The organism is uncultured Sneathiella sp. (assembly GCF_963976355.1).
Classification (GTDB): domain Bacteria; phylum Pseudomonadota; class Alphaproteobacteria; order Sneathiellales; family Sneathiellaceae; genus Sneathiella.
Map to the genome: position 1 here is coordinate 339,709 of NZ_CAXBKA010000003.1, position 110,436 is coordinate 450,144.

Consider the following 110,436-nt stretch of genomic DNA (forward strand, 5'->3'; position numbering starts at 1 on the left):
GAGCCTGAAGGCGGCGGGTCCGGCGGCGGAGATTTTAAGCCGCCTTGACCTGATCCCCTATGCGGGTGGCTATGACGCGGGCACGATGGTGGAAGCGACGGTCACTGCCTATGAGCCCGGCCATCACCTGCTCACCCTGGAGACGGTGGGTGGCGGGCGGCTGTTCCTGACCGGGGACGCGCGGGAACCCGGCACGGTGCTGCGGCTGCGCATCCGCGCCCGCGATGTCGCGTTGGCCAAATCGGAGCCGAAATCCCTCTCCATCCTCAACCGGCTGAAGGGACAGGTCGTCGATCATTGTGCTGGCAGCCGGGGCATGGAGGAAATCCTGCTGGATGTCGGCTTCCCGCTGACCGCGCGGATCACCCGCCGCTCGTTCGAGGAGATGAAGATCAAGAAGGAAACGCCGGTCTGGGCGCTGGTCAAGTCCGTCACCATCAGCGAGAGCTGAGGCGCGGCCCGGCGAACCGTCAGCGCCCGCTCTGGCCCGAGGTCATGGCCAGCGTCTTGATATAATCCTCGATCGCGCCCTTGTCTTTCAGGTACAGCGTCTTGCCCTTTTTCAGCACCATTCCTTCGTGGGCAAGCTGGCCGAGCACGCGGGCCACCGTCTCCCGCGTCGTCGAGACACGGCTGGCGATCACGCTCTGGGTCGGCATCGGATAGATCAGCCAGCTGTTCGCCGTTACCGGGTCCGGCTCCGCCATGCGGAGAAGTTCCTGACACACCCGCTGCACCGCACCGAGGGTGGAGAGATCGAGGATACGGTCGTCATTGATGCGGATGATCCGTACCAGCCGCTGCAGCACCGACATCATGATCGCCGGGTTCCGCATCAAGAGGTCCTGGAAACTCTCCGGACTGAGACTGGCGAGCAGGCAGCGCGCATTGGCGACCACATTGGCCGAGCGCGCCCGGCCGTCAATCGCCGACAGCTCGCCGAAATACTGCCCCTCTCCGACCGTGGCGTAGGTTACCTCGCGGCCCGAGACGCCGTAGTTCACGATGTTAACGCTGCCCTCGACAACGAAATACATGTCGCGGCTGTCGGTCGAGCGCTCCAGTATCTGCTCATTGGCGGCAAAGGTCCGCCAGACGCATTTCGACGCAATCTCCGCCCGTTCCTCCGTCGTCAGTCGGCTGAGCAGCTCAATTTTATCAAGATTCTGCATTACTTTTGGTAAGTTGCCCCCTAAAATCATTAGCGACTATATAGGATATGACGAAAAATCAAAACAAGAAGCTAAGGGATTAAGGTGGCGCAACCAAACGGGAACCGGAACAGGGTCTTCTGTCCTTCACAGCGGGGCGCCGCATGAACAGGCCGCTGAAGACGGACCCGCTGATCCCCGCCCTCTTCCAAAAACTCGATCTGAAGGCGAAATCCCTGCTGGTCACGGTCTGGGGTGATGGCGTCGCCCCGCATGGCGGCACCGTCTGGCTTGGCAGCCTGATCAATCTCGTCGCGGCGCTGGGGCTGAACGAGCGGGTGGTGCGCACCGCCGTCTTCCGGCTGCAAAAAGACGGCATTCTCTCCTCCGAGCAGATGGGCCGGCGCAGCTACTACAGCCTGACGCAATCGGGGCGCCACCGCTTCGCCGAGGCAACGCACCGGATTTACGCAAGTGGCGACATTCCGTGGAATGGGAACTGGCTGCTGCTGTTCGTTGCCCGGCGGCTTTTGACCGATGCGGACCGCCGCCGCCTTGAAACCGCGCTCGGCTGGCTCGGCTTCGGCGATCTCGGCGCGGGTGTCCATGCCCATCCGACAGCGACGAAGGACAGCGTCGAGACATTGCTGCAGGACCTCGACCTCACCGGCAAGGTCACGATCCTGAGCGGCGCCAGCCCCGCCGACACCCCCTTCGATGCTCCGGATATCCTCGTCACCAAGGGCTGGAACCTCAAAAGCCTGGAGGCGGACTACAACCGCTTTATCGATCATTTCAGCATATTCGCGACGCCGGAGACGGACGCCGCAACTTTCGATGAAAAAAAATGTTTTATCATTCGCAGCCTCTTGGTGCATGATTACAGGCGGGTCCTGCTCAGGGACCCGATGCTCCCGGCGGAACTGTTACCCGCCGGCTGGAACGGCAACCGGGCACGGGCGTTGTTTCAGGACATCTACCGCCGCGTCTGGGAGGGCGCGGAGCAACATTTGATGACTGTGCTTGAAGATGAGACAGGGAGACTCCCGCCCGCCCCGGACGAGTTCTACCGGCGCTTCGGCGGATTGAAGAAAAGCTAGATCGTGTAATGGCAGTTCAATAACAATAATGAGCCGGGGAAAATGTCAGTAAGGGTCAGGAACCATTAATTTACTGCAGTTCTGGTTGGAGGGGAGGAGAAAGATGCAAGGAAATCGGACGCAGGACATGCCTGCGCATATTCAAGGACGGTTTACGCCGCAGATTTCGCCTCCCCTCCAACCCCGAAGGGCGCTTCACCCAAGCCCTCTGGCGGCGTCATGCGGTTTTGAAAACCCACCAGGTTTACTGCAAACGCATTCCTGGCCAGAAAACTTGGGTGAAACGCAGAACGGAGTAAACTAATGGCTCCTGACCCTAGCTTAAAGATTTGTATCGTCGGTTCGGGGCCGGCAGGGATGTATGCCGCAGGCGCCATCGTCAAGAAAAACCCCGACAGTGTCATAGATATTCTCGATAAACTGGCGACGCCCTACGGGCTGGTCCGCGCCGGGGTCGCCCCGGACCACCAGACCACCAAGGCCGTCACCCGCGCCTATGACAAGGTGATGGAGAATGACAATGTCCGCTTCGTCGGCAATGTCGGCCTGGCCACGGATATCCCGCTCGACAAGCTGCGCGAATTGTATGACGTGGTGGTGATCGCCACAGGCACGCCGAAGGACCGCAGTCTCGGCATCCCCGGAGAGGACAAGGCCGGTGTCTTCGGCGCGCAGGTTTTTGTCTACTGGTATAACGGCCATCCGGAATTCCGCGAGGCGGTGCCCGATCTCGATATCGAGACGGCGGTCGTCATCGGCAATGGCAATGTCGCCCTCGATGTCGCGCGCATCCTGATGCGGACGGAAGGGGAGATGGTCACCTCCGATCTTGCCGAACATGCGGCCAGCGAGATTTTCAAGAGCCCGCTCAAATGCGTGCATGTGGTCGGCCGCCGGGCGCCGGAGAATGCGCAGTTCTCCTCCAAGGAACTAAGCGAGTTCGCCGAGCTGACCTCCGCCAGGCCCTATACGGACAAATCCAAGCTGCCGGAGGACTTCACGTCGGAGGACAAGAAGGAGGAGCGGGTGATCAACACCAACCTCGATCTCCTGCGCAGTTTCGAGCATATCACCCCCGGCCATGGCGTCGAGGGCCGCTCCATCCATCTCGATTTCCTGGCGAGCCCGGTCGAGATTCTGGGCAATGACGCGATCAGCGGCGTCCGGTTCGAGCGGAACAGGATCGTCGATGGCAAGGCCGTCGGCACCGGGGAGACCTATGAGATCGACTGCCAGCTGCTGGTCACCTGTATCGGCTATGAGATGGGCATCCTGGAAGGCCTGCCCGTCGAGAAAGGCATCATCAAGAATGACGAGGGGCGCGTCGCCGAGGGGCTCTATGTGGTCGGCTGGGCCAAGCGCGGCCCGTCCGGCACCATCGGCACCAACCGCATCGACAGCCAGAATGTCGTCGATAAAATGCTCGCCGATTTCGAAGGCGGCGGCGATCCGGCAAAGCTGGGCCCGGCGGGGCTGGATGCCTGGTGCAAGGAAAAAGGCATCCATGCGGTCTCCTTCGATGACTGGAAAAAGATCGATGCGGCGGAAGTGGCCCGCGCGGGCGAGAAATCACCGCGGCGCAAGTTTGTCCGCACCCGGGACATGCTCTCGCTTGTGAAGGAAAAAGGATAGGTCAATGCTGATCGCGCAGCTCAGTGACACCCATATCGCCGTCCCGGAAGATGAGTTCTCAGAGCTCTATCATCCGGCGGAAAAGCTGCGCAACGCGGTCCGCCATGTGAACGGGAGCGTCAACCGCCCCGATATCGTCTTCCTCACCGGCGACCTTGTGAACAGCGCCAAGGCGGAGGAATATGTGATCCTGAAGGAGATCGTCGCGGAGTTCGAGATGCCGGTCTATCTGCTGCCCGGCAATCATGACGACTGCACGCTCCTGCGCAAGGCCTTTCCCGATCATGACTATCTGCCGAGTTCCGGCACGCTCAACTATGTGGTGGACGGCTGGCCGCTCAAGCTGATCGCGCTCGACACCAACATCCATGGCAAGCCGCAGGGTCATCTCGGCGAGGTGCAGCTTGCCTGGCTGGAGGAGGAAATCAGCAAGGAGGCCGCGCGCCCTGTCGTCATCCTCCTGCATCATCCGCCGTTCAAGACGGGCCTGACCAGCATGGACGCGATGGGCCTGCTCGACATGGACGACTTCGTTGATGTGATCAGCCGCTATGACACGGTCGAGCGGGTGCTCTGCGGGCATCTGCACCGGGCCATCCAGAAGCTGGCGGGCGGCACGCTGGTTCAGACCTGCCCCTCCACCTCGCATCAGGTGCGGCTGCTGCTCGGGGACAACAACGAGCTCGGCACGGCGTTCGAGCCGCCGGAATATCTGCTGCATTACTGGACAGAGGAAGGCGGCCTCGTCACCCATAGCGATTACGTCAAGGAGTACGACGTCGCCTGGACCCTGAAAGACGGCGTGAAAAAAAGTGATTAAGAACTGTCAGCTTTTTTAATCGTTAGTTCTTCGAGGATTTTTAGCCCTAACTCGATAATTGTATTGAAATCAGCGATGACTTGGGCATGAAAAACAATTGGTCTAGATTTTTCTCCAAAAGAATGCTGCATAATCGGCGCAAAATGGCATAATTCCATTTGCTCCGCATCTAGACGCTCCCATTCCGCACTGCTGCACTGAAACTTTTGTTTTTCAAGGTGTTCGTAAGCATCCCTATTGTCTTCCGGAATACAATAAGGCGGAATATATAAAGGAATTCTGTGAGCTAAAGCGTGACGAAAATCTTCGAGATTACCAATCCACTTATCTATTGATTTCAAATATTCTCGGAATTCCGGCCTAAAAGAAGCTCTCACCAATTTGTTCTTTTCACGGAGCCCCACATAAACATTAGGTAAATCCGAACCGTTCACCATTGTAAGATCGGCTTCCTTTACCCAAATCCATGCAAGGTTATCCAAACAACCAAAAGCATTGAATACGAACGCCTGTATGTTGATTGTAACATCTGATATTTCTTCAGCGGCCGGAATATCAGTGCGCTCAGGTGGTATTAATCTAAATATGTTATGCAAACAGTGTGTTAGGGTCCCTAGACGGCGACTAAATCCATGTTTCGCATATTCTTGGGATCTTTCATTACGGTATTCATAGAGAACGTACTTTTCTGTGAGATCATGAAATTTCTCATCTATCCAGATATACTCTTCTTCAATCTTCTCTAGATCTTCATCAGAAAAAAACATCAGCCCGAGCTCACTAAGTGATTGTTTTTATAATTATCGAATTATATATCAAAACTATCTCAAAGGTTGAATAAGATGGCAGGAAAATATCGAAGTGAAGCTCTCAAGGCAACCCATGAGACCGCCTCAGATCTTCATAAAGCGGGCGTAATGGATAAGCATACGCTTCGCAGGTTCGATGATATGTGCCTGACGCCGGTTACACCTCCGTCTCCGCCTAAACCGCGTTAAGACCCATCTGCCAGAAGTCGGCTTCGAGTTTGGTGGCGGTGCCGAAGGTTTTGGAGAGGCTGGCAAATCTAGGCTCGGTGAAGCGCGTGACGGCAATCTCGTCTATCTGCGCGGTCATTCCGGCGACCAGTTCCTGATATTCCGCGCCCGCATACATCTCGATCCAGGAAATATAGGGATTGCCTTCGATCTTGGTATCGCGGGATTCGGCAAGGGCGAGACCGATTTCCCCATAGCCGATGGCGCAGGGCGCCAGCGCCACCATCAGGTCGAGCAGATCCCCCGCCATGCCGCGTTCCAGCACGAAGCGGGTATAGGCGACATTCTCCGGCGCCTCTTCCAGTGTTTCGAGATCTTTCTCAGGAATCCCCCAGTCGGCGCAATAGTCCACATGCAGCCCGGTCTCGACATCGAGGATGGCTTTCACCCCTTCAAGGGCGAAGCGCATCTCCGCCATATTGTCCGCCTTGAAAATCGCCAGCGCATAGGCCCGCGCGAACTGGATCAGGAACAGATAATCCTGCTTGAGGTAAAACTCAAAAGCTTCGCGCGGCAGCTTGCCCGACTGGATGCCCTTGACGAACTCATGCCGGGTATAGGTTTCCCAGGCGGCGGCGTTATCGGCCTTCAGTCTGTCGAAAAGTCCCGCAGCCATCACAGCATCATGTTGTTCGAGCCTGCGGGCAGGGTCACGACCAGATCGTCCAGTTCCTCGGTGATCTCGATCTGGCAGCCAAGGCGGGAGGTCCGCGTCAGGCCATAGGCGAGATCGAGCATGTCCTCCTCATCCTCGGTCGCTTCCGGCAGGCGCTCGAAATCCTCATCGCTCACGATGATATGGCAGGTGGAACAGGCGAGACTCCCCTCGCAGGCGCCCTCCAGATCGATATTATTCTGGTGTGCGATCTCCAGGATCGTGTGGCCGAGCGGCGCATCGACTTCCTGGCGGCTGCCATCAGGTTTGATAAAGGTCATTTTCGGCATGCGGGGTCAAACTCCTGAACTTCTGTGACTGTCTACTTAACCTGCCCCCTGGTCTCTTGTCTAGGCCGCAAATTTCGGGGATTTCCGCTTATAGAGCCGGCCCCAGCTGTCAATGAAGGCGTCGATGTCGGCATCGCTTGTCCGCCAGCCAAGGCTGACGCGGATCGCGGTGCCCGCCGCCTCCTCGCTCGCGCCCATGGCGCTGAGGACATGGCTCGCCTTCACCTTTCCCGACGAACAGGCGGAACCGGCGCTGACCGCGAAACCGTCAAGGTCGAAGGACATGACCTGCAACTCTGAGGCAACCCCCGGCATTTCAATGGCGCTGGTGTTGGGCAGGCGGGCGGCCTTGCGCCCGTAAATCCGGCTTGCAGGCGATATCTCGCTGATCCGTGCCTCCATCCGGTCGCGGAGCGCGGCGATCGCCTCCCCTTGCGCGATGATGGCCCCGGCGGCAGCGGCGGCAACACCGAGCCCGGCAATGGCGGCGACATTCTCGGTTCCGGCGCGGCGGCCCAGCTCCTGACCGCCGCCACGGATAAAGGCGGGCACAGCAAGTCCCTCGCGCAGGATCAGCGCGCCGATCCCTTGCGGGCCGCCGAATTTATGGGCGGAGACAGACATCAGATCGACGCCGAGCGCCTTGAAATCGACCGGTATCTTGCCGACGGCCTGAATGGCATCACAATGGAGCAATCCGCCCTGCTCATGGACGATATCGGCGATCTCGCGGATCGGCTGGATCACGCCGGTCTCGTTATTCGCGAGCATGACGGAGACAAAGGCCGGGGTTTCCGCCGCCGCCAGCGCCGCCCGCAGCACATCCATATCGAGAATGCCGTCAGGCGTGACCGGCAGGCGCACCGCACTCTCACCGGCGGCGGCCAGCACCGAATCATGTTCCGCCGCAGAGACGAACAACGGCCTCTCCCCCGCCGTCGAGAGGGCGAAATTATTCGCCTCCGTCCCGCCGGAGGTGAAAATGATTTCCGGGGATTTGCAGTTGATGAGATCGGCAAGGGCGGCGCGCGCCTCTTCCACCCTATTGCGTGCCGTCCGCCCCGACTGATGCACGGAGGACGGATTGCCGCCCGCCGTCATCACCGCCGCCATCGCCTCCACCACCTCGGAGTGGATCGGCGCGGTCGCGTTATAGTCGAGATAGACGGCTTTGCTCATGGCGGTTATCTGTCCCGCCGCAGGCGGTTTACATCAGGGTGTCAGGACTTGGTTTTCGTGCCCGTCGTCGTGGCGGGCTTTTTCTTGGGCTTGATCGCAATCGGCGCGTCGGCGGCATCGCGGCGTTCCTGCTCCAGCTCCTCAACCCGCATGGACAGCGACTGCACCTTGTCGAGCAGGCCATCCATCACCTTGAAGACCGGGTCGGGCAGATCGTGATTGCCGACACCATAGGCCGCGAATCTCTCGTCCAGCCGGTCCTTTTTCGAGGCGCTGACGGCGCGCGCGGGCACACCGACGACCGTCGTATGATCCGGCACATCCTTCAGCACGACCGAATTGGCGCCGACGCGGGCGCATTTGCCGACCGTGATCGGGCCGATGATCTGCGCGCCGGAGGCGATGATCACACCGTCCTGCAATGTCGGATGGCGCTTCACGCCGCGCTGTGCATCGGAATCGATGGAGGGCGCGACACCGCCCAGCGTCACGTCGTGATACAGCGTTACATTATCGCCGATATCCGCCGTTTCCCCGACCACGACGCCCATGCCATGGTCGATAAAGAACTTGCGGCCGATCTTCGCGCCGGGGTGAATTTCGATGCCGGTAAGGAAGCGGCTGAACTGCGACAACAGCCGCGCGAGCAGCCGCCAGTTCCGCTCCCACAGCCAATGGGCGAGGCGATGCAGGACGACCGCGTGGAAGCCCTGATAGAGCAGCGCAACCTCGATCCGGCTCCGTGCCGCCGGGTCGCGTTCCATCACGCAGCTAATTTCTTCGCTAATATGCTTGAACATTTGCCCTTACCTTCTGTATTGTGCCGCTCTTGTAGCGGAATTCACCTGAGGTTCAAAGCGCCCATATTTAACAGATATATGCATATCGGGGGTACCGTCAAGGATCGCATCCGCATTCCTGTGACGGAAATCACCGGGCATGAATCGGAATTTGAGCCCGAGCGAGATCATTCCTGCGCCATAACGAAGCTGTATTAGGAACAATAAGATAAATGCCAGACGTTATTTTTAATGGACCTGAAGGACGCCTTGAAGGGCGTTACCATCATTCCGACGATCCCAATGCGCCGCTCGCACTGGTTCTGCACCCGCATCCGCAATATGGCGGGGCGATGAACAACAAGGTGGTCTACCACCTGTTCACCACCTTCAAAAAGCGCGGCTTTTCCGTGCTCCGCTTCAATTTCCGCGGCGTCGGCCGCAGCCAGGGCGATTATGACCATGGCGTCGGCGAACTCTCCGATGCCGCCGCCGCCCTCGACTGGATGCAGACCCACAATCCGAACGCCCCCGCCGTCTGGATCGGCGGCTTTTCCTTCGGCGCCTGGATTTCCATGCAGCTCCTGATGCGGCGGCCGGAGATTGCCGGGTTTATCTCGGTCGCGCCGCCCGCGAATATGTATGACTTCTCCTTCCTCGCGCCCTGCCCGTCGTCGGGCATCATCATCCATGGCGACAAGGACGTGCTGGTGCCGCGCCGGGACATCAAGAAGCTGGTCGAGAAGCTGCAGGCGCAGAAAGGCATCACCATCGATTATGACGAGATTCCCGATGCCGACCATTTCTTCGAAGGCCATCAGGATGCGTTGATGAGATCTGTCGATGCCTATCTCGACATGCGGCTCAACGGCGAGGACGAGGAAGACTAACCTCGGGCGCTCTCGCGTTTCAGCACCGGAGCAGGATACAGCACGCCGCCCGGCATCGGTTCCGGCACGCCCGTCGTCGTCGGCAGGCTGAGCGGCAGACCGCGCAAGGAGCGGACCGCGAGGAAGGCAAAGGCCTCCGCCTCCAGATCATCGCCGCGCCAGCCGACAGCCTCCACCGGTTCCGCCGGAGCCTCCACGACCTCGGCAATGCATCTGACCAGTTCCGGATTCTTGCGCCCGCCGCCGGTCAGCAGCCAGCGCTTAGGCTTGCCCGGCAAATGATCGAGAGCGCGGCGGATGCTTTCCACCGTGAAGCGGAGCAGGGTTGCCGTCCCTTCTTCAAGGCCGAGGCCCTCAATCGCCTCTTTCACCGGGAACTGGTCCCGATCAAGGCTCTTGGGCGGTGTAAGGTCGAAATACGGGTGATCGAGCAGCTTCGCGAGCGCCGCCGCATTGACGACACCGTTCGCTGCAATCCGCCCGCCGTCATCGAAAGGCGCGCCGGTATGGCGCAGCACCCAGTCATCCATGAGCGCATTCGCCGGTCCCGTATCGAAGGCCAGCGCCTCGTCCCCGTCGATATAGGTGACATTGCCGACCCCGCCGAGATTGAGCACGGCCAGCGGCCCATCCAGCGATTTCGCCAGCGCTCGGTGATAGAGGGAGGCAAAGGGCGCTCCCTCCCCGCCGGCGGCGACATCGGCATGGCGGAATTCGGCCACCGTATCGATGCCGGTCAGCTCCGCCATCATTGCGCCGTCACCGATCTGCACGGTCAGGCAGTTGGCGGGATCGTGAAAGATGGTCTGGCCGTGAAAGCCGATCACATCGATATCGGCGGGCGTGAGATCATTCTCGGCCAGCAGCGTCAGCGCGGCCTCGGCCTGTGCGGCGGTAAAATCGGCGATAATATCCGCCCCGGCACTTTCTTTCCCGAGCAAATCCCGCAACCGCGCCCGAAAGCCCGCCTCATAGGGCACCGAGCGCACCGGACCGAAGGATTTGACCGTGACCCCGTCGGTTTCGATAATCGCCGCATCGACCCCGTCGAGCGACGTCCCGCTCATCAGCCCGAGGGCGCGGAGCGGCGCCGTTTCACCCTGTTTTTGCTTATTCTGCATCATTTCTCATCCCGCACTTTTAAAAGACGTCCCATATGTGCTAAACGATGGCGCTCTTGAACCTCATTTAGAACAGAATACGTCCATGACCGAATTACGCTCCGACTTCCTGAAAGTCTTCACCGAACGCGGCTACCTGCACCAATGTACAGATTTAGACGCGCTGGATAAAGCCTTTGCTGAGGGGATCGTGACCGCCTATATCGGCTTCGACTGCACGGCGAAGAGCCTGCATGCGGGCAGCCTGATGCAGATCATGATCCTGCGTCGCCTGCAACAGGCCGGGCACAAGCCGATCGTGCTGATGGGCGGCGGGACGACGAAAGTCGGCGATCCAACCGGTCGCGACGAAAGCCGTCCGCTGATCACCGATGCGGTCATCCAGGAGAATATGGACGGCATCAAGAAGGTGTTCGAAAAATTCCTCACCTTCGGCGATGGCCCGACGGACGCCATCATGGTCAATAATGCCGACTGGCTGGACGACATCAAATACATCCAGTTCCTGCGCGACTACGGCCCGCATTTCTCGATCAACCGGATGCTCTCCTTCGACAGCGTGAAGCTGCGGCTGGAACGCGAGGAGTCGATGACCTTCCTCGAGTTTAACTACATGATCCTGCAGGCCTATGACTTCGTCGAGCTGAAGAAGAAATATAACTGCACGCTGCAATGCGGCGGTTCCGACCAGTGGGGCAATATCGTCAACGGGGTCGAGCTTGGCCGCCGGACGAACGGGTTCTCGCTGTTCGGCCTCACCTCGCCGCTGCTCACCACCGCGTCGGGCGCGAAGATGGGCAAGACAGCGGGCGGCGCGGTCTGGCTCAATGAAGACATGCTGAGCCCATATGATTACTGGCAGTTCTGGCGCAATACCGAGGATGCGGATGTCGGCAAGTTCCTCCGGCTCTTCACCGAGGTGCCGGTCGCGGAGATTGAACGGCTCGAAAAACTCGACGGGGCGGAGCTGAACGAAGCGAAGAAAATCCTCGCCGATGCCTGCACCGAGATGGCCCATGGCAAGGCCGCCGCCGAGGCCGCCGCCGAAACCGCGCGCCAGACCTTCGAGATGGGACAGACGGCGGAAGGGTTGCCGACGCTGGAAATCCCGCGCGCCGAACTTGCGGACGGCATTCCCGCCTTCGCCCTGTTCCAGAAGGCCGGTCTCTGTGCTTCGAGTTCCGAGGCACGGAAACTGATCAAGGGCGGCGGGGCGCGCATGAATGACGAGAAAATCGCCGACGAGAAGGCCATGCTCACCCTCGATGATCTGGATAGCGACGGACGGATCAAGCTCTCTGCGGGCAAGAAGCGCCATTACCTGATCCAGCCGGTCTGAGGGCCACGCCCGCCGACGTCGCCGGGAATTACGGGTTCTGGCGGGCGCCCGGTGCGTTCGTGCTCGGCGGTTCTATGTCGTCCTGGTCCCAGGGTTCGAAGAACATCCGGCGGAGGATGCCGGGGGCCAGCGCCGAGACGGCGTTGACATCGATATCCGGGTTTTCCATCCCGCCGGACACCTCATAGGAGAAGCCGAATATCCCCTCCCCCTGCCGACCGACCAGCAGCGTACCGAGGATCGGTATATTCCCAAGCATGGAGTTCAGCGTATAGGACGGGATCACCGTCCCGAAGGCATCAATCTTGTTGGCGGGCTGGTCCACGGTTCCGTTAAAAGTGATGCCGATGGAGCCGACGGCGCGGAAGTCCTTGGTCTGGAAAACGCCGTTCTCATAGGTAAAGGGTCCCTCCACCGTCGCAAAGACAATACCGTCCCCGCGCAACAGATCGACGATCCCGCCGAGGGAGCCGACGGTGAGGATCTTGCCGAGCACCGGCGCATTGACGACCCGCACATCCTTGATCTCGATCGTGCCCTTGGCCGGGCGGCTCTCTTGCGTATCGTCAATCTCCGCGGTCAGTTTCAACGCGCCGTCGCGGAAATCGTCATAGAGGTCGAGCCCGCGAAAGAGCGAGCCCGCATCGTCGGAGACAAAGCTGACGGTCCGCGTGTCGCCATTGCGCGCAATTTCAAAATTGAAGGATTTCTCGCCCGCGAACTTGCCCGTCGCCATGCCGTCGATGATCAGATTCCCCTCGATCTGCATATCCGCCCGCACCATATCGAGGGTCAGGCCGTCATCCATCAGCGCCCGATCGACCTCCACTTCGACTTCGATTACCCGATCATCCTCCGGGCCGTCGATATCCGCCTCGTTGAGGTCATAGGTGGCAACGACGAAGGGTTTGAGGTCGAACTGCGCGCCGTGCAGGCGGACGTTCATCTGATTGGCGGCGGCCTGCGTGAAGTCGAGGGCGAAGTCATTCTCGCCATAGGTCACCTTCGGCACCGTCAGGCTGCTGAGCAGCCCGTCTTTCAGCACCGCCGTGGCGGTCGCCTTCATGTCGCCGACCTCCGCCACGATATTGGAAAGCATCGCGACATCCTCTGCCGTCACGTCGAGATCGGCAGTGACGCGGCCGGGAACGCCCGCCTCCTTCGTCCAGTGCAACGGCTCAAGCGAAATTTCGGTCTTCGCGAAATCGATATCAACCTTGCCCGAAGCAGCCCCTTCCGGTGTCGTCTCAAGGTGGATATCGGCGGCCATGGGCCCGGTCAGATAGGGCGAGGCGATATCGAGGGAGGCGCGCCCCGCCTCGTCAATCTCTCCCGTCACATGATAGAGCCGGTTCCCCTCCCGCGGGCCGCTGAACCAGCTTTCCGCCGAAATCGTTACCGGCACCACATTAAGCTTCGCCGTGCCACCCACGGTGACGCCTTTCGGATCGACCGCGACCTTCAGATCGCCGCCGGTCAGGTTGATATCCCCAGCCACTTTCGGGATGGTCGCATCAGTGAACGCGCCCTTCGCCCAGTAGTCGACCTTTTCCAGCGTGAGATCAAAGCGGAGCGGAAACTTGAAGGACGCATCGACCGCCCCCTCCCCGGTCATGGCCGAGGGCACGATCCCGTATGGCGAGATCAAGCCCAGCGGTTCCAGATCGAGAAAGGTAAACATCTCGCGGCTGTTGCCGGTGACATGGATCTGGATATCGGCAAGCTGGTCATATTTGTCGAACTCGTCAATCGTCACATTGTCCGACGTCACTTCCAATGTCCCGAGGCGGCCGGTCATGTCCTTGATGGTAACGCCGGTTTCCGTCAGCACCGCGCTGCCGGTGATATCGGTCACCTTCGGCAGCGGCGCATAGTAATTCGCGGTCACCCCCTTGAGGTCGAAGCGCAGATCGACCGCCCCTTCCGGTATGTCGCCGCTTTCCAGCGCCCCGGCGGGCAGGTTGATCTTGTAGGTACCGGAAGGCACAACCCCCTCGCGGATATTCGCCGTCACCCAGTCATAGCCGTTCGACGCCATGGAATAGGGCCAGAAACGGCCGATGTCATTGACCTGCAGATTGGCCAGACTGCCATCCAGCGTAAGGCCGGTGCCAACCTCGGCAATCTCGACAGTCCCCGTCATCTCCATGGTCGCACCGAGGGTTTTCGCCTCGATCGTATCAAGGCGGACCTCGCTGAAATCGCCGGTCACCTCTCCGGCGACGAAGAGGCTCTCGACGGGGAGCGGCTCATGGTAAAGATCCGGCAGGTCGACCCGCCCGTCATTCGCGCGGAGGTCAAATCCCATGGTTTCGAAGCGGAAGGTTTCATCCAGCTCCAGATTGACATGGCCCGTCAGGTTGAGATCGACCCCTTTCAGCATCTCCAGCTCCGGCACCTGCGCGCCGACCAGCGGCAGCGGCAGATCGGAGAACTGGCCGTCGATCTCCGTGCGCTTGAGTTCCCGGTCATAATCGCCAAGCGCGACGAGGGAGACCGTCTCGTTGCCGATCCTGATGGCGCCGCTCGCCTGCCCGCGGAGACCATGTTCCTCCCGCCAGACAAAGACATCGGCGCCGGTCACCCGCCAGAATCTCTCAAGGATTTCATCCTCGATAAAGACGGACGAATCATAGACTTCCAGCCGTTCGAGATAGCCGGTGAGCCGCTCCGGGTCCGGCTCGCGGCTGAGTTCCTGCAGGACTTCGAGAAAGCCGTTCCGCGCCGCAGCCTCCGCCGTGTCCGCCGCCTCGGGTGTGGGGGTGGTTTGCGGGGTATCGCGCATTATTGCATTGTCGTAGCCAAGCTTGACCACACCATTGCCATCCCGGTTCAGCCGGATGCGCAGGCCGGTAAATTCCAGCTCCGCCGGGGCGATCCGCGCCCTTAGCAGCGCCTCGCCGCTGAACACCACCGTGACATCGGGGATCGAGGCAACGCGCCGGTTCTCCTCAGACACCTCCAGGTTATCCACCGCCACCACCAGGTTCTTGTCGCGACCGTTCCATTCAAGCCCGATATTGCTGAAGGACAGCTCATAGTCGGGATATTGCGCCGCCAGTACCTGCTCGATATAGGGAGTGAAGAAGGTCAGCGAGACCGGCCCCCGGGCCAAGGCCGCCACCAGCGCCAGCGCGGCAATAAAAACCAATACGACGACCCCCATCAGGGTCCGGTACAATAATCTGGAAGTGGATCTGACCAACTGAAATGTTCGCTTTCAACTCGATTTTTAATAAGGCTTGTATAAAAAAAGTCTGATCTGATAATTAGGGCGTCATCGTAAACCAAACAACCCGGATTAGGAATGCAGGATATCGCGCAAGCCCAAAAAAAGCCGTTCGCCGAGATCGTGCGGAACCTCCCCGCCGCAGGGGATGCGGAGCTTCTGGCCGTCGGCCTTGAAAGCTGGCGCGAGGTCACGGCGGAAGACCCGGCCCTCGCCGATTTCGCCGCCAAGCTGGACGGGATGGCCAAGGGTCCCGATATCCTGAACGCCATCTTCGGCAACAGCCCGTTTCTGAGCAGCTGCCTGCTCGCCGAGCCACAGCTGCTCCGGCATATGGTGGAGGACGGGGCAGAACCGGCCTTGCGCTGGATCTATGAGGAGATGGAAAGCGCCACCCCGCTCACCGCAGAGCGCGATGCGGTGATGGCGGCGCTGCGCATCGCCAAGCGGCGCATTGCGTTGCTGACGGCACTCGCGGACCTTGGCAAGGTCTGGCCGCTGATGGAGATAACCGGCGTGCTCTCCGATTTCGCGGGTGCCGCGGTCGAGATTTGCTGCCGGCATCTGCTGGCGGCGGCGGCGGAGAAAGGCGACCTTACCCTGCCCCATCCCGACGATCCAACAAAGGACAGCGGCCTGATCATCATCGGCATGGGCAAGCTCGGTGCGCGGGAGCTGAACTATTCCTCCGATATCGATGTGATCGTCCTGTTCGATGGCGACAAGATCACCTACACCGGCCGCCGATCCATGCAGGACTGCTTCGTGCGCATTGCCCGCGATCTTGTCACCATGATGCAGGAGAGGACCCGCGACGGCTATGTCTTCCGCACCGATCTCCGGCTCCGGCCCGATCCCGGCGCAACGCCCATCGCACTTGGCATCGGCGCCGCCCATGTCTATTACGAAAGCCAGGGCCAGAACTGGGAACGGGCGGCCATGATCAAGGCGCGGCCCATCGCCGGGGACTTGGCGGCAGGGCAGGAGTTCGTCGACTTCCTCACCCCCTTCATCTGGCGCAAATCCATGGATTTTGCCGCCATCGAGGATATCCAGGCGATCAAGTCGCAAATCCACACCCACAAGGGGTTCTCCAAAATCTCGCTGGAGGGGCATAACATCAAGATCGGCCGCGGCGGCATCCGCGAGATCGAGTTCTTCTGCCAGACCCAGCAGCTGATCGAGGGCGGACGCAATCCCAATTTACGCGATCCGACAACCCTCGGCACGCTACAGGGCCTGCAGGAGGAGGGCAAGACCGACCCGTCGGTGCAGCAGGAACTGAAGGAAGCCTATATCTTCCTGCGCGAGCTGGAACATCGCCTGCAAATGACCCATGACGAGCAGACCCAGCTCCTCCCCGACGATCCGGAAACCTTTCGCAAGCTCGGCGTCTTTTTCGGCTATGACGAGGCGGATGCATTCCGCCGCGATCTGCGCGCGACGCTGGAGACCGTGCAGCGCCATTACGATGCCCTCTTCGCGTTCGAGGAGACGCCGGACCGCAAGGCCGGGCGGCTCGTCTTCACCGGGGCGGAGGATGACCCGGAAACCCTCAATTCCCTCGCCGAGCTGGGGTTCGAGGATACGGCCGCGATCTCGCAGAAAATCCGCGAATGGCATCATGGCCGCTATCGGGCGACGCGCACGGTGCGGGCGCAACAGACCCTGACCGGGCTGATGCCGCGGCTGCTGGAATGCCTTGGCGAGACCAGCAACCCGGACGCCGCCTTCACACGCTTCGATATCTTCCTGCAGAAACTCCCGGCCGGGGTGCAGCTCTTCTCCCTGTTCAAGGCGCATCCGAGCCTGCTGAAGCTGGTCGCGCGGATCATGGGCATGGCGCCGGACCTCGCGGAGAAGCTGGCGCAGAACCCGATGCTGCTGGACGGGGTGCTGGATACGGAATTCATGTCGGCGCTGCCGGGCCGCGATATACTGGCCGAGGATCTGGAGCTCATCCTCTCCACCGCGCGCGATTTTCAGGACGTGCTGGATTTCACCCGCCGCTGGGCCAATGACCAGAAGTTCCGCTTGGGCGCGCAAATCCTTGACAATGTCGATCACGGCACCGGCCTTGGCGCAACCGTGGCCGCGGGCCGCGCCTTCTCCGATGTGGCAGAGGTGGTGCTGGACGCCCTGCTCCCCCACGTGCGGGCGGAACTCGCGATCAATCACGGTGTCGTGCCGGGCGGCGAGTTCGCGGTCATCGGCATGGGCAAGCTCGGCAGTCACCAGATGACCCCGGCCTCGGATGCGGACCTGATCTTCCTGTTCCAGACGCCGGAGAAAGACATGACCACGGACGGCAAAAAGCCGGTCTCGGCGGGCGTCTTCTTCAACCGGCTGAGCCAGCGTTATATCAACGCCATCAGCGTCTTCACCGGCGAGGGCCAGCTCTACGAGGTCGATATGCGCCTGCGCCCGCATGGCAAATCCGGACCCATCGCCCTCCCGCTCGACGCCCTCGTCAAATATTATCAGGAGGATGCCTGGACATGGGAGCATCTGGCCCTGACCCGCGCCCGCGTCGTCGCCGGTGACAAAAAGCTAGCCGTCCGGACCGAGGCGGCGCTTCGCGGCCTTCGGGAAATTCCCCGCGACAAAGAGGAAATCCGCAAGAACACCCTCTCCATGCGCGAGCGGGTGCAGAAGGAACTCGGCTCCTCCTCGCTCTGGTCGATCAAGCATGCGGCGGGTGGGCTGATGGACCTTGAATTCCTCTGCCAGTATCTGCGCCTCATCCACGGCGCGGAGCATCCCGAAATTCTCAAAACCAATTCCAGCGATGCGCTTCATGAGATGCGGAAGGCAGGACTGATCCCGGCGGCGGAGGCGGAGCGGCTGATCGCCATCTCCGGGCTTTACATCAATATCAGCGGGCTGCAGCAGCTCTGCCTCGGCAGCCGCAGCCTCGATGACGATATCCCGCTCGCCCTTAAAACCGCGCTCGCCGAGGTCGGCCAGGTCTCGGATTTCGACGCCCTTGGCGAAAAGCTCAAAGAGAGCCAGCAGTTTGTCGATGGCCTGCTCGGGAAATATCTGAGAAGCGCTCAATAAATCTATCGTCTGACCATCAAATATTCAAAGTATCCGCCAATATTAGAATACATTCTAAGGCTTTTCTTCTATTTTTGAAGCTTTTGTAATAATAATACTTTTTGTTCTTCCATCTGGAGATGTAATTCGAAAAAATTTCACTTCAATATCTGACGGGAACCCTCTAGCATAACTATACAAACTATAAGAAATTGCATCTCTAGTAGCAAAGTTTGCATCATTGTCTAATTTAAAGGGTACTGTTTTGTTTAAATCATGAAAATATGCTCTACCATAATTACTGTTAGCATTAAAAGAGCCGATGCTGACATCTCGAATTTCAGGATTCTTAGATATATCTGATCGTTCAATATAATTTTTCGTGTTACTATTAAAATTTACGACGTTCTTATCGCCTTGAATGATCAAGATATTTGTTGCACCACCATTGACGGCTTTGTGAGCTTGTTTTAATGCCGGTTCAACTGCATCTACCAAGGCATCTAAGTCACCGCCCCGTTGGGAATCTAAATCTTTCACTTCATCGGTGCTAGGTTCAACAGAGGCTCCAACTGAGCGAGAAAAAATTGTCTTAGTTAAATCATAAATAGCAGCACCTGCGACACTGATAGCAATACCTCCCAGTATTTGGGCACCCGGATCACTTACGATTTGATATATTGCTTCTAGGCTTCCTCGTCTTGGAGGCTCAATATAAACTTGCACTCCTGAATCAAACGGTGCGCGATGCCTTATCGTGCCAGTTGCTGCGAAATGTGTCACTAGTACTAAGCTGCGAGCAATGCCGGTTATTGATTGTGAGCCATCTAGTGCAGGAAGCCTATGACTATCAGGTTCTTCTAGTTCGAATTTTGCTACTATTTCAATCCCCATGTTCGCCCCCAAAGCAGTAAAGAGTTTTTCCCACAAGCTATCTATGGTCTCGTACATACCATAAATTCACAACTATTGAGAGCAAATAACTGCAAATTTTACTTTACTTGCCCCCTTAATCCTCACCTGTTAGTTAAGCTCTTTAGTTACACATGCTTTAAAGGAGTGATCATGCCCGAAATCGGAGAAAAGGCCCCGGATTTTCATATGCCCGCGGATGGTGGAGAGGAAGTCAGCCTCGCCGCGCTCAAGGGGCATCCTTTTGTGCTTTATTTCTATCCCAAGGACGATACCCCCGGCTGCACCAAGGAGGCGATCGGCTTTTCCGAGAAGATCAAGGAGTTCGACCAGCTCGGGGTGAAGGTCATCGGCGTCTCCAGGGACACCCTCGCCAAGCATGCGAAATTCCGCGAGAAGCACAGCCTCTCCGTCGTGCTCGCCGCCGATGAGGACGGCGAGACCTGCGAAGCCTTCGGCGTCTGGGTCGAGAAGAACATGTATGGCCGCAAATATATGGGGATCGAGCGCGCGACCTTCCTGGTCGATGGCAAGGGCGTCATCCGCAACATCTGGCGCAAGGTCAAGGTCAAGGGCCATGTCGAGGCCGTGCTGGACGCCGCAAAAGCCCTTTGACGTGACGAGTTTGAGCGCGCTCGCCGTCCGTGTCCTTGAGGAGCCGGACGCCGCCCGCAAGGCCCGGCTCAGCCATGAGGCGGCCGCTCTCTGGCGCGCATCCAGCGGCGACATGCCCCTCGGCGACACCCCGCCGCCGGACCGCCCGGCAAGACCGGCGCGCCCAGAGCTGCTGCCGCCCGCCGAGATGCCGCGCCGCCGCGGCCAGTCCGACGAGGCGCGGGCCACCCTGCTCCATGCGGTGCAGCATATCGAGCTCAACGCCATCGATCTTGCCTGGGACATGGTTGCCCGCTTCCCCCATGAAAACCTGCCCCGCGCCTTCTTTGATGACTGGGTAAGGGTCGGCGACGAGGAGGCGAGCCATTTCGAACTGCTGGCCGAACGGGTTGGCGAGCTCGGCTTCGCCTATGGCGACTTCCCGGCCCATGACGGCCTGTGGGAGGCGGCGATGGCAACCCGGAATGACTTGGGTGCCCGCCTCGCCGTCGTGCCCATGGTGCTGGAGGCGCGCGGACTGGATGTCACCCCGGCGATGATCACCCGATTCGGCAAAATCGGCGACGAAAAGAGCGCTGCTATCCTTAACGTAATCCTAACGGATGAAATTGGTCACGTCGCCATCGGCAGCCGCTGGTTTCACTATTTTTGTGAAAAACGCGATCTTGATCCCGCGGCGAGCTGGCGCGAGCTTGTGCAAAAAAACTTCAAAGGCCTTTTAAAACCCCCGTTTAACGACGATGCGCGTTCGGTTGCAGGACTGCCTGAAGAATACTATCGCCCCCTCGCCGCGCCCCTGCCGGAAAAACAGACAAAAAATCGCAAATTTTAGGGGCCGCGCGCGACGGTTGATGTTTGCCGGAAAATCGGTTTTATTATTCCGGACCCCAGTACAGTTCAACGCAACCCGGATCAGGATGACTAGATGAGGCTGAAGGCCGTATTCGATAAATTTTTTACGGACCGTCAGGTGATCATCCGCACCCGTGGGGAGCTGAAATATCTTCCCCTTTCCGTCAGAACGCAGCTCATGGGCTTTGTCGTCCTGCTCGGCTTCGGCGGGCTGTTCGCCTATCTGTTGACGGCGGGCGCCCTGCAGTATCGGGAAATGACCATTCAGCAGGCGAAGCTGCTGTCGCTGCAGCTCGACTATGACGCGGTCGCCTCCGACTTTGAGCTGGCGCAATCGCAAATCGCCGCCACCCGGGCCGAGCTGGACCAGCAGTATGCCCGGCTTGAGGATATCCTCGCCGACCGGGAAGTCGTTGAAAAGGCGCTTCAATTCGCGGTGAAATCGACGGATGGCGACGATGGCGGTCAATCGCTGGAGGACCGCATCCGCTCCCTCGGCGAGAGCCTGCACGCCACCAACGCCCGGCGCGAACGGCTGGAGATGGAGGTCATGCAGGCCAACAAGTCCCTGTTCCAGATTTCGCGCGAGCGGGACGAAGCCCTCAGCGAGCGCGAGAAGACCGTGCAGCGGCTGGCCTCGCTCCGCGATCTCGTCAATCTCTACGCCTCCACCAAGGACGAAATCTATGAGGAGCTGGAGGAAACCCGCCAGCAGTACGCCAGCTTGCAGCAGGAATTCGACAGCCGCGTTGCTGCCGAAGGCCGCCTGAACTCGGAAGTGAGCGAGCTGCGCGACCGCATGCACCATATGTCGACCCAGAACAAGGAACTGATCACCCGCATCCATGACCGCACCAATGCCAGCGTCGCGGCGCTTCGGGACATCATCGTCCTGACCGGCCTTGATCCGGACAAGCTGCTCGGCTCCGACGAGGTGACCGGACAGGGCGGACCGTTCGTCGCCGCCCTCCCGCCTGCGCGCAAACTGCTGGAGACGGAACAGGATTTCTACACCCAGGCGCAGAAGATGGAAACCAGCCTCGCCCATTGGGAGTTCCTGCAGACATTGCTGAAACAGCTCCCCCTCGCGCGGCCGGTGGATGTCGGCTATGTCACCTCCAGCTTCGGCAAGCGGCGTGACCCGATCACCAAGCGCAGCGCCTTTCATTCGGGTGTCGATATCGCGGGGCCGCGCAATTCAAAGGTTCTCGCCACCGCGCCCGGCACGGTGACCTTTGTCGGCACCAACGGCGCCTATGGCACCATGGTCACCATCGATCATGGCAGCGGCTTCCAGACCCGCTATGGCCATCTCAAGAAGGCGCTGGTGAAGAAAGGCGCAAAAATCGAATATCGGACCGAAATCGGCGTGATGGGCTCTACCGGTCGAAGCACCGGCCGTCATGTCCATTACGAGATCATCTATGAAGGTGAGCATCAGAATCCGATGAATTTCATCAAGGCGGGAAGATATGCGTTCAAAGCGACGCCGAAACTTGAAAAAGCGTCCGCCGACTAACCCTGTTTAGGGAGGTATCTCCATGTTCTCAAATAACAATAAGACCGACGCCAAGCCTGCGCGATCCAACGCCATGCCCTCCATCATCGCCGAAAACCTCAATATCGAGGGGAACCTGTTTTCCGAAGGCGAAATCCAGGTCGATGGCCAGGTCACCGGCGATATTCAGGCGAAGACCCTGACCGTCGGCCAGAATGCCCTGATCACCGGCGATATCAATGCGGGCACCCTCGTCATCCGTGGCGGCGTCAACGGCAACCTCAAGGGCGAGGAAATCACCGTCACCTCCTCCGCCACCGTCAAGGGCGACATCGTCCATGCCTCCCTCAGTATCGAGCCCGGCGCCAAGATCGACGGGCACTTAAAGCATAGCGAGAACCCGCGCGGCCTCGCCGAGACGGTCACCTTCCTCGATAAATCCGAGGCGGCCGGCGCCGAGAAATAACCGGCGCATTCAGACATAAAAAAGGCCCGCTAAAATGCGGGCCTTTTCTTTGAGATTTGTCCGGATCAGCTGTGGATTTCGGAGCCGGAGAAGAAGTAGGCAATCTCGATCGCGGCGTTGGCCTGGCTGTCGGAGCCATGCACGGAGTTGGCTTCGATGCTTTCGGCGAATTCCTTGCGGATCGTGCCCTCGGCGGCGTCGGCCGGGTTGGTTGCGCCCATCACTTCGCGGTTCTTCGCGATGGCGTTCTCGCCTTCCAGGACCTGGACGACAACCGGGCCGGAAACCATGAAGTCGCAGAGCTCGCCGAAGAACGGACGCTCTTTGTGCACGGCGTAGAATGTCTCGGCATTTTCGCGGGACATGCGGATGCGCTTCTGGGCGACGATCTTGAGCCCGGCCTCTTCCAGCTTGGCGTTGATCTTGCCGGTCAGGTTGCGGCGGGTGGCATCGGGCTTGATGATGGAGAAAGTACGTTCTAGGGCCATTTATTAACTCGCTCATTCTAAGGAGACAAAAGGAATAATTCCCGCGCCTTATACCGCCCCGGCCCGGCCACGGCAACCCAATTGATGGATTTTGCGCGATTTCACCTCTCCGGCGGGGACCAGTCGCTTTTGACGGACTTGCGGCGGCTGAGGCGGAGGGCGATGCCGATGGACACGCCGACACCGATGGCGACCGTCAGATCGACGATCACCGTGAGGACGAGCGTCAGCAGCAACAGGAAAATATCGCTCTTCCGTCCGCGGATATAACTGCCCCATTTATGCGGCTCCGTCATGTTCCACGCGGTCACGATCAGAAGCGCGGCAAGGGCGGGCATGGCGAGATAGCCCGCGAGGGGGGCCGCCAGCAGCATCACCAGCAGGATGACAACGGCATGAACAATTCCGGCGACCGGGGTCTTCCCGCCCGCCTTGATATTCGTGGCCGTGCGCGCGATTGCGCCAGTCGCCGGAAGCCCCGTGAACAGCGCCGAGGCAACATTGGCGGCGCCTTGCGCGGACAGCTCGGCATTCGGCCGGTGGTGCCCCTCGATCATCTTGTCGGCCACCATCGCCGAGAGCAGCGATTCAACCGCCGCCAGAAAGGCGATGACGAAGGCCGAGGGCAATAGCTCGATAATCCGGGCAACCGAAAAATCCGGCAGTTGCGGCCAGGGAAGCTGGCTCGGCAACTCCCCGAAGCGGGAGCCGAGCGTATCCACCGGCAAATTCAGATAGACCACCAGCGCCGAGCCTACGCCGACCGCAACGATCAGGCCCGGAAAGCGCGGCGCAAGCCGCCTTAAAGTGACGATCAGGACAAGAGTGACAAGCGCAATGGCGACGGTCGGCAGGCTGAGACTGTCCCGCACCTCCCAAAGCGCGGGGATTTTCTCAAGGAAATCCGCCGGGACATTCGCCGCCGTCAGCCCCAGAAAATCCTTGAGCTGGCTGGTCGCGATAATGACGCCGATGCCGATGGTAAAGCCGTTCACCACCGCCTCGGGCACGAAGGCGATCAGGTTCCCGGCGCGAAAATATCCGGCAACCAGCAGCATCAGACCCGCCATGAAGGTGGCGAGCACCAGACCGTCATAGCCATGCTCGGCAATGACGCCGAAGACCACGACGATAAAGGCGCCGGTCGGCCCGCCGATCTGTACCCGGCTGCCGCCCAGCAGGGAAATCAGGAACCCTGCGACAATGGCGGTGACGATGCCCTTGGCCGGGTCCGCGCCCGACGCGATGGCAATGGCCAGGCTGAGCGGCAGGGCGACCATAGCGACAGTCGCCCCCGCCAGCAGGTCGGAGAGGAAAAGCGACCAGCTATAGGATTGCAGTGTGGTAATTATCTTCGGTTGGCGCATGGCGAGAACTTGAAGGTCGAACGGACAGCTTCCCTCACCCTAGCAGACGCAATAGCCCCCTGTCCTGCGGCAAATATGCACGGCAGGGTCGACCGCCCGCTTCCGCAAGCGGCGGGACCGTCAGTAATAGGCCGCGTTGTCGGCGATGGTCAGGCGATGGAGCAAGCGTTCATGACCTTCATAACCGCCGGTCGCCTTATGCAGGACGGAGCGATTGTCCCAGAGGACCAGCATGTCCGGCTCCCATTTATGGCGATAGACAAACTCCTCCCGCGCCTGCCAGCGGGCCAGCTCCTTCAAGAGGTCCAGCGCACGGCTCTCTTCCATCCCGTCGAGATCGACCAGATAGCCGCCGCCGAAAATGCCGAGTCGGCCGGTTTCCGGATGATTGCGGATGACCGGATGCGTCTCCTTCTTGTTCGCCTCATCAGAGATATTGAACCGCATCGCGCCCTTGAAATTCTTCTCCGCATAGGCGCCCTCGCGCGAATAGGCACCGCCCGCCGAATGAACGGCCGTCAGATTTTCAAATCGTTCCTTCATCTCCGGCGGCATTTCCTCCCACGCCAGATGCTGGTTGGAAAAGAGGGTGTCGCCCCCCTCCGCCGGAATGATCAGTCCATAGAGCAGCGTGCCCGACGGCGGCACCGGCATGAAGCTCCAGTCCGAGTGCCAGTTGTCGGCAAAAATCCGCCCGGTCTCGTCGGCGCGCCGGTGCACCGCCGCGATCCGTTCATGCCCATCAATGGGGTGGAAGAACGGATCATCGCCGATCGGCCCGAGATATTCGGCGACCCGGACCAGGCCGTCATTGTCCAGCTTCTGGTTGGGGAAAGCGAGCACATGATGCGCCATCCAGGCGGCACGAATGGCGGCCACCTCTTGCCTGTCAAGGGGGGCCGACAAATCGACCCCTTCCACCCGCGCGCCGCAGGGCGCATCGATTTTCGAAACCGTGATCATGGGACCTCCCCGTTGTTGTTTTCTGAAGACATATCATTTTATTTGTTGTTGACCAACAACTATTTTGCTATGGTAATATCCTGTTGATATTACATGGGAATATGAGATGAACCCCGCCACAGCCGCCGACCGCCCCAGGAAAAACCCGGAACGCCGCCAGGAATCCAGCCAGCGCATTATCGAGGCGGCGACGGAGCTGTTTGCAGAAAAGGGGTATCAGCGGACGACCCTGATCGAGATCGGTCGGCGGGCAGGATGCACGGGGACGCTGGTGAGCAATCGTTTCGGCAGCAAGGAACGGGTCTTGCGCGCCGTTCTCGCTCAAATCCTCAATCGTTTCGAAACGGACGAAACCTGGCACCCAAGGGCGAGGGAGATAGACAGCCTGCCCGCCCCGGCGCAGCTATCGCGCTTTGTTGCGACCTATCTCAAGGACGTAGCCCGGCGGGGAACGCGTATCCGCGCCCTTTACGTTCTGATGGGAGAAGGACTTGGCTCGCTGCCTGGAATGGCCGAAGAAATCGCCCATGTGAACCGGGTGTTCCGCAGCGATATCAAGTCCTATCTCATCCTCGGGAAGGAAAGAGGAGAACTCCCCTCCTCCCTCGATCCCTCGATCCTGGCGACCCTGATCGTCGGCCTGTTGCGCGGCGTCGCCATGCAAATCCTCGCAGAACCCGAAGATATGCCACTCAATGCCCTCATCACTGCCAGTCAGAAATCCGTCACGTCAATGATCCTCGCAAAATAATAGGTCGTTATGCCGCCGCGTCGGTGGCGCATGGCTCGGCGAAGACATCGATCGCCTCGTCTGTCTCCAGATAGGACTTGAGGCTCGAGAGCACGAGCGGCCAGCCTCTTGAGATGCCGTTCGCCATGCCGCTGCCCGCCTCCAGCTCGTCATGGGTGACGGTCAGGCGCACCATATCCTCATACGGCACCAGATCGAAGGTGACGCGGCTGTGCGCCTCGCGGTTGTCATACTCCGACGGGTCCGACCAGCTGATGACCAGCCGCTTCGGCGGATCGATCTCGATCACGTCACCGGCGATATTGACCTTCTTTTCCTCATTATCGCGGACATGCTCCCATTTGGAGCCGACCTTCCAGTCGGAGACATTTCCATGCCCCCAGTAGCGGGCGGCGATCTCGGGCCGGGTGATGGCGTCGAATATCTTCTGCTGCGTCGCGCGAATATAGGTCACATACACGAATGTCGTCTTTTCATTGGTCATCTTGATCTCCTTCCAGTTCGGTTTTCAGCTCATGCAGCAGGCTCAATCGCTGCTGCTCGAATTTTCGTATCCAGCGTTCGTAGATCGTCTGGAGCGGCACCGGGTTGAGGAAATGCAATTTCTCCCGCCCCCGCTTTACCGTCGAGACAAGATTGGCGTCCTCCAAGAGGCCGATATGCTGCGTCACGGACTGGCGTTTCATGTCCATATGCGCACATAGCTGGCCCAGGGTCTGGCCGTTCTTCTCGCAGAGCAGATCCAGTATCTTTCGCCTCGTCGGATCGCCCAGCGCCTTGAATGTCTTGTCGTCGTCCATACGCTACTCCTTGGGCTGGATAATATGCAGGTATTTACCTGCCTGTCAAGAAATTTGGATTGGGGATATAAACGGCTCGGCAGAAGACTGTTCTCCCGCTCCCTAACCTTACGCCTCGAACCGGTTTCTGATCTCAGCGGCCTTGGTGAAAAATTCGTCCCGCACGCCAATCGAAAAAGGATTGGCCCGCTCGATGGCATCGAGCACATTCGGGGCATCATCCTTGACCATATTGATGGCCTCTATCAGAAGATCGTAGCTGACCGTCGTCAGTTTGGTCGGGAGAGGCTCCATCTCCACCATGACCTTGGCGATCAGATGGGTGAGCCCCTGTACGGTGGCGGCTTCCCGGTCATGCGCTTCGGCGGTTGTGATAATCGTCCGGAGCCTGAAGACGGACTTCAGGAAGGCGGCGATATGGCGATGGCCCGTCCCTCTCACCGGGCAAATTGCGATCTTGAGGCCCCTGAGGCCGGTCCGTGCGCTTTGCGGCCCGAACAGAGGATGCGTTCCGACAATCCCGACATGGGCGGGCAGTTCCGCCCGCATCGCCTCCGTCGGCGCAACCTTCACAGACCCGACATCGACAACCGTTGTCCCCGCCCTCAGCAGAGGCGCCAGATCGCGCGACACGCGCCCAATTTCGCTGACCGGCACCGCCAGAACGATGTACTCGCAACCGGCCATCTCCTCAAGCGACGCGCAAGGGTATTCCGCCCCGCTCTCCAGCCGCGCGACGGCACGCGCGGTGTCGCGAATACAGAGGCTCACATGCGGGGAAAGGTGATTGGCCAGCAGACAGCCAAAGGCACCAAAGCCGATAATTCCAACGGTGATTTTTGAACTTGATGACGACATTGCCGACTCCTTGGTGTCCGCGATGCCAAGTTACTTTCACATGTTCAACAATTGGCTTCGCAGCGGTTGAACAGGTGAAAGTCCACGCGCCTATGAGGGCGTGCGATAATAGAGGTTGCTAAATTCGAGATGCGTTTTAGTCATGGCCGATCTTATGCCCTGTTTAACGGGCCGGATCAATTCGATTTTTCAGGACTCCGTCCCGCGATCGTCATAAAAGCGCACAGTTTCCCCGATCGCGCCATTTTCCGGCTTTCGGGCGCCGGGTGTTTCTGATAGAGAGTGCCCCATGCTGCAAATCAAGGACCTGACATACCGCATCGCGGGCCGCACTTTGCTGGAAAATGCCTCCCTGCATATTCCGGTCGGGCATAAGTTCGGCCTGATCGGACGCAATGGCACCGGGAAATCGACGCTTCTGAAGCTGATCACCGGGGAGCTGCATGCCGATGGCGGCACGATCGAGCTTCAGAACGGCGCCCGGCTTGGCGTCCTCCCGCAGGAGGCCCCGGGCGGACCCGAGAGCCTGATCGAGGCTGTGCTCGCCGCCGATGAGGAACGCGCGCGCCTGATGCAGGAAGCGGAGACCGCGACCGACGGCATGCGCATTGCCGAAATCCATACCCGCCTTGCCGATATCGACGCCCATACGGCGGAGGCGCGGGCCGCGAAGATCCTTTCCGGCCTCGGCTTCGACCATGAGGCGCAGCAGCGCCCCTGCTCCTCCTTCTCGGGCGGCTGGCGGACGCGTGTCGCGCTCGCAGGCACGCTCTTTGCGGAGCCGGACCTGCTGCTGCTCGACGAGCCGAGCAACTATCTCGACCTCGAGGCGACCCTGTGGCTGGAAAGCTTCCTCCGGAATTATCAGCGCACCCTCGTCATCATCAGCCATGACAAGGACCTCTTGAATAACGTGGTGACGGAGATTGCCCATCTCGACCAGATGAAGCTCGTCAAATATACCGGCAACTACGACTTCTTCGAGAAGACCCGCCGCGAGCAGATGGAGCTTCTCGCCGGCATGGCCCGCAAACAGGAAGCGCAGAGGAAGCATCTGCAATCCTTTGTCGATCGCTTCCGCGCCAAGGCGTCAAAGGCGCGCCAGGCCCAGAGCCGCGTGAAGATGCTGGAGAAGATGCAGCCCGTCGTCGGCATTGTCGAGGAACATACGGCGAGCCTCACCTTCCATGCGCCCGAGCCGCTTTCCTCTCCCATCATCACGATGGAGGGATGCACGGTCGGCTATGAGCCGGGCAAACCCGTCCTGCGCGGCCTTGACCTCCGTATCGATATGGACGACCGGATCGCGCTTCTGGGCTCCAACGGCAACGGCAAGTCGACCTTTGCGAAACTGCTCGCCGACCGCCTCGCGCCCGAAACCGGCAAGCTGCAGAAGTCCGGCAAGCTCAAGATCGGCTTCTTCGCGCAACATCAGCTCGATGAAATGCGGGAAAATGAAACCGCCTATCAGCATCTGGCGGCGAAAGTCGAGAACGGGCAGGAATCGAAAATCCGCGCCCGCCTCGGCCAGTTCGGCTTTTCGCGCCAGAAAACCGACACACCCGTCAAGCAGCTCTCGGGCGGCGAGAAGGCGCGGCTCAACTTCTGCCTGATCGCGGAGGACAAGCCGCATCTCCTGATCCTCGACGAGCCGACCAACCATCTCGATGTCGACAGCCGCGAGGCGCTGATCCACGGCCTCAACAACTATGAGGGCGCGGTGCTGCTCATCAGCCATGATCCGCATCTCGTCTCTCTCGTCGCCGACCGGCTGTGGCTGGTGAAGGACGGCGGGGTCCATGCCTTCGATGGCGATATCGAGGATTACAAGCGCGAGGTGCTGGACGCCGCGCGTGGGGGCGACAAGCGCAAAACCGACGCCGCACCGGGACAGCCGAAACTCTCCGGGAAAGAGGCGCGCAAGGCCCGCGCCGCCGCCCGTGCCGCCCTCGCCCCGAAGCGAAAAGAGATCGGCCGCCTTGAAAAGCGGATGCAGGACCTCGCCGCCGAGCAGGCAAAACTCGAAGCCGAGCTCGCCGATCCCGCGACCTATGACAAGGGACCGGACCATCAGGCCAAACTCAGCGACCAGATCGGCCGCCTCAAATCCGACCTCGCCCAAACGGAAGAAAAATGGCTCGCCCTCACCGAGGAACTCGAAGCCGAAGGCGCGGCGTGAGGCCGTCGTTATCTTTGACTATTCCTCCAATTAAGGCCTAGTCCAAACCTTCATATGTTGTACACACAACATTTACGATAACATCTTGACTAACCCACGCGACCAGCCCTAATTCAGAATAATCGTACGGCGTCTGTATATCTCCATCTTCATATTCAACCGAATTTCCGATTTCATCAGCCTTGCAACCCAGTAGAGCTTCAAGTTGCTCTATGGTCATGCCAAGAACATTTTTTATTCCGTAATAAAAGCTCTTATGGGCTGAAATGGAGACAACCTCACCGTCTTCAGCATTGATATACACGTCATGATGCGGAATGTAATATGAGTCCCAACCGGTGGAGTCATCTATTTCTGCAAGCAATTGGGCGCCCAGTTGCCCAACATAGGTTTCAACGGAAATACCAATTTCTATTGGCCCCAATCTTTGGTTAGGCACCCAGTCCCACATCATTTTCATCTCTTTTAAGACCTCCGATGTACCTGGACTTTGATTAGGACAAAAGCAGGAAGACACCCACGCGGCCGACCTACTCGCCGAGGGTCAGGCGGACGCCGGTGAAGCGGTTTGCGAGGTTCTGGCGCGGCTCCCTGTCGATGGCGTTGACATTGACATCCGGCGGATAGATGCCGCCCTCGAAGCTGCCGCTGACGGTGCTGAAATCATCGGAAAAATTGAACTCCATATCGATCACGGCGACACCGCTGCCATCGAGCTCGAAGCTGACGATGCGCACCTTTGCGCTGCGATCGCCCGTCTGTTTCCAGACGCCGTTGCCGGGCGCATAGGCGAACTCCCGCTGGTCCGACGCCGACCAGATGACCGCGCCGAACTCCGTGAACATATAGCTCGAATGGGTGGTGGTCCCCTCCTGGCTGAGGATATAGGTCCCCTCGATCTCGCGCCCGAAACCGAATTTTTCATCCGCCACCGCCGCCGGACCAACCGCCCCCAGCAACAACACCGCCCCAAACAGCGCAACCAACACCCGCACCGGAATTTTGCTCATCATCGAAGCCTTTCTGTAATAATGAACTTATCTCAATTGCAACAGTACCAAGGCTCAGGAAAATCGGCGCACCCTTAGTATAGAGCTGGACGACTTAAATACGGCGTATAGGAAACAGCGTCTCCGTTGATTAATCGTCAAATAATAGCTTGCATTCAATTAAGTATCATTTGGGGAGCCGAAAAGATGGATCTCTAAGCAGTTCGTTACGAAGCCAATCACCGAGAACTTTGGCATCATAGTTAATATTGAAAACATCACCCTCTAAACTAGCAGATAACCCCGATACTTCAGTAAAACTATACGTATTTTGGTTAATAGTCTGTGATTTTTCAATTTGAATAACAACAGTAATCGTTACCATTTTTGGCTCTGTCATTATATCAGAATAAGTTATTAATTCCTCATCACTTTGAATTTTGAACGGCGAGTAAACTGGCCAGATTCTGGATTCTGTTTCCCCCTTAGAATTCACAACCCATGTAACCACAGCTCCAGAATTATCATCATCTAATTTCGAAGTATGGAAAACAGTCTTGTTATATATCCCTCGAAGCTCCAAATGGCTTCCCTTATAAACCACGCATAGATGCAACCACGGTGGCGTCCGAAACCAATTTCCTTCAAATGGATAATATACTTGTGCCTGAAGCACTCCTCCCCAACTTTGTTCTTCCAACGGCCTTTTTTGACAGAAAAGGGCCTGCCCATTTAAAGCGCCTAGCAATCGAAATAAAAGATCAGGTTCCGATAGGTCGAACTTTTCTTGTGCTTTAAGAAGATTAAGGTTTCTGTCAGCAATTTCCATAAATTGCCTCATTTCATTCGAACCGGATCCAACTGCATGACAAGTGCCAAAATTTTTCGTCTCAAACTTCCAATCATTACTTTTACTAGCATAAGTATTATTTAAAGTGCGAGTGCTATCTGGATCGCTATCTTGAGGTATTATTGTTGCTCCTAAAACTGAGCAGCCCCAATTGTTGCGTGTCGCTCTTAATTGTTCGTCAATTTTATGCAAAAATTGCATAGGCCTGAGATTTTGATCTCTACCTTCCCAAAGAGCTGGAAAGTATTGCACAAAATCATTTATATGATCAGAACGACCCGCAAAAGTGATTACTGTGTCCGATCCCAACTTAATAAACTTCGATACCAATTTTGCTAGTTCACCATTCTCACCGTCAAAATGTTCGATGTTAGAAGGTGAATAAATTTGAGCAGCGCCAGTTCTTGGAATTGCGAGACAGTCCGAAATTATGATTGGTAAAGGATCATTTATGTAAATTCCAACAGTCATAAATTACTTACAGCCTTGGGAAATTATTAATACATCGCTAAAGGGAAAAACAGAGATATAGTTTCACAATAATACAGCCTATAGATTTTTTACAAGAGAGATAGTGCTATTTTAAAGATTGTGCTCTCCATTTTTGCACCTCACTCACGCCTTCTTTTCCCACCCGTTTTCCGTCTGCTGGTAGTAGCTGACGGGGATGTCGTTTTCCTTGAGGGCTTTCCAGCGGGTTCGGGCGGCGGTGAGGGCGGCGTCATCATTGCCGTCGAACATATAGAGGCAGCGCTCATATTCCGTGGCGTCGTCGGCGGCGGCATCCTCGGTCAGGACGAGGATAGTGGCGTCGTTCGCATTCCCCTCCGCCTCCAGCGTGAGGAAGATCGGCTGCTCGGCGGGATCGAGGGTATCCCCCGCCCGCCCGTGGGCGAGGAAGGAGGCATCGCGATATGTCCAGAGCGCCTCATCAAGGGTCTCGATCCGCTCCTCCGTCGCCCCGCGGACCAGCACGCGAAAGCCGCGCTCCCGCACCTTTTCGAGCAGACGGGGCAGCGCCCGCTCGATCGGTTCCGACTGCAGATGATAGAAGCTGACCTCGGTCACGCGGGGGCCTATTTGCCCTCGTAATTATCGCGGATGAACTTGTCCAGCAGGCGGACACCATAGCCGGTGCCGCCCTTCGGCGTGATCGGCTTGTCGGCCTTCGACCAGGCCATCCCGGCGATATCGAGATGCGCCCAGGGGGTGTCGTTCACGAATTTCTGCAGGAATTCCGCTGCGACGATGGAGCCCGCGCCGCGCCCGCCGGTGCCGATATTCTGCAAATCCGCGATCGGCGATTTCGTCTGCTTGGCATAAGCGTCCGACATCGGCAGGCGCCACACCCCCTCGCCCACCGCCTTGCCGGCGGCGAACAGCTGATCCGAGAGGTCGTCATTATTCGAGAACAGCCCGGCGTTTTCATGGCCGAGCGTGACGATGATCGCGCCGGTGAGCGTCGCGAGGTCGATCATGAATTCAGGCTTGAACCGGTCCTGCGTGTACCAGAGCGCATCGGCGAGCACGAGGCGGCCCTCGGCGTCGGTATTCAGGATCTCGATCGTCTGGCCGGACATCGACTTGACGATATCGCCGGGCCGCTGGGCGTTGCCGTCGGGCATGTTCTCGACAAGGCCGATGACGCCGACGGCGTTAACCTTGGCTTTCCGCCCGGCCAGCGCCTTCATCAGGCCGGTGACGGTGCCCGCGCCGCCCATGTCCCATTTCATTTCCTCCATGCCGGGGCCGGGTTTCAGCGAGATGCCGCCGGTATCGAAGCAGACGCCCTTACCGACGAAGGCGAGCGGCTTGCGTCCGGCCTTCTTGGTCGTTGCGCCGTTCCACTGCATGACGACGAGGCGGCTGTCGCGGCGGGAGCCCTGCCCGACACCGAGGAGCGCGCCCATGCCGAGCCGCTGCATCTTCGCCTCATCGAGGATTTCCACATGCACGCCCATGTCGGACAGCTCCAGACAGCGGGCCGCGAAGCTTTCCGGGTACAGCTCGTTCGCCGGTTCGCTGACCAGATCGCGGGTCATGAAGACGCCCTCGTTCAGCGCCTCGATATCGGCGAAGACCTTGCGCGCCGTCGCCGAGCCCTTGCAGGAAACGGTCATGCGGGCGAGCGTCGGTTCCGCCGCCTCGTCGATATCGGTCTTGTATTTCTGGAACCGGTAGGAACCGAGCATCGCGCCGCCCGCAACCGCGGCGGCGGCTTCGTTCGTCTTGAAGTCCTCCACGTTCAGCTCATCGAGGATGATGGTCACCGAGCGCGCGCCGGAGGCGTTCAGCCGTTTCACCAGCGAGCCGCCGAGGGTTTCCATATCCGTCATCGTCAGTTTCTCGGTCTCGCCGAGGCCGAACAGGACGACGCGCGACACGTCCAGTCCGTTCGGCGCCACGATCTCCAGAAAATCCCCCTTCTTGCCGGTGAAGCGACTGGTCTCCAGCGCCCGGCTGAGCGCGCCCTTCGTCTTCTTGTCCACCAGCGTCGCGGTTGGCGAGAAGGTCTTGTCGGCATAGAGGGCAACCGCGAGAGAGCCGCGCTTGGGAATGGAAATTTCAGAAAATGCGAACTTCATGGAAAACACCTATTCTTGTCTTTTTCCCGGGGCCGGATGGAGGATAGCAACGAATCGCCCCTAGCTATCGTCATTATTTTTCATAGCGCGTCCTTTCCTGACTGGCAACAAGCAAAACTATCGCTATACTCCCCCCATGAGGAATATTAACCGTTATATTATGAGGCAGTTGGCCGTTCCGATGCTGTTCATCGCCTTCTCGCTGACGGGCGTGATCTGGCTGTCGCAGGCGCTCAAATTCGTGGAGCAGCTGATCAACGGTCTGCCGGTGACGACCTTCCTCTATCTTTCCTTGCTGCTGCTGCCGGATATCCTGCGCTACACGCTGCTGCTGGGGTTGTTCTTCGGCACCCTCTTTGCCTTCAACAAGCTCTATTCGGACAGCGAGCTGATCGTCATGTGGGCGGCGGGGCTCAGCAAGTCGGCGCTGGCGCGCCCGGCCATCTATCTCGCGCTGATCATCACGCTGATCATGTATATCCTCGGCTTCATTCTGGTGCCCTTTGGCAACCGCACGGTATCGGAGATGCGCGTCGCCTGGCAGGACAGCCTCGCGGCGGTGGTCCTGCGCGAGGGGGTCTTCAACACCTTAACCAATGACGTCACCGTCTATATTCGTGAGAAAACCCCGGCGGGCGAGATGCTGGGCATCCTCGTCCATGACGAGCGGATACCGGAAAAACCCGTCACCTACATGGCCGAACGGGGCGCCTTCGTGAAGACAGATGAGGGGCCGCGCTTCATCATGAATGCGGGCAACCTTCAGGAGGTGTCGAAAAAGAACGCCAAGCTCAGCCTGCTCTATTTCGATCAATATGCCCTCGATATCGGCCAGTTCGAGAAAAAGAGCGGCGCCCGCTGGCTGTCCCCGGATCATCGCTATGTGTGGGAGCTGATCAACCCCGAGGACAGCGAACGGGTACAGCAGGAGAAACCTAAATTGTTATCGGAGTTGCACCAGCGCCTGGTACTGCCGCTCTATGCAGTCGCCCTTGTCTTCATTGCGCTGGCCGGGGTGATGGGCGGGGAGTTCGCGCGCCGCGGACGGGGCCGCCAGATGGGCATTGCCGCGGCGGCGGGGGTTCTCGTGCTGATCGGCGGCATGGCCCTCTTCCGGGTGACGAGCCAGCCGATGCTGGTCTATCCGCTGATGTATCTGCTGCCCATCGCGGCGGGGGCCATCGGGGCCTATTTCGCCGGCGGCGGGCGCCTGCGCTTCCTTGAAAACCGGCTGGACGACGAAACCGTGACCCGCGGGGAAGCAGGATGATACAGGTGCCGAGTACCCTTTCGCTTTATCTGGGCAAGCAGTTCCTCAAATATGTCGGTGTGATCTTCGCCATCCTGATGACCATCGTCTTCCTCGGCGATTTTATCGAGGCGCTCCGCCGCACCGCCGACCGCGACGATATTACGATCATGATCCTGCTGGAAATGGTAACGCTGCGCCTGCCGACGCTGGCGATGAAGCTGCTGCCGTTCATCGCACTGTTCGGCGGGATGCTGACGTTCTTCCGCCTCTCGAAAACCAGCGAGCTGTCGGTGATCCGGGCGTCGGGCGTGTCAGTCTGGCAGTTCCTCTTCCCCTCCCTCTTTATCGCCTTTGCCATCGGCATGCTTGTGCTGACGGTCATCAATCCGATCGCGGCGGCGATGCAGGCGCAGAACGACCGGATGGAGGCAAAATATTTCGAGACCCGCTCCAACCTGCTGACTCTGTCCACCAACGATCTGTGGCTCCGGCAGGTGGATGAGAACGGGCTATCGGTCATCCATGCGCGCGGCGCCGTCAATCAGGGCATCGACCTCACCGAGGTGATCATTTTCCAGTATGACGCGAACGACATCTTCACCGGTCGGATCGATGCGTCGGAGGCGACCCTGCGACCCGGCTTCTGGGACCTGAAGAATGTTGTCATTACAGGTCCGGACAGGCCCGCCGAACGGCGCGACCGGCTGGAGCTGCCGACCTCCCTCACCATTCTGCAGATTCAGGAAAGCTTCGCCTCCCCGGCAACGCTCTCCTTCTGGGATCTGCCCGGCTTCATCGCGACTTTGGAGCATGCCGGTTTCTCCGGCGACCGGCATCGCCTGCACTGGTACAGCCTGATGGCGGGGCCGGTGTTGATGCTGGCCATGGTGCTGGTTGCCGCGACCTTCTCGCTCCGCTCCCTCCGTCAGGGGCGGACGGTGCTGTTGGTGCTGGGCGGGATCGCGACCGGCTTTGTCTTTTATTTCATGACGGATATTATCTATGCGCTGGGGCTGTCCGGCAATCTGCCGATCATCCTGTCCGCCTGGATTCCGGCGGTGGCCATCACCCTGTTCGGCCTGGCAATGATGTTTCACCTGGAGGATGGCTAGGCGATGAAGAGGGCGATTTACCTGGGTCTGGGCGCCTTGCTGGCGTTGAATGCGCCGCTCGGACCCGCGCAGGCCGCGGAGGCGGAATCATCCGAGCTCGACCTCTCGAAGGAGGCGCTGCTGAGCGCCGATGAAGTCGTCTATGACAATGAGGCCCAGCGGGTGGAGGCCCGCGGCAATGTCGAGATCGTGCAGGGCGACCGGGTGCTGAAGGCCGACAGGATTATCTATGACGTGGCGGCGGATACGGTCCGGGCGGAGGGGAACATCGCCCTGCTGGAGCCGACCGGCGATGTCATCTTCGCCGATAACATGGAGCTTGAGAACGAACTCAAGACCGGCGCGATCCGCGACCTCAAGATCCTGTTCACCGACAATTCCCGCCTCGCCGCCCATGACGCGATCCGCGAGGACGAGAACCGTACCGTCATGAACAAGGCTGTCTTTACAAGCTGCGAACCCTGCAAGGAAGATCCGACACGCGCGCCGATCTGGCAGGCTAAGGCGGACAAGGTCATTCATGACCGGCAGGAAAAGACGATCACCTACCGCAACGCCTTTCTGGAGTTTTTCGGCGTCCCGCTCATCTATACACCCTATTTCGCCCATCCCGATCCGACCGTTGACCGCCAGAGCGGATTTCTGGCCCCGAGCGTGTTCAATTCATCGACCCTCGGCTATGGCGTGAAGGTGCCCTATTACTATGTCATCGATGAAGACAAGGACATGACCATCACGCCGACCATCACCTCCAAGGAAGGGGTACAGATGGCGGCGGAATACCGCCAGGCGGTGGAAAGCGGATCGTTCCAGTTTGACGGTTCCCTCACCTATGTGGACAAGGTTGACAACAACAACAATGAAACCGGCGGGCAGGAATTCCAGGGCCATATCCGCGGCGATGGCGAGTTCCGCATCGACGATGCCTGGGTCTGGGGTTATGACATCTTCCGCACCACCCATGACACCTATCTGAAGAAATATGACATCAGCGATGCCGACACGCTGACCTCGACCGCCTATCTGCAAGGACAGCGCGGCCGGAATTTCTCGCTGCTCAGCGCCTACAGCTTTCAGGGGCTGACCGAAGAGGATGTGTCCGGCGAGACGCCGATCGTGCCGGCCTGGTGGAATTATTCCTATGTCGGAGATGCCAACTCCTTCGGTGGCCGTTTCGATGCCAATGCAGATGTGCTGGCCATCTACCGGACCGACGGGCAGGACACCAACCGCCTCTCGCTGGAGGGCGGCTATCTCAACCCCTACACCACCGGCAACGGACAGGTGATCACGCTGGATACCTCCATCCGCGGCGATCTTTACTACACCCATGACCAGCTCGCGAACCCCGCCGATCCGTCGAGCGCCACCGCCGATGACGCCTTTACCGGGCGGCTGGTCCCCTCCGTCTCTGTCAAATGGCAATATCCCTTCGTGCGCCAGTCCGGCTCCATCCGCCAGGTCGTCGAACCGATTGCCGAGGCCGTCTGGTCCGATGTTATCGGCGACAACGGCACTCCCAATGAAGACAGCCTGAGCTTCGAGTTTGACGACACCAACCTGTTCGGCTCCAACCGCTATGCGGGACTTGACGAGGTGGAGACCGGCGCCCGGCTGAACTATGGCCTGAACCTGAGCGCTTACGGCGCCTCGGGCGGCTATACGACGCTGCTGTTCGGCCAGAGCTATCATTTCGACAAGGACACCGGCTTTCAGGACGGCACCGGTCTTGAGGACCGCTTCTCCGACTATGTCGCCCGCCTTGAAATCCGCCCGGCCGATTATCTGCAGTTCGTCAACCGTGTCCGGCTCGACCATGACAGCCTGTTCCTCGCCCGCAACGAGATCAGCATGAAGCTGGGAACGGTGGAAAACTGGTTTGATCTGGGCTATGTCTACCTGCGGGACGACCCGAACGGGATCACCCAGGACCGGCGGGAGGAAATCTATGTCGCGGGCAAGGTCAAGCTCTCCGAATTCTGGAGCGCCTATGGCAGCTACCGGCGTAATCTCGTCAATGACGGCAATTCGATTGACGGCAGGATCGGCCTGGAATATCTGGATGAATGTTTCGGCATCGCGCTGGAGGCGAGACGGTCTTTCACCCGCGACCGCGACGTGGAACCGGAAACCCGCTTCGGCGTCCGGATCAGGCTGCTGCCTTTCAATTAGACGCGCCACGGGTTATCCTGCCGCCTGCCTGCACTATATGGCTGATGAGAGAGTAAAAACGTAAAGATTAAAAACCATGCTGATCTGTCGAATGTTGAGAAATACCCTGCTGGCCGGCCTTGCGGCGCTGTTTGTCCTGTCGGCCGCGGCGGCGCAGGATGTGCAGAAGATTGTTGCCGTGGTCAATGACGAGGTTATTTCCGGCTATGACCTCAACCAGCGGATCAAGCTGACCATCATTCTGTCGGGCTTTCCCAATACCGACCGGACCCGCCAGCAGCTTGTCGATCCGACCCTGGCGCGGCTGATCGATGACCGGCTGAAGATGCAGGAGGCGGCGCGCTACAACATCTCTATCAGCGATGAAGAGGTGCTGAACGCCATCGCCTATCTTGAGGAAACAAATGGCATGCCGCCGGGACAGCTCGACCGCATGCTGCGCCAGAACAATATCGACATTGACACGATGATGTCGCAGGTGCGCGCAAACCTGATCTGGAACCGCCTGATCGAGGCGCGGATCATGCCGCGGATCACCATTTCCGACGAGGAGGTCGAGGCCGTCCGTCAGGCGATGGAGGCGAACAAGGGCAAGACGGAATATCTGATGAGCGAGATTTATCTGCCGATCGAGCCGAGCGCGCCGGAAGCACAGGTGCGCGACAGCGTTGCCAACCTCGTCTCCCAGCTTCGCTCCGGCGCCTCGTTCGAGCGCGCGGCCTCCCAGTTCAGCCAGGGCGCCACGGCCGCGTCGGGGGGTTCCATCGGTTGGGTGCTGGAAGAAGATGTGGAACCCGAAATTGCCGAGCTTTTGCCAAATCTCGGCACCAATCGCATCTCCGACCCGATCCGCTCGGGCGCCGGTTTCTACATCGTCACCGTGAAGGCGACGCGGAAAATCCTGGAGAACGACCCCGATGATATCTCTCTCGACATCACCCAGATTGTCGTGCCCGAACCAGCGGAAGGCGCGGCGAATGCCGGACCCGGGGCGCAGGAAAAACTCGCCAACACCATCAGCAATTTCATCGATGGCTGCGAGAAGCTACCTGACATACTGACCGAGCTTAACAGCTCCCTCAGCGGCAGGATCGGCCAGATCCGCCTCGGCGATATGCCCGACCATATCAAGGAAATCCTGCAGGATATGGAGACCGGCGAGGTCAGCACCCCTTATTTTGATGACGGGGTCTACCGCATCTTCGTCGTCTGCGAACGCAACGATCCGCAGGCCCGCAGCAACGATCCGGACGCCATCCGCCGCGAAATCATGCTCCGCCGGGCGGAAAACCGGGCGCGTGGCTATATGCAGGACATCCACACCGCAGCGACCGTCGAAAACCGGCTATGACACCCCCGCCGCTTCTCGCCGTGACCATGGGCGATTCCAATGGTATCGGGATCGAGATCAGCGCCAAGGCCTGGCAACGGCGGGAAGCCGACCATCTCGCGCCCTTCTTCCTGATCGGCGGCAAGGATAAGGTAACCGCGCAGGTCAACCGCCTGTTCCCGGATGTACCCCTTGAGGTAATTCCGGAGCCCGCCGCGGCGCGTGATATCTTCCCCCGCGCCCTCCCCCTCCTCGCGCTGGAGGACGGCCTTGATCCGGCAGAGCAGACCATCGCGGCCATCCGCCTCGGCGTCGAGCTGTGCCAATCGGGAGACGCCGAGGCCATCGTCACCAACCCCATCCATAAGCGGCGGCTGTATGAGGCCGGATTCACCCATCCGGGCCATACGGAATATCTCGCGGCACTGACCGGGGAGGACGGCAAGTCGGTGATGATGCTCGCCTGCGCGGCCCTCAAGGTTGTGCCCGCCACCGTCCATATCCCGATTGCCAAGGTGCCGGAAACCCTTGATGCCGCCCGCCTCACCCATGTGATCGAGACAACTCACCGTGACCTGAAACGCCGCTTCGGCCTCGCCAATCCCCGGCTGGTTGTCACCGGTCTCAACCCCCATGCCGGGGAAGACGGCACCATCGGGCGGGAGGAGGAAACGGTTATCCGTCCGGTCATCGCGAAACTGCAGGCGGCGGGCATGAAGATCAACGGGCCGTTCCCCGCCGACAGCCTGTTCCACCCGGCGGCGCGCCAGAATTATGACGCCGCCATCTGCATGTATCATGACCAGGCCCTGATCCCGATCAAGACCATCGATTTCGACGGCGGGGTCAATGTCACCCTCGGCCTGTCCATCATCCGCACCTCGCCCGATCACGGCACGGCGGAGGATATTGCGGGCAAAGGTGTCGCCAGCGCCGCCAGCCTGATCGCCGCGCTGAAACTGGCCGCCGAGATGGCGGGCGCAAAAAATGACTGACACGCCCGCCCTGCCGCCGCTTCGGGAGGTGATCGCGAAACACGGCCTCCGGGCGGAGAAATCGCTCGGTCAGAATTTCCTGCTCGACCTCAACCTCACCGGCCGGATCGCACGCTGCGCCGGAAGTCTCAAAGGCGAGACGGTGATCGAGATCGGTCCCGGTCCCGGCGGCCTGACACGGGCGATCCTGGCGGCGGGCGCAGAAAAACTCATCGCGGTGGAGAAGGATACCCGCTGCCTGCCCGCCCTCGCCGAGATTACGGAAGCCTATCCGGGCAGGCTGGAGGTGATCCATGACGATGCGCTCACCATTGATGAGGCGGCGCTCCTTGACGGCCCGGCGAAGATCATCGCCAACCTGCCCTATAATGTGGCAACGCCGCTCCTGATCAAATGGCTGAAACAGCCGGGGCGTTTTTCCTCTCTCACCCTGATGTTCCAGAAAGAGGTGGCCGATCGCATCACGGCGGTCCCGCGCACAAAGGCTTATGGTCGTCTCAGCATCCTCTGCCAGTGGCTGTGCGAAACCCGGCGCGAGTTCGATATCTCGCCGCGCGCCTTCACCCCGCCGCCGAAGGTGACCAGCACCGTCGTCACCCTGTTCCCGCGCGAGAGTCCCCTTTTTCCCGCCGATCCCGACATCCTTGAAAAAGTCGTCGCCGCCGCCTTCAACCAGCGGCGCAAGATGCTGCGGGCGAGCCTGAAACCGCTCGGTGCAAACACGGAAGAAAAGCTGGAAAACGCCGGGATCGCCCCGACCCGCCGGGCCGAGGAACTTTCAATAGAGGAATTCTGTGCGCTGGCGCGCGCCTACGCGGAACCTGCCTAATACCCCTCGCGCAGGCGGCTCACGAAATCGATCAGACCGGCGCGGCGGTGGGTCCGGAGCCGTTCCGCCTTTAAAATCGCCTTCACCTGCGCCAGGCAGTGATCGACATCGTCATTGACGACCACATAGTCATATTCGCGCCAGTGGCTGATTTCCTCCGCCGCCTTGGACATGCGCTGCGCGATCACCTCCGCCGGGTCCTGCGCCCGGGTTTTCAGACGCTTTTCCAGCGCATCGGTGGAGGGCGGCAGGATAAAGACGCTGACCAGGTCACTCTTGGCTTTCTGGGCCAGCTGCTGCGTGCCCTGCCAGTCGATATCGAACAGCACGTCCTGTCCGTCGGCCAGCGCCTCCTCGACCGGGCCGCGCGGCGTGCCGTAGTAATTGCCGAAAACCTTGGCATGTTCCAGGAGTTCGTCGCGATTGATCATCAGGTTGAAGTCGACCGGCTCGACAAAGAAGTAATCCTCGCCGTCCACCTCCCCCGGGCGCGGCGGCCGGGTGGTGGCGGAGACCGACATGACCAGCTCGTCCTCCTCCTTGAGCAGGGCGCGGGAGATCGTCGTCTTGCCCGCTCCCGACGGTGAGGACAGCACCAGCATCAGCCCCCGCCGCGTCATCATCCCTTTTTCGTCGTCCCCCGTCATCCTCAGCTACCCCTACTCAATATTCTGAACCTGCTCGCGCATCTTGTCGACCAGCACCTTGAGATCGAGCCCGATCTGCGTCAGTTCCTTGTCATTGGCCTTGGAACAGAGGGTATTGGCCTCGCGGTTGAATTCCTGACAGATGAAGTCGAGCCGCCGCCCGACCGGTGCGCTGGCCCCTTCCAGCATGTCGCGGGTGGCAGCAATATGGCTGGTCAGCCGGTCCAGCTCCTCGGCGATATCCGCCTTGGTGGTGAGCAGCGCGAGCTCCTGCTCCAGCCGCCCTTCGTCGAGCTCCCCGGCCTCCAGCAATATGGCCATCTGCGCCTTGATTTTGGCGCGCATCTTGTCCGGCCAGCCCGCCGCAATCTCCGTCGCCCGGGCGACCAGCGCCTTGATCTCGTCAAGCTGCGCAATCAGCACGGGGCCAAGGGCGCGCCCCTCCTCGTTTCGGGCCGCCGCGAGACTCTCAACCAGCTCTCCGGCGGAGGACAGCATCGCCGCCGCCAGCCCCTCGTCATCGGCATCCTCGCCCGCCGTCTCGTCCCGGGTCTCGATCACCCCGCGGAGCGCCAGCATGCCGTCCATGCGCGGCCGGTCCGCCTCTCCGCGTTCCGCATAATGATGGGCGAGGCTCAGCAGTTCCTCCAGAAATTCGCGGTTCACCTGATAGGCGGTCCCGGCGCTCGCGCGGTCGAACTGCAGATGGATGTTGACATTGCCGCGGGTGATGCGTGTCTTGACAAGCTTGCGCAACGGATCTTCCAGATGATCGAACCCTGCGGGAATGCGGCAGCGGACTTCCAGCCCCCGCCCGTTGACACTCTTCACTTCCCAGAGCCAGCCAACCCCCTTGAAAGAGCCGCTTGCCCGGGCAAATCCCGTCATACTGTTAATCGTCAAAATGGCCTCTCGCGCATGGGGTCGGTCGGGGAATTCGTCACCGCCCCTGTATATCCGCTTCGGCGCACCGCCACAAGCGCGCGGCGCTATTTTTTGGCCGCGGCCGAGGGTTTGGGTTTGGCCGGTTCCAGACGGCCGGTGATGGCGCTGATCATGCGCTGGAGGCCTGCGAACAGCACCGTCGAGAGCATACCGCCGAGAAAGGCCGCAAGATCAAGCGCGAAGTCTTCCGCTGCGCCGCTCATCGGCAGCCAGGGTTCCAGCGTCAGAAAGAAGGACGCCCCGGTCAGCCCGCCAAGGGCGCCGCGCAATCCGGGCGACAGGCGCACCGCCTCGTCATAACGGCGCTTCCTCACCTCGATGGCGATATTGAGGGTCAGCAGGCTGAGCGCCCCGACCGTGCCCCAGAGATAGGCGGCCACCAGCCCGATGGACCAGGTGAGATCATTCGCGAAATTATCAGTGAACATTTCCGCCGCCAGATGCCGCGCGAGCAGCAACAGCGGGAAGAACACGAAGATCAGCAGCGAGATGGAGAGCGGGATCGTCCAGAGCAGCGGCGCGCCCAGCTGGCTGTCCTGCAGGGTCTTGCCATTGAGGCCGAGGGTGTCGAAATTCGCCGCTGAAATCTTGCGGTAGGCGGCCTGCAACGTGTGATAGCAGGAGGTCTTCTCCGCCGGGGTCTTGGCCCGCTCGCTGATGGTGATGGCGGCATCGAGGGCCCCCAGCTCCGCCGGGGTCGAGCTTGCCGGGTGATCAAGGAAATAGTTGGAGAGGATGCGCGCGCGATCAAGCAGCTCGCCGAATGCCTCCTCCTCCGTTGCCGTGCCCTCGTCCCAGGCCCTCTCGATCTCCCGCTCGGTCATCTCCTTATGGGTGGATTTTTCATCGGCTTTTTCCGGTGTTTTCTCATGGGCTTTCCCATGCTCTTTTTCAGGCGCTTTTTCGGGCGCTTTCTCCGCCACCCTTTCCGGTGCGGCTTCAGGCGGTGTCGCGGCTGCCATCAGCACCGGCTCCTGCCGCTCGGGCTCTGGCGTTGCTGTCGGAGCGGCTGGCGGCGCAACGGGGGCCGGGGCCGGTTCAGGGGCCGGTGCAGGCGTATAAACCGGCGCAGGCGGAGGTGTCTGAACGGGCGCGGGTTCCGGCGTTTTGGCGGCGGGTGCGGCAGGCGTTGCGGGTGCAGCGGGCGTTGTCGGCGCGGCCTTTATCTCCGCCGCCGCCGGTGCCGCAGTGGAAGCCGCTGCGTGAACAGGCGCCGCCGTTCGCTCCGGAACGCTGCCCGCCGGTGTCGCCTCCCCGTCCGGTGTGGTGGCGGCGGAGGGCGTGTTCTTGATATTGCTGTTCACCAGATCGAGCGAGGTCGCATCCAGCGACTCGATTTCCTTCCTGAGTTCGAGCAGCGCCTCGCGCAGCTGCTGCCGCTGCCGGAGCAGCGTCTGTATCGTATCCGTACTCACCGCCATGGGGCTCCCGCCACTTCTTTATCCATTATCCATGGCAAGGACGCTTGCGGCGGGGATTTTGTGCCAAATCAGGCAACGGCGGCAGAATTCAGGGCTTCTTGTTCAACTGCCGCCATTTGCGGACATTGGCGTTATGCTCATCGAGGGTGAGGGAAAAGGCATGGCCGCCGGTGCCGTCGGCGACGAAATAGAGATAGTCCGTCTCTTCGGGCTGCACCACCGATTGCAGGCTCTCGATCCCCGGATTGGCGATCGGGCCGGCGGGCAGGCCGGTCATCTGATAGGTGTTGTAGTCATTGACGGTCGCAAGGTCCTTGCGACTCAGAAGCCGGCCGAGATCGCGGGTGCCGCCAGTCACGCCATAGACCACCGTCGGGTCCGATTGCAGCTTCATTCCTTTACGCAGCCGGTTGAGGAAGACCCCGGCCACCCGCGGCCGTTCCGCCGCCACCGCCGTCTCCTTCTCGATGATGGAGGCGAGGATGACCATCTCCTCCTCCGATTTTATCTCCGGCGGCAAGGGATGGGCGGCGGTAATCACGGCAATCGCCGTCTGCATCGCCGCCGCCATGCGATCCAGCAGCTCATCGCGGGTATCGCCGAGGCGGTACTGATAGCTTTCGGGGAGGAAAGCGCCCTCGGGCATCGGCCGCGTGATCTCCCCCTCCAGCCCGTCCGCCGCCTCGACTAGGGCGCGGATTTCCCGGCTCTGGAGGCCTTCGGGGATGGTGATCAACCGCTCGATCACCTTGCCCGAGACAAAGAGGTTCATCAGATCCTGCCCCGAAATGGCATAGGGAATACGATATTCACCGGCCTGGAGCTGGCCCGACTTTTGTTCAAGTCTTACACCAAAAATGAAGGCATACTGATTGTTTATAATAGCTTTTTCCTGAAGATCGGCAGACAGCGCCCTGAGGCCCGTTCCTTTCTTGAGGATATAGACGGTCTCGCCCTCGAACGGGCCGGGAGAGGTGAACAGAGTCCATCCGACGGCGGCAATACCACCAATCGCGACCACGGCAAGCAGAAAAAGGGCGGTCAGGCCGATGAGGAATTTTTTCTTCATGGCCCCGCCTCCGGCCCGAAGGTCAGACGCGCTTCATGACAAGGCTGGCATTGGTTCCGCCGAACCCGAAGGAATTGGACAGAACCGCATCGACCTTCTTCTCCTGCGCCTTGATCGGCACAAGGTTAAGCTGGCAGTCTTGCTCCGGCTCGTGAAGATTGATGGTCGGCGGCAGGATCCCCTCGTTCATGGCGAGGATGGAGAAGATCGCCTCGACCCCGCCGGCGGCGCCGAGCAGATGGCCGATCGCCGACTTGGTGGAGGACATGGCGACATTCTTGGCGCTTGCGCCGAACAGCCGCTCAACCGCGCCGACCTCCAGGAAGTCAGCCATGGTCGAGGTGCCATGGGCATTGACATAGCCGATATCGTCGGCATTCAGCCCGGATTTTTTGAGCGCCATCTGCATCGCGCGATAGCCGCCGTCGCCATCGGGGGACGGCGCGGTGATGTGATAGGCATCGCCCGACAGGCCATAGCCCAGAACCTCGGCGTAGATTTTCGCGCCGCGCTTCCTGGCATGCTCATATTCTTCCAGAACGACAACGCCCGCGCCCTCGCCCATGACGAAGCCATCGCGGCCCTTGTCATAGGGGCGCGAGGCCGTTTCCGGCGCATCGTGATAGGAGTTGGAGAGCGCCTTGGCGGAGGCAAAGCCGGAAATGCCGAGACGGCAGATCGCGCCTTCCGCACCGCCGGCAACCATGACATCCGCATCATCGTCGGCAATCATCCGCGCCGCATCGCCAATGGCATGGGCGCCGGTGGAACAGGCGGTCACCACGGCGTGGTTCGGCCCCTTGTAGCCGTGACGGATGGAGACCTGTCCGGAGACAAGGTTGATCAGCGCGCCCGGAATAAAGAACGGGCCGATACGACGGGGGCCGCGTTCATGCAGGGTGATGGCGTTCGCCTCGATCGAGGGCAGGCCACCAATGCCGGAACCGATGGTAACACCGGTGCGGCAGAATTCCTCTTCCGTCTTGGGTTCCCAGCCGCTGTCCTTGATGGCCTCATCGGCGGCGGCAATGCCGAAAATGATGAAGCTGTCGACTTTCCGCTGTTCCTTGGGTTCCAGAACGTTGTCGGCAATGAAGGAGTCGGGCTGGTCCGGATCGATCGGTACTTCACAGCCATAGCGGACCGGCAGGTCCGTCGTGTCGATCTTGGTCAGCATCCCCGCCCCGGATTCGCCGTTAATCAGCTTTCTCCAGGTTGGCTGGACCCCGTTCGCCAGCGGGGTCACAAGTCCCAGGCCGGTTACCACCACTCGTCGCATGCGTCACCCAATAGATATTGTACAGAAAAAGAGAACGGGGCGCAGGGCCCCGGCCGATCAGGCAGCTTCGATATGCGTGATCGCGTCTTTAACCGTCAGGATTTTCTCGGCTGCGTCATCGGGAATCTCGATGCCGAATTCTTCTTCAAAAGCCATCACCAGCTCAACCGTATCCAGGCTGTCTGCGCCCAGATCGTCAATGAAGCTCGCTTCGTCCGTTACCTTGCCTTCATCTACACCGAGATGTTCAACGACGATTTTTTTTACGCGCCCTGCGATATCACTCATAGCTGTATCCTTAGAAAATCCGACAGTTCAAAAAGTCTATGCTCATTCCTTACCCCCAAGGTGCGAAAAATTCAAGCGCCAACGGAGGTCAATTTGGTGCGGTTTCCTAACATACTTTAATCATCTTGCAAAGAAAACCTGACCGGGCCGGGAAATTTTTGATCCCCCGCGCCCGGCGCGCCGTTTAAATCATGGCCATGCCGCCGTTGACATGCAGCGTCTGGCCGGTGACATAGGCCGCCTCTTCCGAGGCGAGATAGACCACCGCAGCGGAGATATCCTCCGGCTTGCCGAGGGTGCCCGCAGGCACCGCCGTCAGCAGCGCGTCCCGCTGCGCATCCGGCAGCGCGTCGGTCATCGCCGTCTCGATAAAGCCCGGCGCCACGCAATTGACGGTGATGCCACGCGTTGCCACTTCCTGCGCCAGCGATTTCGACATGCCGATCATCCCCGCTTTCGAGGCGGCATAGTTCATCTGGCCCGGATTGCCCGTCACCCCGACGATGGAGGTAATGCCGATGATCCGCCCGAAACGCTGCTTCATCATGCCGCGGAGCGCATTCCTGGAGAGCTTGAACGCCGCCTTGAGGTTGACATCCAGAACCATGTCCCAGTCTTCATCCTTCATCCGCATGGCCAGGCCGTCGCGCGTCAGGCCGGCGTTGTTGACGAGGATATCGACCTGGCCCATCGCCTCCTCCGCCTGCTTGATCAGGTTATCCACCGCCGCCATGTCGGAAAGGTTGCAGGGCAGCGCATGAACGCGGTCCTTCAGTTCCGCCGCAACTTTCTGCAACGCCTCCTCCCGCGTGCCGGAGAGGGCGACCGTCGCGCCCTGACGATGCAGATCGCGCGCGATCACCGCGCCAAGACCGCCGGAGGCCCCGGTGACGAGGGCGCATTTTCCTGTCAAATCAAACATGGTCTTCCTCACTTATGTAATCGGTCAGAGTTTTGCAAGAAACGCGTCGATATCGGCGGGAGTGCCGACGGCGGAGCCGGACATCGCCCGGTTGATGCGCCGGACCATGGTCGAGAGGACCTTGCCGCTGCCCATCTCGACCAGTTCCTCAACCCCCTGCTCGCCCATGTAAAGAACGCTCTCGCGCCAGCGTACGCGCCCGGTCACCTGCTCGACCAGCAGCTTGCGGATGGTATCGGGATCGCTCACCTCGCGCGCCGTGACATTGGCGATCAGCGGCACCCGCGGCGGCGCGATCACCACATCGGCGAGCCGCTCGGCCATGGCATCGGCGGCGGGCTGCATCAGCGGGCAATGGAACGGGGCGCTCACGGGGAGCAGCATCGCCTTCTTCGCGCCCTTGGCGGTGGCAATCTCGATCGCCGCCTCGACCGCGCCCTTGTGACCGGAGAGCACGACCTGCCCGTCCGCATTGTCATTGGCGGCAACGACGATCTCGTCATTGGTGGATTTTTTCTGCGCCTCGGCGACGACCTCCTCGACCGGACCGATATCGAGGCCGAGCAAGGCGGCCATAGCGCCGACGCCGACGGGCACCGCCGCCTGCATGGCCTGTCCGCGCGCCTTCAGCAGCCGCGCCGCATCGGCGATTTCCAGCGCGCCCGCCGCCGTGAGGGCGGAATATTCGCCGAGGGAATGGCCACCGACGAATTTCGCAACCTTCGCCAGATCCATATTGCCGTCTTTTTCAAGGACGCGGACCACCGCCATGCTGACCGCCATCAGGGCGGGTTGCGCATTCTCGGTCAGGGTCAGCTCCTCGATCGGGCCTTCAAACATCAGTTTCGAGAGATTCTGCGAAAGCGCTTCATCCACCTCCTGGAAGACTTCACGGGCGGCGGCATGGCTCTGCGCCAGCTCCTGCCCCATACCGACGGCCTGGCTGCCCTGGCCGGGAAATACAAATGCACGTGTCATAATTATCGGGTCCGATTCTGTTGACTTGAAGTGAACAGTCATATTGCAGCAAAATTTCCTGTCAAGCCCACTTGCATAAGGCGGTAAAATCTGTATAGTCCGCCGCCTCAATACTCCTTGCCGACGGAGGTCGGCTAAGTCTGGGCGGTTACCGGTGGTAACTCCAGACATTCAAGAGCCATAAGGAGCTTTATATATGCCTCTGTATGAGACAGTTATTATTGCGCGTCAGGATATTTCCAGCCAGCAGGTGGAAACACTGACAGAAGCCGCATCCGCCTTCATCAGTGACGGCGGCGGCAAGGTTGCCAAGGTTGAACAATGGGGCCTTCGCAATCTCGCCTACAAGATCAAGAAAAATCGCAAGGGCCATTACGTCCTCCTCAATATCGACGCCCCGGCCGATGCCGTGAAGGAAATGGAACGCAACCTGCGTCTCAATGAAGACGTGCTGCGCCACATGACCATCAAGGTCGACGAGCTGGAAGAAGGTGACAGCGTCATGCTGCAGAGCCGCAGCTCGCGTCCTGATCGCCGCCGCGACCGCGATGACGATAACGACGATGATGACCGGAACACGTCTGACAAAGATGACGAAACCGCTGACGACAGCACCGAGAAGGAGGACGCGTAATGGCCGACGCACAACGCCGCCCGTTTTTCCGTCGCCGCAAGACCTGCCCGTTTACCGGGGACGGCGCGCCGAAGATCGACTACAAGGATGTCAAGCTCCTCCAGCGCTATGTGTCGGAGCGCGGCAAAATCATGCCGAGCCGGATTACCGCCGTTTCCGCGAAGAAGCAGCGGGAGCTGGCCAAAGCCATCAAACGCGCAAGAAACCTCGCTCTGCTGCCGTTTCTTGTAAAGTAAGAAAGCCGGGGGCAACGATTATGGTCGGCCCCGGAAAGATTTGATAATGGGCAAGGAACTGGTTGTTGCTGTTGCGCTTGGTATCCTGAATACCGCGCTTGTCGCCCTTTCCATTCTGGGAAATGTGGGCGGCACCTCCTTCGGGACAGCCTTTCAGACCATTGCCTTCTGGATCTTGTCACTGATCCCGCTGTTTGTGTCCGGGTTAGGGTTCGGGTTGCGAAGCGCCCTTATCTCGGTCGCGACAGGTGTGCTGGTCGCCGCGATTGCGATCGATACGGGCTTCGCCCTCGCCTATGCGGTGATTGCCGGTTTGCCGGTGGTCATCCTGGTGCGGCAGGCATTGCTCTGGCGGGAAAGTGACGGAACGCGATTCTGGTACCCGGTCGACTATCTGTTGATCTGGTGGGCGGGTATCTGCATCGGACTGACGGGGCTGGCCATCGGGCTGCTCTATTGGGACGAGGCGCTGCGTCAGGGGATGGTCGGGGCGTTCGACCAGATGCTGGCGCAGATGCAGGAAATACAAGGTGTCACCCCGGCCCTGACCGGAGAGGAATTCGTGAGCCTGATGCCACAGTTCCTCGGCCCGATCTGGGGGATGTTCATCCTGTTGAGCGGCTGTCTGGCGCAAGGCCTGCTGGCCCGCTTCAACAAGAACATCCGGCCGACACCGAAACTGACGAAGATGGCGCTGCCCAACTGGCTGGCGCTGGCCTTCATCGCGGCAACGGCGTTGAGTGTCCTGCTCGACACCCCGCTGCCGCTGCTGGGGGCCGTCGTGATTACGCTGGAGACGCTGTTCTTCCTGCAGGGAATGGCGGTCATCCATGTGGTGTCACACAGATGGAACGGGCGTCCCTTCATTTTGGGGGCGGTCTATATATTGATGATTATAACCTTATGGTTGGTCCTGCTTGTTGCGATATTGGGACTGATGGAAAATTGGATCGGGTTCAGGCGCCGCTTTGCCGTAACCACGAAGCTGGAGGAAGACTGATGGAAGTAGTATTGTTGGAACGGGTTGAGAAACTCGGTCAAATGGGCGATGTCGTGACGGTAAAGAACGGGTATGCCCGCAATTACCTGTTGCCGCAGAACAAGGCACTCAGGGCAAGCAAGGAAAATCTCGCGGTGTTCGAGACCCAGCGCGCCCAGCTGGAAGCGGAAAACCTGAAACAGGCGAAGGAAGCCGAAAAGGTTGGTGAGAAGCTCGATGGCGAATCCGTCGTCCTGATCCGCGCCGCCTCCGAATCCCAGCAGCTCTATGGCTCGGTCAGCACGCAGGATATCGCGAAAGCCATCACCGAAGGCGGCTTCACGGTCTCGCGCAAGCAGATCATCCTGGACAAGGTTCTGAAAACCCTCGGCCTGCATGACATCAAGGTGCGGCTGCATCCGGAAGTCATCGTTTCGGTCACGGTCAACATTGCCCGCTCCAACGAGGAAGCGGCAATCCAGGCCCGCGGCGAAAGTGTCGAGGAAGTGGCCGAAGCCAAGCTTGACGAGCGCGAAGAGGCTGTCGTCAATGTCTTCGAATCCACTGCCGATGTGGATGTCGAGGAACTGGAACAGGTCGCCGCCGGCGAGATCGACCCCTCCGAGCTCGACGCAGAGCCGGAAGAGAAAAAAGACGACGCGTAACCCCGCGCCGGACAAACCGACAGGAAAAGCGGCGCCCGGTTACGGCGCCGTTTTTTTATCCCCGAAGTTCACAGGCTGTGGAAAAGAGTTATCCACAGAAATCCGGGCGCTCTTTGCAGACCGCCTCCAGAAACCACGTGAATAACAGCCGTTGGCTGTGCTAACATCCGCCTATGGAAACGCTCACACTGAATGACGGCCGCGACAGCGGCGAGGAGACGGCAGGACACGGCTATCGCGCCGCACCGCATAATGTCGAGGCCGAGCAGGATCTGATCGGGGCGATCCTCGTCAATAACGACGCGGCGGCGAAGGTTTCGGACTTCCTCAAGCCCGAGCATTTCGCCGAGGATGTCCACCGCCGCATCTATCAGGCCGCCATCACCCTGATCGAGCGCGGGGAGATCGCCGATCCGGTGACGCTGAAATCCTATTTCGACCGCGACAGTGCGCTGGCCGATATCGGGGGTTCGCAATATCTCGCGCGCCTCGCCGCCTCCGCCACCACCATCATCAATGCGGAGAATTACGGCCGCCTGATCTATGACCTCGCCATACGGCGGGAGCTGATCCTGCTGGGCGAGGAAATTGTCAATATCGCCTATGATTCGGACCTTGAGGAAACCTCGAGCTCGCAGATCGAAAATGCGGAACAGAAACTCTTCTCCCTCGCCGAGAACGGCTCTCATGAAGGGGCGCTGATGCCGGTGCGCATCGCCGTCGATGAAACCCTCAAATCGATCGAGGAGGCGTTCCAGCGCGACGGCAATCTGGTCGGTGCGACCACGGGCTTAAAAGACATGGACGCCAAGCTCGGCGGCCTGCACAAGTCGGATTTGCTGATCCTCGCCGGGCGTCCGTCCATGGGGAAAACCTCGCTCGCCACCAATATCGCCTATAACACCGCCAAGGCCTACCACGCGAGTGGCGGCAAGGAAGGCGCGGTGGTCGGCTTCTTCTCGCTGGAAATGTCCGCCGAACAGCTCGTCGGACGTGTCCTTGCGGAAGCCACCGAGATCAGTTCCGAAAAACTCCGCCGCGGCGACCTCACCGACGATGAATTCGCCAACAAGCTGGTGCCGCAGAGCGCGCTGATTTCCGAATTGCCGCTCTTTATCGACGATACCCCGGCGCTCTCCATCGCCGCGCTCCGGACCCGGGCGCGCCGCCTCAAGCGCAGCCACGGCCTCGGCCTGATCGTTGTCGACTATCTGCAGCTGATGAAAGGCTCCGGTCGGCGGCAGGACAACCGGGTCCAGGAAATCTCGGAGGTGACGCAGGGCCTCAAAGCCGTTGCCAAGGAGCTCGACATCCCCGTCATCGCCCTCTCGCAGCTCTCCCGTCAGGTCGAGAACCGCGACGACAAGCGGCCGCAGCTTTCGGACTTGCGTGAATCCGGCTCCATCGAGCAGGACGCCGACGTCGTCATGTTTGTCTATCGCGAAGCCTATTACGAAGAACGCAAGGCGCCCACCGAGGGCACGCCGGAACATGCCGACTGGCAGGAGCGCATGTCGCGGCTGCACAACCTCGCCGAGGTGATCATCGGCAAGCAGCGCCATGGCCCGATCGGCATCATCAAGCTGCATTTCAAGCCGGAATTCACCCGCTTCGGCAACTATGTCTCCGAAGAATATCTGCCGGAGCATCATTAGGAGTTCTGCGTATATGGAACGGAAGCTGGCCGGGGCGCATCTGACAATCAATCTCGGGGCCTTGCAGGAGAATTACCGGTTGCTGGCGGACAAGGCCGCGCCCGCCGAATGCGCCGCCTCGGTCAAGGCGGACGGCTACGGTCTCGGGATCGAGCGCGTCGGCCCCGCCCTTTATGCCGCCGGATGCCGCCGTTTCTTCGTTGCCCTGCCATTGGAGGGGATCGCGCTGCGCCGCCTCTTGCCGGAGGTGAAGATCCATATCCTCGCCGGACTTCTGCATGAGACCGAAGCGGTCTATCTCGAACACAGGCTCGATCCGGTGCTCAACTCCCTCGATGATATCCGCCGCTGGGCCGCTTTTGCAAAAGAGACGGGGAAGACGCTCCCGGCGCTCTTGCATCTGGATACCGGCATCACCCGGCTTGGCCTGCTGGAAGCGGAGATCAGGGCGCTCGCGAAGGAACCCGGCCTGCTCGATCACCTTGAAATCGAGTTCCTGATGAGCCATCTCTCCTGCGCCGATATGCCCGAGCATCCGCTCAACCGCCAGCAGCTCGACAAGCTGAAATACTTCCGCGGCCTGCTGCCCGCCCCGCTCGACAAAGCGCCGCTGTCCCTCGCCAATTCCTCGGGGGTTTTCTTAGGGTCCGACTATCATCTCGACATGGTGCGCCCGGGGATTGCGCTCTTTGGCGGCAACCCCGAACCCGGCAGGCCCAACCCGATGGCCGAGGTGGTGCATTTGCAGGGGCGAATCCTGCAGGTTCAGGACGTTGACAGCGAAATTGGCGTTGGCTATGGTGCGACTTTCCGAACCGAGAAATCGAGCCGGATTGCCACCGTTTCGGTCGGCTATGCGGACGGCTATTTCCGCGCCCTTGGCAACAAGGCAGAATGTGCAGTGAATGACGTTAAAGTACCGGTTATAGGGCGCGTTTCCATGGATATGATCACCATCGATGTCAGCAGGGTTGCGAAAGAGGACTGCCAGCCCGGCGGCTTCGTCGATCTGATCGGCGGCGCCGTGCCGCTCGATGATGTGGCCGCCCATGCGGGGACGATTCCCTACGAGATTCTCACCGCGCTCGGCAACCGTTATTATCGTGAGTATCTGGAAGGCGCGGGCTGATATCATGGACAGGAATTTTCTCGCCACCATCGGCCGCGTTTTTCTCTCCTTCATGGCGGCCGTCGGCCGGATCGCGATTTTTACGGCGCAAGGGCTGCGCCATTGCGTTACCCCGCCCTTCTATCTCCGCCTGATCGGCAAGCAGATGATGGACATCGGCTATTATTCCCTGCCGGTCGTCGGCATGACGGCGCTCTTTACCGGCATGGTGCTGGCGCTGCAGATCTATGTCGGCTCGTCCCGCTTCAACGCCGAGAGCGCGGTTGCCACCATCGTCGTCATCGGCCTGACACGCGAGCTTGCGCCGGTGCTCTCCGGCCTGATGATCGCCGGGCGTGTTGGCGCCGCCATCGCCGCCGAGATCGGCACCATGCGCGTGACCGAGCAGATCGACGCCCTCGTCACGCTCTCGACCAACCCGTTCAAATATCTGGTGGTGCCGCGGCTGATCGCCGGACTGGTGACCCTGCCCTTCCTGGTGCTGATCGGCGATATCATCGGTGTCTCGGGCGGCTTCCTGGTGGCGACGGAGAAACTCGGCTTCAACGCCAGCAACTATCTCAACAACACCTTCGAATTCCTGGAGATTAGCGACGTGGTCTCCGGCCTGATCAAGGCCGCTGTCTTCGGCTTCATTGTCTCGCTGATGGGCTGCTACCACGGTTTCCATTCCACCGGCGGCGCGCAAGGGGTCGGCAAGGCGACGACGAACGCGGTTGTCTCCTCCTTCGTGCTGATCCTGATCAGCGACTATTTCCTCACCGTCCTGCTCATTGAATGAGATCATGAGCGACACGCCGAAAATCGAGCTGAGAAATATCTGCAAATCCTTCGGCAAGAAGGTTGTTCTCGATAACCTCAACCTCTCCATTGCCGACGGGGAATCGCTGGTGGTGATCGGCGGGTCCGGCACCGGCAAGTCGGTGATGCTGAAATGCATCCTCGGCCTCTTGAAGCCCGACAGCGGCCAGATCTTCATCGACGGCGAGGAGATCACCGACCTCTCCGCCCAGGCGCGCGAGAAGGTGCTGCTGAAAACCGGGATGCTGTTCCAGTATGCCGCCCTGTTCGACAGCCTGACCATCTGGGAGAATGTCAGCTTCGGCCTGATGCAGGCCCATGGCATGGCGCGCAAGAAGGCCAAGGAAATCGCGATCGAGAAACTCGCCCTCGTCGGTCTCGGCCCGGAACTGGCGGACAAGACCCCGGCGGAACTTTCCATCGGCATGCAGAAACGCGTCGGCCTCGCCCGCGCCATCGCGGCGGATCCGGAGATTATCTTCTTTGACGAGCCGACCACGGGCCTCGATCCGATCATGGGCGATGTCATCGATACCCTGATCCGCGATTGCACCAGCGCCCTCGGCGCGACCACGCTGACCATCTCCCACGATATGGAGAGCGCGCAAAAAATTGCAGACCGGATCGCGCTGCTTTATAAGGGGAGCGTGGTCTGGGCGGGCCCGGCCGCGGAGATTCAGACCTGCGGCGACCCATATGTGACGCAGTTCGTCAATGGCGATGTCGACGGCCCGATCAAACTGGATATTTTGAAACCGTGATATATTCGGGCGACATGCCCCTTTTGAGATTTTTAGCGGCGCGAGCCGGAACAGATTAAACGGAAAGCTGAATGGCGCGACCCAGCGAACAATTCACCTGCCAGAGCTGCGGCGAAACCTACCGGAAGTGGCAAGGGCGCTGCGATTCCTGCGGCGAATGGAACAGCCTGCTGGAGAGCACCGGCGATACGGCAGTGCCAAGCGGCCTGACCACCGGCAAGGGCCGCAGCCTCACCTTCACCGCGCTCAATGCGGATATCTCCGAACATAAACGCACCCTCTCCCGGATCGGCGAGCTGGACCGGGTGCTCGGCGGCGGCTTCGTGCCCGGCTCCTCCATCCTCATCGGCGGCGATCCGGGCATCGGCAAATCGACGCTGCTGTTGCAGGCGGTGGCGAAAATGGCGCTCGCGGGCTCCTCCTGTATTTACATCTCCGGCGAGGAGGCAACGCAGCAGATCACCATGCGGGCGCGGCGGCTGGGCCTTGCCGACGCCCCGGTGCAGCTCGCCTCCGCCAACTCCATCCGCGACATCATCACCAGCGTCGAGAAGGCGGAGACGCCGAAACTGCTGGTCATCGATTCGATCCAGACCGTCTTCGCCGACAATCTGCCGAGTGCGCCCGGCAGCGTTGCGCAGGTGCGGGCCAGCGCGCAGGAGCTGATCCGCCTTGCCCGCAAGACCGGCACCAGCGTCATTCTCGTCGGTCACGTCACCAAGGACGGGCAGATCGCCGGGCCCCGCGTGCTCGAACATATGGTCGATACCGTGCTCTATTTCGAGGGCGACCGCGGCCATCAGTTCCGCATCCTGCGCGCCGTCAAGAACCGCTTCGGCGCGACCGACGAAATCGGTGTGTTCGAGATGTCGGACCGCGGCCTGCAACAGGTGGAGAACCCGTCCTCGCTGTTTATCTCAAGCCCCGACAAGACGATCAGCGGCGCCTCGGTCTTTGCCGGGATGGAGGGCAGCCGCCCGCTGCTGGTGGAGATTCAGGGCCTTGTCGCCCCGACCGCCCAGGCCACCCCGCGCCGCGCCGTGGTCGGCTGGGACGCGAGCCGCCTCGCCATGCTGCTGGCGGTGCTGGACACGCGCTGCGAGCTTTCCTTTTCCGGCAGCGAGGTGTATTTGAATGTCGCGGGCGGCCTTCGGGTGCAGGAACCGGCGGCGGATCTGGCGGTCGCGGCGGCGCTAGTCTCCTCGGCCTCCGATATACCGGTCCCGGCGGGCAGCCTCTTTTTCGGCGAGATCGGCCTCTCCGGCGAGGTGCGCCCCGTGGGCCAGACTGACGCCCGGCTGAAGGAGGCCGCGAAACTCGGCTTTACCACTGCCATCATTCCGGCGGGCAGCAAGGTCAAGGGCGGCGCGATGAAGATTATTGAAGTTGAACATTTACGGGAAATCGTGTCTCTGTTTACCGAGACGAAAGCGGTATCCCGGGCCGTGTAGTAGAGTGCAAGAGTAGGAGTATCCATGGAAAACATGCCTATCCAGGGGACAGACGCCGTTATTCTGGTTATCCTGCTGATTTCGGCGATCTTTGGTTTCATCCGCGGGTTCGTGAAGGAAACCCTGTCGGTGGCCGGCTGGGTCGGGGCGGTTTTCCTCAGCCTTTATCTCTTCCCGCTGTTGCAGCCGATCGCCCGGGAGTTTATCCTAAACCTGCTGATTGCAGATATTTTGACCGGCGCGGTGATTTTTATTCTCTCTTTGGTCATTTTGTCCTATATCAGCCATGCGATATCGGAAAAGGTCAAGGCGTCGAGCCTCGGCGCGCTGGACCGCTCCCTCGGGATATTTTTCGGCCTCGCACGCGGCGTTGTCCTGCTCGGGATTGCCTGGCTGATTTTTGTCCAGTTCATCCCGGAGAAGGACCGGCCCGACTGGGTATTGCAGGCGAAGATGCTGCCCCTGATCGAGGGAAGCGGCGAATTTGTCGCCCGGCTGTTGCCGCCCGACATGCAGGAGAACCTGAATATTTCGAAAGAAAGCGACAAGGACACTGTGGATCGCATCAAAGAGAAATATGACGCATTGCCCGACGATGTAAAAGACGGTGTCGAAAACACCGTCGAGGGCGCCAAGAATCTGCTCGACAAGGGCTATGACGACCAGGCCCGCCAGCAGATGGAAAATCTCACCAAGAGTAAGACACAGGATAAACCCTAATGACCGAGCCCGCCGCCCCCCGTGATCTGTGCAATCCGTTTGACGATGACAAGCTGCATGAGGAATGCGGGGTATTCGGGATCTACGGCCATCCGGAGGCCGCCGCCCTCGCCGCCCTCGGCCTGCATGCGCTCCAGCATCGCGGGCAGGAGGCCGCCGGGATCGTCAGCCATGACGGCAAGCATTTCCATTCGCACAAGGCCATGGGCAAGGTTGGTGACAATTTCTCCTCCGAAGAGGTGATCGGCAGCCTCAAGGGCAGCGCCGCGCTCGGCCATAACCGCTACGCCACCACCGGCGGCACCGTCCTTCGCAATGTGCAGCCGATCTTCGCCGATCTCGCCAACGGCGGCCTGGCGGTCGCCCATAACGGCAACCTCACCAACGCCTCCACCCTGCACCGCCGCCTCGTGCTGGAGGGCAGCATCTTCCAGTCGACCATGGATACCGAGGTCATCATCCATCTGGTCGCCAACAGCAAGAAAACCCGCGTCGTCGATTGCATCGTTGATGCGATGTCGAAGATCACCGGCGCCTATTCCCTCGTCGCGCTGACCAGCAAGAAGATGATCGGCATGCGCGATCCCCATGGCGTACGGCCCTTGGTCCTCGGCAAGATCGACAGCGCCTATATCCTCGCCTCGGAAAGCTGCGCGCTCGATATCATCGGGGCGGACTTCATCCGCGATATCTCACCCGGCGAAGTGGTGGTCGTTGATGAGACCGGTATCAGCACCCATTTCCCCTTCTCGGCGCCGCCCAAGCGCTTCTGCATATTCGAGCATATTTACTTCTCCCGTCCCGACAGCGTGGTCGAGGGACGCTCGGTCTATGACGTGCGCAAGGATATCGGACGGCAGCTGGCAACTGAAAACCCGGTCGCGGCGGACCTGATCATCCCCGTGCCCGACAGCGGCACCCCCGCCGCCATCGGCTATGCGGAGAAATCCGGCATTCCCTTCGATCTCGGCATCATCCGTAACCATTATGTCGGCCGCACCTTTATCGAGCCGACGGACCAGATCCGCCATCTCGGCGTCAAGCTCAAACATAACGCCAACCGCGCCCTGATCAGCGGCAAGCGCGTCATCCTCGTCGATGATTCCATCGTCCGCGGCACCACCTCCACCAAGATCGTGCAGATGGTGCGCGAGGCCGGGGCGACGGAGGTGCATATGCGCATCGCCAGCCCGCCGACCACCCACAGCTGCTTCTACGGGGTCGATACGCCGAGCCGCAACAAACTGCTCGCCGCACAGTACGACCTCGACGAGATGTGCGCCTTCATCGGCGCCGACAGCCTCAATTTCATCTCCCTCGACGGGCTTTATATCGCCATGGGCGAAGAGGGCCGCAACGCGAAACAGCCGCAATATTGCGACGCCTGCTTCACCGGCGACTACCCGATCGAGCTGGTGGATAACGACACCGGCGCCGACAAGGAGCTGACCCTGCTCGCCGAGCGTTATTAATTTCTCAGATAAAAGAAGCCCTTCATGTCCCTGAAACTCAAAGATAAAGTGGCGCTAATCACCGGCGCCTCAAGCGGCATTGGTGCCGAAGTCGCCAAGAAATTTGCGGCCGAAGGCGCGCATGTCATCCTCGTCGCCCGCTCCGTCGGCGGGCTGGAGGAAGTCGATGACGCGATCCAGAATGCGGGCGGCAGTGCAACATTGGTGCCGCTCGATTTGCTCGACACCGCCGCCATCGACGGCCTCGCCATGCCGCTTTATGAGCGCTGGAAAAAGCTCGATATCCTTGTCGGCAATGCGGGCATGGTCGGCAAGCTGATGCCGACGCAGCAATATGTGCCCGAGCTGTGGGAGCAGGTCTTCCGCCTCAATGTCCATGCGAACCAGCGGCTGATCCGCGCCCTCGATCCGCTGCTCCGTCAGAGCGAGGCGGGCCGCGCGCTTTTTGTCACCTCCAATGTCGCCCACGAGGACAAGCAGTTCTGGAGCGCCTACGCCGCCAGCAAGGCCGCGCTCGAGGTGATCGCGAAAACCTACGCCGCAGAGGTCGCCAAGACCAGCCTCACCGTGAACCTGATCGACCCCGGCCCGACCCGCACGCGCCTGCGCGCCGTCGCCTACCCCGCCGAAAACCCGAACGACCACCCCCTCCCCGAGACAAAAGCGCAGATGTTCCTCGACGCCGTGCTGAGTAAGGAGAATGGCGTGCTGTTTGGGGGGTAAATTCGCCGGCTTTTCGCCCTCAAAAAGAGAACATCACTCTTGACCGATCCCGATTTCCGAGCAATCATGCAGCCGGACACCCCCTCGGCATGGCACGCCGGTGGCGGCAGGCATTGGACGGAACAGGAGAGACACCATGCGCATGATCGCGATTGCGGCCTTCACACTACTGATGATGACCGGCACGGCGCTCGCCGATAAATGGACAGGGCTTTACCAGAATGTCGATCACCTTGACGGCGCCATCGCCACCCTGTCGGTGGTCAAACTGGAAGACGGCAGCTACCGGATTGTCGTGACGACCGACGCGTTCAACCATTGTCCGGACGGCGGCCCCGGAACCGTGACAGCGACCGGGCGGGTGGAGGGTGATATGCTCCTGCGCGAGAATGTCAAATATAAATGCGGCGACGGCCCGTTTCAGGAAGGCAAGGACGGTGCCTATAAATTTGACGAGAATGGCATCCTGTCAACCACGACGCATTTCGGCCATACGGCCTATTTCCATCGCGTCCATCCGTGACAATCACCGGTTAGAAGCCTCGCATAAATTTTCCCGGGATACCATCTTGGACCACAAGAATGGCCTGGTTTGGGGGGTGGGGGGGTAACTGATCTGAAGCCCCTTTCAACTTGTCCCGTCAACACAGGCCGTCCCGAAGCGAAAGGCCCGGACGCCTACTTTTCCCCGGCAAGGCGGTCGAACTCTTGCGCGGTCGAGACGATTATTCTCGCCGTCATCTCCAGTGTTTCCGGGTTTAGGGTGGCGGGGGCATCCTCTGCCGTGTGATAGGTCTGGAAGATGGTCGGGCGGTTGGACGTGCTGATCCATTTGAAGGCGTTCGGGTTCTCGATATAGTCGCGCAGCACCGTCTCGTCGGTTTTCGGCAGCATGGTCACCCCGACGGCGGGAATCCCCTCCAGGAAAAACACATGATGGTCGCTGGAATAGCGCGGCACCGGGCCGTGGGTCGCGTTATAGACATTGTTTGCCTTGCCCGCCGCTTGCAATGCCCTGACCGGCAGGGAGGCCGCGAGACCGTCCCGGACATCCCAGATGCCGAACGCATCGCCAATGCCGCACATCTCGAAGCTTATGACCCCGATAACATCGTCAACGCCCTGATTTTTAATGTAGTTTCGGCTGCCGATCAGGCCGCGCTCCTCCATGTCCGGGAAGAGAAAGCGCAGCTTGATATGCTGAAGCGGATCCCCGCCCGCGAGCATTTCATAGGCGGACACCGCCGCCGCCACGCAGGAGGCGTTGTCATTCGCGCCGGGCGAGCCCATGGTCCGGTCAAAATGGGCGGCGACGATCAATGTCGGCGATTTCGTTCCGAGGTCGGCAAAAATATTTGTGCCCTCCCGCCCCTCATGGACGAAAGGATCGGAGCGGTAAGATATTCCCGACGCCGTCAGGGCCTGCTCAAGGATGTTCCGCCGCTCCCTGTTCTCCTTGCCGGACATCACCTCCACCAGGCGATAGGGCGAAGGCGCCGCGAGATAATGCCCGATATCGGGCCCCTTCTCGATCGGCGTCGCACAGCCCGCAAGGCCCGCCATCACCATACCCATACATGCCGCCGGAAATTTTCTCATACCTTTGCCCTGTCAATACGAAGAAAGCCTTTTCCGGAAGGTAGAATAATATGAATTCTGATGCACGGAAAAAGATGAAAAACGGCCCCTGCAGGGCCTTACAACCCCATTCTCACGCCCCACCGAAAAAAATGCTTGCATATTACGTGAGTAATCATGTATTACGCATGCATGAAAACATTAGACCTTGCCCCACACACAGAACCAACCGTCCTTCAGTTCCTGGAAACAGCGGCGTCGCTTGAGCGCAAGCTCGATCGCGTGCTGTCCTGCACGAAGGGGGTCAGCTTCAGTGAATACCGTTTGCTGAAGGCCCTGTCGGCCGCCGGCCCGACCGGCCTCTCCCGGATCGATCTCGCCGATAGCGTTGGCCTGACCGCCTCTGCGGTTACCCGCGCGCTGAAACCGCTGGAGAAAATCCATCTGGTGGTGACCGAGCGGAGCGAGCGCGATGCCCGCCAGAGCCTCGCCGTGATCACGCCCGCCGGGCGCGAGCTGCTGGAGGATGCGGGGAATATCCTGAGGGACAATCTCTCCGGCCTGCCGGTCAATGCCTTGAGCGCGCAAAAAATCGCCGAGTTCGAAACCCGCCTCGGCGAATTCCGCCATAAACTCTGACCCCTCCCCCATTCTCCGCGTACGGGTTTGCCCATGCGCGGGAGAGAGGAGAACAGTGTGCTGTCTAGGGGGCAGTTTTCCTTCCATTAAGTTGAAAATATGCGATACTAGAAATCGAATAAATTGCTTACATTGAGTAAATTGTCGAGTTCATAGTAAATGCAGCTCTTGAAAACTCTATGCCTCATGGCCCTGACGGCGGGCTTCTTTTTGGTGGCGGTTATCACTGCGATGCAGGCAATTACGCTGGCCTGGATTGCAAGTTTTCCGGAACACGCCCCAGGCTTTGATGCCTTTGAGCGGCAATTCTGGATTTATTCCACCCTCGCCGCCCTCTTCCTCGTCATTGATTTAGGGCTCCTTATTCGCCTTGTTGAGAAAGCCAAGGCCAAACGCTGGTTAAAAATCACAGCCGTTGCTGTATGTGGATCCTTTATTTTATGGGTCGGTATAAATGCATCATATCTCATACTCGGAGATGTCGGCAAAGTGCGGATCGTCAATATGGCGACAGAAACCGTTGCGACCGGCAGCATCGAAATCCGCGACCAGCAAATGACGTTCGCCAATCTGGCGCGAGGAAGAGAGAAAAACTTTCATTTCTATGTTGTATCGGACGCGCATTATGACGTCACGATCGGATTTGTCTCCGGCAAGAAACTTGTGAGGGAGCTCGGCTATCTCACCAACGGAATTGACTATGACGATACGATAATCATCGAGGATGACGACATTATCCTGACCATACCGGAATAGATGGACGGAAAGGTGATCGGGGGATTTGATATGAAAGTAATTGCCAAATTCGATAACTTGAAAAGCATTTCTGATGAAAGGTTACTGGCTAGACTAGAAAAGTATATCAATATGCCTGATGGCGAACTCAATCTTGAAACCGGCAGAGAATATACAGTTTACGGAATTGTATTTTGGGATAACAGCCCTCTATTTTATCTATGCGATAGTGAAATGGACGAATTCCCGACACCCTTCTTCGCAGAATTTTTTGATATCTCAGATGATAGACTCTCAAGATTTTGGAGATTGGAAACATACGATAATGGCGTAGGTCAAATTTCTTCTGCGCTTGTATTTCCTGAATGGGCATCTAACCACCTTTTTTATGAACGGCTCTTGGATGGTCATGCCGAGGAGATCGAATTATTTCTGAAATATCGCAAGCTCATGGATCGCGAATTTAATCCATTTGAAAACAGAGAAGGCCAACTCCGTTCAATGGTAAGCGATGCGCTTCTTTATCGCTGGGATCCAATTGGAATCTCTGAGTATCCAGAAGCCCGCGATGAATATGATAGTTATGTAGGAGGCGTCTGTAATCTGCTGATGGACGGTGCAAGTATTGAAAAGTTATTTCAGCACCTCTGGATCATAGAAACTGAAACAATGGGATTAGGTGGAGATAAGGAACATACAAAAGACTTCGCGAAAAAACTCTATCGTCTTTTCAACTCAGAGTAATTCAATCTCACACCCTCACCCCTTATCCGCGTATGGATTCTTCCCAGTTCTTGGGAAAATCCGTATCGGGACGGCGGGGAGGTTGAAGTCCTGGCGCAGGCCGTTGACCAGATAGCGAAGGTAGCTTTCGGGCAGTTCGCCGCGCGATGACATGAAGAGGGAAAAGGTCGGCGGGCGCGCCTTGACCTGCGTCATATAGCGGATTTTGAGGCGGCGTCCCTTGGCCATGGGCGGCGGATGCTGCTCCAGCATAATCTCCAGCCAGCGGTTGAGGCGCGCGGTCGAGATGCGGCTGTTCCAGAGCGCATAGACCTCCAGCACCGCCGGCATCAGCTTTTCCACCCCGCGCCCCGAGAGCGCCGAGAGGGTGATCACCGGAATGCCGCGCACCTGCGGCAGCGAGATCGAGAGCCGGTCGCGAATGAGTTTCAGCGTCCCCTGCCGGTCCTTCACCTTGTCCCATTTGTTGACGGCGATGACCAGCGCCCGCCCCTCCTCGATCACATGGGCGGCGATGGTGAGGTCCTGTTTCTCGAAAGTTTCCTCGGCATCTATCATCAGCACGACGACCTCCGCCATGCGGATCACCCGGAGGCTGTCGGCGACCGAGAGCTTTTCGAGCTTCTTCTGCACCCGCGCTTTTTTGCGCAAGCCCGCCGTATCGACGAGCTTGATGGCCCGCCCCTCAAACTCCCATTCGACGGCGATGGCATCGCGGGTGACCCCGGCCTCGGGCCCGGTCAGCATCCGCTCCTCCCCGATGAGATAATTGACCAGCGTCGATTTGCCCGCATTCGGGCGACCGACAATGGCGAGTTGCAGGGGCTTTTCCGCATCCTCTGCGTCTTCGGCGTTCCCGTCTTCGTCTTTCGTCTTCTCGTAAGGGAGCAGCGCGTCGAACAGCTCGGCCATGCCCTCCCCATGCTCGGCGGAGAGGGCGACGGGATCGCCGAGACCGAGCGCATAGCTCTCCATCAGGCCGGGCTCCCCCGCCTTGCCCTCGCATTTGTTGGCAACCAGAATGACCGGTGTTTTCGCCCGCCTGAGCCACCCGGCAAAATGCTCGTCCAGCGGGGTGACGCCCGCCTTCGCATCGATCAGCATCAGGGCGACATCGGCCTCTTCCAGCGCGATTTCCGTCTGGCGGCGCATCCGTCCTTCCAGGCTGTCGTCAAATTTCTCCTCGAGCCCGGCGGTGTCGATGACTCGGAAGTTGAGGTTGCTGATGCTCCCCTCGCCTTCGCGGCGGTCGCGGGTCACCCCCGGCGTGTTATCGACAAGCGCCAGCTTCTTGCCCACCAGACGGTTGAACAGGGTCGATTTGCCGACATTCGGACGGCCTATAATCGCGACGGTAAAAGTCATGGTCTATTCTGCGCCCGGCGCCCTGAGGGCCACAAGATCGGCGTCGTCCGTCAGGATATAGAGCGTATTGCCGGCCACCACCGGCGGGATCGAGGCCGGATCCGACAGTTCCATCCGGCCGAGCACCTTGCCGTCATAGGGGGAGACGGAAACCGCCAGCCCGTAGTTGGAAACGAGGATCAGGCGGTCGCTGGCCAGGATCGGGCCCGTCCAGATGATCAGGTCGCGCTTGTCCTCCGGATCCTCATATTTCCCGAGGGGGCGGACCCAGCGGATCAGGCCGTTGCGCCGGGACATACAGACCAGATCGCCGTCGGTCGAGACGACGAAGAGGAAATCGCCCGCCACCCAGGGGGTCTGCAGGGTCGAGATTTCCTGATCCCACAGCCGGTTGCCGGTGCGCAAATCAACGGCGATCATGCGGCCGGAATAGCTGGCGGCATAGACAACCCCGCGGTCGATGACCGGAAAGGCGTTGATATCGGTGAGCGATGTGAGCGAGCTGTAGAGGCGGCGGCGAACAAGCTGATCGCTCCAGGCCTGCTGGCCGTTGGCGGCGCGAAAGGCATAAAGCTCGCCGCTCGCGAAGGGCACAACGACCGTGCCGTTGTCATAGGCGGGGCTCGCCGCGCCGAGCAGGCCCGTGGTCTCGATGCCACCCTCGAAATTCCAGTTAATGTCGCCGGTGGCCGCGTTGAGGGCGAAAATCCGGCTGTCGAAGGTGATGACGAAAACCTGCCCGTCGGCAATGGTCGGCGCCGCCCGGAGCGGCACGCCCAGCCCGATTTTCCAGACGGTCTCGCCGCTTTCGCCGTCCAGCGCGACGATATCGCCATATGAGGTGGTGGCGAAGACGCGGCCATATTCGAAGCTGAGCCCGCCGCCGATATTGCCTTCATCCTCGTCTTCCGGGGTTAGGTTGACCGACCAGAGCTCCTTGCCGTCGGCGGCCGAATAGGCGGTGACCTCGGCGCTTGAGTCCATCGTATAGACCTTGCCGTTCGCAATCACGGGGGAGGAGAACATGCGGTTCTCGTCATCCGATCCGTCACCGATGGAAACCCGCCAGGCTTCCTCCAGCTCGTCGCCGAGCTCAAGGTGATAGAGCGTGTGGGACGGTACGCCGCCCGCCTGCGGCCAGTTGGCATTCTCATATGGCGCGGGCAACCGCACCTGCAGATCGGCGAGACCTGCATCGGCCTCCAGCGTCTGTTCCAGCGACAGGATGGAAATACGGTCCCCCGGCAGCGGCGGCGCTTCGGGATTTCCGAACCAGCTGCAGGCGCCAAGGCCGAGAAGGGCCGCGCCCATCAGCGCCGGCCTCAGAAGGGGGCGGATTACGGTCGGCTTCAGGCGTCGGGGCATCGGGTTACGACCCTCCCAGTGCCGCGAGAAGCTGGCTCACCCGGCCCTTGATATCCTCCGGCACGGTCGCGTCATTCTGGAGGGTTGTCAGCACGTCGCGAGCCTTCCCGGTCTCCCCGTCCTTGATATAGGTCAGCGCCAGCAGTTCGTTTGCCGAGGCGTTGAACAGGCTGCCCGCTTCGGTCAGCGGCGCAATCCGGTTCCGGACCTCGTCGGTCGTGCCATTATCGAGCAGGTAATAGCCCGCCATCAGATCGGCGAGCGCGGAAAATTCGGGATCGACGGAGCCATCGGCCGACAGCGCGTCATAAATCGCGAGGGCCTTGTCCCCGTCCCCGACCGCAAGGAAGGCCGCTGCCTCCCGCAGGCTGGCGAGCGGACGGTATCCGGCGTTTCCGCTTTCGGCAAGCCCGGCAAAGGCCGCCGCGGCCTCACCCGGCTTTTCCGCCGCCATCAGCGCCGCCGCCGCGGAGAATTCGGCCCCCTGGGTGCGGGACTGGTTCACGGTATAATTCTGCCATCCGACATAGCCCGCCGTCGCGGCGACAATCAGTACCGCAGCGCCGATGACATATTTGCCATAGGCCTTCCAAAGTGCCAGTGATTTTTCCTTCCGGACATCCTCATCGACTTCGTTAAAAATATCGGCCACAAAAAACTCCAGTTCCGCCCTTAGAAATTGCGTGCAAAATAAACCGCCGGGGCAATTTAAGCAAATGTTGTCTCGCTATCCGCCAAATTTTTGATATTTTGACTGAAACAGTCCTCCTATGGCTGTCAAGGCGGGCAAAATTGTGACGATAAAGGCGAAAAGGCATGGCCGAAGGACAAATTCTGCAACTCGTCGCCCTGCTCATGGTGCTGTTTCTGGTGCTGCCGGGCTTCCTCTACTACACGCGCCGCGCCGGCAAGGCGGCATTGTTGCGCAACATCGCCATATGGCTGGCGGTGGCGCTGGTCATCGCGTTCCTCTACAAGACCTTCGGCGGCGGGTAGAGGCGCATCTCCGTCAGGGCGTGAGGGAGTCTTCCCGTGTGCCGCCGGAGTTATACAAGGAAACAGAACGCCGGGTCCGCGCCTGAAGAGGGTCGCCACCCCTGGCCGGGGGACAGCCGCCATCCGCAGGTGAGCATCCCGTCGGTGACACGCGGCGGACGGTTTGCGCGAGCCCCGCATCGATTTTGATGCAGATTTATGTCGCGGCAAATTTCGTCCGAGGGGTCCCACCTGGGCGTCCAATCAATCGAGGGGAAACCGGATTATCTATCCGCTTGGAGAATAAGCTCCGGTCCACTCCGATATCGACGATGCTGATTTGTAACCCGGCACAGGACTTCCTGATTATCCGCAAGGCGCCATTTTCAAGCGTCCTTAAAGTTCGCCCCAATTTCCGGTGGTGCCGATTACCCGCGCTTTCATCGCGCCTGCCCCAGCACCATCAACATCGCTATATAAAGGGAATTTGATATCCAATCCGTCCTTTACCTCCGTAAAAGTCCCCCGAAAACCGGGGAAGAAGCGGTTGTTAAATCCAATTCCTTCTAGCCCGTTGATTATACCATATCCGATGGGCATATGCAATAACTCTAATGAAGAAAAGGCGGCAAAACAGCGTCCCCGCCGCAACCGCTTTTGCCATAAGGATAAAATTCTTTACATGGCATTTATGGACATTAAAATCAGGCCCGATAATGACATCGCAAGCTGTTCAATTCAAACGCTTACCCCCTTTACATTGCCGGGGTCGAAAAAAGAAAGACACATGCCGTGCCGAAAAGAATCCTGACGATCCTGATGATTGCGTGCCTTCCCCTTTTTATTAGCAACGCCGCCAATGCTGACTGGCTCGACAAGCTGAAAGACACGGCGACGGAGCTGACGGACAAGGCCGCCGAAGCCCTGAAGGAAGCGGAGCCCGAATCACCGACCACCTCGGACGGCGAAGGACAGGTCAAGAAACCGGCGACCACCACCGCCCCGGCCGCGCCCAAGGCCCCCGCCGCAAGCACGGTGACCGCCCCGTCGGCCCCGAAGACGGCGGCCCCGGCCACGACTACGACAACGGCGTCACCAAGCGGCAATAACGATACGGCGCTGGTCATAGCAACGCAGAAGGAACTCAAGCGCCTCGGCTATGGCGTCGGGGTGGATGGCGCCTATGGCCCGAATACAAAAAAGGCCATCACCGCCTTTCAGACATCCCACAATCTCAAGGCGGACGGCATGGTTACACCGGAACTGGTGAGCGCCCTTCAGGCGGCACCGACGCCGATGGGTACCGCCACCTCCGAAAAGAACGGGATGGCGGCGGAGAAGAAAGCGGCGCCTGCACCGGCGTCCGTGAAAAAGGCCGTACCTGCCCCGGCGCCCGAGCAGAAAGCCGAACCGGCAGCCGCGCAGAAATCCCTCAACCCGGCGGACTATGACCGGGCCTATGCCTATGAAGGCGGTGCGCCGCAGTTGGAAGGGAAATGGCTGCTGATCAAGGACAGGGAGCCGGAGCGGTTCTACGCCGAGATCAAGGGGGACGAGCTTTTCGCCCAGCGCAGCCTGAGCGGGATGCAAGTGCCGCCCGGGGTCAAGATCGACATACGCTCGCTGGTTGGAAATGAATTCCGGAAAACCGACAGCTATGATCCGCCGTCCGTTGTCCTGATCCGCTTTGGCGGCACGGAAATCACGGCAAAGAATATTTCGGGCGGCGGATCGACCAACCTCCGTTTCCATGCCAAGGGGCCGGAGGTTGCCGCCCTGCTCGCCCATGTGCAGGCAGGCAAGGACTTCGAATTCCGGGTCGATAAGTTCGAACCCTTCCTCTATAGCGAGGACTGGACGACCTTCTCCTCCCCGCCGCCGGAAATAGCGGCGGCGAAGCAGGCAGAGAAAGAGAAACAGGCCGCTGCCATGGCCGCGGAAAAGGCGGACAAGGAAAAGAAAGCCGCCTATGCAGGCACCCTTAGCCCGGAAGGCAAAATGACCTACGAGCAGTGCACCCAGAACTATTCGGCGGAGAACTTCTATGACTGCCAGTGTATTGCGCAAAATATTGAAAAATATATGGGCCCGCAGATTGATGGCCAGACGGATTACTGGAAGAAACGCATCGCCGGATACGAAGGCGCCATCAAGACGAACAATGCCAGCACCAAACTGACACCCGAGAGGAAAGCGCAGCTGGAAGAAGGCATGCGGCAACAGATCGAGCGCGCCGAAGCGGAGATTGCAAAGATCGAGGACCGGGCCAGCTGGGACGATTCCATGCGCAAATCCATGGTGCAGGGCGCTCAGTTGTATCTATACAAGGATCCGGCCTGCAAGGTCGGCAACGGCATGGCCGAGAAAGAATATAAAACCTGTCTGAGTTCTTCCTTGTCAAAAAATGTGAAAGGAAAATCCCCGGAGGAATATTGCAGCTGTTCGGCCAAGACAGCCGCAGAGCTCTGGCTCGCATCAACTGATGCCTACAGCTCCAAGGTGGCCGTCAATATTCCGGTTAAAGCGCGCACCCAGTGCCGTAATTGATGGGGCACTCCTCACGTGAAACCCGGAGCCTGTTGCGGCAGGCCTCCGGATTCTCACAATAAATTCCTTTACATAGCGGGCATGGCCTTTAAAATTCGGGGTGTGGACCCTCGATGCCCGTCATCGTGGCCCGCCCATCCCCAATGTGCCGAAGAAGCAACAAAGGAAGACTACTGCCGTGCCGAAATCTCTTCTCTCGATCCTCACTCTCCTCACCCTCAGCCTTCTCACCCTCACGAGTGCGAACGCGGCCGGCGCGCCCGACCTCGGCCAATGGACCCAGACCTATTGCGAAGGGTACCGGGCGGCGAAGAACCTCTATGACTGCCAGTGCGTCGTCGATCAGGCGCCGGACTATGTGGAGAAGGAAGTCGCCAAGCAGGTGGCGATGAAGGAACGGGCCATCGGCAATTTGCAGGACATCATGAAGAAGCATCAGTCCAACGACAGGCTGACCGCGGAGCAGAAGGCGCAGGCCAAAGCCGGTTACCAGAAACGAATTGATCAGGAGCAGGCGGATATCGACAGGCTCAAGAACCAGGCGAGTTGGGATACGAAAACGATGAACAGCATCGCCGCCGCCGCCATGGTCCAGGTCTATAACGCGCCCACCTGCAAAACCGGCGCGATCTTTCTGGACCCGGAAACCCCGATCTGTAAATTCAAAGGGGAAAAGCTTCAAAAGCAGTTGAAAAGCAAGACCGTCGAGGAATATTGCAGCTGCCTCCGCGAGACGATGGCCTCGACATGGGAGGCCTCAACCGGGCAGATCAGCGCGAAAGTGCAGCGGGACCTCTTCTCCGAGGCCAACCGGAGCTGCAATCAATAGCGCCGGATTGACGCCGGGGCGGCCGCACACCGCCCCCGGCGCCTCTTTACGCAAATTTCACGATTTGGCCTTATTCTGCCCCGATATGCAGCCTTCCTGAATGAAGGACGGAGTAGAAAGATGAGCAGTCAGCCTCTGGATAAACACAAGCGCGCCATTGTGCGCAACCTCATTGACACCTGTGGCCTGCAACGCGCCTTTCACGCGGCCAAGCAATATGGCTGGACCGATATCGCCGAGGAGATCGAGAGCGAGATCGAGAAGAGCCGCACCTACGGCCGCCGCCGCGACGATCCCCCCGTACAACACTAAGTCCCCGCACCTCAGCTCACATATTGTGCGGCGAAGTCCGCCGTTGGCGGGATCGGCTTGATCACGTCGATCAGAACGCCGTTCGGATCCTGCGTGATGAAGTGACGCTGTCCGAAGGCCTCATCGCGGAGCGCCAGCAGGATCGGCAACCCTGCCTTGGTGGCCCGCGCATATTCCGCATCGACATCCTCAACCTCGAAATTGATAATCAGGCCCGCCGCCTTGCCTCGCCCCTCCTCGGGCACGGTTTCATGGGAGCCATCAAGAACCGCGATATTGACGGCCTCATCCTCCGTTGATTGCAGATGGAAATACCAGTCGCTCTCGAACGCCGGTTTGAAGCGAAAGTGCGAGACGTAAAAGTCCGCGGTTTCCTGTACCTTGTCGGTCATGATGACGGGATAAAATTGTGTGCATTTCATTGTTTGCTTCCTCCGTTGGATGGGGTATAGTCCGGTCAGGCTTATTTTACATACAGGCTGCATGTATGCAACAGAAAAAAACCATCCGCTCGAACAAGGAGCGGACCGAAGCGACCCGGGCCGCGCTGATCACATCCGCCCGGGCGCTGTTTGTGGAAAAGGGCTATGCCGAGACGGGCACGCCGGAGATTGTCGCGAGAGCAGAGGTCACACGCGGCGCGCTCTATCATCATTTCCCGGACAAGGCCGCCCTCTTCCGCGCGGTGATCGAGGCGGAAATGACGGAGATTGCGGCGGCGATCAACCACCGCACGGAAGGCATGACGGACCCGATGGCGGCGCTGAAGACCGGCAGCGATGCCTATTTCGAGGCGATGACGACGCCCGGCCGGGCGCGGCTTGTCCTGCTGGAGGGGCCGGTCGTGCTCGGCGTGCTGGAGATCGAGCGGATCGACCGCCAGACCGGCGGGGAGAGCCTGCTTGCGGGGCTCGAGGAAGCGGCGCGGCAGGGCCAGATCCGGGCCGGTATCCCGCTGGAACCCTTGGCCGATCTTCTCTCCGCCGCCTTTGACCGCGCGGCACTTGCCATCGCCGAGGGGGAGCCCCCGGCCCCCTACCGCGCCGCCATCGACGCGTTGCTGAAAGGCATTGCCACGGCGCCGTCTCAGCCCGCGAGATAACGGAGTTTCGGCCAGCGCCGCTGCCAGTTCTTGGCCGCGAGGCGTTCCTGATAGGCCGCCGGCTTTTGTTTCCCAGCGAGGCTCGGCCGAACGATAAGCTCCACAAGGTCCCGGATGCCATGAGGCGCGATCAGGCTGAGCTCCCCGCCCGCATCAAGATGCACAGCAACGCATGTCGGCGTTTCCAGCCAGTCGGAGAGCGCCGCCCTGCTGCCCCGATAGGGCTCTGCCCGTCCGTTCCGGATATGCATGCGCGCCTGATTCTTCACCGACCAGTCCGCATTGAGCCGCTGCCGCAGCCAGTCATCATGCGCCTTCTCCGTTTCCCGCGATATATCCAGCGGATCGAAATAGATAAGGTCGATATCCGCCCCCTGTCCCCCGTCACCGGGATAGCCATGAAGATGGTCCCAGACCTTGTTGCGGACGAAGCCCGCGCCGATCATCCAGTCGGGCAAGGCCAGCGCCCGCGCAGCCTCCAGCGCCGCCATCATAAACGAATCAGACCGGACAAGATCGAGGATATCCGCCTCGCTCAGCAGCATTTTCCCTGCTGCACGGGGGGACAGGGCACCGTGCCGTAGGAGCAGAAGACGCAGCAGTCGCCCGCCTCCGGCTTCAACAGCGCACCGCACCCCTTGCAATCGTAGAACCACTGGCAGGCGTCCACGGGCATTTCCTCCCTCTCCCGGTGTCCGCAGCGGGGGCAGGTGATTTCGGATATCAGTTCCATCCCATGTTCCTCATCTCTCCTCAGCCCATCATCCCCGTTCGGCGGGCGGAAATCAATTGCCAGCAAGCATATTGACATCGCGGCAACGACGCGGGCATGGTTTTAAGAAAAACTGCGAGGGAGAAGAGGCGATGAAGATTTACTGGATACCGGCGCAGGCGCCGATGCGGGCTCTGGCGCTCATCAAGCATCTGGGCGTGGAGGCGGAGCTGATCAAGATCGATGCGGCGGCGGGCGGCCTGCATACGCCGGAATACAAGGCGCTCAATCCCAACCGCAAGGCCCCGACGCTGGTCGATGGCGACCTCGTCCTCTTTGAATCGGCGGCGATCATGGCGCATATTTGCATCAAGGCAGGCTCCGATTTGTGGCCGACGGAGAACCTTGCCGAACAGGTCGAGGTGCTGCGCTGGCTGAGTTGGAACGAGGGGCACTGGGTCGGCGCCGTCGGCCCCTATTATATCGAGCATATCGTGAAGAAGACCTTCAACATGGGTCCGCCGGATGCGGAGACCCTCAAAAAGGCAGAGAAGAATTGCGTTAAGTATGCGAAGGTGCTGGACGCGCATCTGGAGGGGAAGGACTTCGTCGCCGCGAACCGGCTGACCATCGCCGACTTTTCCCTCGCCTCCATGGCCCGCTACTGGCGGGAGGCGGAGATGCCCTTCGCTGATTTCCCGAATATCACCCGCTGGCTCGCGGGTCTCGAGCAGATCCCCGCCTGGAAAAGCCCCTGGCCGGAGGACAAGGCGGCGTAAGGGTCTATCCGCCTACAAATAGCTGTAGAGCAGCCGGAGGCTGGCGACGAGGAGCGCTAGGTCAGCTGGACGCCTCTGCCGGTTTTGACATCGTCACGCGGTTCTGCACGCTGGGACGCTCCTGCATCCTGTCGTACCAAGCCTGAAGAGCCGCGCACTCCGCAGGTACCGGCAGGTTCACGAGCTGAGCGAAGATCAGGCCGCCGATGACCGTAATGTCGGCCATCGAGAAGACCTCACCGGCGATGAACGGCTGCATTTTCAGAATGCCCTCGAAGTAATGCATGCCCCTTATGGCTTTGTCGCGCTGACGAAATCCCCACTCGGCGTTCTGATAGACCTCGACGTCGGGTCCGAGCCCCGGTGTGGCGTGGTGGAAATAGACACTGATGGCGTCGAGCAACTCCAACTCGGCGCGCTTGCTCATCATGTGGATCATGCCCTTCTCCCGCGGCGTCCTGCCGGTGAGCGTCGGAACGCCATCAAGCGCGTCGAGATATTCGGTAATGGCCGTGCATTCGGCAATGAAGGTTCCGTCGTCGAGTTCAAGCACCGGCAGCGTGCCCGAATAGTTCTTGGCGAGAAACTCGGGCGTCTTGTGCGCGCCTTTCCGCAGATCGACCGACACGAACTGGACCTGTGATCGCAGGTTCTTCTCGGCCAGGGCGATACGGACCCGAGCCGGATAAGGGCCGGTATGCCAATCGTATATTTTCATCACGTTTCCTTTGTCTACCTATCACTTGATAGATTTAAAATAAAGCTTCAAATGTCCCCTGTCAAAGTCTATCTATCACTTGGCAGGTAACTGGAAATATAAGGTGAGGCGAAGAAATGAGATCAAACTCCCGGGAGGCCATTCTGGCGGCAGCCAGAAAGACCGCACAGGCACATGGTTACAGCGGCTTGAATTTCCGCGATATCGCGGATGAAGTGGGCATCAAGGCCGCGAGCATCCACTATTATTTCCCGAGCAAAGCGGATCTCGGTGCGGCTGTCGCGCGGCGCTATTGGGAGGACACTGCGGCTAAACTCGACTCTCTATTGGCCGAAACCTCGGATCCGATCCGCAGCCTGCAACAGTATCCCGATATTTTTCGCACGGCGCTGGAGAGAGACAATCGTATATGCCTCTGCAGTTTCATGGCGGCCGAATATGATGATCTGCCGGAAACGGTGAAGAAGGAGGTCCAGACATTTGCGGATGTCAACGTGGCATGGCTGAGCCAGATGCTGTCGGCTGCGTCCGTGGTCAATTCCGACGAGAGCGAGCCGCGGGCCCGCGCCATCTTCGCCGCCGTCGCGGGCGCGCAACTCATGGCGAGGAGTCGCTCCGACATTTCGCTTTTTGATTCGTTGATCGACACCTACCGCGTGGCGGGCCTACTCCCTGTCATCGAACAGACCGTAGGATAATCCCATCTATCCCGCCAGGCGGCGAGGATCGCGAGGGTAAGCGACAAAAACAGAAGCGCAATCATCTTCCCCCTCCCCTCTGTCAGATGAGATAGGTGAAGAGCAGCCACAGGCTGCCAACGATGAGCGCCGTGAAGGTGAGGATCATTCCCGAGGCGCGGAATTTGAAATTCATCTTCTTGCCGCTGAGGGCGATGGCGTGCAGGCAGCGCCCGACGAACAGGAGCACGCCAATCGCGATCACTCCATATATGCTGACGGCGCGCATCTCCAGAAACAGCATCAGCAGCAGCGTGATTGGCACATATTCGATAAAGTTCGCATGGGCCCGGATCGCCCGCTGCATCTCGACATTCCCCTCATCGCCCATGGAAATGCGGGTCTTCCACCGCATGCGAACGGTGCGAATGCTCAACAGCACAAAGATCAGCGCCAGCAGCGCCGCAAAAATGGGTGTAATCGTAACATGCATAACTAACTCTTCCCCCGTTATCCGCGCCGCAACCCGGTCGCCCGCGCATCATGCACCCAAGCCCCTCCTCAGACAAGCTTGAATGAGGCGTTGGCGCGGGCGATCAGCCGTTCCTCCCCGTCCCGGATCGCCGCCACCTTCATCTCGGTAAAGCCGATGGAACGGCCGACTTTGAGGACATTGGCGCGGAATTCCAGCCAGTCGCCGATCTGCGCGCTATCGACATAATCCGTGGTCATGCTGAGGGTCACCGCGCTCAATTTATCGTTCCCGAATTTCTCCCGCGCCTTCAGCACAAGGGACATGCCCATGGTATTGTCACTGAGCGCCGCGATCATGCCGCCATGGGCGAAACCGCGCCCGTTGCAATGGGCCTCCCGCACCTCGATGGCGAGAATGCCGCCCGCATCGGCCATCTTGACATAGATCGGCTCCCACGGATCGGTGAGCGGGCTCCTGCGGGGGCTTTTCGTGAAGCCGTCGGGTATGTTGTTCATTGTTGTTATCCCCGTTTTTTTTCAGTCCCAGATTGCCGGGCCTATGCCTCGAGGCGGGCCGGTTCGCGCAGATAGGGCGAGATATTCTGCTGCGCGCGCCTCAGGAAGCCGTCCTTCTCGCCGACCGGCGCAAAGTAATGGAGCGCCGTTGACGCCGTCTCCATATTGTCCAGCATGGCGATGACCCAGCCGGTGAGATAGGCGGAGCCAAGGCAGCCGCCTGCCGTCGCGACATTGCCATGAGCGACAAGCGGCTGGTTCAGGACCTCAACCCCGGCCTCCTGAACCCATTCCTTTGTCGCGCTGTCCGTGCAGGCAGGCACACCGCCGAGCAGGCCGAGCTTCGCCGCCATCAGCGTGCCGGAGCATTGCGCGGCAATCACCTGACGGGCGGGGTCGAGCCGGATCCGGTTCATGATCGCCGCATCCTCGACAATCTGGCGGGTCAGCGAGCCACTGCCGATCATCACCGCATCGGCCTCGCTCGCCTCCTCCAGCGAGGATTGGGCGCGGATGGTCAGGCCGCCCATGGAGGTCACCTCCGCCTCCGGGCAGCAGACGGTAATCTCCCAGTCCGGCTTTTGCAGCCAGTGAAGCATCCGGTAGGCGACGAGGGAATCAATCTCGTTAAAGCCCTGAAAGGTGAGAATCGCGATTTTCATGGCAAGAGCCTATTCCTTCGTCGCCCGCCGCGCAATGGCGCATTTTCCGTCCCTTGAAGACCGTCCAGAATAGGCTTGACATTTATCGGGGCCTGATATCAAAATTACTTTCATATCAAGGGGTTGTAATAAATAAGGAGCATGTGCAATGCTGTTTCCAAGAAAAATTGCCTCATCTGTCACCGTCTTCCTTCTCAGCGCAATAATCGGCCATTCCGCCCTGGCGGCGGAGGCGGACAAATTCGACGTCGTCGGGCTGTCCCTCGGCATGACAACGGAGGAAGCCATGCAGGCCCTTCGGGATTTCGGAGTGATGGAGGAGTCGATCAGCGAGACGCGCCTCTCCTTTTTCTACAGCGACGGCCTCAAGAATGATCACCGGACCGAGGAATTCCTCTATCGCGTCTCCGCCGGCAAGAAACCGATCATCAACGGTATGAGACGGCATGAGGACGGGATTGTCCTCTATTTCTCCCCGCCCCCGGAAGGCGGCCGTCTTGTCGGTGTCGAGCGGAATGTCATCAACCGCATCGATCCGGTGACCGGCGCCCAGTTCAAGGAGGCTGTTTTTGATAAATATGGCGCGCCAACCGACGAGAATGGCCGCGCCTTTAACTGGAAATTCGGCAGCGGAGATAAAAACTGCCTCTCGACAAGCCTCGATAAAACGGGCGTCGTCCTCCCCGAAGGCGGCAAAAACAACAAGAGCATTCTGGATATGGTCTACAAAAAGATATCCGGCCAGTACAGGCTCGATCTCTTCCGGGTCAGCCGTATCAAGAGCCTGGAAGAATGCGCCAATATGCTGGAATTCACGATCCCGGGCGATACGCAGCCCGCCGATCGCGTCCGCGCGACCATGATCGATATCCAGTCCTGGGTCCGGGCCGAACTGGCCGCGGGTGAGGAAGTCGCAAGGCTGCAAAAGGAGGCCATCGAGAAACGCGAAGGCAAGGGCAAGAAACCAACGCTCTGACCGCGTGCCTACTCAATCCTGACCGTACTTAGCTTCGCGGGTTCGATGGTGATCTGCTGCGCGCCCGCGCCGGTGGTGACGCTGTAGTTTCCGGCGGCGAGGGTGATGGGGGCGCCGCCCGCGATCCCGGCGGCAACCGTCACTCCGGCCTCATCGGTCACGGTGAAGGACGGGTTCACAGCCTTGGTGAGGGCTTCCGCAAGCGCGCTCTCGTCGCTGGCGTTGAAATATTCCCCGCCGCCGAGGTTCGCCCAGAGCGCGAACGTCTCCTGCAGGGCCGCATCATCGATGGCATAGCCGACGATATTGACCCGCACGTCATCGCCGCTCGCGCGCATTTCGGCAATCACCGCCGCCGGATCGCCCTCGCAGGTTTCCTCCCCGTCGGTAATCAGCACGATAATCCGCTCCCCGGTGACAGCGGCAAGGTCGCTCCCTGTCTCGCGCAGGCTGTCCGCGATGGGTGTTTTCGCGAGATTCATGGCCGTCACGCCGGAAATGACGGCATTCGCCGCGGCGCGATCAAGCGGCGCCAGCGGGATTTCAAGATCGGTGCGGCATTTATCCGCCTCCTTATGGCCAAAAACACGGAGGACGAAGGCCGTGTTCTCCGGGATCGTGTCGGAGATAAGAGATGTCAGCGTCCGCTTGGCGATTTCGATGCGCCGGTCCTTGCCCTGCCGCTGCAACATGCTGCCCGAGGCATCGAGTACGACCTCGATCGCATCCTCAGGGCCGAGGCGCGGCTTGTCGGCGGCCTCCACCATCAGGGCGCCGGGCTCCAGCTTGGCCGGAATGATCGTGACCGGCGCGGCAGCAAGCACTTTTCCGCCATGGGTCAGGTAACGGAGCTCATAAGTGCCCGGCAGGTTCGGCGCATGGACGGCGGTGACATTGCCTTTCTTCTTATCCACATAGCTGTAGGCGAGATTGCCGGGCTTCGCCGGATCGACGAGTTGCAGAAGATCGCCATAGTTCCCCGGCCCCTGCCAGGTGACGTTGAAGCGCTGGTTCCCCTCCACCTCGGCGGGGGCGTCGAGCTTCGCGCTCACCTCGGCCACCGTGAAGGCGGTCTCCCCCAGTATCTGCCCGCCGGAGAGATAGGCCACGCGGTAGTCACCGATTTCCTCCGGCGCCCGGAGCGTGACCGTTTCCGGGTTATGGCCAACATAGGCGTAGCTTCCGGCGTTGGCGCCATCGGGGCGCAGCACCCGGATCATGTCGCCGCTGTTATTCGGCCCCTGCCAGCCGACGGGGAAATGCGCGCCCGCAGGCACGGTCCCCTCCATGGTGAGCGTCGCATTGGTGCCGGTCACGGTGATGGGGGTCGAGCCGATGGGCTTCTTGGCGGTGAAATAGGCGATGCTGTAGCTGCCCGGTTCCACCGGCGCGGTCAGGGTGGTGACGTTATCCTTCGCCTGCCCGGCGTAGCGATAAAGCCCGCTCATCGGCTTGCCGTTGGCATCGACGAATTGCAGATAGTCGCCGTTATTGAGCGGCCCGTCGAAGGAAAGCTCGAACGTCTCGTTGGCGCTGACACTCTCGGGCGCGGTGACGGTGGCGGTTACGCCTCGCACCGTCATCGGGCTGCTGCCGATCAGCGTCTTGCCGGTGAAATAGCCGACGCCATAGTCCCCGCCCTCCGCCGGGACCCGTAATTTGACGATGCCGTTTTTGGCATTGCCGACATAGGCGTAGAAGCCGCGAATGGGTGTCTCATCGCTTTGCAGCATCTGGACATAGTCGCCTTTATTCATCGGACCGTCGAACTGAACCTCGATCGTCTCGTTGATGTCAGCGCTTTCAGGGACTTTGAGGGTCGCGGTCACGGCAGTGACGGTGAGCGGGCTGCTCGCCACAATCTTGCCACCGGAGACATAAGCTACCTGATACGTGCCGGGCTCTAACGGGGCAGACAGCGCGCCTTTATTATTCTTGAGATTGCCGACATAGACATAGGCGCCCTTTAGCAGCTTGCCGCTTTCATCCGCGAAACGGAGCATGTCGCCCTTGGCGGGCGGGCCCGAAACGGTGATCTCGATCGCCTCATTGATGCCTGCCTCGGCGGGCGCGGTGACGGAGACTTCCTGTGCTTCAACCGCGGGAGCAAGCCCGACAATCAGAAAAAGGAAAACGATGGCCGTTAAGAGCTTCTTATGCTGCATGATATCCCCCTGCCCCGGCGCCGTCCCTGCACTGCCGCGCCTGATCACGGCAAGTGTGCCATTATTTTAAGGCAGAAATCAATTGCGGAGAGCCGCAGCGCGGCTTACAGCCCTCAAGCTACTCCCACTCGATCGTGCCGGGGGGTTTGGAGGTGGTGTCGTAGACGACGCGGTTGATGCCTTTCACCTCGTTGATGATACGGGTCGAGACATGGCCGAGGAAATCATGGGTGAAGGGGTAGTAATCCGCCGTCATGCCGTCAGTGGAGGTCACGGCCCGAAGGGCGCAGACATAATCATAAGTGCGGTTATCGCCCATCACGCCGACGGTCCTGACGGGCAGCAGCACGGCGAAGGCCTGCCAGATCTCGTTATAGAGGCCGGCGTTGCGAATTTCCTCAAGATAGATGGTGTCGGCCTTACGCAGGATATCCAGCCTCTCGCGGGTAATCTCGCCGGGCACGCGAATGGCGAGTCCCGGTCCCGGGAAGGGGTGACGGTCGACCAGCTCCGGCGCCATGCCAAGCTCGCGCCCGAGGTCGCGCACCTCGTCCTTGAACAGCTCGCGCAGCGGCTCGACCAGCTTCATGTTCATCCGCTCCGGCAGGCCGCCGACATTATGATGCGACTTGATGGTGACGGAGGGACCTCCGGCGAAGGAGACACTCTCGATCACGTCGGGATAGAGCGTGCCTTGCGCGAGGAATTCGGCGCCGCCGACCTTGCCGGCCTCCTCCTCGAACACATCGATGAAGATGCGGCCGATGATCTTGCGCTTCTTTTCGGGATCGTCGACGCCGTCCAGCTCATCCAGGAACAGATCGGAGGCGTCGCGATGGATCAGCGGGATGTTGTATTTGTCGCGGAACAGGCTGACCACCTGCTCCGATTCGCCCGCCCGCATCAGGCCGGTATCGACATAAACGCAGGTGAGCTGGTCACCGATCGCCTCATGGATGAGGACGGCCACGACGGAGCTGTCGACGCCGCCGGAGAGGCCGCAGATCACTTTCGCATCGCCGACCTGCGCGCGGATCGCGTTGATCGCCTGATCCTTGAAGGCGGCCATGGTCCAGTCGCCCGCAAGGCCGCAGATGTTATGCACGAAATTGGAAAGCAGCGCCGCGCCGCTTGGCGTATGCATGACCTCGGGATGGAACTGCACGCCGTAGAAATGCCGCGCATCGTCGGCAATGGCCGCGAAAGGCGCGCCGCGCGAGGTGGCGGCGACGGTGAACCCCTCCGGGATTTCCACCACATGATCGCCATGACTCATCCAGACCTGATCGCGCCGTCCCGGCTCCCACACGCCGTCAAACAGGTTGCAGTCAGCGACGACATTGATCTCGGCGCGGCCGAACTCGCGATGGTCCGGCGCCTCGACCTTGCCGCCGAGCTGGTTGACCATGGTCTGCTGTCCGTAACAAATGCCGAGGACGGGCACGCCCATCTCAAAAACCGCCTCCGGGGCTTTCGGCGTTGCATCGCCGATGACCGAGGCCGGACCGCCGGAAAGGATGATCCCGGCGGGGTTGAAGGCCGAGAGTTTCTCGGCTGCGGAATTGAAGGGAATGATTTCGCTGTAAACCCCCGCCTCCCGGACGCGCCGCGCGATCAGCTGGGTGACCTGACTGCCAAAGTCGATGATCAGAATACTGTTTTTCATAAACGGGGTTTAGACAGTTTGGGGATGTCTGTCCAGCCCGTTTATGACGTGTTTTCGCAGTTTTAGCTCTGCTTGGCCTTATAGTCCTCAACCGCGCGTTTCAGCATGGTATATTCGGCGCATCCGAAGAAGCAGAGCGCATCAAGCTTGAGCAAATGCTCTTCCGCCTTGTCAAGGTTGCCGACCTGCAAATAGGCCTCGCCGATATATTCATTCGCGCCCTTGTGGTCGGGGTTGATGGCCAGCGCCTTGTTGTAGCTTTCGAACGCCGCATCATAGTTTTTGAGGTTCCGCTGGGCATAGCCGAGATAGTTGTAGGCATCGGCATTGTCAGGCTCGCTCGCTGTTACCTTGGTGAAGGCGGCAACGGCCGCGTCCCATTGCTTGGCATCGATGGCTTCCTTACCGGCGGCGAATTCGGCGCTTTGCGGGGCTTCGGCCTCCGTCGTGCTGCTGCTACTGCCGCTGCCGGCCGCGAAGACGATCTGCGCCGCCAGCAACTGCGCCGCGAAAACCGTAAAGATCGCCAGTATGAATTTGCGTATTGTCATCGTCCCAACCCCTCTGCCATTTGTTATGGTGCCCTTTTACACTCATCTACGGCGCCTTAGCTGTTTCGGATCATATCATATCCGAAAAATGTCTCCTGTTCCGTTCACGAGATGGTGATCGGTGCCCCTACCCTTCGGCGCGTTCCAGCACGGCGGTGAAGAAGCCGTCGGTGCCGTAATCCGCCGGGGTCAGGGCGAAAAAGTCGCTATCCCAGCGACCGTCGAGCCCGACCGCCTCCCAGATCGTGGAGACAGGAATGAGTGTAAAGGCAGGATGTGACAATAAAAAGGCGCGTATCTGGTCCTCATTCTCCGCCGCCAGGATCGAGCAGGTCGCATAGATCAGCCGCCCCCCCGGCGCCACCAGCGGCGCGGCGCGCCTCAAGATATCCGCCTGCAGCTCGGCAAGCTCCGCGAGGCGCGCTTCGGTCAGCTTCCATTTCATGTCCGGCTGCCGCCGCCAGGTGCCGGAGCCCGAGCAGGGCGCATCGACGAATACCCGGTCCGCCGCCCCGACGAGCGGGGCAAGAAGCTCGGCATCGCGATCATCGCCATGGATCACCAGCGGTTCGATCAGGCTGACCCCGGCGCGGCGGGCGCGGCCTGTAATGTCCCGCATCCGCCTCTCCTCGGTGTCGAAGGCGTGGATTTTTCCCGTATGCGCCATCCCCGCTGCCATGGCGAGGGATTTGCCGCCGCCGCCCGCGCAGTAATCGACCACGGTCATGCCGGGCGCCGCACCCGCAAGGCGGGAGGCAACCTGCGCGGCCTCGTCCTGCAGCTCGATCCGGCCATTCTCCAACAGCGGATGACGGCTGAGGTTGAGCCGCGCATCCAGGATCAGCCCGTCCGGCGAGAGCGTCGTCGGCGTTACGTCAATCCCTTCATTGGCAAGGAAATACCGGATATCGCTGCGGCTGCCTTTAAGGGCATTCACCCGGAGCGTGACCGGCGCCCGCTCGCCATAGGCGGCCATGATTTCCGCCGCCCGCGCGCCATACTGATCGAGAAGTTTCCGGGCGAGCCAGTCCGGGAAGTTGCACCGCGCCGCCAGCGGCAGGCTTTCAAGGTCGATTTCGGCCGCTTTTTCAAGCGCCGCTGCCTCTTCCGGAGTGAGGTCGTCAAGGCCATGCGCGCCGCCGAACCAGCCCGCGGCCAGCGCCTCAACCGCCACATCCTCAAACAGGATTAGGCTTAACAAACAATGGCTTCTTGGCGATACCTCAAGTCCCGCCGCAAGTGAGACAGCATCCAGCTCCCCCTGACGGCGGAGCGCGCGATAGACAAATTCCGTGACCCAGCGCCGGTCCTTCGATCCGGCGTAGCGACGGTTGCGGAAGTAGCTCCCGACATGCTGCTCGGCGGGGGTTGCGGCCGCGCCGATCGCCGCCAGAAGCTCGGCGGCGGCGGCAAGCCGTGCGGCAGGGGTCATCCGTTCTGCCGGTAGTTCGGCGCCTCGCGCGTGATCGAGACATCATGCACATGGCTTTCGGTCAGACCCGCATTGGTGATGCGGACGAACTGGGCCCGTTCCTGCAGGGTCGGGATATCCTTCGATCCGGTATAGCCCATGGCCGCCTTGAGCCCGCCGACCAGCTGGTGAATGACCGCGTTGGCCGGGCCGCGATGCGGCACCCGCCCCTCGATCCCTTCCGGGACCAGCTTGAGGTTATCGGAGACTTCCTGCTGGAAATAGCGGTCGGCGGAGCCGCGCGCCATTGCGCCCAGGGAGCCCATCCCGCGATAGGATTTGAACGACCGGCCCTGATAGAGGAAGACCTCCCCCGGGCTTTCGTCGGTGCCTGCGAGCAACGAGCCGATCATGGCGGAGCTTGCGCCCCCTGCGAGGGCCTTCGCAAGGTCGCCCGATGTCTTGATGCCGCCATCGGCGATAACCGGGATGCCGCTCTCTTTCGCGGCGGCGGCTGCGTCCATGATGGCGGTGAGCTGCGGCGTGCCGACACCGGCGACGATCCGCGTCGTGCAGATGGAGCCGGGCCCGATGCCGATTTTCACCGCATCCACCCCGGCATCGATGAGAGCTTTCGTGCCCTCTGCGGTCGCGACATTGCCGCCGATGACCTGCGTCCGGTTGCTGAGTTTCTTGATGCGGCTCACCGCCTCCAGCACCCGGCTGGAATGGCCATGGGCCGTATCGACGATCAGCACATCCACCTCGGAGGCGATCAGCGCCTCGGCCCGCGCAAAGCCGTCATCGCCGATACCGACGGCGGCGGCGACGCGCAGCCGTCCCTGCTCATCCTTGGAGGCATTGGGAAAGAGAGTGGAGCGTTCGATATCCTTCACCGTGATCAGGCCGATGCAGCGATACTCATCATCGACGACCAGCAGCTTTTCGATTCTATGTTTATGGAGCAGGCGCTTGGCCTCGTCCTGCGTCACCATTTCGCGCACGGTGACAAGGTTTTGCCTCGTCATCAGCTCGCTGACCGGCTGGCGGGTGTCGGTCGCGAAGCGGACATCGCGGTTGGTGAGGATGCCGACCAGCTTGCCGTTCCCGCGCTCCGTCACCGGGATGCCGGAAATCTTGTTGTTCTGCATGAGAAAGAGCGCTTCCGAGAGCGGCTCGTCCGGCGCGATGGTGACCGGGTTGACGACCATGCCCGCCTCGAATTTTTTGACCCGGCGGACCTCGTTCGCCTGTTCCTCGATATCGAGATTCTTGTGCACGACGCCAATGCCGCCGGCCTGCGCCATGGCGATGGCCATCGGCGCCTCGGTCACCGTGTCCATGGCGCTGGAGACCAGCGGAATGCCAAGGGTAATTTCGCGGGTCAGCCGGGTTGTGGTGTCGACCTGGGTCGGCAGAACCTCGGAGGCCGCCGGCTGGAGTAAAACGTCATCGAATGTATAGGCTTCACGTATGTTCATCGCAACTCCGGGAGCCCGTCGGCTCACAATATATAGTGGTGATCCTCTCCCGCCGGTACAGATATGCACCCGACCGCCGGTTTGATCTATGGAATTGCCGCGCAATCATACAGGCAGAATTCAAAAAGCAAAGCCCCCATTTTGCATAGCACCTATTTTTTATTGGCAGGGCAGAATGCGGGCTATTCCTCGCCTTCCGTCATCTCGTTTTTACCGCGGAAGCCGGTGGCGACGACATAGGCTTCGCGGGAATCAGCGCGGCTTGCTTCGGGCTTGGCGTGGCGGACAACGGCGAAATTCTTTTTCATCTGCTCCAGCAGGTCGTTTTCCGTGCCGCCCTTCAGGACCTTGGCGATAAAGACGCCGTCCGGGGCAAGCACGTCAATTGCAAATGCCAATGCAAGCTCGCACATCATGACGATGCGGAGGTGATCGGTCTGCCGGTGGCCGGTGGTCGGCGCGGCCATGTCGGAGATGACGGCATTCGCCGGCCCGCCGAGCGCGGCCTTGACCTTCTCGTCGGCATCATCTTCGGTGAAGTCGAGCTGCATGACGGCGGCGCCCGGCATCGGTTCCATCTCCAGGATATCGACGGCGAGCACCTTGCCCTTGCCCTTCTCCGCGCCGACGCGATCGACCGCGACCTGCGTCCAGCCGCCGGGCGCGGCGCCGAGATCGACGACGGAATCGCCGGATTTCAGAAGCTTGTAGCGGTCATCGAGCTGCATCAGCTTGAACGCCGCGCGACTGCGCAGGCCCCGCGTCTTCGCCTCCGCCACGTAAGGATCGTTGAGCTGGCGCTGCAGCCAGGCAGTCGAGGAATTCTTGCGCCCGCGCGCCGTCTTCACCTTGGTATGCAGGAGCCGCCCTGTCATCTCCGTCGAGCGGGAGGACGGGCCGCCGGGTCGCTTCGGGCTTTTGCTCATGACGGTCTCGTCGCCGGGGAGCAGCTTCGGTTGCCCTGCCGGGCGGCATTGCGTTCCGCATCGACCCGCCGCATCATGCCGAGCAGCATCCCCTCGCGCAGGCCCCGGTCGGCCACGCGGAGTTTCTTCACCGGCCAGCGCTTGTGCATCGCCTCGACGATCGCGCAGCCGGAGACGACAAGATCCGCCCGCTCCTCGCCGATGCAGGGTTCCATCACCCGTGCCGCATAGTCGCTGGTCGCCAGGCGGTGACAGATATCGAGCATCGCCCGCGTGTTCAGCCAGGCCCCGTCGACCCGGCGGCGGTTATAGCGTTCCAGCCCGAAATGCACGCCCGCGAGGGTCGTCACCGTGCCCGAGGTGCCGAGCATCTGCACCCGCCCCTCGCTGATCCGCTCGGCGATGCCGTGGGCGGCCTCGAAATCATTGATATGTTCGCTGACGTCGGTGATCATGTTGGCGTAGGCATCCTCGGTGATCTCCATTCCGCCGTGACGCTCCGTCAGGGTGACGACGCCGTAGGGGATCGACATCCAGCCGAGCACCTCGCTCCGCCGCCGGCCGCGCAGGCCGAGCCAGATCAGCTCCGTGCTGCCGCCGCCGATATCGAAGACGAGCGCGTTGCGGTGGCGGTAATCGATGAGCGGCGCGCAGCCTTCCGCCGCCAGCGCCGCCTCCTCCGCCGTGGTGATGATATCAAGCTCGATCCCACATTCCTCGGCGACGCGGGCGAGGAACTCCTCGCTGTTGCCCGCCTTGCGGCAGACCTCCGTCGCGACGCAGCGCATATGGGTGACGCCGACGCGGCGCATCTTGTCCGCGCAGATACGCAGGGCCTCGACGGTTCTGTCCATGGCCCCCTCCGACAGCTTGCCGGTCAGGCTGACGCCCTCGCCAAGGCGGACAATGCGCGAGAAACTGTCGATGACGCGAAAGCCCTTGCCCTGCCGTTTCGCAATCAGCAGCCGGCAGTTGTTGGTGCCAAGGTCAAGCGCGCCGTAGACGTTGGAGGGATGTTCCCTGCCATCATGAAACCTGCGTCGATGTCTCTTGCTCCTGTTGTCACCCTTTCCCAGTTTCTGGGGTTCTGTAATCGCCACCCAGGACTACCTCCAGGTCAATTTCCACAGGCCCCGGCGTGATAGCCCGGGCCAATTTTCCCCATGCTAGCAGTTTTCGGCGCAAGGTTCATATATATTTTGAGATTGGGGCGCTTTATCGGAAGTTGACAAGGCGCCTGCGAGTTGCTAGTAAGCCGCCTGCCCCGCGCTCTCGCGGGCGCGCCGCCCGCATGGTGGGGAATCGTCTAATGGTAGGACAGCGGACTCTGACTCCGTCAATCCTGGTTCGAGTCCAGGTTCCCCAGCCAGCCTCCGCTAAAACTACGGCTGGGCAAGCCGGGGTTTTAGCGGAGGCTGTCTCGCCGAAGCCTGAAAGGCGAAGGCGGATAAGGATATAACCCAGATGCAATATGTTTATGTCCTGCAAAGCCTGAAATTTCCGGATAAATACTATACTGGCTGTACGCATAACGTCGAAGAACGCCTGAAGCGACACAATGCCGGAGGTGCTGACTCACAGTCACGCCATTCTGCCATATACGGTCCGTGGAAACTTGTCGTTCATATCGGCTTCGAAGATAAAGCCAAAGCCTTCGCCTTCGAAAAATACCTAAAATCCGGTTCCGGGCGGGCTTTTTCAAAGAAGCATTTTTAAGTCAAAAAAAGAAAACGTGACGCTCATAAACTGTTGATCGACATAACCTCATGATCAGTCTCTGAAATTCTTATAATACTGGCTTCATCCTCAATAAAAATCGCATCAAACGCAGGATCTGCACACCATGTTTGCTGAATGCGCGGCCTTAGATATTTAATACAAATATCCATATCTGGCATCGGCAGGAACAAATTATCATATATCAACAACCATTTTTTATCGAAATTCAAACAGTTGAAATTCTTGATCTTCGATCTTTTTTTCTCGATGAGGTCTGCCATATAGGACGCCCACTCACATTCGACTTCATCACCACTATATCCCGGAGAAGGTGGAACATTTCCCGACCGCATATTTCGCAAATATTCCCTGCTGTACGTCTGGCCATATCGGAAACGCCCACTTTCAATATATTCTTCTGGCTTGTGCTCATTCAACCATGCATCGTGCTTGGCATCATTCTCATCGACACATTCGGTCACTTCTAACCCAATACATTGCCCTTCCAACTGCAGCAAAAAATCGGGTTTGTCATCATGAGTGAGTGTCAATGGAAATCCAAGTAGGCCTGCCGCCGCCAAAGTAGATATCAGATGGCAGGCTGTATAAATTTCAACATGCTCTTTCTTCCGCCCCTTGCCACGTGACGGAACCTTAATGCCTTGCCGTCGCAACAAGTCAAGCAACTCTTGCGAAGAAGAGGCGTGAATGGGTTTCATTTTTGGATGCACTGTAATAAGCACTCCAATTCACCGAAAATAGATCAAAATCACTTTAATAAAGGCTGATGGCTTCGGTCAATCAGTAGCGCTCGCCCTCACGTTCGCAGGGCGTCCGCGTCGACTTCGGTGTCGGCTTTTGGACCCGTCAGCAGGTTCTGGCCGCGGGGGTTCAGGCGGGAGGGGATCTGCAACAGGCCGCTTGGCACGCTGAGGTCCTTCGGCAGGTAGGACCAGATGAGCATTGTCAGGAGCACGCTGAACGGCGTCAGCAGCAGGCTCAGCATCGCCCAGAGGATGATCGCGCCGCCAAGGCTGGTGATATTCTCCGATCCCTCCAGCTCGGCGGCGAGGATGATCAGCACGGCAAAGGAATGGGGCAGATAGAGCCCGACGCGAAAGGCATCGGAGAACCGCCGCTCTTTCAGGCGCGGCCAGACTTTACGGTAGAGACGCAGGCTGACATAGGTGAGCGGGGCAAAGAAAAAGGCGAGCGTTCCGGCAACGGCGAAGAACTCGAGCAGATAGCCGGTCACCGGCGCACCGCGGAGATAAATATCGAGCAGGACCGTGATCCCGGCAAACAGAAGCGCCGCCACGAAAGGCGCGCAAAAATTGATCCGCGCGCGCCGATCGCTGCGCCGGACCCGGCTCGCGGCCAGTTTTGAATAGAGCTTGATTTTTTCTTTTAAATCAGACAATTGCCGTATCTTCGCGTGATATGAATTCTGTTGAAACGCGGCCGGAACCGCCCCGCCTGTCGGCGCGGCCCAGATGTATCATATTCCCCCGCAATGCCAAACCCGAAATTCACAAAAATAACGGTAGCGCGCAGGCCGCCTCAGCGCGTCGCCAGCTTGCCGATAACGCCGGTGATATCGCGAAATTCGTCGGACAGCGTGCGCATGGACTGCGCCTGTTCATTGAGCGTCGGGATGTCGTCCACCGCCTCCGCATCGTCCAGCAGCAGATCGAGCGCCGCCAGGCACGCCCCGTTCGCCCGCCCGGCGATGGATTTGCGGTCCAGCTCGCAGGCATTGGAAAATTCGGTTTTCAATCCGTCCACGATGGACGTCAGTTCGGTGTGCCGCATGGCGAAGCCTTTCCTGAAAATATTGCTGTCAGGATAAGCCGGTGAGGTGAACGAAAGGTTAACGCCCCTCGCCCGCCGGTGGATTTTTGCGGGAGTCTTGGGGCGCAAACGACTTGTTAACCATTCCCGGCGACACTTGGGGAAAACAGCAAGGAATTTTCACCCGCAGGAGAGACAATGCATCCCCCCCTCAACGACAACCGCCGCGCCCACCGGCGCTCCGCCCTTGTCCAGCAGACCCGCATCCGCCATGACGGCGGCGACCAGACGGGCCGCATCCTCAATATCTCCGCTGGCGGCGCCGGCCTGCAGATGGAGGTTCGCCTGCCGGATCAGACGGAGATCACCGTCGAGATCGAGAATATCGGGATTGTCCCGGCGCAGGTTGTGCGCCAGATGAAGGAGGGTGTCGGGGTGAAATTCACCTTCTCGCCGGAGCGGGAGCAGATGTTTATCCGGCAGATTACGAAGCTGATCGCCGAAAAGCGGCGCGAGCAGTTCTACGTCGTCGACTGAGGCTCCGGGCGGGGCTCAACCGCCCTGCCGCCCGGCGAACATAAGATTCTTGGCGTCTTTATGAAACTGGTCGGCCAACTCATATTCCCGTTTCAGCTCGGCAATCGACTTGGCCTGATCCGCCGCCGAGAGACCGCCATCGATTGCATATTCAATCAGCGATGACGCGCCCGCATTCGCCGCAAGATGAAAGCCCTTGCGCAAATAGGCATCCTGACGGTTTTTCACCCACCCTTCAAGGGCATCCACCTGTTCCTGGGTTACCTTTACCATTTATTCTCGTCCCCGGTTTTGTTTCGGCAATTAAACGTAAACTGCAACTATCTATTAACCTTGTCTGTTTATACATAAGGACAGGCCAACGAATAGACGCGAAGTATGTGAGATAAACGTTAATCTAGTCTTACAATATCGACAGCGCGACAAGTCCGGAGAAGAGAGACGCATGACAATGATGACGCCGCAGGAAATTATGGAAATGCTCGCCGAGCATGGCAAATGGCTCGTCAATTCGAAAAAAGGCGCCCGGGCCAATTTCAAGCATGCGGATTTCACCGGGGCGAATTTCGCCGGGGCCAAGCTCCAGAAGTCCAGCCTCTCGGGCTGCAAGCTCTCGCGTTCGATCTTTCGCGGTGCCAACCTGATTTCCGCCGACCTTTATGCCGCCGACCTGACGAAGGCCGATCTGCGCGATGCCCTGCTGATCCGGGCAGATCTGCGCGGGGCGGAGCTGAAGGGCGCGAAGCTCAACGGCGCCAACCTGCAGGAAGCGGATTTCCGCGGCGGTTCCCTCATCCTCTCGGGCGGCGAGACCGTCACCTTCCCCGCCGGTGATCTGTCGGACGCGGAGATGGAGAATGTGGTCGCCGAGAAGGCCAATCTCAACGGCGCGAATCTCGCGGGCGCGGCGCTCGGCAATGCCAATTTCGCCTATTCCCAGCTGCGCGGCGCGAACCTTGCGGGCGCCGATCTGCATGGCGCGGGCTTCATCGGCTCGGACATGGCCGGTTGCGACCTGTCGGGCGCCGATCTGGCCGGGGCCGACCTCAGCAATGTGAACCTCAACGGCGCCAAGGTCGAGGGCTGCAATTTCGATAACGTAAAACTCGACGGCGCGAAACTCGAGAATGTCGATTTCTCCAAGGCGAAATCCGGCGCGACGCATCTGGTCGAGGAACCCGAATCAACCCCGCTGCCGCCCAATCTTCAGGCGCTGCTCAAAAAGCACTTCCTGTGGGTGGAGACGAACGGCCTCAAGGGCGAGCGCGCCGACCTCTCGGGCATGGATCTCTCCGGCATGGATCTCTCCGGCTGCGCCCTCAGCGGTGCGACCATGCGCGGCTCCAATCTCAAGGGCGCCAATCTCAACAAGGCGCAGACGGTGATGAGCGACATGTCGCAATGCATCATGGAGGAGATCAACCTCTCGGGCGCGGTGATGGAAGGGGTCAACCTCTCCCGCTCCAACCTCAAGAACGCCCGGCTGAAAGGGGCGATCATGACGGCGGTCGACCTCAAGGATTCCAAGGGGGAGTCGCTCGGCAAGAAATGGCCCGCCAACCTCTCGGCAGCGAATTTCAGCGGCGCCAACCTCGAAGGCGCGGACATGACCGACGCCAACCTCATCGACGCCAACTTCAAGGGCGCCAACCTGACCGGCGCCATCTTCACCGACGCCGACATGGAAGACGCCCAGTTCGACAAGAAGATCAGCGCCTAGTGGATCTTGTGATCGCCGGTGCCGTTTCCGAATTCATAGACATGGACGAAATAGCCCGCCATCGGGTTGCGGTCGAGATATTCGATCAGGTAGTCGCGGCAAGCGGTGCTGGCATCGCTGATCAGATACTGCCAGAGCGGCTCCATCGGGCGGGTTTTGGTGTCGACATGCGACACGCTGATCGAGCCGGCCCATTTCACATCGAACCCGCTCAGGTAATTCTCCGCGTAATGGCGGAACACGTCGGCCTCGTCGATATTCACTCCGGCCTTGTTCTCGAAGCAAAGTCGTAAGTTCATGGCTGTCCTCCTGTCTGATGTAATGTAAGCAGGCTGGCGGAAAAGAAAAGACATCTCGCCCCGTCCGGCAGCGGCGCCATGGGGTGGCATCCCCTAGGAGAATCGAACTCCTCTTTCCAGAATGAGAATCTGGCGTCCTAACCGATAGACGAAGGGGACGCAATAAACGGGCATTTATCTACGGGCGCTTTTTCGGCGCAGCCCGGACCGGATGGTATCCCCTAGGAGAATCGAACTCCTCTTTCCAGAATGAAAATCTGGCGTCCTAACCGATAGACGAAGGGGACATGCATCCTGTCGCAGGGGCAGGATTTACCTATTTTACCTTTATATATCAAGTAAAAAATGTGAAAACTTTTATTTCGTCGCAAAGCTGTTGCAAAGGCTGCAGGCCTAAGTCAGGCGGACGGCGTCGTCAATCATCAATTGCGCCGAGACCTTGCCCTGCCAGACGTTTTTGCGAAGATGCCCGGCAATATGAAAACCGGCGCCCTGATGGCTGAGCAATGCCTCGCCGAGCGGGGTTTCGAGCGCCCGGAAACAGATGCCCGCAAGCCGCCCCCGCCCGCCGGTCCCGGTCATGATACAGCGCACATGATTCTCGCCGACGATGCTGGCCTGTACGAGGCGGACATTCTGCAATGCGAAGCGCGGCTCCGGGTTGCCCGCGCCGTACGGCCCCGCCTGCTCCAAGAGGGAGATCAGCTCCACCGTCGCCCCTTCCACCGAGAGGGCGCCGTCGAGGCCGAGGCTCGCAGTTTTCGACGCCTCGCTCACCGCGCCTTTCAGCCGGTCATTGAGGAAGGCGCGAAACTCATCTATCCGGTCGCTGGCGATGCTGAGGCCCGCCGCCATCATATGGCCGCCGCCCGCCGTGATCAGCTGCTTGTGCCGCGCCGCACCGATGGCCGCGCCGATATCGACACCGGGGACCGAGCGGCCGGAGCCTTTCCCCTCCGCCCCGTCGAGCGCAATGACGATGGCCGGACGCTGATAGGCATCCTTCAGGCGGCTGGCGACGATGCCGATGACGCCGGGATGCCAGTTCTCTCCGGCAACGACGATAATCGAATCATCCTTGAGGGCGCTGCCCTCCACCAGCGCGAGGGCCTCATCCTGCACCCCGGCCTCGATCGTCTTGCGGTCCTGGTTATAGCCGTCGAGAAACTGCGCGAGCTTGCGGCATTCCGCCGGATCGTCGAGGGAGAGAAGCTCGGGGCCATATTCCGGCCGCCCGACGCGCCCGCCCGCATTGACCCGGGGGCCCAGCAAAAAGCCCGCATGATAGGTGCCCGGCGCCTCATCCAGCCCCGCCACATCGGCGAGCGCCGCGAGGCCCGCATTACCCCGCCGCGCCATGACCTTAAGGCCCTGCGCCACGAACGCCCGGTTCAGCCCGACGAGCGGCACAACATCGCAGACGGTGCCAAGCGCGACGAGATCGAGCCAGTGGATCGGGTTCGGCTCGCGCCGCGTTTCATTGTACCAGCCCGCCTCCCGAAGCGCGCGGTTGACGGCGACGACCAGCAGGAAGGTGACGCCGACGGCGGCGAGATAGGTAAATTTCTGGCTCTCGTCATGGCGCTTGGGGTTGATGACGGCGACGGCGTCCGGCAGGCGGGTCTCCGCCTGATGATGATCGACGACGATGACCTCAAGGCCGATCTCCTTCGCATGGCTCAGCACATCGAAGGAGACGATGCCGCAATCGGCGGTGATCACGAGATCGATGCCCTGGGATTTCAGTTTATCCATCGCCGCGGCATTCGGGCCGTAGCCCTCCTTCATGCGGTCAGGGATATAGATGATGACGGGTACGCCAATGGCGTTGAAGAAGCGTTTGAGAAGCCCTGAGGAGGTTGCGCCATCGACGTCATAATCGCCGAAGACAGCGATTTTCTCTTTGCCCTCGATGGCCGCCGCGATGCGGCCTGCCGCCTTGTCCATATCCTTGAAGCTCGACGGGTTGGGCAGCAGGGTGCGGAGCGTCGGGTCGAGATACTGCTCCGCCTCCTCCAGCGCGACGCCGCGCCCGGCCATGACCCGGCCGACAATCTCCGGCACATCGAGACGCTGGGAAATGGCGAGGCCGAGTCGTTCATTCTCGGAGCGAAGACGCCAGCGTTTGCCCTTGAGCGAGCTTTCCACATCCAGAAAGGCGGAGACTACCGGCGCATCCATAACAGGCCTTTTTACTTCGCTTTGTGGTCACCCCGGATATAGCGCACGGTGCCGGAATGGGAGCGCATGACGATGCTCTCCGTATAGATCCGGTCGCCCTTCTGGCGAACGCCGCGCAGCATCGATCCGTCGGTCACGCCGGTGGCCGCGAAGATCACATCGCCCGCCGCCAGCTCTTTCAAATTGTAGACCCGGTGCAGGTCGGTGATGCCCCATTTGGCGGCACGGGCCTTCTCGTCGTCATTGCGGAAGACCAGTCTGCCCTGCATCTGGCCGCCGATGCAACGGAGCGCCGCCGCCGCCAGAACACCTTCCGGTGCGCCGCCGGTGCCGACATACATGTCGATGCCCGTTTCCGGGTCCGCCGTTGCCATCACGCCGGCCACGTCGCCGTCGGAGATCAGCTTGATCCGGGCGCCGGTCTTGCGGATATCGGCAATGATATCGGCATGGCGCGGCCGGTCGAGAACGCAGGCCATGGTCTGGTTGACCGGCACGCCCTTGGCCTTCGCGATCGCGGTCAGGTTTTCCCCGGCCGATTTGTTGATGTCGATGATCCCCTCTTCATACCCGCCGCCGACAGCGATCTTTTCCATATAGGTATCCGGGGCGTTGAGGAAGTTCCCCTCCTCGGCGAAGGCGATCACGGCCAGCGCGTTCGGCCCGCCCTTCGCGGTCAGCGTCGTACCTTCCAGCGGATCGAGCGCGATGTCGATCTTGGTGCCCTTGCCGGTGCCGACTTTCTCGCCGATGTAGAGCATCGGGGCCTCGTCCCGCTCGCCCTCGCCGATGACGATGGTGCCATCGATATTGAGCAGGTTGAGCGCCGTGCGCATGGCATCGACAGCGGCCTGGTCGGCGGCCTTTTCATCGCCAAGACCAACAAGGTTACAGGCGGCGCGCGCCGCGGCTTCCGTTACACGGACAATTTCCAGTGTGAGATTTCTATCTAAAGACGAGGACTTAGTCATATTTCTTCTTCCATTACTTCAACAAACAGCACGCTCTATCAGAGAGAGACGATGCGAATCATACGCGGCTTTGCCACACTATGGGCGAAATTTTCAATTTTTCCAAGGGCGCGGACCAGCGCCGCCTCCTGCACCTCATGGGTCACGAGGATGACGGAGACCGCCTCCTGCTTCGACCGGCCGCGCTGCAACAGGCTTTCAATGGAGATATTCTCGTCGCGGAACACGGCCGAGACATCGGCGATCACGCCCGGTTCGTCATAGACGGTCAGGCAGACGTAATAGGCGCCGACATGATCCTCGACGGAGACTTTCGGCGTCTCCGCCATTTTCGCGACCGGCACACCGAAGGTCGGGGTATGACGGCCGAGCGCGATATCGACGATATCGGCGACCACGGCGGAGGCGGTCGGTCCCTCCCCGGCGCCGCGCCCGACATAGGAGGTTTCATCCACAAAGTCGCCATCGACGACGACCGCATTGAAGACGCCGTTGACATTGGCGATAGTGGTTTCGTGGCGGACCATGCAGGGGTGTACCCGCTGCTCGATCCCCTTTTCAGTCCGCCGGGCAACGCCAAGCAGACGGATGCGGTAGCCGAGTTCCCCCGCCGCGGCAATGTCGGCGGCGGTAACGTTGCGAATCCCCTCGATATAGACACTGCCGAAATCGACCGGAGTGCCGAAGGCGACGCTGGTCAGCAGGGCGAGCTTATGCGCCGCATCGACACCGTCGATATCGAAGCCGGGATCGGCCTCCGCATAGCCCAGATCCTGCGCATCCTTCAGGATCGCATCGAACTCGCCGCCCGTCTCCTCCATCTCGGTGAGGATATAGTTGCAGGTGCCGTTGAGGATACCGTAAACGCGGGAGATGGCATTGCCCGCCAGCCCCTCGCGCAACGCCTTGACGATCGGGATGCCGCCCGCGACCGCCGCCTCATAGGCAAGCTGCGCGCCATGGGTTTCGGCAATGCCCGCAAGCTCGTTTCCGTGAATGGCGAGCAGCGCCTTGTTCGCGGTCACGACCGACTTGCCAAGACGCAATGTCTTCTCGCAGAGCTCCCGCGCGACGCCATCGCTGCCGCCGATCAGTTCCAGCACGATATCGACATCCGGATCCTCGGCCATCGCCGTTGCATCGTCATACCAAGTCAGCCCGTCGAGGGAGACGCCGCGGTTCTTCGTCTTGTCGCGGCCCGAGACCGCCGTCACTGTCAGTCGCGCACCGGAGCGCGCCTCCAGCAGGTCGCCATGCGTCTGGATGATCTTGAGGACGCCGCCACCGACGGTGCCCAGCCCTGCAATACCGATTTTTACTAAAGTCGTCACAATCTACGAAGCCTCGCGTTTTGCCAGGTTCTGGTCCACCCCGGCCATGAATTTCTTGATGTTGCGGGCCGCCTGACGGATACGCTGTTCATTCTCGACCATGGCGACGCGCACGAAGTCATCGCCATGCTCGCCAAAGCCCAGCCCCGGCGCAACGGCGACCTTCGCCTCCTGCAGGAGCAGTTTCGAGAATTCAAGGCTGCCGAGGTGTTTGAACGGCTCCGGGATCGGCGCCCAGGCGAACATGGTCGCCTCCGGCGAGGGAACATGCCAGCCCGCCGCCGCAAAGCCGGAAATCAGCACATCGCGCCGCTGTTTATAGAGTTTGCGGAATTCCTCCACGCAGTCCTGCGGACCGTTCAGGGCCGCCGTCGCCGCCACCTGAATGGGGGTGAAGGCGCCGTAATCGAGATAGGACTTGATGCGGGCCAGTGCCCCGATCAGCCGCTTGTTGCCTGTCGCAAAGCCCATGCGCCAGCCGGGCATGGAATAGGTTTTCGAAAGCGAGGTGAACTCGACCGCGATATCGCGCGCGCCCTCCACCTGCAGGATCGAGGGCGGTGGCTCATCGCCGAAATAGATCTCCGCATAGGCAAGGTCAGAGAGAATATACATGCCGTGATCCTTGGCGAATTTCACGACCTCTTTATAAAACGCGACATCGACCGTCATCGCCGTCGGGTTGGACGGGAAGTTGAGGATCAGGCAGGTCGGCGCCGGAATGCAGTGGCGCACCGCGCGTTCCAGACCGGCAAAGAAATCAATACCGGGCCCAACCTCGAAATGCCGGACGACCGCGCCCGCGATGATAAAACCATAAGGGTGGATCGGGTAGCTCGGGTTCGGCGACAGGATCACATCGCCCGGCGTGGTGATCGCCATGGCAAGGTTGGCCAGCCCCTCCTTGGAGCCGAGCGTCGCGATGGTTTCCGTCTCCGGATCGATCTCGACACCGAAGCGGCGCTTGTAATAGGCGGCGTTGGCGCGGCGCAGGCCCGGGATGCCCCGGCTCGTCGAATAGCGATGGGTGCGGCCATCGCGCACGGTTTCCACCAGTTTATCGACAATATGCTGCGGTGTCGGGCTGTCCGGGTTGCCCATGCCGAGATCGATGATATCCTCGCCCGCCGCTCGCGCCGCCGCCTTCATCCGATTGACTTCTTCGAAGACATAGGGGGGCAAGCGTTTTATACGGTGAAAATCCGGATCCATCGGCCTCTTCCAGTTCAATTAAAAGGGCGGTTCCCGGCGCGATTTTAAAGCGCTCCGGGTTCCTGGGTTAAACATCATGCGGGTATTTAAACGACTTTGTGTTAATTTAGAAGAAAGATTTCCGTTCGCCGGTTCTTTGCTTCCGCGCTCGGCATCGGCTCATCGATCAGCGGCTGGGCATCGCTGACGGATTCGACGATCATGTCACCCGGCGCCACGCCCGCCTTCAGCAGATAATCCGCGACCGCCGCCGCGCGCTGTTGCGAGATGTTGAAATTCACCATCATATGCTCCGCCTCGCCCATCTGCCGCGTCCGCCGTGAGGCATGACCAACGACTTTCAGCGTACCGCCCGCCGCGAGCTGGGCGCGGGCGATCCGGTCCAGTATCTGCCGGTCGGCGGCATTGATCCGGTGCGAGCCCTGGGCGAAATAAATCGTCTCGATCGGCGAGGAACCGTCGGAGGCGGCATAGTTGCGGATCACCCGGCCACCCTCTTCAGGCGGCGGCGTCAGGGTTACCCCGCCGGAGGATTGCCCCGCACTCCCGGAGGAGGATGCAGAAGAAGAGCTCGCGGAATTCGTCACCACGGTTGTCGACTGCTGGCTTCCCGATCCGTCCGGCAGGCGTTTCGCGCCGGAGGCGGCGAGCTGCTGCTGGAACACATTCTCGACTTCCGGCCGCTGGGCTGAGTCGCCGCTGATCAAGGCCTCCCGGTTCGGGGCGGGCGGCGGTGTCGTTTCCTTTGCCTCCGTCACTTCCGGTGCGGGCAAGGGTTCCTCGGTCACCGGCGCTTGCGCGACGGCGGGAACGTCCGGTGTCTTTTCCTCAACCGTTTCGGTCACCTGCTCGGTCACGGTCGTCGTCGTGCCTTCCGCGGTTTCAGTCACCGTTTCCGTGACTTTTTCCGTGACCGTCTCGGTCACTTCGGGGACGGCCGGTTTCGCGGGCATGGCGGGCGGCGGCTGCACAGAGGTATCGGCGCGCAGGGTCTCATCGGTGTAGCGGGCATTCTCGCGATCGGCGCGGAGCCCCTCCCCGATGCCTTCCGCCTCGCTCAGGGCGACAGGCGCCTCCGGCGTTTCCGGCACCTCATTGATATTCGGATATTCCGCGTCGGCCTCTTCCTCTTCGGCGCCATTGGTGGAACAGCCCGCGACGGCGAGCAGCGTGAGCACAAGAAACAGCCCGGCGCCTGCGCGCAAGCCCCGCAAAAAACGATTTTCGAAAGCGTGAAGCAACCTGTTCATCGAAACGTCCGTCCTGTCCTCTCGACCGCCTGCCAAAGGCCCGCATTGAGATTGGCAAGGTTTTGATATAATCTGTTAAAAAACCAAGCTATCATAAAACATATGGTGGATAATTTCGCAACGTTTTCTGAAGGCTTCATGACGGCGGCGCGAAATTTCCGGACCAGAAATCTGTCAGCCGAGAATGCTCAAAGCAAACAGGGGAGGATGTGCCGAGATGCCGAACAAGGAACCACTGGAAAGCGGTCAGGAAGCGCTTGAGGCGTCCAAGGAATTCGCCGAGAATTTCGCCAAGATTGCCGCCCAGAGCCAGGCGCTCGTCACCGAGTTTCTCAACAACCAGCCCAAAACCCCCGTCGATCCCGACCCGGCCCATGTCGGCCAGACCTTCATGGAGCTGATGAACAAGATGATGGCGGATCCGGCGAAAATCGTCGAGGCGCAGGCGGCGCTGTGGAAGAACTATATGGACCTCTGGCAGAATGCGGCCCGCCGCGCGAGCGGGGAGGAAACCAAGCCCCTCGTCACCCCGGAAACCGGCGACAAGCGCTTCAAGTCCGAGGAATGGAGTCAGAACCAGATCTTCGACTATATCAAGCAGTCCTACCTGATGACCACGAACTGGATACAGGATACCGTCGCCCATGTTGACGGGCTGGACGAGCAGACGAAGAAGAAGGCCGAGTTCTACACCAAGATCTATACGGACGCGCTCTCGCCTTCCAACTTCTTCTGGTCGAACCCGGATGTGCTGAAAAAGACCATGGAGACCAAGGGCGAGAACCTGGTCCATGGCCTGGAAAATATGCTCGATGACCTGAAGCGCGGTAAGGGGCAGATCAGCCCGAAGATGACCGACGACAGCGCCTTCGAGGTCGGGCGCAATATCGCGGTGACGCCGGGCAAGGTCATTTTCGAGAACGACCTGATGCAGCTCTTGCAGTATGAACCGGCGACGAAGGAAGTCTACAAGCGGCCGTTGCTGATCACCCCGCCGTGGATCAATAAATTCTATATCCTCGACCTCAAGTCGGAGAACAGCTTCATCAAATGGTGCACCGAACAGGGCTACACCGTCTTCGTCATTTCCTGGGTCAATCCGGACGAGCGGCATGTGGACAAGACGTTCGAGAGTTACATGTCCGAGGGAATCCTCGCGGCGCTTGATGCGATCGAGACCAGCATCGGCGAGAGGGAAGTCACCACCATCGGCTATTGCATCGGCGGCACCCTGATGGCGGCGACGCTCGCCTATCTTGCCGCGATCGGGGAGGACGACCGGATCAAGGCGACCACCTTCTTCGCCGCCCAGCTCGATTTCGAGGAGGCGGGCGATCTGCTTGTCTTCACCGACGAGGACCATATCCGCATGGTCGAGGAGCGGATGAAGGACAGCGGCTATCTGGAGGGCAAGGAGATGGCGAACACCTTCAACCTCCTGCGCTCCAACGATCTGATCTGGTCCTTCGTGATCAATAACTACATGATGGGCAAGACGCCCTTCCCGTTCGACCTTCTGTACTGGAATTCCGACGCGACCAACATGCCGCACAAGATGCACAGTTTCTACCTTCGGAACATGTATCAGAAGAACCTGCTGCGGCAGCCTGGCGCCCTCACCCTCGGTGGCCAGCCCATCGACCTCAAGAAGGTGAAAACGCCGGTCTTTATCCAGGCCAGCAAGGAAGACCATATCGCGCCGTTCAAGTCGGTGTTCAAGAACACCCAGATGTTCAGTGGCCCGACAGAGCTGATGCTGGCAGGCTCGGGCCATATCGCCGGGGTCATCAACCATCCGGCGGCGAAGAAGTACCAGCACTGGACAAACACAAAGAAGAAGAAATACGACACCGCCGAAGAATGGCTCGCCGATGCGACGGAGCATCCGGGCTCCTGGTGGCCCTATTGGGATAAATGGCTGTCGAAGAAATCCGGCCCCAAGGTGCCGGCGCGCGATCCATCAAAAGGCAAGCTCAAGCCGATCGAGGATGCGCCGGGCAGCTATGTGAAGATCAAGGCGAAACCCTATACGGGCCCCAAGAAAAACGGCGGCGGCACATAAGGCCGCACGCCCGATGCAAGTGGTCCGGGGTCAGTCCCCGCCGCCGCCGAGGCCGAGCTCCTTGCGGTAAATCTGGCCCATTTCGGCATAATGGTCCGCCCCTTCGGTGAGGGTGGCCTGTTCCTCCTCCGACAGCTTGCGCAGGCATTTGGCCGGTGAGCCGCCCCAGAGTTCGCCTTTGGGGACGCGCTTACCCGGCGTGACCAGCGCACCGGCGGCGACCATCGCCCCGCTCTCGACGACAACACCGTCGAGGATGATGGTACCCATACCAACGAAACTGCCGTCTTCCAGCGTGCAGCCATGGATCAGGCAGTTATGGCCGACCAGCACATCATCGCCGATCTTCGTCGGATGCGTGCCGCCGGAGACATGAATGACCGTGCCGTCCTGGATATTGCTGCGCTTGCCGATGTCGATGGTATAGACATCGCCGCGCACCACGCAGTTAAACCAGATGCTGGATTTCTCACCGATTGTCACGCGGCCGATCACATCGGCGGACGGGGCGATAAAGGCATCCGGCGCGATATCCGGCAGGACGCCTTTGAAGGGCATAATGTTCTTGCTCATGAGTTTCCGTTTCTTTTCTTTTTATTATTAGGGGAACAACGGCGCCTGTTCAAGGCCGAGAGTCTCTTCGAGCCCGAACATCAGGTTCATGTTCTGCACCGCCTGTCCGCTGGAGCCCTTGACCAGATTGTCGATGGCCGCAATCACCGTGGCCCGGCCCGGAATGCGGTCCGCGAACACATTGATCACGCAATTGTTGGAGCCGCGCACCATCTGCGTCTGCGGGATCGCGCCCTCTTTCAGCAGCCGGATGAAGGGCTCGCCTTCATAGCTTTTCGCGATCTCGGCCCGGAGATCCTGCACCGTCTTGCCGGGCGCAAGCCGGACATGGGCGGTGATCAGCTCGCCCCGGCTCATCGGAATGAGATGCGGCACGAAATTGACCCGGATATCGGCAGCCGGACGCCCCGCGGCCTTCGCCACCTCCTGCTCGATCTCCGGCGCATGGCGATGGCCGGCGATGCTATAGGGGCTGAGCCCCTCGCCCGCCTCGCTAAAGAGCGTGTTCTGCTTGAGGCCCCGGCCAGCGCCGGTAATGCCGGATTTCGCATCGATCACCAGATCATCGGCATCGATCAGCTGAGCCCCCACTAGCGGCACCAGCGCCAGCAGCACCGCCGTCGGATAGCAGCCCGGACAGGCAACCAGCCGGGAGGCGGCGATCTTCTCGCGGTTCAGTTCGGTGAGGCCATAGACAGCGTCTTTCTGCAGCTCCAGCGCCTGATGCGGATGGCCGTACCATTGTTCATAGGTCGCCGGATCCTCGATCCGGAAGTCGGCGGAGAGGTCGATCACCTTCACCGAGCCGGGCAGCCCTGCAATAATCTCCTGCGTGGTGCCATGGGGCAGGCCGCAGAAGACGGCATCGACTTGGGACCAGTCGGCATCCTCCACCGCGACCATATCGGGCAGGCCATAGCCGCCGAGATGCGGATAGACATCCTCCACCGGCTGTCCGGCCTTGCGGTCGGCGGTCAGCAGCGAGATATCCACATTCGGATGCCGGAGCAAGAGCCGCATGGCCTCCGCTCCCGTGTAACCGCTCGCGCCGAGCACGCCGGCCTTGATTTTCTGTGTTGTCTTTGTCATGTCTTTCTTTCCAGGCAGGAAATGCGCCGGACTCCTCCGGGATCGGACCCCGTATAAGCGTTATTTTTTCAGATATCCGCGATGCTCATCCTTGAGGCATTTATCCGCGAACCAGATCAATACATTCAGATCGAATTCCTCTCGGGCTTCGTCGCTTAATCGGAGTCGGCCTTTTTTCAGGCCCGCCAGAATAACCTTGTTCGCCTTGCGCAGGAGGGCCGCCCGGACCGAGCCGCGTACATCAAGCTGGTCGCGCATTTCCGCGACAAGTTCCTCTCCGGTCAGCTCATGGACATGCTCCTTGAGACGGAGCCGGAAGGCGCCTGCCGCGTCCAGCGCGATCTCCAGCTTCTCGATACTGATGTCGTCCGGGTCCGTGATCGAATATGTCATTCCTGCTTTCCTGTCGCCGGCTGGGGCGGGGTTCATGGCGATTTCTTACACGAAATTCGCCCCCTGGCAAAGGTTTCTCAAATATTTCCGTCTGAATTCGCCACAAAAAAAGGCGGCACCCAGTGCCGCCTTTTCTCTTTCGTATCGGAACCTTATCTCAGTCCAGCAGCACGAGTTCTTCCGCTGATGCTTTACCGTTACGCCCTTCAACCAGTTCATACTGAACTTTCGCGTTTTCCTGAAGGGTCGTCAAACCGGCCCGTTCAACAGCCGAAATATGCACGAAAGCGTCTGACCCGCCGTCCTCTGGTGCGATGAAACCGTAACCTTTGGTCGGGTTAAACCACTTTACTGTACCTTTTGCCATGTCTTAGTCTCCTGGACACTCATCTATATATCAGGCCAACAGCGCCGTCGAAGTGCCCAATAGCGGCGACCGGTTGACCTTGGAAGCGCCGCCCCTTAGCAATTTTCAGCCAGAATAATGGACTCCCGAGGACTCGCCTAATTGATAATTTACCTTTTTGCAAGAAAGATTTGAGGAAAATCAACTTTTTGTGAAACACAGCCGGATTAGTTGCAACAATATCCCGCAAACCGCTTAATTTTTAAGCAACCTTCCAAACTGAAGACAAACAGACTAACTCAATTGTCCGTTCCCCGAAAAACCGCAAACAGCTTCCTGCGGGGCGGATTTTTATTGCTGACGGGTCCGGATGCGCAGGCTATTCTCCTCTGATACAGCAAGCCGGAGAACCCCTGAGAAATGACCAGTGATCAGAAAGCCCGTGGAAGCTGCCTGTGCGGCGCGGTTACCTTTGAAGTGGACGGCCCGCTTCGCAAAATCTCCTACTGTCATTGCGGCCAGTGCCAGAAATCGAGCGGCCATTATTTCGCCGCCACCGCCGCCGCAAGGAGCGATGTCACCCTGACCGAGGATCGCGGCCTGAAATGGTTCAAATCCTCCCCTTGGGCGGAGCGCGGCTTCTGCGGCGAGTGCGGTTGCAGCCTGTTCTGGCGCATGGAGGGGGACGGCAATATCAGCATCCTCGCCGGATCGTTCGACGGCGACGTCCCGCTGACGGCGGAGGCGCATATCTTCGTCAAGGGCCGCAAAGGCTACTACGACATTACCGACGGCCTGCCGCAATATGACACCTATCCCGGCGATCCGAAAAGCAGCGAAGGAGATGCACAATGAAACTCGACGGATCCTGCCATTGCGGTGCGGTGGCCTTTTCCCTCACCTGCGCCCATCCCTATCCCTTCAACTACTGCTATTGCTCGATCTGCCGAAAGACGCAGGGCGGCGGCGGGTTCGCCATCAATCTCGGCGGCGATGCGGACAGCTTGACGGTCGAGGGGGAGGAAAATATCTCCGTCTATCAGGTCCGGCTGGAGGATGGCCCCAGCCCGGCCAAGCGCCATTTCTGCAAACACTGTGGCAGCGCGCTCTGGGTCTATGATCCGCGCTGGCCCGAGCTTATCCACCCCTTCGCCTCCGCCATCGATACGGACTTGCCCGCCGCACCGGAGCGCACCCATCTGATGCTCGGATCGAAGAAAGGCTGGGTGCCGCTGGACACCGGACCCGACGATAAGCTTTTTGACGAATACCCCGCCGAATCCATTGCCGACTGGCATAAAAGGCTCGATCTGGAAAGTTAGGGTCTTGATCCTCGCCCGGACATGGCCAGATTTATGTCATAATAAATCCATGCACGCCTGATACATCGCGTTGCTCTGAGGATAACGGGGAAAAGATATTTCATGCATAAACTGACATTGCTGCGTCATGCCAAATCAAGCTGGTCCGACCCTGGCAAGGCCGACATCGACCGGCCGCTGACATCGCGCGGGCGGCGCGGCGCGCTCAAAATCGGGACCTATATGGCGGAGCACGGGATTTTTCCCGACCTGATCCTCTGTTCCCCGTCCCGGCGGACGCGCGAGACATTGTCACAGATCAACCCTTTCCTGCCCGACGGGATCGAGGTGCAGATCGAGAAATCGATCTATTCGGCCGGTCATGGCGACGGGCTGGTCTGCTATCTCAAAAGCTCGGCGATCGAGGAGGCGCATGTCATGATCATCGGCCATAACCCGACGATGCAGCAGATGGCCCTCAACCTCGCCTTGCCGACGGCGGAGAACAGCTATTCAATGATCGAGAAGAAATACCCGACCGCCGCCCTCACCCAGATCCGCTTCGACATCGACGACTGGAGCCAGCTTAAAGGTCGCGGAGAGCTGCTGCATTACGTCACGCCGAAGATGCTGCCGGGGCTGCCCGCGGATGAAGAGGACTGAGAATGAGCACGGAGCGAGTCGATATCGATACATGGGAGCGGCGGGAGCAATATCTCCTGTTTCGCAGCATGGAGGTGCCGCATTTCAGCCTGACCGCTCCGGTGGAGATAACACCGCTGGTCGAGACGGCGCGGAAAGACAGGCGCTCCCTCTTTAATGCAGTGCTCTATGGCATCATGCGGACGGTCAACGGCATTCCCGAGTTCCGCACCCGCTTTCGCGGTGAGGAGGTCCTGCGCCATGACATCGTGCACCCCTCCTTCACCGTGCCCATCGCCAATGATCATTTTGCCTTCTGCGAGGCGCGCTATCAGGAGGACTGGCCGGCCTTCGATGCGGAGGTGACCGCCGCCAAGGAAAAGGCAAGCCGGCAGACCAAGCTCTCGGACGACATCGCCGGCGAGGATCAGTGGATTTACTTAAGCTGCATGCCCTGGCTCGATTTCACCGCCGCGACCCACCCCTTGCAAAACAGGGATGACTGCATCCCGCGCATTGCCTGGGGCAAGATCATCGAGGAGAATGGCCGCGTCAGGGTCTCCGTCAATCTCCAGGCCCATCACGCCCTGATGGACGGGCTGCACGCGGCCCGGTTCTATGACCGCCTTCAGGAAAATTTGCAGAAGTTCTAGGAACGAATTCTAGTCGAGCAGGACAAAAACGGTCTTCGCGGCACTCAGGGTCTTGATCTGATCCTCCCGCGTGAGGCGCATATTGGTGAACTGAAACTCGCTGGAATAAAAGACGAGGCGGTTGCAGACGCCATGGTCATCGAGCAGCGGGAAGCCGACCGCATAGCTGTTCTCCACCTCGCCGCTTTGCGTCACCCCGGTCAGCTTCGTGAACATGCCGCAGGGGCGGGAGACGCATTCATACATGGACGCCGCCGCGCGTTCCCGTGCCTCCCCTTCCCAGAAATCAAGCAGGTTCCGGCCCGTCACCTCCATGCCGAAGCGGTCGACAATGGCCGTCCCCGCCAGGCGATAGATGATCTCGTCCCGCGACACCACCTCATACATGGCGATGGCGGGCAGCATGGAATGAATTTTGGTGGGGTCGAAACGGCTGCGTCTGGGAACAAGTCCGTCCCGGTCAAGACTGCGCCAGTAAGCCGCAAACTCCTTCGCATCCGGCGTCACCCAGTCGATGTCGTCGAACTTCTCATAGACCATGCGTTACTCTTGTCCCCCGATCAATAGCAGGCTTGACGGTTTGGTCCGCGCATGCGCAAAACCAGCGAAATATATTAATCGTTGTTTCATTAGGTCCCCAAAATATACCGGTTTATTCATTGTATGCCAACAAACAATTTCGTTATCCGCCGGCCGGAAACCGGCGAAAACAAACGGGTTGGACATTTTTCTCACTCGAAAACCGGGAAAAAGCCGATTATTTATTATAACTTACGCCAAGTCCGGCGCGCGCGTCATTTTGGATGCCATATTGCGGGATGGGATAACGCAGCCCGTTCTTGGAAAGTGCCGCCAGCCCGTCGATCACCTTCGGCAGATAGGCGGGCGGAATGGCCATCAGCAGTTCATCCTCCAGCACACCGCCGTAGCGCCGCTCGGCAAAGCAGGGCAGCGACAGGCTCGGCTCCCCGGTGGAGAGCGCCCGGCCCCAGCTATCGGCGCAGGAAGATTCCCCGACGACCGAGAAATCGAGCTTCTTATAGCCCGCCCATTGCAGGCCGTTGATGAACAGGATCATCTGCGCCGGAGTTGCGTAAATCAGGCAGATATCCGGCGGGTTCAGCCGTTTGGAGGCAAGCGGCGAGACCGCCATCGCCTGGAACTGTCCCGAGGGGACCACGGTCATCGCCGACTGGTGATTGCGGGCATCCTCCGGCGTTTGATACCAGACCCCGGCGTAGCGCGCGCCTTCGCGCCATTCCGCATCCTGCGGATGCAGCCCCATCACCGCGCCGCATTGCGCACCGACAAAATCCTCCGCCGTTGCGCCGACGGTCCAGCCGAGGCGGCAGGCCTGCGCCACGATCTGGTCGGCGGTATGAATGGAGCCGGGCCGCCGGATCTTCTCGACCGCCTCCATCTCCTCCTTGGTCTCAAACAGCTTCATGCCGATCGGCGTCGCCCGGATGCGCAAATATTTGTTCAGCCCGGCGAGAATCGCGTCCCAATCATAGTAATTTTCGAGTTTTGTCATTTTTTATACTCCTTTTTGCAAAGAGTGGCATGAAAGCACGCGCCTGTCATCCTGTCCGTTGCCCGTCGCGATCATTACACGCGCCCCAAAACTATTGAAATTTCCGCAAAATGCGCAATGTTATAGAGGAGTTCCTGTCCCAGACGAGACATATATATGACGGCAAAAAAACCCTATCATCATAACCCGCGCGGCGGTTTTCGGAACCCGGAGGGCAGCCCCAACCTCCAGATGCGCAAGCGCGGCCTGATGCGGTTTATCTACCGGCAGATGAAGAAGAAGCAGGTCCCCGAGCTGCCCGCGGGCCACGCACTCGACCGCTCCGGTGTCGAGGCAGGCATCACCGCCGGCGGCAACCCGAGCGTAACCTGGCTTGGCCATGCGGCCTTTATCATCCGCACCGGCGGCAAGGTGATCCTGACCGATCCGTACCTGTCCGAGAATGCGGGTCCGGGCCGGGTCGGGCCGAAACGCTATGTGCCCGCCGCCCTCAAGGCGGAGGAACTGCCGAAGGCCGATGTCATGCTGGTCAGCCATAACCATTACGACCATCTGGATGCCCGCACGGTCCGCGCCTATCCCTATAAGGAGCATACGCAGGTCATCGTCCCGCTCGGCAATGCCGCCTTTTTCAGGAAGCGCGGCTATACGAAGGTGATCGAGGCGGACTGGTGGGACAGCTGGTCGGAGGACGGGCTGACCATCACCACCCTGCCCGCCGTGCATTCCTCGGGCCGGGGCGTCCATGACCAGAAGAAAACCCTGTGGGCGAGCTTCGGCATCAAAACGGCGGCGGAGAATATCTGGTTTTCCGGCGACACCGCCTATGGCGACATCTTCCATGAGATCGGCGAGAAACAGGCGCCGTTCGATCTTGCCATCGTCGGCATCGGCGCCTATGAGCCGCGCGAGATCATGAAAATGGTCCATGCGACGCCGGAGGATGCGATCCAGATCGCCCGCGCCATCGGCGCCCGGCGCGCGCTTGGCATGCATTGGGGAACGGTATTGCTGACGCCCGAGGACCCGTTCGAGGCACCGATCCGCTTCCGCCAGGCCGCCATCGACCAGGACTATGGCGCCGACAACGCCTGGATCCTCAAGATCGGCGAGACCCGCTCGCTGAAAGAGGCGGCGTAACGCTTCCCCGCCGCGCCGCCCGCATCCGGAGACCGTCCCGCATATTGAGGCCGAGGAGGACGATATTGGCGGCCCCGGCCAGCAGCTCGACCCCCTGCACCCCATAAAAGACCGCATCGAACGCCCCCGCCTCCGCCTTATGCGCGAGAAAGAAGGCGGCGGGCATCAGGATGAGAAAGCCGTTTGCCGCAACAAAGGGCATCCGTCGACGCTTTCTCTCGATCATCGCGCCGCCGTGCCCCTTCGCGAGGCGAAACCCCAATATCCCCGCCCCCATCAGCGCCGGGACCAGCAGCAGAAAGCCCCAGGGGATCGCCGTCTTGACCGCCGTCACCACCTGCGGCGAGGCGAACAACTCCGATACGGCCGTCGACATCCAGAATGTCATAATCGTTGCGAGCGCCAAAGCCCCGGCGACAGGATGCAGGAATTTCATCATCATCTCCTCCTCTTGGATTTTATATATAGCTTGCTATATAATATTGCATAGCATGCTATGCAAGTGGTAAAAGAGGAAATGACATTCAAAAAGGAACAATCGGCGGGTTATCTCGCCAACCATATGGCGCGTCTGTTTGCCCGCGGGCTGGACGCGCGAATCCGTCCGCTCGGCCTCAGCACGGGGATCTTTCCGGCCCTGCTGGAGCTGTGGGAGAATGACGGCCTGACGCAGAAGGAGCTGGTGACCCGCCTCGATATCGAGCAGGCGACGATGGCGAACACCCTGAACAGGATGGAGCGGGACGGCTTCGTCACCCGGCGGAAAGATGCGACGGACGGACGGGTGCAGCGGGTCTGGCTGACCAATAAGGCGCGCAAACTCGAAGGCCCGGCAATCAGCGCGGCAAAGGCGCAGAATGCGGTGGTGCTCTCGACCCTTTCGCCAGC

At 60.0% G+C, this 110,436-nt stretch carries 117 protein-coding genes and 3 tRNA genes (2 of these 120 cut by a window edge); 54 read left to right on the forward strand and 66 right to left on the reverse strand.

Annotated elements, in window-relative coordinates:
- Window positions 1–451 carry the 3' end of a molybdenum ABC transporter ATP-binding protein gene (gene modC / locus AAC599_RS08685; RefSeq protein ID WP_340150012.1) on the forward strand. The gene continues 623 nt to the left of window position 1, outside the view, so 451 of the gene's 1,074 nt are visible here — the last part of the coding sequence; its start codon lies beyond the left edge, outside the window; it ends in the stop codon at window positions 449–451.
- Between the two features lie 19 nt (window positions 452–470).
- On the opposite strand, the gene AAC599_RS08690 is transcribed toward modC, so the two are convergent.
- Window positions 471–1,172 carry a Crp/Fnr family transcriptional regulator gene (locus AAC599_RS08690; RefSeq protein WP_340150013.1) on the reverse strand — a complete coding sequence of 234 codons (702 nt, stop codon included), beginning with the start codon at window positions 1,170–1,172 and terminating at the stop codon, window positions 471–473.
- Window positions 1,173–1,315: 143 nt separating this feature from the next.
- On the opposite strand from AAC599_RS08690, the gene paaX reads away from it, so the two are divergent.
- From paaX to AAC599_RS08705, 3 genes are all read left to right on the forward strand, one after another.
- A complete protein-coding gene (gene paaX / locus AAC599_RS08695) occupies window positions 1,316–2,251 on the forward strand; it encodes a phenylacetic acid degradation operon negative regulatory protein PaaX (RefSeq protein WP_340150014.1) in 936 nt (311 codons plus the stop codon).
- A gap of 303 nt (window positions 2,252–2,554) precedes the next feature.
- A complete protein-coding gene (locus tag AAC599_RS08700; RefSeq protein ID WP_340150015.1) occupies window positions 2,555–3,883 on the forward strand; it encodes an FAD-dependent oxidoreductase in 1,329 nt (442 codons plus the stop codon).
- A gap of 4 nt (window positions 3,884–3,887) precedes the next feature.
- On the forward strand, window positions 3,888–4,703 hold the full coding sequence (locus AAC599_RS08705) for a phosphodiesterase (RefSeq protein WP_340150016.1): 816 nt from the start codon (window positions 3,888–3,890) through the stop codon (window positions 4,701–4,703).
- On the opposite strand, the gene AAC599_RS08710 is transcribed toward AAC599_RS08705, so the two are convergent.
- The 5 genes from AAC599_RS08710 to cysE form a co-directional block, all read right to left on the reverse strand.
- Window positions 4,700–5,470 (reverse strand): hypothetical protein, encoded by a 771-nt coding sequence (locus tag AAC599_RS08710; protein ID WP_340150017.1) that lies wholly within the window; start codon window positions 5,468–5,470, stop codon window positions 4,700–4,702. The genes AAC599_RS08705 and AAC599_RS08710 overlap by 4 nt on opposite strands.
- A 217-nt stretch (window positions 5,471–5,687) precedes the next feature.
- Window positions 5,688–6,356: a thiaminase II gene (gene tenA, locus AAC599_RS08715; protein WP_340150018.1), complete on the reverse strand. Its 669-nt coding sequence runs from the start codon at window positions 6,354–6,356 to the stop codon at window positions 5,688–5,690.
- A complete protein-coding gene (locus tag AAC599_RS08720) occupies window positions 6,356–6,685 on the reverse strand; it encodes a ferredoxin family 2Fe-2S iron-sulfur cluster binding protein (protein ID WP_340150019.1) in 330 nt (109 codons plus the stop codon). The genes tenA and AAC599_RS08720 overlap by 1 nt, the downstream gene beginning before the upstream one ends.
- Window positions 6,686–6,745: 60 nt before the next feature.
- Window positions 6,746–7,864, reverse strand: coding sequence for a cysteine desulfurase family protein (locus AAC599_RS08725; RefSeq protein WP_340150020.1), 1,119 nt, complete (start codon window positions 7,862–7,864; stop codon window positions 6,746–6,748).
- Window positions 7,865–7,905: 41 nt separating this feature from the next.
- Complete coding sequence (gene cysE, locus AAC599_RS08730; protein ID WP_340150021.1) at window positions 7,906–8,664, reverse strand: serine O-acetyltransferase; 759 nt, start codon at window positions 8,662–8,664, stop codon at window positions 7,906–7,908.
- 212 nt (window positions 8,665–8,876) lie between these two features.
- Here cysE and AAC599_RS08735 point away from each other — a divergent pair, with 212 nt between their 5' ends.
- Entirely contained in the window at window positions 8,877–9,533 is a 657-nt protein-coding gene (locus AAC599_RS08735; protein ID WP_340150022.1) for an alpha/beta hydrolase, read from the forward strand.
- On the opposite strand, the gene AAC599_RS08740 is transcribed toward AAC599_RS08735, so the two are convergent.
- Window positions 9,530–10,657, reverse strand: coding sequence for an anhydro-N-acetylmuramic acid kinase (locus AAC599_RS08740; RefSeq protein ID WP_340150023.1), 1,128 nt, complete (start codon window positions 10,655–10,657; stop codon window positions 9,530–9,532). The genes AAC599_RS08735 and AAC599_RS08740 overlap by 4 nt on opposite strands.
- An 82-nt stretch (window positions 10,658–10,739) precedes the next feature.
- Between AAC599_RS08740 and tyrS the strand changes: the two genes are divergently transcribed.
- A complete protein-coding gene (gene tyrS / locus AAC599_RS08745; RefSeq protein ID WP_340150024.1) occupies window positions 10,740–11,993 on the forward strand; it encodes a tyrosine--tRNA ligase in 1,254 nt (417 codons plus the stop codon).
- Between the two features lie 28 nt (window positions 11,994–12,021).
- Here tyrS and AAC599_RS08750 read toward each other — a convergent pair whose 3' ends face one another.
- Window positions 12,022–15,198, reverse strand: coding sequence for an AsmA-like C-terminal region-containing protein (locus AAC599_RS08750; protein ID WP_340150025.1), 3,177 nt, complete (start codon window positions 15,196–15,198; stop codon window positions 12,022–12,024).
- A 102-nt stretch (window positions 15,199–15,300) separates the two neighbouring features.
- On the opposite strand from AAC599_RS08750, the gene AAC599_RS08755 reads away from it, so the two are divergent.
- The gene (locus AAC599_RS08755; RefSeq protein ID WP_340150026.1) at window positions 15,301–18,282 is read left to right on the forward strand and encodes a bifunctional [glutamine synthetase] adenylyltransferase/[glutamine synthetase]-adenylyl-L-tyrosine phosphorylase; all 2,982 of its coding nucleotides are present in this window, start codon (window positions 15,301–15,303) and stop codon (window positions 18,280–18,282) included.
- A 54-nt stretch (window positions 18,283–18,336) separates the two neighbouring features.
- Here the strand turns inward: AAC599_RS08755 and AAC599_RS08760 are convergent, their stop codons facing one another.
- Window positions 18,337–19,212, reverse strand: a complete 876-nt coding sequence (locus AAC599_RS08760; RefSeq protein ID WP_340150027.1) for a hypothetical protein — start codon at window positions 19,210–19,212, stop codon at window positions 18,337–18,339.
- Between the two features lie 114 nt (window positions 19,213–19,326).
- Between AAC599_RS08760 and bcp the strand changes: the two genes are divergently transcribed.
- The 4 genes from bcp (at window position 19,327) to AAC599_RS08780 (ending at window position 22,604) form a co-directional block, all read left to right on the forward strand.
- Window positions 19,327–19,788: a thioredoxin-dependent thiol peroxidase gene (gene bcp / locus AAC599_RS08765; RefSeq protein WP_340150028.1), complete on the forward strand. Its 462-nt coding sequence runs from the start codon at window positions 19,327–19,329 to the stop codon at window positions 19,786–19,788.
- A complete protein-coding gene (locus AAC599_RS08770) occupies window positions 19,751–20,620 on the forward strand; it encodes a ferritin-like domain-containing protein (RefSeq protein ID WP_340150029.1) in 870 nt (289 codons plus the stop codon). The genes bcp and AAC599_RS08770 overlap by 38 nt, the downstream gene beginning before the upstream one ends.
- A gap of 93 nt (window positions 20,621–20,713) precedes the next feature.
- Entirely contained in the window at window positions 20,714–22,159 is a 1,446-nt protein-coding gene (locus AAC599_RS08775) for a peptidoglycan DD-metalloendopeptidase family protein (protein ID WP_340150030.1), read from the forward strand.
- Window positions 22,160–22,181: 22 nt separating this feature from the next.
- A complete protein-coding gene (locus tag AAC599_RS08780) occupies window positions 22,182–22,604 on the forward strand; it encodes a polymer-forming cytoskeletal protein (RefSeq protein ID WP_340150031.1) in 423 nt (140 codons plus the stop codon).
- Window positions 22,605–22,669: 65 nt separating this feature from the next.
- On the opposite strand, the gene ndk is transcribed toward AAC599_RS08780, so the two are convergent.
- The 3 genes from ndk to AAC599_RS08795 all read right to left on the reverse strand — a co-directional run bounded on the left by ndk (window position 22,670) and on the right by AAC599_RS08795 (window position 25,422).
- Window positions 22,670–23,092 carry a nucleoside-diphosphate kinase gene (gene ndk, locus AAC599_RS08785; RefSeq protein WP_340150032.1) on the reverse strand — a complete coding sequence of 141 codons (423 nt, stop codon included), beginning with the start codon at window positions 23,090–23,092 and terminating at the stop codon, window positions 22,670–22,672.
- Between the two features lie 101 nt (window positions 23,093–23,193).
- Window positions 23,194–24,459 (reverse strand): SulP family inorganic anion transporter, encoded by a 1,266-nt coding sequence (locus AAC599_RS08790; protein ID WP_340150033.1) that lies wholly within the window; start codon window positions 24,457–24,459, stop codon window positions 23,194–23,196.
- A gap of 120 nt (window positions 24,460–24,579) precedes the next feature.
- Complete coding sequence (locus tag AAC599_RS08795; RefSeq protein WP_340150034.1) at window positions 24,580–25,422, reverse strand: TauD/TfdA family dioxygenase; 843 nt, start codon at window positions 25,420–25,422, stop codon at window positions 24,580–24,582.
- A gap of 106 nt (window positions 25,423–25,528) precedes the next feature.
- Here AAC599_RS08795 and AAC599_RS08800 point away from each other — a divergent pair, with 106 nt between their 5' ends.
- Window positions 25,529–26,173, forward strand: coding sequence for a TetR/AcrR family transcriptional regulator (locus AAC599_RS08800; RefSeq protein WP_340150035.1), 645 nt, complete (start codon window positions 25,529–25,531; stop codon window positions 26,171–26,173).
- A 7-nt stretch (window positions 26,174–26,180) separates the two neighbouring features.
- On the opposite strand, the gene AAC599_RS08805 is transcribed toward AAC599_RS08800, so the two are convergent.
- The 3 genes from AAC599_RS08805 to AAC599_RS08815 form a co-directional block, all read right to left on the reverse strand.
- A complete protein-coding gene (locus tag AAC599_RS08805) occupies window positions 26,181–26,657 on the reverse strand; it encodes an SRPBCC family protein (protein ID WP_340150036.1) in 477 nt (158 codons plus the stop codon).
- Entirely contained in the window at window positions 26,647–26,973 is a 327-nt protein-coding gene (locus AAC599_RS08810) for a metalloregulator ArsR/SmtB family transcription factor (protein WP_340150037.1), read from the reverse strand. Before AAC599_RS08810 ends, AAC599_RS08805 begins: the two co-directional genes overlap by 11 nt.
- Before the next feature lie 108 nt (window positions 26,974–27,081).
- Window positions 27,082–27,831: a prephenate dehydrogenase gene (locus tag AAC599_RS08815; protein WP_340150038.1), complete on the reverse strand. Its 750-nt coding sequence runs from the start codon at window positions 27,829–27,831 to the stop codon at window positions 27,082–27,084.
- A 289-nt stretch (window positions 27,832–28,120) separates the two neighbouring features.
- On the opposite strand from AAC599_RS08815, the gene AAC599_RS08820 reads away from it, so the two are divergent.
- A complete protein-coding gene (locus AAC599_RS08820; protein WP_340150039.1) occupies window positions 28,121–30,010 on the forward strand; it encodes an ABC-F family ATP-binding cassette domain-containing protein in 1,890 nt (629 codons plus the stop codon).
- 37 nt (window positions 30,011–30,047) lie between these two features.
- On the opposite strand, the gene AAC599_RS08825 is transcribed toward AAC599_RS08820, so the two are convergent.
- The 5 genes from AAC599_RS08825 to AAC599_RS08845 all read right to left on the reverse strand — a co-directional run bounded on the left by AAC599_RS08825 (window position 30,048) and on the right by AAC599_RS08845 (window position 34,434).
- Window positions 30,048–30,464: a hypothetical protein gene (locus AAC599_RS08825; RefSeq protein ID WP_340150040.1), complete on the reverse strand. Its 417-nt coding sequence runs from the start codon at window positions 30,462–30,464 to the stop codon at window positions 30,048–30,050.
- 76 nt (window positions 30,465–30,540) lie between these two features.
- Complete coding sequence (locus AAC599_RS08830; protein ID WP_340150041.1) at window positions 30,541–30,996, reverse strand: hypothetical protein; 456 nt, start codon at window positions 30,994–30,996, stop codon at window positions 30,541–30,543.
- 190 nt (window positions 30,997–31,186) lie between these two features.
- Window positions 31,187–32,320, reverse strand: coding sequence for a hypothetical protein (locus AAC599_RS08835; RefSeq protein ID WP_340150042.1), 1,134 nt, complete (start codon window positions 32,318–32,320; stop codon window positions 31,187–31,189).
- 144 nt (window positions 32,321–32,464) lie between these two features.
- Window positions 32,465–32,917 carry a DNA polymerase III subunit chi gene (locus tag AAC599_RS08840; protein WP_340150043.1) on the reverse strand — a complete coding sequence of 151 codons (453 nt, stop codon included), beginning with the start codon at window positions 32,915–32,917 and terminating at the stop codon, window positions 32,465–32,467.
- An 8-nt stretch (window positions 32,918–32,925) separates the two neighbouring features.
- Window positions 32,926–34,434, reverse strand: a complete 1,509-nt coding sequence (locus tag AAC599_RS08845) for a leucyl aminopeptidase (protein WP_340150044.1) — start codon at window positions 34,432–34,434, stop codon at window positions 32,926–32,928.
- Between the two features lie 136 nt (window positions 34,435–34,570).
- Here AAC599_RS08845 and lptF point away from each other — a divergent pair, with 136 nt between their 5' ends.
- The 6 genes from lptF to rsmA all read left to right on the forward strand — a co-directional run bounded on the left by lptF (window position 34,571) and on the right by rsmA (window position 42,124).
- Window positions 34,571–35,704, forward strand: coding sequence for an LPS export ABC transporter permease LptF (gene lptF, locus AAC599_RS08850; RefSeq protein WP_340150045.1), 1,134 nt, complete (start codon window positions 34,571–34,573; stop codon window positions 35,702–35,704).
- Window positions 35,705–35,709: 5 nt separating this feature from the next.
- Entirely contained in the window at window positions 35,710–36,798 is a 1,089-nt protein-coding gene (gene lptG / locus AAC599_RS08855; RefSeq protein WP_340150046.1) for an LPS export ABC transporter permease LptG, read from the forward strand.
- Window positions 36,799–36,801: 3 nt separating this feature from the next.
- The gene (gene lptD, locus AAC599_RS08860) at window positions 36,802–38,970 is read left to right on the forward strand and encodes an LPS assembly protein LptD (RefSeq protein WP_340150047.1); all 2,169 of its coding nucleotides are present in this window, start codon (window positions 36,802–36,804) and stop codon (window positions 38,968–38,970) included.
- A gap of 91 nt (window positions 38,971–39,061) precedes the next feature.
- Complete coding sequence (locus tag AAC599_RS08865; RefSeq protein WP_340150048.1) at window positions 39,062–40,321, forward strand: peptidylprolyl isomerase; 1,260 nt, start codon at window positions 39,062–39,064, stop codon at window positions 40,319–40,321.
- The gene (gene pdxA, locus AAC599_RS08870; RefSeq protein WP_340150049.1) at window positions 40,318–41,295 is read left to right on the forward strand and encodes a 4-hydroxythreonine-4-phosphate dehydrogenase PdxA; all 978 of its coding nucleotides are present in this window, start codon (window positions 40,318–40,320) and stop codon (window positions 41,293–41,295) included. The genes AAC599_RS08865 and pdxA overlap by 4 nt, the downstream gene beginning before the upstream one ends.
- A complete protein-coding gene (rsmA, locus tag AAC599_RS08875; protein WP_340150050.1) occupies window positions 41,288–42,124 on the forward strand; it encodes a 16S rRNA (adenine(1518)-N(6)/adenine(1519)-N(6))-dimethyltransferase RsmA in 837 nt (278 codons plus the stop codon). Before pdxA ends, rsmA begins: the two co-directional genes overlap by 8 nt.
- On the opposite strand, the gene gmk is transcribed toward rsmA, so the two are convergent.
- The 8 genes from gmk to fabD all read right to left on the reverse strand — a co-directional run bounded on the left by gmk (window position 42,121) and on the right by fabD (window position 49,673).
- Window positions 42,121–42,771 (reverse strand): guanylate kinase, encoded by a 651-nt coding sequence (gmk, locus tag AAC599_RS08880; protein WP_340150051.1) that lies wholly within the window; start codon window positions 42,769–42,771, stop codon window positions 42,121–42,123. The genes rsmA and gmk overlap by 4 nt on opposite strands.
- A gap of 12 nt (window positions 42,772–42,783) precedes the next feature.
- Complete coding sequence (locus tag AAC599_RS08885; RefSeq protein WP_340150052.1) at window positions 42,784–43,674, reverse strand: YicC/YloC family endoribonuclease; 891 nt, start codon at window positions 43,672–43,674, stop codon at window positions 42,784–42,786.
- An 86-nt stretch (window positions 43,675–43,760) separates the two neighbouring features.
- On the reverse strand, window positions 43,761–45,137 hold the full coding sequence (locus AAC599_RS08890; protein WP_340150053.1) for a hypothetical protein: 1,377 nt from the start codon (window positions 45,135–45,137) through the stop codon (window positions 43,761–43,763).
- An 88-nt stretch (window positions 45,138–45,225) separates the two neighbouring features.
- Entirely contained in the window at window positions 45,226–46,206 is a 981-nt protein-coding gene (gene mltG / locus AAC599_RS08895; RefSeq protein WP_340150054.1) for an endolytic transglycosylase MltG, read from the reverse strand.
- Between the two features lie 22 nt (window positions 46,207–46,228).
- Window positions 46,229–47,485 (reverse strand): beta-ketoacyl-ACP synthase II, encoded by a 1,257-nt coding sequence (gene fabF / locus AAC599_RS08900; protein ID WP_340150055.1) that lies wholly within the window; start codon window positions 47,483–47,485, stop codon window positions 46,229–46,231.
- 57 nt (window positions 47,486–47,542) lie between these two features.
- On the reverse strand, window positions 47,543–47,773 hold the full coding sequence (locus AAC599_RS08905; RefSeq protein ID WP_161315501.1) for an acyl carrier protein: 231 nt from the start codon (window positions 47,771–47,773) through the stop codon (window positions 47,543–47,545).
- 184 nt (window positions 47,774–47,957) lie between these two features.
- The gene (gene fabG / locus AAC599_RS08910) at window positions 47,958–48,695 is read right to left on the reverse strand and encodes a 3-oxoacyl-[acyl-carrier-protein] reductase (RefSeq protein ID WP_340150056.1); all 738 of its coding nucleotides are present in this window, start codon (window positions 48,693–48,695) and stop codon (window positions 47,958–47,960) included.
- A 24-nt stretch (window positions 48,696–48,719) separates the two neighbouring features.
- Window positions 48,720–49,673, reverse strand: a complete 954-nt coding sequence (gene fabD / locus AAC599_RS08915) for an ACP S-malonyltransferase (RefSeq protein ID WP_340150057.1) — start codon at window positions 49,671–49,673, stop codon at window positions 48,720–48,722.
- A gap of 196 nt (window positions 49,674–49,869) precedes the next feature.
- Between fabD and rpsF the strand changes: the two genes are divergently transcribed.
- The 13 genes from rpsF (at window position 49,870) to AAC599_RS08980 (ending at window position 61,422) form a co-directional block, all read left to right on the forward strand.
- On the forward strand, window positions 49,870–50,307 hold the full coding sequence (rpsF, locus tag AAC599_RS08920; RefSeq protein WP_340150058.1) for a 30S ribosomal protein S6: 438 nt from the start codon (window positions 49,870–49,872) through the stop codon (window positions 50,305–50,307).
- Window positions 50,307–50,543, forward strand: coding sequence for a 30S ribosomal protein S18 (rpsR, locus tag AAC599_RS08925; RefSeq protein WP_339632313.1), 237 nt, complete (start codon window positions 50,307–50,309; stop codon window positions 50,541–50,543). Before rpsF ends, rpsR begins: the two co-directional genes overlap by 1 nt.
- 46 nt (window positions 50,544–50,589) lie before the next feature.
- Complete coding sequence (locus AAC599_RS08930) at window positions 50,590–51,543, forward strand: DUF2232 domain-containing protein (protein ID WP_340150059.1); 954 nt, start codon at window positions 50,590–50,592, stop codon at window positions 51,541–51,543.
- Window positions 51,543–52,187 (forward strand): 50S ribosomal protein L9, encoded by a 645-nt coding sequence (rplI, locus tag AAC599_RS08935; protein WP_340150060.1) that lies wholly within the window; start codon window positions 51,543–51,545, stop codon window positions 52,185–52,187. The genes AAC599_RS08930 and rplI overlap by 1 nt, the downstream gene beginning before the upstream one ends.
- A 173-nt stretch (window positions 52,188–52,360) precedes the next feature.
- Entirely contained in the window at window positions 52,361–53,842 is a 1,482-nt protein-coding gene (locus AAC599_RS08940; protein WP_340150061.1) for a replicative DNA helicase, read from the forward strand.
- Window positions 53,843–53,855: 13 nt separating this feature from the next.
- Window positions 53,856–54,971: an alanine racemase gene (alr, locus tag AAC599_RS08945; RefSeq protein WP_340150062.1), complete on the forward strand. Its 1,116-nt coding sequence runs from the start codon at window positions 53,856–53,858 to the stop codon at window positions 54,969–54,971.
- 4 nt (window positions 54,972–54,975) lie between these two features.
- The gene (locus AAC599_RS08950; protein ID WP_340150063.1) at window positions 54,976–55,752 is read left to right on the forward strand and encodes an ABC transporter permease; all 777 of its coding nucleotides are present in this window, start codon (window positions 54,976–54,978) and stop codon (window positions 55,750–55,752) included.
- A gap of 4 nt (window positions 55,753–55,756) precedes the next feature.
- On the forward strand, window positions 55,757–56,533 hold the full coding sequence (locus tag AAC599_RS08955) for an ATP-binding cassette domain-containing protein (protein ID WP_340150064.1): 777 nt from the start codon (window positions 55,757–55,759) through the stop codon (window positions 56,531–56,533).
- Between the two features lie 71 nt (window positions 56,534–56,604).
- Window positions 56,605–57,984 (forward strand): DNA repair protein RadA, encoded by a 1,380-nt coding sequence (gene radA / locus AAC599_RS08960; protein WP_340150065.1) that lies wholly within the window; start codon window positions 56,605–56,607, stop codon window positions 57,982–57,984.
- A gap of 24 nt (window positions 57,985–58,008) precedes the next feature.
- Window positions 58,009–58,704, forward strand: a complete 696-nt coding sequence (locus AAC599_RS08965; RefSeq protein WP_340150066.1) for a CvpA family protein — start codon at window positions 58,009–58,011, stop codon at window positions 58,702–58,704.
- Complete coding sequence (gene purF, locus AAC599_RS08970) at window positions 58,704–60,176, forward strand: amidophosphoribosyltransferase (RefSeq protein ID WP_340150067.1); 1,473 nt, start codon at window positions 58,704–58,706, stop codon at window positions 60,174–60,176. The genes AAC599_RS08965 and purF overlap by 1 nt, the downstream gene beginning before the upstream one ends.
- A gap of 24 nt (window positions 60,177–60,200) precedes the next feature.
- Window positions 60,201–60,899, forward strand: coding sequence for an SDR family NAD(P)-dependent oxidoreductase (locus AAC599_RS08975; RefSeq protein ID WP_340150068.1), 699 nt, complete (start codon window positions 60,201–60,203; stop codon window positions 60,897–60,899).
- 136 nt (window positions 60,900–61,035) lie between these two features.
- Window positions 61,036–61,422: a hypothetical protein gene (locus AAC599_RS08980; protein WP_340150069.1), complete on the forward strand. Its 387-nt coding sequence runs from the start codon at window positions 61,036–61,038 to the stop codon at window positions 61,420–61,422.
- 155 nt (window positions 61,423–61,577) lie between these two features.
- Here the strand turns inward: AAC599_RS08980 and AAC599_RS08985 are convergent, their stop codons facing one another.
- Window positions 61,578–62,498: a M28 family peptidase gene (locus tag AAC599_RS08985; protein WP_340150070.1), complete on the reverse strand. Its 921-nt coding sequence runs from the start codon at window positions 62,496–62,498 to the stop codon at window positions 61,578–61,580.
- A 171-nt stretch (window positions 62,499–62,669) separates the two neighbouring features.
- On the opposite strand from AAC599_RS08985, the gene AAC599_RS08990 reads away from it, so the two are divergent.
- The 3 genes from AAC599_RS08990 (at window position 62,670) to AAC599_RS09000 (ending at window position 64,595) form a co-directional block, all read left to right on the forward strand.
- Window positions 62,670–63,116: a MarR family transcriptional regulator gene (locus AAC599_RS08990; protein ID WP_340150071.1), complete on the forward strand. Its 447-nt coding sequence runs from the start codon at window positions 62,670–62,672 to the stop codon at window positions 63,114–63,116.
- Between the two features lie 159 nt (window positions 63,117–63,275).
- Window positions 63,276–63,872 carry a hypothetical protein gene (locus AAC599_RS08995; RefSeq protein WP_340150072.1) on the forward strand — a complete coding sequence of 199 codons (597 nt, stop codon included), beginning with the start codon at window positions 63,276–63,278 and terminating at the stop codon, window positions 63,870–63,872.
- 30 nt (window positions 63,873–63,902) lie between these two features.
- Window positions 63,903–64,595 carry a hypothetical protein gene (locus AAC599_RS09000; RefSeq protein WP_340150073.1) on the forward strand — a complete coding sequence of 231 codons (693 nt, stop codon included), beginning with the start codon at window positions 63,903–63,905 and terminating at the stop codon, window positions 64,593–64,595.
- 15 nt (window positions 64,596–64,610) lie between these two features.
- Here the strand turns inward: AAC599_RS09000 and der are convergent, their stop codons facing one another.
- Genes der through AAC599_RS09015 form a run of 3 tightly spaced genes read right to left on the reverse strand, consistent with a single transcriptional unit; the run spans window position 64,611 to window position 67,977 of the window.
- The gene (gene der / locus AAC599_RS09005; RefSeq protein ID WP_340150074.1) at window positions 64,611–65,960 is read right to left on the reverse strand and encodes a ribosome biogenesis GTPase Der; all 1,350 of its coding nucleotides are present in this window, start codon (window positions 65,958–65,960) and stop codon (window positions 64,611–64,613) included.
- 3 nt (window positions 65,961–65,963) lie between these two features.
- Window positions 65,964–67,325 carry a PQQ-binding-like beta-propeller repeat protein gene (locus AAC599_RS09010; RefSeq protein ID WP_340150075.1) on the reverse strand — a complete coding sequence of 454 codons (1,362 nt, stop codon included), beginning with the start codon at window positions 67,323–67,325 and terminating at the stop codon, window positions 65,964–65,966.
- Between the two features lie 4 nt (window positions 67,326–67,329).
- On the reverse strand, window positions 67,330–67,977 hold the full coding sequence (locus tag AAC599_RS09015) for a tetratricopeptide repeat protein (protein ID WP_340150076.1): 648 nt from the start codon (window positions 67,975–67,977) through the stop codon (window positions 67,330–67,332).
- A 164-nt stretch (window positions 67,978–68,141) separates the two neighbouring features.
- Here AAC599_RS09015 and AAC599_RS09020 point away from each other — a divergent pair, with 164 nt between their 5' ends.
- On the forward strand, window positions 68,142–68,321 hold the full coding sequence (locus AAC599_RS09020) for a hypothetical protein (RefSeq protein WP_293963626.1): 180 nt from the start codon (window positions 68,142–68,144) through the stop codon (window positions 68,319–68,321).
- A gap of 375 nt (window positions 68,322–68,696) precedes the next feature.
- Here the strand turns inward: AAC599_RS09020 and AAC599_RS09025 are convergent, their stop codons facing one another.
- Complete coding sequence (locus AAC599_RS09025; protein ID WP_340150077.1) at window positions 68,697–68,900, reverse strand: hypothetical protein; 204 nt, start codon at window positions 68,898–68,900, stop codon at window positions 68,697–68,699.
- 192 nt (window positions 68,901–69,092) lie between these two features.
- Between AAC599_RS09025 and AAC599_RS09030 the strand changes: the two genes are divergently transcribed.
- The 3 genes from AAC599_RS09030 (at window position 69,093) to AAC599_RS09040 (ending at window position 71,988) form a co-directional block, all read left to right on the forward strand.
- A complete protein-coding gene (locus AAC599_RS09030) occupies window positions 69,093–70,847 on the forward strand; it encodes a peptidoglycan-binding domain-containing protein (protein WP_340150078.1) in 1,755 nt (584 codons plus the stop codon).
- A gap of 178 nt (window positions 70,848–71,025) precedes the next feature.
- On the forward strand, window positions 71,026–71,676 hold the full coding sequence (locus tag AAC599_RS09035; RefSeq protein ID WP_340150079.1) for a hypothetical protein: 651 nt from the start codon (window positions 71,026–71,028) through the stop codon (window positions 71,674–71,676).
- Between the two features lie 120 nt (window positions 71,677–71,796).
- Window positions 71,797–71,988: a hypothetical protein gene (locus tag AAC599_RS09040; RefSeq protein ID WP_340150080.1), complete on the forward strand. Its 192-nt coding sequence runs from the start codon at window positions 71,797–71,799 to the stop codon at window positions 71,986–71,988.
- A gap of 11 nt (window positions 71,989–71,999) precedes the next feature.
- Here the strand turns inward: AAC599_RS09040 and AAC599_RS09045 are convergent, their stop codons facing one another.
- Window positions 72,000–72,410 (reverse strand): VOC family protein, encoded by a 411-nt coding sequence (locus AAC599_RS09045; protein ID WP_340150081.1) that lies wholly within the window; start codon window positions 72,408–72,410, stop codon window positions 72,000–72,002.
- Here AAC599_RS09045 and AAC599_RS09050 point away from each other — a divergent pair.
- The gene (locus tag AAC599_RS09050) at window positions 72,398–73,090 is read left to right on the forward strand and encodes a TetR/AcrR family transcriptional regulator (protein ID WP_340150082.1); all 693 of its coding nucleotides are present in this window, start codon (window positions 72,398–72,400) and stop codon (window positions 73,088–73,090) included. The genes AAC599_RS09045 and AAC599_RS09050 overlap by 13 nt on opposite strands.
- Here AAC599_RS09050 and AAC599_RS09055 read toward each other — a convergent pair.
- Window positions 73,075–73,635 carry a nucleotidyltransferase family protein gene (locus tag AAC599_RS09055; RefSeq protein ID WP_340150083.1) on the reverse strand — a complete coding sequence of 187 codons (561 nt, stop codon included), beginning with the start codon at window positions 73,633–73,635 and terminating at the stop codon, window positions 73,075–73,077. The two genes, AAC599_RS09050 and AAC599_RS09055, sit on opposite strands and share 16 nt — an antisense overlap.
- Window positions 73,626–73,823, reverse strand: a complete 198-nt coding sequence (locus tag AAC599_RS09060) for a GDCCVxC domain-containing (seleno)protein (RefSeq protein ID WP_340150084.1) — start codon at window positions 73,821–73,823, stop codon at window positions 73,626–73,628. The genes AAC599_RS09055 and AAC599_RS09060 overlap by 10 nt, the downstream gene beginning before the upstream one ends.
- Before the next feature lie 131 nt (window positions 73,824–73,954).
- Here AAC599_RS09060 and AAC599_RS09065 point away from each other — a divergent pair, with 131 nt between their 5' ends.
- Window positions 73,955–74,581: a glutathione S-transferase family protein gene (locus tag AAC599_RS09065; RefSeq protein WP_340150085.1), complete on the forward strand. Its 627-nt coding sequence runs from the start codon at window positions 73,955–73,957 to the stop codon at window positions 74,579–74,581.
- A gap of 61 nt (window positions 74,582–74,642) precedes the next feature.
- Here the strand turns inward: AAC599_RS09065 and AAC599_RS09070 are convergent, their stop codons facing one another.
- Window positions 74,643–75,299, reverse strand: coding sequence for a glutathione S-transferase (locus AAC599_RS09070; protein WP_340150086.1), 657 nt, complete (start codon window positions 75,297–75,299; stop codon window positions 74,643–74,645).
- 116 nt (window positions 75,300–75,415) lie between these two features.
- Here AAC599_RS09070 and AAC599_RS09075 point away from each other — a divergent pair, with 116 nt between their 5' ends.
- Window positions 75,416–75,997, forward strand: a complete 582-nt coding sequence (locus AAC599_RS09075; protein WP_340150087.1) for a TetR/AcrR family transcriptional regulator — start codon at window positions 75,416–75,418, stop codon at window positions 75,995–75,997.
- Window positions 75,998–76,079: 82 nt separating this feature from the next.
- On the opposite strand, the gene AAC599_RS09080 is transcribed toward AAC599_RS09075, so the two are convergent.
- The 3 genes from AAC599_RS09080 to AAC599_RS09090 form a co-directional block, all read right to left on the reverse strand.
- Window positions 76,080–76,469 (reverse strand): MAPEG family protein, encoded by a 390-nt coding sequence (locus AAC599_RS09080; protein ID WP_340150088.1) that lies wholly within the window; start codon window positions 76,467–76,469, stop codon window positions 76,080–76,082.
- A 68-nt stretch (window positions 76,470–76,537) separates the two neighbouring features.
- Complete coding sequence (locus AAC599_RS09085; RefSeq protein ID WP_340150089.1) at window positions 76,538–76,966, reverse strand: PaaI family thioesterase; 429 nt, start codon at window positions 76,964–76,966, stop codon at window positions 76,538–76,540.
- A gap of 41 nt (window positions 76,967–77,007) precedes the next feature.
- Window positions 77,008–77,628, reverse strand: coding sequence for a DJ-1/PfpI family protein (locus AAC599_RS09090; RefSeq protein ID WP_340150090.1), 621 nt, complete (start codon window positions 77,626–77,628; stop codon window positions 77,008–77,010).
- Window positions 77,629–77,776: 148 nt separating this feature from the next.
- On the opposite strand from AAC599_RS09090, the gene AAC599_RS09095 reads away from it, so the two are divergent.
- Complete coding sequence (locus AAC599_RS09095) at window positions 77,777–78,604, forward strand: hypothetical protein (RefSeq protein ID WP_340150091.1); 828 nt, start codon at window positions 77,777–77,779, stop codon at window positions 78,602–78,604.
- 8 nt (window positions 78,605–78,612) lie between these two features.
- Here AAC599_RS09095 and AAC599_RS09100 read toward each other — a convergent pair whose 3' ends face one another.
- The 7 genes from AAC599_RS09100 to AAC599_RS09130 form a co-directional block, all read right to left on the reverse strand.
- Entirely contained in the window at window positions 78,613–80,769 is a 2,157-nt protein-coding gene (locus AAC599_RS09100; protein WP_340150092.1) for a VWA domain-containing protein, read from the reverse strand.
- Window positions 80,770–80,887: 118 nt separating this feature from the next.
- Window positions 80,888–82,435: a glutamine-hydrolyzing GMP synthase gene (gene guaA, locus AAC599_RS09105; protein WP_340150093.1), complete on the reverse strand. Its 1,548-nt coding sequence runs from the start codon at window positions 82,433–82,435 to the stop codon at window positions 80,888–80,890.
- Window positions 82,436–82,497: 62 nt separating this feature from the next.
- Window positions 82,498–82,986, reverse strand: coding sequence for a tetratricopeptide repeat protein (locus AAC599_RS09110; protein ID WP_340150094.1), 489 nt, complete (start codon window positions 82,984–82,986; stop codon window positions 82,498–82,500).
- Window positions 82,987–83,113: 127 nt separating this feature from the next.
- Window positions 83,114–84,418, reverse strand: coding sequence for an RsmB/NOP family class I SAM-dependent RNA methyltransferase (locus AAC599_RS09115; protein WP_340150095.1), 1,305 nt, complete (start codon window positions 84,416–84,418; stop codon window positions 83,114–83,116).
- The gene (gene guaB, locus AAC599_RS09120; protein ID WP_340150096.1) at window positions 84,415–85,878 is read right to left on the reverse strand and encodes an IMP dehydrogenase; all 1,464 of its coding nucleotides are present in this window, start codon (window positions 85,876–85,878) and stop codon (window positions 84,415–84,417) included. The genes AAC599_RS09115 and guaB overlap by 4 nt, the downstream gene beginning before the upstream one ends.
- 182 nt (window positions 85,879–86,060) lie before the next feature.
- Window positions 86,061–86,804, reverse strand: coding sequence for an RlmE family RNA methyltransferase (locus tag AAC599_RS09125; protein WP_340150097.1), 744 nt, complete (start codon window positions 86,802–86,804; stop codon window positions 86,061–86,063).
- Window positions 86,801–87,904, reverse strand: coding sequence for a Ppx/GppA phosphatase family protein (locus AAC599_RS09130; protein WP_340150098.1), 1,104 nt, complete (start codon window positions 87,902–87,904; stop codon window positions 86,801–86,803). Before AAC599_RS09130 ends, AAC599_RS09125 begins: the two co-directional genes overlap by 4 nt.
- Window positions 87,905–88,099: 195 nt before the next feature.
- Between AAC599_RS09130 and AAC599_RS09135 the strand changes: the two genes are divergently transcribed.
- Window positions 88,100–88,173: transfer RNA gene (locus tag AAC599_RS09135), tRNA-Gln, on the forward strand.
- 95 nt (window positions 88,174–88,268) lie between these two features.
- Window positions 88,269–88,520 carry a GIY-YIG nuclease family protein gene (locus AAC599_RS09140; protein WP_340150099.1) on the forward strand — a complete coding sequence of 84 codons (252 nt, stop codon included), beginning with the start codon at window positions 88,269–88,271 and terminating at the stop codon, window positions 88,518–88,520.
- 23 nt (window positions 88,521–88,543) lie between these two features.
- On the opposite strand, the gene AAC599_RS09145 is transcribed toward AAC599_RS09140, so the two are convergent.
- The 3 genes from AAC599_RS09145 to AAC599_RS09155 all read right to left on the reverse strand — a co-directional run bounded on the left by AAC599_RS09145 (window position 88,544) and on the right by AAC599_RS09155 (window position 90,443).
- Window positions 88,544–89,266 (reverse strand): hypothetical protein, encoded by a 723-nt coding sequence (locus tag AAC599_RS09145; protein WP_340150100.1) that lies wholly within the window; start codon window positions 89,264–89,266, stop codon window positions 88,544–88,546.
- A 74-nt stretch (window positions 89,267–89,340) separates the two neighbouring features.
- Window positions 89,341–89,943: a hypothetical protein gene (locus tag AAC599_RS09150; RefSeq protein ID WP_340150101.1), complete on the reverse strand. Its 603-nt coding sequence runs from the start codon at window positions 89,941–89,943 to the stop codon at window positions 89,341–89,343.
- Window positions 89,944–90,083: 140 nt separating this feature from the next.
- The gene (locus AAC599_RS09155; RefSeq protein ID WP_340150102.1) at window positions 90,084–90,443 is read right to left on the reverse strand and encodes a hypothetical protein; all 360 of its coding nucleotides are present in this window, start codon (window positions 90,441–90,443) and stop codon (window positions 90,084–90,086) included.
- A gap of 69 nt (window positions 90,444–90,512) precedes the next feature.
- Between AAC599_RS09155 and AAC599_RS09160 the strand changes: the two genes are divergently transcribed.
- A complete protein-coding gene (locus tag AAC599_RS09160; RefSeq protein ID WP_340150103.1) occupies window positions 90,513–90,851 on the forward strand; it encodes a PilZ domain-containing protein in 339 nt (112 codons plus the stop codon).
- 15 nt (window positions 90,852–90,866) lie between these two features.
- On the opposite strand, the gene AAC599_RS09165 is transcribed toward AAC599_RS09160, so the two are convergent.
- On the reverse strand, window positions 90,867–91,124 hold the full coding sequence (locus AAC599_RS09165; RefSeq protein WP_340150104.1) for a hypothetical protein: 258 nt from the start codon (window positions 91,122–91,124) through the stop codon (window positions 90,867–90,869).
- A 172-nt stretch (window positions 91,125–91,296) separates the two neighbouring features.
- On the opposite strand from AAC599_RS09165, the gene AAC599_RS09170 reads away from it, so the two are divergent.
- Window positions 91,297–92,571, forward strand: coding sequence for a pentapeptide repeat-containing protein (locus AAC599_RS09170; protein ID WP_340150105.1), 1,275 nt, complete (start codon window positions 91,297–91,299; stop codon window positions 92,569–92,571).
- Here AAC599_RS09170 and AAC599_RS09175 read toward each other — a convergent pair.
- From AAC599_RS09175 to AAC599_RS09210, 8 genes are all read right to left on the reverse strand, one after another.
- Entirely contained in the window at window positions 92,568–92,870 is a 303-nt protein-coding gene (locus tag AAC599_RS09175; protein WP_340150106.1) for a hypothetical protein, read from the reverse strand. The genes AAC599_RS09170 and AAC599_RS09175 overlap by 4 nt on opposite strands.
- Before the next feature lie 84 nt (window positions 92,871–92,954).
- A tRNA-Glu gene (locus AAC599_RS09180) sits at window positions 92,955–93,029 on the reverse strand.
- A 53-nt stretch (window positions 93,030–93,082) separates the two neighbouring features.
- A tRNA-Glu gene (locus AAC599_RS09185) sits at window positions 93,083–93,157 on the reverse strand.
- Between the two features lie 106 nt (window positions 93,158–93,263).
- Complete coding sequence (gene recJ, locus AAC599_RS09190; RefSeq protein ID WP_340150107.1) at window positions 93,264–95,051, reverse strand: single-stranded-DNA-specific exonuclease RecJ; 1,788 nt, start codon at window positions 95,049–95,051, stop codon at window positions 93,264–93,266.
- 11 nt (window positions 95,052–95,062) lie between these two features.
- The gene (glpX, locus tag AAC599_RS09195; RefSeq protein ID WP_340150108.1) at window positions 95,063–96,022 is read right to left on the reverse strand and encodes a class II fructose-bisphosphatase; all 960 of its coding nucleotides are present in this window, start codon (window positions 96,020–96,022) and stop codon (window positions 95,063–95,065) included.
- A gap of 38 nt (window positions 96,023–96,060) precedes the next feature.
- The gene (locus AAC599_RS09200) at window positions 96,061–97,353 is read right to left on the reverse strand and encodes a homoserine dehydrogenase (protein WP_340150109.1); all 1,293 of its coding nucleotides are present in this window, start codon (window positions 97,351–97,353) and stop codon (window positions 96,061–96,063) included.
- Window positions 97,354–97,356: 3 nt separating this feature from the next.
- Window positions 97,357–98,565: an LL-diaminopimelate aminotransferase gene (locus AAC599_RS09205; protein ID WP_340150110.1), complete on the reverse strand. Its 1,209-nt coding sequence runs from the start codon at window positions 98,563–98,565 to the stop codon at window positions 97,357–97,359.
- Window positions 98,566–98,666: 101 nt separating this feature from the next.
- On the reverse strand, window positions 98,667–99,815 hold the full coding sequence (locus AAC599_RS09210) for an OmpA family protein (RefSeq protein ID WP_340150111.1): 1,149 nt from the start codon (window positions 99,813–99,815) through the stop codon (window positions 98,667–98,669).
- A gap of 217 nt (window positions 99,816–100,032) precedes the next feature.
- Here AAC599_RS09210 and phaC point away from each other — a divergent pair, with 217 nt between their 5' ends.
- Entirely contained in the window at window positions 100,033–101,877 is a 1,845-nt protein-coding gene (gene phaC, locus AAC599_RS09215; protein ID WP_340150112.1) for a class I poly(R)-hydroxyalkanoic acid synthase, read from the forward strand.
- 30 nt (window positions 101,878–101,907) lie between these two features.
- Here phaC and AAC599_RS09220 read toward each other — a convergent pair whose 3' ends face one another.
- The 4 genes from AAC599_RS09220 to AAC599_RS09235 form a co-directional block, all read right to left on the reverse strand.
- Entirely contained in the window at window positions 101,908–102,450 is a 543-nt protein-coding gene (locus tag AAC599_RS09220; protein WP_340150113.1) for a gamma carbonic anhydrase family protein, read from the reverse strand.
- 27 nt (window positions 102,451–102,477) lie between these two features.
- On the reverse strand, window positions 102,478–103,539 hold the full coding sequence (argC, locus tag AAC599_RS09225) for an N-acetyl-gamma-glutamyl-phosphate reductase (RefSeq protein ID WP_340150114.1): 1,062 nt from the start codon (window positions 103,537–103,539) through the stop codon (window positions 102,478–102,480).
- A gap of 60 nt (window positions 103,540–103,599) precedes the next feature.
- Window positions 103,600–103,932 carry a hypothetical protein gene (locus tag AAC599_RS09230; RefSeq protein WP_340150115.1) on the reverse strand — a complete coding sequence of 111 codons (333 nt, stop codon included), beginning with the start codon at window positions 103,930–103,932 and terminating at the stop codon, window positions 103,600–103,602.
- Between the two features lie 157 nt (window positions 103,933–104,089).
- Complete coding sequence (locus tag AAC599_RS09235) at window positions 104,090–104,299, reverse strand: cold-shock protein (protein ID WP_161315544.1); 210 nt, start codon at window positions 104,297–104,299, stop codon at window positions 104,090–104,092.
- A 399-nt stretch (window positions 104,300–104,698) separates the two neighbouring features.
- Between AAC599_RS09235 and AAC599_RS09240 the strand changes: the two genes are divergently transcribed.
- The 4 genes from AAC599_RS09240 (at window position 104,699) to AAC599_RS09255 (ending at window position 106,874) form a co-directional block, all read left to right on the forward strand.
- Window positions 104,699–105,133, forward strand: a complete 435-nt coding sequence (locus AAC599_RS09240; protein ID WP_340150116.1) for a GFA family protein — start codon at window positions 104,699–104,701, stop codon at window positions 105,131–105,133.
- Entirely contained in the window at window positions 105,130–105,600 is a 471-nt protein-coding gene (locus AAC599_RS09245) for a GFA family protein (protein WP_340150117.1), read from the forward strand. The genes AAC599_RS09240 and AAC599_RS09245 overlap by 4 nt, the downstream gene beginning before the upstream one ends.
- Window positions 105,601–105,702: 102 nt before the next feature.
- On the forward strand, window positions 105,703–106,242 hold the full coding sequence (locus AAC599_RS09250; protein WP_340150118.1) for a histidine phosphatase family protein: 540 nt from the start codon (window positions 105,703–105,705) through the stop codon (window positions 106,240–106,242).
- 2 nt (window positions 106,243–106,244) lie between these two features.
- Window positions 106,245–106,874, forward strand: a complete 630-nt coding sequence (locus AAC599_RS09255; RefSeq protein WP_340150119.1) for a chloramphenicol acetyltransferase — start codon at window positions 106,245–106,247, stop codon at window positions 106,872–106,874.
- Window positions 106,875–106,883: 9 nt separating this feature from the next.
- Here the strand turns inward: AAC599_RS09255 and AAC599_RS09260 are convergent, their stop codons facing one another.
- Together AAC599_RS09260 and AAC599_RS09265 are read right to left on the reverse strand one after the other, a co-directional pair.
- The gene (locus AAC599_RS09260; RefSeq protein ID WP_340150120.1) at window positions 106,884–107,414 is read right to left on the reverse strand and encodes a PAS domain-containing protein; all 531 of its coding nucleotides are present in this window, start codon (window positions 107,412–107,414) and stop codon (window positions 106,884–106,886) included.
- Between the two features lie 217 nt (window positions 107,415–107,631).
- Complete coding sequence (locus AAC599_RS09265) at window positions 107,632–108,408, reverse strand: DUF169 domain-containing protein (protein ID WP_340150121.1); 777 nt, start codon at window positions 108,406–108,408, stop codon at window positions 107,632–107,634.
- Between the two features lie 156 nt (window positions 108,409–108,564).
- On the opposite strand from AAC599_RS09265, the gene AAC599_RS09270 reads away from it, so the two are divergent.
- Window positions 108,565–109,548: an MBL fold metallo-hydrolase gene (locus AAC599_RS09270; protein ID WP_340150122.1), complete on the forward strand. Its 984-nt coding sequence runs from the start codon at window positions 108,565–108,567 to the stop codon at window positions 109,546–109,548.
- Here AAC599_RS09270 and AAC599_RS09275 read toward each other — a convergent pair.
- Window positions 109,508–109,990 (reverse strand): hypothetical protein, encoded by a 483-nt coding sequence (locus AAC599_RS09275; protein ID WP_340150123.1) that lies wholly within the window; start codon window positions 109,988–109,990, stop codon window positions 109,508–109,510. The genes AAC599_RS09270 and AAC599_RS09275 overlap by 41 nt on opposite strands.
- A 75-nt stretch (window positions 109,991–110,065) precedes the next feature.
- Here AAC599_RS09275 and AAC599_RS09280 point away from each other — a divergent pair, with 75 nt between their 5' ends.
- Window positions 110,066–110,436, forward strand: the 5' portion of a protein-coding gene (locus AAC599_RS09280) for a MarR family transcriptional regulator (protein WP_340150124.1). It continues 73 nt past the right edge of the window; only the first 371 of its 444 coding nucleotides appear in the window; the start codon lies at window positions 110,066–110,068; the stop codon falls past the right edge of the window.

Bases quoted from the DNA above. Each gene is read 5' to 3' on its own strand.
- AAC599_RS08690 (WP_340150013.1), bottom strand. From the start codon at position 1,172: ATGCAGAATCTTGATAAAATTGAGCTGCTCAGCCGACTGACGACGGAG.
- paaX (WP_340150014.1), top strand. From the start codon at position 1,316: ATGAACAGGCCGCTGAAGACGGACCCGCTGATCCCCGCCCTCTTCCAA.
- AAC599_RS08700 (WP_340150015.1), top strand. From the start codon at position 2,555: ATGGCTCCTGACCCTAGCTTAAAGATTTGTATCGTCGGTTCGGGGCCG.
- AAC599_RS08705 (WP_340150016.1), top strand. From the start codon at position 3,888: ATGCTGATCGCGCAGCTCAGTGACACCCATATCGCCGTCCCGGAAGAT.
- AAC599_RS08710 (WP_340150017.1), bottom strand. From the start codon at position 5,470: ATGTTTTTTTCTGATGAAGATCTAGAGAAGATTGAAGAAGAGTATATC.
- tenA (WP_340150018.1), bottom strand. From the start codon at position 6,356: ATGGCTGCGGGACTTTTCGACAGACTGAAGGCCGATAACGCCGCCGCC.
- AAC599_RS08720 (WP_340150019.1), bottom strand. From the start codon at position 6,685: ATGCCGAAAATGACCTTTATCAAACCTGATGGCAGCCGCCAGGAAGTC.
- AAC599_RS08725 (WP_340150020.1), bottom strand. From the start codon at position 7,864: ATGAGCAAAGCCGTCTATCTCGACTATAACGCGACCGCGCCGATCCAC.
- cysE (WP_340150021.1), bottom strand. From the start codon at position 8,664: ATGTTCAAGCATATTAGCGAAGAAATTAGCTGCGTGATGGAACGCGAC.
- AAC599_RS08735 (WP_340150022.1), top strand. From the start codon at position 8,877: ATGCCAGACGTTATTTTTAATGGACCTGAAGGACGCCTTGAAGGGCGT.
- AAC599_RS08740 (WP_340150023.1), bottom strand. From the start codon at position 10,657: ATGATGCAGAATAAGCAAAAACAGGGTGAAACGGCGCCGCTCCGCGCC.
- tyrS (WP_340150024.1), top strand. From the start codon at position 10,740: ATGACCGAATTACGCTCCGACTTCCTGAAAGTCTTCACCGAACGCGGC.
- AAC599_RS08755 (WP_340150026.1), top strand. From the start codon at position 15,301: ATGCAGGATATCGCGCAAGCCCAAAAAAAGCCGTTCGCCGAGATCGTG.
- AAC599_RS08760 (WP_340150027.1), bottom strand. From the start codon at position 19,212: ATGTACGAGACCATAGATAGCTTGTGGGAAAAACTCTTTACTGCTTTG.
- bcp (WP_340150028.1), top strand. From the start codon at position 19,327: ATGCCCGAAATCGGAGAAAAGGCCCCGGATTTTCATATGCCCGCGGAT.
- AAC599_RS08770 (WP_340150029.1), top strand. From the start codon at position 19,751: ATGTCGAGGCCGTGCTGGACGCCGCAAAAGCCCTTTGACGTGACGAGT.
- AAC599_RS08775 (WP_340150030.1), top strand. From the start codon at position 20,714: ATGAGGCTGAAGGCCGTATTCGATAAATTTTTTACGGACCGTCAGGTG.
- AAC599_RS08780 (WP_340150031.1), top strand. From the start codon at position 22,182: ATGTTCTCAAATAACAATAAGACCGACGCCAAGCCTGCGCGATCCAAC.
- ndk (WP_340150032.1), bottom strand. From the start codon at position 23,092: ATGGCCCTAGAACGTACTTTCTCCATCATCAAGCCCGATGCCACCCGC.
- AAC599_RS08790 (WP_340150033.1), bottom strand. From the start codon at position 24,459: ATGCGCCAACCGAAGATAATTACCACACTGCAATCCTATAGCTGGTCG.
- AAC599_RS08795 (WP_340150034.1), bottom strand. From the start codon at position 25,422: ATGATCACGGTTTCGAAAATCGATGCGCCCTGCGGCGCGCGGGTGGAA.
- AAC599_RS08800 (WP_340150035.1), top strand. From the start codon at position 25,529: ATGAACCCCGCCACAGCCGCCGACCGCCCCAGGAAAAACCCGGAACGC.
- AAC599_RS08805 (WP_340150036.1), bottom strand. From the start codon at position 26,657: ATGACCAATGAAAAGACGACATTCGTGTATGTGACCTATATTCGCGCG.
- AAC599_RS08810 (WP_340150037.1), bottom strand. From the start codon at position 26,973: ATGGACGACGACAAGACATTCAAGGCGCTGGGCGATCCGACGAGGCGA.
- AAC599_RS08815 (WP_340150038.1), bottom strand. From the start codon at position 27,831: ATGTCGTCATCAAGTTCAAAAATCACCGTTGGAATTATCGGCTTTGGT.
- AAC599_RS08820 (WP_340150039.1), top strand. From the start codon at position 28,121: ATGCTGCAAATCAAGGACCTGACATACCGCATCGCGGGCCGCACTTTG.
- AAC599_RS08825 (WP_340150040.1), bottom strand. From the start codon at position 30,464: ATGATGTGGGACTGGGTGCCTAACCAAAGATTGGGGCCAATAGAAATT.
- AAC599_RS08835 (WP_340150042.1), bottom strand. From the start codon at position 32,320: ATGACTGTTGGAATTTACATAAATGATCCTTTACCAATCATAATTTCG.
- AAC599_RS08845 (WP_340150044.1), bottom strand. From the start codon at position 34,434: ATGAAGTTCGCATTTTCTGAAATTTCCATTCCCAAGCGCGGCTCTCTC.
- lptF (WP_340150045.1), top strand. From the start codon at position 34,571: ATGAGGAATATTAACCGTTATATTATGAGGCAGTTGGCCGTTCCGATG.
- lptD (WP_340150047.1), top strand. From the start codon at position 36,802: ATGAAGAGGGCGATTTACCTGGGTCTGGGCGCCTTGCTGGCGTTGAAT.
- AAC599_RS08865 (WP_340150048.1), top strand. From the start codon at position 39,062: ATGTTGAGAAATACCCTGCTGGCCGGCCTTGCGGCGCTGTTTGTCCTG.
- pdxA (WP_340150049.1), top strand. From the start codon at position 40,318: ATGACACCCCCGCCGCTTCTCGCCGTGACCATGGGCGATTCCAATGGT.
- rsmA (WP_340150050.1), top strand. From the start codon at position 41,288: ATGACTGACACGCCCGCCCTGCCGCCGCTTCGGGAGGTGATCGCGAAA.
- gmk (WP_340150051.1), bottom strand. From the start codon at position 42,771: ATGACGGGGGACGACGAAAAAGGGATGATGACGCGGCGGGGGCTGATG.
- AAC599_RS08890 (WP_340150053.1), bottom strand. From the start codon at position 45,137: ATGGCGGTGAGTACGGATACGATACAGACGCTGCTCCGGCAGCGGCAG.
- mltG (WP_340150054.1), bottom strand. From the start codon at position 46,206: ATGAAGAAAAAATTCCTCATCGGCCTGACCGCCCTTTTTCTGCTTGCC.
- fabF (WP_340150055.1), bottom strand. From the start codon at position 47,485: ATGCGACGAGTGGTGGTAACCGGCCTGGGACTTGTGACCCCGCTGGCG.
- AAC599_RS08905 (WP_161315501.1), bottom strand. From the start codon at position 47,773: ATGAGTGATATCGCAGGGCGCGTAAAAAAAATCGTCGTTGAACATCTC.
- fabG (WP_340150056.1), bottom strand. From the start codon at position 48,695: ATGTTTGATTTGACAGGAAAATGCGCCCTCGTCACCGGGGCCTCCGGC.
- fabD (WP_340150057.1), bottom strand. From the start codon at position 49,673: ATGACACGTGCATTTGTATTTCCCGGCCAGGGCAGCCAGGCCGTCGGT.
- rpsF (WP_340150058.1), top strand. From the start codon at position 49,870: ATGCCTCTGTATGAGACAGTTATTATTGCGCGTCAGGATATTTCCAGC.
- rpsR (WP_339632313.1), top strand. From the start codon at position 50,307: ATGGCCGACGCACAACGCCGCCCGTTTTTCCGTCGCCGCAAGACCTGC.
- AAC599_RS08930 (WP_340150059.1), top strand. From the start codon at position 50,590: ATGGGCAAGGAACTGGTTGTTGCTGTTGCGCTTGGTATCCTGAATACC.
- rplI (WP_340150060.1), top strand. From the start codon at position 51,543: ATGGAAGTAGTATTGTTGGAACGGGTTGAGAAACTCGGTCAAATGGGC.
- AAC599_RS08940 (WP_340150061.1), top strand. From the start codon at position 52,361: ATGGAAACGCTCACACTGAATGACGGCCGCGACAGCGGCGAGGAGACG.
- alr (WP_340150062.1), top strand. From the start codon at position 53,856: ATGGAACGGAAGCTGGCCGGGGCGCATCTGACAATCAATCTCGGGGCC.
- AAC599_RS08950 (WP_340150063.1), top strand. From the start codon at position 54,976: ATGGACAGGAATTTTCTCGCCACCATCGGCCGCGTTTTTCTCTCCTTC.
- AAC599_RS08955 (WP_340150064.1), top strand. From the start codon at position 55,757: ATGAGCGACACGCCGAAAATCGAGCTGAGAAATATCTGCAAATCCTTC.
- radA (WP_340150065.1), top strand. From the start codon at position 56,605: ATGGCGCGACCCAGCGAACAATTCACCTGCCAGAGCTGCGGCGAAACC.
- AAC599_RS08965 (WP_340150066.1), top strand. From the start codon at position 58,009: ATGGAAAACATGCCTATCCAGGGGACAGACGCCGTTATTCTGGTTATC.
- purF (WP_340150067.1), top strand. From the start codon at position 58,704: ATGACCGAGCCCGCCGCCCCCCGTGATCTGTGCAATCCGTTTGACGAT.
- AAC599_RS08975 (WP_340150068.1), top strand. From the start codon at position 60,201: ATGTCCCTGAAACTCAAAGATAAAGTGGCGCTAATCACCGGCGCCTCA.
- AAC599_RS08980 (WP_340150069.1), top strand. From the start codon at position 61,036: ATGCGCATGATCGCGATTGCGGCCTTCACACTACTGATGATGACCGGC.
- AAC599_RS08985 (WP_340150070.1), bottom strand. From the start codon at position 62,498: ATGAGAAAATTTCCGGCGGCATGTATGGGTATGGTGATGGCGGGCCTT.
- AAC599_RS08990 (WP_340150071.1), top strand. From the start codon at position 62,670: ATGAAAACATTAGACCTTGCCCCACACACAGAACCAACCGTCCTTCAG.
- AAC599_RS08995 (WP_340150072.1), top strand. From the start codon at position 63,276: ATGCAGCTCTTGAAAACTCTATGCCTCATGGCCCTGACGGCGGGCTTC.
- AAC599_RS09000 (WP_340150073.1), top strand. From the start codon at position 63,903: ATGAAAGTAATTGCCAAATTCGATAACTTGAAAAGCATTTCTGATGAA.
- der (WP_340150074.1), bottom strand. From the start codon at position 65,960: ATGACTTTTACCGTCGCGATTATAGGCCGTCCGAATGTCGGCAAATCG.
- AAC599_RS09010 (WP_340150075.1), bottom strand. From the start codon at position 67,325: ATGCCCCGACGCCTGAAGCCGACCGTAATCCGCCCCCTTCTGAGGCCG.
- AAC599_RS09020 (WP_293963626.1), top strand. From the start codon at position 68,142: ATGGCCGAAGGACAAATTCTGCAACTCGTCGCCCTGCTCATGGTGCTG.
- AAC599_RS09025 (WP_340150077.1), bottom strand. From the start codon at position 68,900: ATGCCCATCGGATATGGTATAATCAACGGGCTAGAAGGAATTGGATTT.
- AAC599_RS09040 (WP_340150080.1), top strand. From the start codon at position 71,797: ATGAGCAGTCAGCCTCTGGATAAACACAAGCGCGCCATTGTGCGCAAC.
- AAC599_RS09045 (WP_340150081.1), bottom strand. From the start codon at position 72,410: ATGAAATGCACACAATTTTATCCCGTCATCATGACCGACAAGGTACAG.
- AAC599_RS09055 (WP_340150083.1), bottom strand. From the start codon at position 73,635: ATGCTGCTGAGCGAGGCGGATATCCTCGATCTTGTCCGGTCTGATTCG.
- AAC599_RS09060 (WP_340150084.1), bottom strand. From the start codon at position 73,823: ATGGAACTGATATCCGAAATCACCTGCCCCCGCTGCGGACACCGGGAG.
- AAC599_RS09065 (WP_340150085.1), top strand. From the start codon at position 73,955: ATGAAGATTTACTGGATACCGGCGCAGGCGCCGATGCGGGCTCTGGCG.
- AAC599_RS09070 (WP_340150086.1), bottom strand. From the start codon at position 75,299: ATGAAAATATACGATTGGCATACCGGCCCTTATCCGGCTCGGGTCCGT.
- AAC599_RS09075 (WP_340150087.1), top strand. From the start codon at position 75,416: ATGAGATCAAACTCCCGGGAGGCCATTCTGGCGGCAGCCAGAAAGACC.
- AAC599_RS09080 (WP_340150088.1), bottom strand. From the start codon at position 76,469: ATGCATGTTACGATTACACCCATTTTTGCGGCGCTGCTGGCGCTGATC.
- AAC599_RS09085 (WP_340150089.1), bottom strand. From the start codon at position 76,966: ATGAACAACATACCCGACGGCTTCACGAAAAGCCCCCGCAGGAGCCCG.
- AAC599_RS09090 (WP_340150090.1), bottom strand. From the start codon at position 77,628: ATGAAAATCGCGATTCTCACCTTTCAGGGCTTTAACGAGATTGATTCC.
- AAC599_RS09095 (WP_340150091.1), top strand. From the start codon at position 77,777: ATGCTGTTTCCAAGAAAAATTGCCTCATCTGTCACCGTCTTCCTTCTC.
- AAC599_RS09100 (WP_340150092.1), bottom strand. From the start codon at position 80,769: ATGCAGCATAAGAAGCTCTTAACGGCCATCGTTTTCCTTTTTCTGATT.
- guaA (WP_340150093.1), bottom strand. From the start codon at position 82,435: ATGAAAAACAGTATTCTGATCATCGACTTTGGCAGTCAGGTCACCCAG.
- AAC599_RS09110 (WP_340150094.1), bottom strand. From the start codon at position 82,986: ATGACAATACGCAAATTCATACTGGCGATCTTTACGGTTTTCGCGGCG.
- AAC599_RS09115 (WP_340150095.1), bottom strand. From the start codon at position 84,418: ATGACCCCTGCCGCACGGCTTGCCGCCGCCGCCGAGCTTCTGGCGGCG.
- guaB (WP_340150096.1), bottom strand. From the start codon at position 85,878: ATGAACATACGTGAAGCCTATACATTCGATGACGTTTTACTCCAGCCG.
- AAC599_RS09125 (WP_340150097.1), bottom strand. From the start codon at position 86,804: ATGAGCAAAAGCCCGAAGCGACCCGGCGGCCCGTCCTCCCGCTCGACG.
- AAC599_RS09140 (WP_340150099.1), top strand. From the start codon at position 88,269: ATGCAATATGTTTATGTCCTGCAAAGCCTGAAATTTCCGGATAAATAC.
- AAC599_RS09160 (WP_340150103.1), top strand. From the start codon at position 90,513: ATGCATCCCCCCCTCAACGACAACCGCCGCGCCCACCGGCGCTCCGCC.
- AAC599_RS09165 (WP_340150104.1), bottom strand. From the start codon at position 91,124: ATGGTAAAGGTAACCCAGGAACAGGTGGATGCCCTTGAAGGGTGGGTG.
- AAC599_RS09170 (WP_340150105.1), top strand. From the start codon at position 91,297: ATGACAATGATGACGCCGCAGGAAATTATGGAAATGCTCGCCGAGCAT.
- AAC599_RS09175 (WP_340150106.1), bottom strand. From the start codon at position 92,870: ATGAACTTACGACTTTGCTTCGAGAACAAGGCCGGAGTGAATATCGAC.
- recJ (WP_340150107.1), bottom strand. From the start codon at position 95,051: ATGGATGCGCCGGTAGTCTCCGCCTTTCTGGATGTGGAAAGCTCGCTC.
- glpX (WP_340150108.1), bottom strand. From the start codon at position 96,022: ATGACTAAGTCCTCGTCTTTAGATAGAAATCTCACACTGGAAATTGTC.
- AAC599_RS09205 (WP_340150110.1), bottom strand. From the start codon at position 98,565: ATGGATCCGGATTTTCACCGTATAAAACGCTTGCCCCCCTATGTCTTC.
- AAC599_RS09210 (WP_340150111.1), bottom strand. From the start codon at position 99,815: ATGAACAGGTTGCTTCACGCTTTCGAAAATCGTTTTTTGCGGGGCTTG.
- phaC (WP_340150112.1), top strand. From the start codon at position 100,033: ATGCCGAACAAGGAACCACTGGAAAGCGGTCAGGAAGCGCTTGAGGCG.
- AAC599_RS09220 (WP_340150113.1), bottom strand. From the start codon at position 102,450: ATGAGCAAGAACATTATGCCCTTCAAAGGCGTCCTGCCGGATATCGCG.
- argC (WP_340150114.1), bottom strand. From the start codon at position 103,539: ATGACAAAGACAACACAGAAAATCAAGGCCGGCGTGCTCGGCGCGAGC.
- AAC599_RS09230 (WP_340150115.1), bottom strand. From the start codon at position 103,932: ATGACATATTCGATCACGGACCCGGACGACATCAGTATCGAGAAGCTG.
- AAC599_RS09235 (WP_161315544.1), bottom strand. From the start codon at position 104,299: ATGGCAAAAGGTACAGTAAAGTGGTTTAACCCGACCAAAGGTTACGGT.
- AAC599_RS09240 (WP_340150116.1), top strand. From the start codon at position 104,699: ATGACCAGTGATCAGAAAGCCCGTGGAAGCTGCCTGTGCGGCGCGGTT.
- AAC599_RS09245 (WP_340150117.1), top strand. From the start codon at position 105,130: ATGAAACTCGACGGATCCTGCCATTGCGGTGCGGTGGCCTTTTCCCTC.
- AAC599_RS09250 (WP_340150118.1), top strand. From the start codon at position 105,703: ATGCATAAACTGACATTGCTGCGTCATGCCAAATCAAGCTGGTCCGAC.
- AAC599_RS09255 (WP_340150119.1), top strand. From the start codon at position 106,245: ATGAGCACGGAGCGAGTCGATATCGATACATGGGAGCGGCGGGAGCAA.
- AAC599_RS09260 (WP_340150120.1), bottom strand. From the start codon at position 107,414: ATGGTCTATGAGAAGTTCGACGACATCGACTGGGTGACGCCGGATGCG.
- AAC599_RS09265 (WP_340150121.1), bottom strand. From the start codon at position 108,408: ATGACAAAACTCGAAAATTACTATGATTGGGACGCGATTCTCGCCGGG.
- AAC599_RS09270 (WP_340150122.1), top strand. From the start codon at position 108,565: ATGACGGCAAAAAAACCCTATCATCATAACCCGCGCGGCGGTTTTCGG.
- AAC599_RS09275 (WP_340150123.1), bottom strand. From the start codon at position 109,990: ATGATGATGAAATTCCTGCATCCTGTCGCCGGGGCTTTGGCGCTCGCA.